We start from the raw sequence: 112,782 nt of genomic DNA, 5'->3' as shown, positions 1-112,782 counted from the left end.
GGGTTCGACGACACCATCGGGCACCCGGCTGGTGACCACGACGGCGACACCACGCCGTACATGATCCTGCACGGCGCCAAGGATATTCGGGTTGGCATTGCCTGATCCCATCGCATCGAGGATGATCCCACGCCCGCCGGCCGACACACTGGCGTCTATATGCGTTCGGTCGGCGCCCGGATACAGGGCGACGATGTCGACGCGCTGCTGACCGATTGTTGGGTGCCAAGGCAACGCCGCGGGACGCCGCGTGGCCGGTACGTACTGTCGATAGGCGTCGAGCCGGGTGGTGTGAGCCTTGCGCACGCCGCGGGCGGCCAGGACGTGGCCGCCGAACGCAATCAGCACTCCATGCTCGCGCGAGTCGGCGCTGTGCGCGGCCTGTATCGCAAGCGAGATGTTGTGCGGCCCGTCGGGGTCGGGATGATCGGCGGGCCGCTGCGCGCCGGTCAGCACCACCGGACGGGGATCGTCGTGGAAGAGATCGAGGAACATTGCCGTCTCCTCGAGAGTGTCGGTGCCGTGCAAGATCACCACCGCGTCGGTGTCCGGATCATCGAGCACCTCGGTAACCGCGTTGCGAAGGGCGGTCATCCGCTTCAACGACATCGTCGAGGAGTCGATCGCCATGACGTCGCGCACCAAGACATCCGGACCGATGAGGTGGCTGATCGCGCCGCGCGCCAACGGAGAGATGCTGCCATCACAGCTGCGACCGCTGGCGATGGTGCCACCGGTGGTCAGCACTACAACTGGCACCGCCGCCTCCTCCCGATCCAGTCAAAGCGCCATTTGTACCACGAACATGCCAAATCTGTCAGACAGATTGTTGTGGAGCTGCCGGTAGGGGTGTCTGAAAACTGGGCCCAGTTCGGCTATAGCCGATAGGCTCCGATACACGCGACTACCGCACGACTTTCATCCCTTCATCGCAACGTCATGGCCACGACGATCAGCACGATGGTGATCGTCGGCGGACCTCAGCACGCTGCCAGGCGTCAACCCGGCAGACCCGCTGTCGGTGCGAGGTGAGGAGACCAGCATGGCCAAACTCGTGTCCGTCAATGTCGGGATGCCCAAAGGCGTTCCCTGGAAAGGCCGCACCGTCTACACCGGGGCGTGGAAGTACCCCGTCGACGGGCCACGCATGCTGCGACGGCTGAACCTCGACGGGGACGGGCAGGGCGATACTGCCGGCCACGGCGGCGAAATCCGCGCGGTGCTGGTGTATCAACTGGCGTCGTACCGTTACTGGGCTCGTGAACTCCATCGCGAGGATTTGGCGCCGGGCATGTTCGGGGAGAACTTGACCGTCGACGGCCTGCCCGACGACGGAGTTTTCATCGGTGATCGGTATCGAATCGGTGATGCGGTCGTCGAGGTCACGCAGCCGCGGGTGACGTGTTACCGCGCCGGTATGCGGGTCGGCGAGCCGCGGCTGGCCGCCCTGCTGGTCGCGCATCATCGACCGGGATTCTATTGCCGTGTCCTGACCGAAGGTGAAGTCGAGGCTGGGCAGGACATCGTCAAAATCAGTGAGGGACCGCAGCGTATCTCCGTCGCCGAGATGGACGCGCTGCTGTACCTTCCTGGGCATCCCCGTGAGAATCTTGAACGCGCACTTGGTATTCCGGCCCTGAGCCCGGGTTGGCGGACCTCGCTACAGAACTTGTTCGAACAGGCCGCCCAGGTCGGAACCGCTGCAGGCAACAGCGGGTTGACCGGGGTGGCCGCGCCGCCGCCGTCGTGGGTGGGATTCCGGTCGATGCGTATTTCGGGGATCCACACCGAAAGTCGGGACGTGCGTTCGCTGATGCTGGTCGATACCGAGGGCGCAGTTTCCCCGGAATGGGTGGCCGGGCAATCGATTGCGCTGCGGGTGCCGGCCGCGGCCGAGGCGGCGGCGGTGGTGCGCAACTACTCGCTGTGCAACAGTCCAAGGGCGGGCGCGTACCGAATCGGCGTCAAGAGGGAGTCGCCGGGAACGGTCAGCACATACATCCACGACAAGATCAGCGTCGGCGACGTCGTCGAGGTCGCCGCCCCGCGCGGCACCTTCCGCCTCGTCGACGCCACGAATCCTGTTCTGCTGCTATCTGCCGGCATCGGGGTGACGCCGCTGCTATCCATGCTGCACCACCTGGTGGCATCGCGATCGAATCGACCGGTGTGGTGGCTTTACGCCGCGCGTGACGGTGGGGCGCACCCGTTCGCCGATGAAGTCCGAACGCTGCTGGGGCAATTGCCCAACACCCGAAGCCATGTCGTCTACAGTCGCCCGTCGGCCACCGATCAGACGGGCATCGACTACGACCAGGTCGGTCACCTCGACTACGACACGCTCGCTTCATTGGCGCCGCCGCGCGATGCTGATGCGTATCTGTGCGGACCGCAGTTGTTCATGGACCAGCTCGGCGAGGCGCTGCGTGCTTGCGGACTGGACCCCGCCAACATCCATCACGAAAGGTTCGGCGCCCTTTCGGCGATCACACCAGGCATCGCTGCAGTCGCGTCAGATCCCCCGCATCTTCCCGCTGGCACGCCCGGTCCGGGTCCGTCGGTTGAGTTCGCCCGCAGCGCCATCGCGGCGCCCTGGAGTGCGGACTACGCCAGTCTGTTGGAGTTCGCCGAAGCCTGTGACGTGCCCACGCGGTGGTCGTGCCGTACCGGCGTCTGCCACACCTGCGAAACGGCGGTGCTGGCCGGTCAGGTCGACTATGACCCTGAGCCGCTGGACCCGCCGGCGGAGGGGACCGTCCTGCTGTGCGTGGCCACACCGACCCAACCACTGGTGCTGGACCTATGAGCGGCCATCCGATTGCGTGCGTGCCCGTGGGCGCTGCTGGCGGATTTCGACTCGGCCCGCCGGGGATCGGCCCGCCTCACGAATGTGGCTGTCATGTAACGGAATAATCGAGCGCAGGTACTCATCGGGGTTACGCCGGCACCTCGGCGTCGATCGTGGCGGGCGCGTGCTGGGCGATGGCATGAGCGGCGATGAGGTCGGCGACCCGACGGTGCGCGACTTCGTTGAGCACGTCGTGCGCGGCACCGTCGATGATCTCGACCCGCAGCTGCGGCAGTCGGTCGCGCCAGCCTACGATTCCGGTCAGCGGCGCGATGGCGTCGTGCTGACCGTGCACTGCGAGGATCGGCAGCCGCAGCTCCGGCAGCTCGGCGTCGAGGCGCCGCCATGCCGGCGGGAAGAGCCGGGATAGGACGCCCACTACATCGGCCCCTGTGAACGCGAGCGGGTCGTTGGCGAGTTCGTCGCGGTAGGTGGGGTCGGCGGACAGCGCGTCGAGTTCCAGTGAGAACGGCTGGGCCGAGTCGGCCGCATTCAGCCACGGCAGCGGATCGAGGGCCGCTCCACTGATCACGACGGCGCGGTACCGGTCGGTGTCCTCGAGTGCGGTGAGCAGCGCGCCTACGCTGCCGAGCGAGTGCCCGGCGATCACCAACGGGACGTGGGGGGCATGTTGGGCGGCCAGCGCGGTGAGCGTGCGGGCGTTGGTGACGATGTCGGTGAAGTTGCCCACGTCGCCCCGGGTGCCGTCGGACAGTCCGTGCCCGGGCTGGTCGAGTGCCCACAGATCGATGCCGTGATGGCCGAGCTCGGCGGCGAACCGGTGGTAGAGACCGGAGTGCTCGCCGAAACCGTGCAAGAAGACCAGGGCTGCGGCCGGGTCTTCGGTGAAGGTCCAGTGCCGGTAGAAGATCCGTCCGGCCGCGCCGTCGAAGAAGGGCATGTGGGCTCCGTATCGGTGGTGACTCAGGGATTCGACTGTCACCGTGGCCGATTCGCCACTGCCGGCCCACCGTTTGAACCGACGGGATTCGAAGGTCGCTATGCGCGACGAGTCGGGACGGCGCCCTAAAGTCGACGCCCCGCTTCCTCGAGGACGTTGCGCAGGATGTCGTAGATCGCGTCGAACTCCTTCTGGCCGCTTATCAAAGGCGGAGCCAGCTGGATCACTGGATCGCCACGGTCATCTGCACGGCAGTACAGACCCGCCTCCCACAGTGCGGGTGTCAGGAAGCCGCGCAGCAGGCGCTCGGACTCTTCTCCGTTGAAGGTTTCCCTGGTGGCCTTGTCTTTCACGAGTTCGATGCCGTAGAAGAATCCCTCACCGCGGACGTCGCCGACGATCGGAAGGTCGTACAGCTTCTCGAGTGTCGCCCTGAACATCGGGGCGGTCGCTTTCACGTGCGCATTGATGCCCTCACGCTCGAAGATATCGAGGTTGGCCAGCGCCACCGCGGACGACACCGGGTGTCCACCGAAGGTGTAGCCGTGGGCGAACATCGTCTTGCCGTCGTTGAAGGGTTCGAACAGGCGGTCGCTGGCGATCATCGCGCCGATCGGGGAATAGCCGGATGTCAAACCCTTTGCGCTGGTGATGATGTCGGGAACGTAGCCGAAATCGTCGCAGGCGAACATCGAGCCGATGCGGCCGTAGGCGCAGATCACCTCGTCCGAGACCAGGAGTACGTCGTACTGGTCGCAGATCTCACGGACGCGCTGGAAGTATCCCGGTGGCGGTGGGAAGCACCCGCCCGCGTTCTGCACCGGCTCCAGGAACACCGCGGCGACGGTGTCGGGACCCTCGAATTCGATGGCCTCGGCGATGCGGTCGGCGCAGTACCGGCCGAATGCCTCTGGGTCGTGTGCGTAGGCATCGGGCGCGCGGTAGAAGTTGGTGTTCGGTGCGCGAAAGCCGCCTGGGGTGAGCGGCTCGAATGGCGCCTTGAATGCCGGGATGCCGGTGATCGCCAGTGCCCCCTGAGGCGTGCCGTGGTAGGCGATGGCACGCGAAATGACCTTGTGCTTACCGGGTTTTCCGGTCAACTTGAAGAACTGTTTGGCCAGCTTCCAGGCACTCTCCACCGCTTCGCCGCCGCCGGTGGTGAAGAAGACCCGGTTCAGGTCGCCCGGTGCATAGTTGGCGATCCGCTCCGCCAGCTCGATCGCGGGCGGAGTCGCGTAGGACCACAACGGGAAGAAGGACAGCTGCTCGGCCTGGCGGGCAGCTGCTGCCGCGAGTTCCTCGCGGCCGTGCCCGACCTGCACCACGAACAGGCCCGACAGCCCGTCGATATAGCTTTTGCCCCGGTCGTCGAAGATGGTGACGCCCTCACCGCGGGTGATGATGGGCGGGGTGATGTCGGTCCCATGACGGGCGAAATGACCCCACAGATGCCGTTTGGCCTTGGCCGCCAAGTCGGTTGAAAGTGATTGTGCTGCATTGATTGTTGTCACCGCGTGCCCCAGTTGTATTGCTGTTTGACGAGTTTGAGGTAGACCAGCGTTTCGGTGGACAGCACCCCCGGTACGGCTCGAATCTTGCGGTTGAGCAGGTCGAGCAGGTGGCTGTCGTCTTCGCAGACGACCTCGATGATGATGTCGAAGGTTCCGGCGGTCAGCACGACGTAGTCGACGGACGCAATGGCGGCAAGTTTGTCGGCGACCTCGGTGGTGTCGCCGGTGCATCGGACACCGATCAAGGCTTGGCGTCCGAAGCCCATTTGAACAGGGTCAGTCACGGCGACGATCTGCATGACGCCGCCGTCGACCATGCGCTGGACACGTTGGCGCACGGCCGCTTCCGACAACTCGACCGCTTTACCGATGGCGGCGTAGGACTGCCTGCCGTCCTGCTGCAGTTTCTCGATGATCGCTTTCGAAAGTTCGTCGAGTTGGCATGCGGCGCCGCCGCGAGGTGGGTTACTCCGCCCAGGCATCGCAGTGGCATCGGGCGGGGCATCTGGCATGGCCATGACGTCCATCATGCACGGATTTCGTCGTTTAGTTCAAGCGATGCGACGGAATCAATCGTCCATGCCTCGATTTCGAGTGGAATCCGCATCGGTGTTGGGGTAGCGTGCAAGATCGTGAGCGCAGGTACAGGCCAGGTCGTCGCCGGTAGTTTCCTCAACGGAAAGCCCGTGACAACGGCCGGGAAGCCGTTCGAGATCGTCAATCCGGCCACGGGCGATGTCGTGGCGTCGTATGCGCTGGCAACGCCGGCTGATGTCGACGTTGCAGTGGCTTCGGCCCGCGCCGCGCAGCCGAACTGGGCCAGGGCAACTCCGGCCGAGCGGGCCACGGTCCTGGCGCGGTTGGCGCAACTGGTCGCCGAGAACGCTGACGAGCTCGTGGATCAGGAGGTGAGCCAGACCGGTAAACCGGTCCGGCTGGCGGCAAACTTCGACGTTCCCGGCAGCGCTGACAACATCGACTTTTTTGCCGGTGCCGCCCGACACCTCGACGGCAAGGCCACTGCGGAGTACTCGGCCGATCACACGTCAAGCATCCGGCGTGAGGCCGTCGGAGTGGTCGCCACCATCACGCCGTGGAATTATCCACTGCAGATGGCGGTCTGGAAGGCATTGCCCGCGTTGGCGGCCGGGTGTGCCGTGGTGATCAAGCCTGCCGAGATCACCCCGCTGACCACGCTCACGCTGGCCCGATTGGCCAGCGAAGCGGGGTTGCCCGAAGGTGTGTTCAATGTTGTGACCGGGCTGGGCGCAGACGTCGGCGCAGCCCTCGCCGGGCACCGTGATGTCGACATGGTGACATTCACCGGCTCGACGGCAGTCGGTCGACGAGTGATGGCAGCTGCGGCGGTCCACGGCCACCGCACACAGCTCGAACTTGGCGGCAAGGCTCCGTTCGTGGTCTTCGACGACGCAGACTTGGATGCCGCCATTCATGGCGCGGTGGCGGCGTCCTTGATCAACACCGGCCAGGATTGCACCGCGGCGACCCGCGCCATCGTGGCGCAACCGTTGTACGACGATTTTGTGGCCGGAGTTGCCGAACTGTTCGGCAAGGTCGTCGTGGGCGACCCGTATGACCCGAATACCGATCTGGGACCGGTGATCTCGACGCCCCACCGGACCAAGGTTGCCGGCATGGTGGAGCGGGCGCAGCCGCAAGGTGGGCGGATCGTGACCGGCGGAACGATGCCCGAGGGCTCTGGCACGTTCTACCCGCCGACACTGATTGCCGATGTCGCCGAGGACTCCGAGATCTACCGCGATGAGATCTTCGGCCCGGTGCTGACGGTGCGGCCGTTTATCGGCGACGATGACGCGCTGCGGCAGGCCAACGACACCGAGTACGGGCTGGCAGCCTCGGCATGGACTCGCGACGTGTACAGGGCCCAGCGGGCAGCGCGCGAAATCCAGGCCGGCTGCGTGTGGATCAACGACCACATCCCGATCATCTCCGAAATGCCACATGGCGGTTTCGGCGCTTCCGGGTTCGGTAAAGACATGAGCGCCTATTCGTTTGAGGAATATCTGACCATCAAACACGTGATGAGCGACATCACGTCGGTTGCCGAAAAGGACTGGCACCGAATTATCTTCACCAAGAGGTAGTAATCCCGCACGATCGCTGGCGCGAACCCCGTGCGTCAAAGCCATTTCGAGAATTGCGCTCGATGGCGTCCACGTAATTCAGAGTTCGTGGAATCTGTGTCAATAACGTAGCGTCCGGACCGCCCGTCGTAGAGTATTCGGATGAAGCAGAAATCTACGCACCTAGTCGGGATGAGCGTGTGCTGCAACATTACTCAGCACTGAGTTCCCCAGCCGACGGCCAGCTCGCTGATTCTGAAACCGGCCGATAGTCGCATTTTCACGTTGTAGAGAAACGTGCGCCGGCAGCGCGTCCACATATTTACTTCGCGCCGGGACCGTCCGCAATTTTTCGCTACCCGACGCGCGGCGGGTGAAAGTAATTGCGGGAGCATTCAACCCTGAGCGGGCTTGACCGAGGTCTGTGACGAACGTCATGAATGGCGGTGCGTTTTGTCGGTGTATTTAACATTCGTTGTCACTACTGGTAACAACCCGACCCTAAAGTTGCCTGGTGAACCGAAAGCGGTTGTCCCGCTTGGTCATTTCGCCCATGTACATCTGCCCGTCGGCACCGTAGCCGGCATGCGGTCCATGCCGCGTTCGTGGACCGACCAACACCATTGAGGAGGCCGATCAATGCCGTCTATATCCAATGTCGAGCGGCTCGAGGAACTCAGAGAAGATACCGGGCTTGCAGCCGCCAGCATGAGCGGTGTCGAGCTGGTCGCGCAGTCGACAGCCGGCATCGCACCAAGTGCCGTAATGGTCTCCGGCGCAACGCTTGTCGCTGCCAGTGCCAGCGCGGGTACCTTGTATTCCTACGCAGTCTCCTTGTGCGTGCTGCTCCTGGTGGGCTGGTGCGTGTCCCGGGCCGCGCGGTTGCGGCCGGGCGAGGACCTGCTCTCGCATATCACCGCCGCGTTCGGTCGAGCGGTCGGGTTCGTCGGGTCGACCGGTCTCGCTCTGGGCTACCTGCTCATCTCCGTCGGCTGTGTCGCCCAATTCTCGCAGTACACCAAACCTCTTCTGGGAGTAGCGCCACCGGTGAGCGCCGGAGCGCCCGCCACCTCGATTTCGGTCACGGTGGTCTTGGAAATCCTGTGCGTGGTCTGCGCGGCATGGATGATGATCCGCGGCGTGCGGATCTCCGCATGGACCGGTGTGGTGCTCGAGGTGCTCTCTATCGGAGCAATTCTGTTGGTGTGCACCATGGTTCTACTTCATCATGGGTTCAGTCTCGCGCCGCTCATGCCCACGGGAATCACGGTGCAACAGGTGGTCAGCGGCATGGTGCTGGCGACCCTGGGTTTCGTCGGGTTCGAGTCGGCCGCGTGTTTGTCCGTCGAGGCCAAAGACCCACAGCGGACAATCCCACGGGCCGTCACCGGTAGTGCGCTCCTGGCCGGCGCGCTGTACCTGTATGCGTCTTACGCGCAGATCGTCGGATTCGGTGGTGCCGACAACCTGGCCGCCGATGCAACGCCGTTGAACACATTGGCCGATGGCCTTGGCTTTCACTGGCTGGCGTTGGGCATCGATCTGGGCGCGGTGGCCTCGAACTTCGCCTGCGTGACCGGATCGCTCACAGCGGCCAGTCGGGTGTTGCGATCGATGGGGGAGTCGCAGCTGGTGCACCGCAAGATGGCGGCGACGCATCCCACTCGCAAGACCCCGCATGTTGCGATCATCTTGCTCAGTGCGGCTGCCCTGATCGCGGCACTTGGCTTGGGAATCAGTGGAATCAACGAGCTCGATGTGTATTCCTACACCGGAACCCTGGGAACCTTCGGCTACATGGTCGCCTACATGCTGATGGGTTTGGGTATCCCGATCCTGGTGCGGCGCCTGGCGCCACAGGCCAGCATCGGTGCCGCCGTCATCATCGGGATGACCGTCACGGGCTCCCTTGCGTATGTCTTCTACCGCAACGTGTATCCGCTCCCGGCCTGGCCTGCGGCCTTGATGCCGTGGATCTTCCTGGCAGTGCTGCTTGCCGCGGCCGCGTGGTATTTCGCCGGGCCGGCCCGCATCGCCCGCCGGCAGACCCGCGAATCGTCGTTGGCCGAGGAGCCGGCGCCCGAGCCTGCGAGGTGAGGCTGAGGGCGGCCTCCGGTTAAACCCCGGCGGCCGCCAACGCTGTTGCGGTGACGAACAATTCGGCGCTGGCGATCCTTCGGGCGGCGCGATGCAGGGTCGCCGATTCGATAGAGCCGTCGGCTGTGCGGTTCAGATCGACGTGCAGGACGCCGGCCGGTGTTCCGATCCGCAGCAGTGGCGGCGTCGACCCCTGCAGCGCCGGGGCCACAACCCCGCCGGGGATCGTCGACGCCGCCGCCACCGCGACCGCCGAGGTCAGCCCGATAGCTGGATGCGGCGCAAGCATGGACAGCATCCGCACGGAGACGTCGTATTCGCCGGCGCGGACGGTGTTCCCGGCGGTGGTGAGATAGTCGCGCGGCGCGCCAACGATGCCCACTTTGGGGATGGCGTGGCTGATCGGGTCACCCGGTTTCGACAAGCCCATCCGCAGCGAGGCTTGTTGCCGCAAGACCACCAAGAGTGGGAGATGCTCGGCGATGACGGAGTTGTCCTCGGCGCCGGTGAGCCCGAGGTCGGCGGCGTCGAACAGTGCGGCGGGAGCGCCGGCGCTCACCATCGTGGCGGCGTGGGACCGACCTGCGGCGGTCACTCGGTCGACGTTGTTGCCCGTGGGCAAGAGCGTGCCGGAGGACAGGCCCGTGAAGGTCAGGCCCACGGGTACGCCGAGCGCGTTGGTCCCTGGGACGGTGGCATTGCCTTCGGTGGGGATGGCGCCGCCGGGCGTCGCGATCTCAGCGGCAAGGACGGCGCCGGTGTTTTGGTTGCGCATGCGCACCGTGGTGACGGCATCGTCGACGGCGACGAGACCGGTCTGCAGGGCGTAGAGGCCGATCGCGGTGGCGCAGTTACCACAGTTGCTGCCCCACTCCACGCGGCGGTCGCCGACTGCGACCTGGGCGAACAGGTAGTCGATGTCGACGTCGGGTGCCGCGGCGCGTCGTACGACGGCGGCCTTGGAAGTCGTCGAACTGCCACCGCCGACGCCATCGAGCTGCCGGGGGTCCTCGGAGCCAAATGCCGAGATGAGGAGCGCGTCGATCCCCCCGGCCCGGGCGACGAGTGGGTCGACGTCGACGGCGTTGAACAGCCAGCACTTGCTGGTGCCGCCTCGCATCCAGGTGGCGCGCACGGTGAACATGGCAGGTCTGACCTTTCTGTACGGCGGTCTGGCGTGACTCCACTGTGACCGGGGTACGGGTGAAGGACAATCGCGGATAATGCGACTGGGGTATAGCCCTACTTAAGGCTTTTGGATGTCAGAGCAGGGTGGGGACGACGACCAGGATCAGCCAACACAGGGCGGGCGCGACCGCGACGACGATGCCGGCATTGAGCAGGAGCTGCCGGTAGAACCGCGGCCGCGCGATGCCCTGGGCGCTGGCAAGTACCAGTGCGCCGTTGGCTGAGAAGGGCGAGACGTCGACGACGGTGGCCGAGATTGCCAGTGCGGCAACAACTCCGACGACAGGCAGTGCCCCGGTGTGCAGCAGGGGCAGGGCCATTGGGATCACGGCGGTCATCAGCGCGGTGGAGGAGGCGAAGGCGGAGGTGACGCCGATGACGTAGCAGAGCACCACAGCGACCAGGAGCGGCGCGCCGATCGTGATGGCCATCCCGGCGAGGTGGTCGATGGTGCCGACTTCCTGGAGCACGGAGATGTAGGTGATCATGCCGGCGACGAGCAATACCGTCGACCAGCTGATGCCGGCGATGGCCTCATTCTGCTTGGACAGGTCGGTGAACGCCAGGACCGCACCGGCGGCGATGGCGATGAAGCTGATCGGCAGGTGGAACACCAGCACCAGGATCAGGACGATACCGATGAGTGCCAGAGTCAGCTTCTGTACGCGGGTCACCGGTGCGGGCGCAGCGTCGACGAAGACGTCGGTCTGCACGGGGCGAGTCAGCAGCCCGGTGCCGCCACCGGTAGGCGTGTGATGACAGGGTGCCGAACCCGGGCCGCCGGTCTCGGTCGGTTCCTCGGCGACGGCCGAAGGGGTGGCGCTGAACTCGAGATTGCGGGTACGGGCGAGAGCGGCGTAGCCGACGACTGTGAGCACCGACAGCAGCAGGTTGACGCCGTAGCTGGCGAAGAACAGCGTCCAGGGGCTGATGCTCAGGCCATTGGATTCGACGATGTCGCACACCAGGACCCCGGATACCGAGATGGGTGAGAACGCGCCGGCATGCGCGCCGTTGACCGTCAGGATGCCCATGACCAGCGGACTCATCTTGGTTCGCGCGGCGAAGGACATGGCGGCAGGGGAGATGAGGGCGACCGCGGCGGGGCTGAACGTTCCCAGCGCGGTCAGCGCCGAGGCGCAGAAGAAGAACACCCACGGCACTACGGTGACGCGACCGCGGACCGCCCGGATGCAGGCGCTGACCAGCAGGTCGATCGTTCCGTTCTTTTTGGCCATGCCGAAGAAGTACGTGACGCCGATGATCGTCAGCACGATCGAGCTGGGGAACGCGGCAAGGATCTGCTTGTCGTCATATCCGAGGATGAAGGCGCCGACGCCAAACGCGCCGATGAAGCCGAGGATGCCGACGTTTATCGGGCAGAAGCTGGCGATGACGAACATCGCCACCAGCGCAATCAGGGGCAGTACTTCGACAGAGGTCATGGTGTGCTCTCAGTTCCTGCGACTTGTGTGGCGCATCCAGCGAGCTGCCGTGCCACGAAGGCGGGAACGGCGATGTGCTCGGTGTCACACGCTGTGTTGATGATTTCCTAGATCACGCTAGGAACGCGGGGACTTAACGACAATGTCGAATTGATACAGTGCACTTAAATTTTGCTTAACCCGGCGAGAGTGGCCGCAATGGATACCAACCGCATGTTCACGCTCCGCGAGGTCGCCGTTCACGGCTCCATCACCGCGGCCGCCGACGCGCTCGGCTACACGACGTCGGCGGTATCGCAGCAGATCGCAAAGCTTGAGAAGGAAGCGGCTCAGCCGCTGCTCGAGCGACATGCCCGGGGCGTGGTGCTGACCGAGGCTGGACGCGCGGTGGTGCGCCACGCCGAACGGATTCTGGTCGAACTGCAGGCTGCCGACGCCGAGCTCGCCGAGATACGAGGGTTGCGCGCGGGCGGTCTGGCGATCGGTACCTTCCCGACCGCCGGTTCTTCGCTGTTGCCCCTCGTGGTGAAGGAGTTCAAAACGCGGCATCCCGGTGTGGACCTGACAGTGCTCAGCGGCCGCTTCTCCCGGTTGGTCGACGCGTTGCGCCGACGGGAGACCGAGTTGTCCCTGCTGTGGGACTACGAGTGGAACAGGATCGACGATCCGACATTGAGCTGCCATCACCTGATGAACGACCCGACGATGTTGCTGGTGTCTGAGCATCACCGCCTGGCCGACCGGGACTCCATCAGTATCGGTGAATTGAGGGACGAGGCATGGGTGGTGCGCGCCGACGACCATCCGGTGGCTCAGACGCTCGAAAAACTTTGCCAGAAAGGCGGATTCGCTCCGCGAACCAGCGTGTTCGCGCACGATTACGGCGAGGTGCAGGCCATGGTCGCTGTAGAACTGGGTGTCGCGATCGCACCGCGACTGGCCGTGTTGAACCCACGACCGGACGTGCGCACGATCAAGCTTGCGACGCGGCCACCGCAGCGGCGCATCCTCATCGCCCACCTCGCCGAGCGACGGCTCAGCCCAGCGGCGCACGAGGCGATTGCGGTGAGCGCAGCGGCAGCCCGCAGACTGGAAGAGGGCTTCGACGAACGATAACGGTGCGAAAAGCTGAACCGGGCTGTCCTGCAATGAATTTCAGTCCCCTGCGGCGTCGTCCCGCAGCAGTAGGCGATCGATGGTGCTGACGCTGTCAGCAGACAGACCTTCACGCATCAACCTGTTGACGAAGTCCGCCGCAACATCCTTGAGCTTGCGCTGCGAGGCCTGCGACCGCCAGGTGAGGATGCCGAAGGCCTGATCGGCGCTCACGCCGTATGCGACCATCAGCACGCCCTTTGCCTGGTCGATGATCTCGCGCGACTCCACCACCTTGGCCATTGCCTTGGTCAGATCGGCCTGCAAGCCTGCGCTGACGTCGATGTAGTAGCCCTGACTTCCCACCGGGTGGCCGGAGTCGTCGATCAGGTGATCGCTGACGACCACCACCCAGTGGGTGTTCCCCGCCGCGTCGATGATCCGGTGCCGGCTGCTGAACAGGCCGCCCGCTGTGACCCGTTGCAGAATCTCGGCGACTTCGGCTCGATCGTCGGGGTGCTTGTGGCTCAGGAGCAGCTCGGTGGTGGGCTCAACCTGCCCGGGTTCGTAGCCGTGCATGCGGGCGACCTCATCGGACCACACCCAACGTTGGTCGGCGACGACGTACTGGAACCGTCCGATCGTCTGCGCATAGCCGCCTGCCAGTACAGCGGCGACCTCCCACGATTGGGCGCCGCGCGCCGCCGCTGCCGGCTCATCGCTGAATCCGTCCGGCACCGCTCACCTCGATCGTGCGCAGAAGGTGCACGACAACCACTGTCTCCACACCCGAATACAACCTCAAGAGCGCGATGGCCGCAGAGGAACGACCAGAACGGGCACAGTGGCAGGAGACACGAGCTGAGCTACTCAAACATCGTCAGAAGTGAAGCTGCCGTGTGGCATTCGCCGATTCGATTTGACGAAGGTCGTCTCGGGGCGACGAACAGGTACGTGCCCGCCTACTGCGTCAGGAAGTGTTCGGCGATCTCGTCGCTCGTGGCGAGCCATGCGTCCGGTTGGGCGGACAGATAGCGCAGCACCTCTTCGAAGTACTTGTGGCGAAACGGCTGACCGATCACGAAGGGGTGCAGCGCGAGAGCCAAGACGCGACCACCCGAGGTCGAGTCGGCGCGCAGTTGTTCGTACTGGTCGACGACGATCTGGACGAATTCGGCTCCTGTGTAGCCCTTGGAGAAGAGCAGAAGGTCGTTCAGTTCGACCGAATAGGGAACACTGAGCATGCCCGGCACGGTCAATCGGTAGGGCTGGTCGTCGTTGGTCCAGTCGAGCACATAGCTGTAACCCAGTTCGGCCAGCAACTCTGGGGTGTGGTGGGTTTCGGTGAGCCCCGGTCCCATCCATCCGTTGGGTTGCCGACGCGTCGCCGCGGCGATCGTTTCCGTGATGTGGCGCAACTCGATGCGCTCGTCCTCGACCGTCATCGCGGTGTGCAGCTTGGAGTTCGTCCGTCCGTGGGCCAGCCACACCCAATTGCGGTCCAGCCCCGCGGCCACGATCTGCGGGTAGGCGTCAATCACGTTGGAGTTCAACAGGACACTGGGGCGGACGTGGTGCGCATCAAGCGCTTCGATGGTCCGCCAGATGCCGACGCGCGCGCCGTATTCGCGCCATCCGAAGTTGAGGGGATCGGGGCACAACTCTGCGGTGCCCGGCCAGATGCTCGTCGATGGTTCGTCAGGCAGGAACTGTTCGATGTTCAAGCCGACGTACACCGCGACCTTGGCGCCGCCCGGCCAGAACAGCGGCGGGCGCTCGGTGATCGGACTGTAGACGAAGGGCGGTTCGTGTTCCCGGGCTGTCATGGTCGGACGGTACGGCCTGACACCGATGTCAGGGGCAAGTCGGCGAGGTATAACGGGTCCATGCGCATTGGCGAGCTGGCGCGGCGAACGGGTGTGAGTGAGCGTTCATTGCGCTACTACGAGCAGCGAGGGCTACTGGTCTCCGACCGAACTCCCACCGGGCAACGCGAGTACGTTGACGCCGCCGTCGACCGGGTGATCCACATCCAGGAACTGTTCGCCGCGGGGCTGGGGAGTGAGAGCATCGCCAAATTGCTGCCATGCATGCGTGATGTGGACGGGGGCCCCGCCGAGACGGCCACGCCCCGTCTGGTCGAGAATCTCACGGCCGAGCGTCTGAGGCTGGAGAAACAGATCCGCGAGCTGACGAGTCGTCGAGCGGTTCTCGACGATGTCATCTCCGCCGCCTCTGAAGGCCTTCGGCGCCGCTGAGCCGCCTGGCTATGGACCCGTTCTTGATTGTTGCGGCCTGATCGCCCCGAGTCTCCGTGCCAGGACGGCGCCGGCGCCGGCGCGGCCAGGCGGCGCGATCGCGGCGTTCGGCCGCGTGATCTTTCCCTGGGCCACGAGTTCCCCGACGACCGCGACGCCGCAGACCTGCGCGAGTAAGAGCGAGACGAGTACCAGGACCTGGACCGCCGCCGCCTGTGCGGCCGAGCCGGTCGCCAGCAGCACGCCGACGAATGCCCCGGGAAGGGTGACCAGTCCCGCGGTGCGGGTTTGATCCAGATTGGGCAACAGGGCATCCGACAGCGGCCGCTCGATGACCAACATCCGCGAGAAACGTTCTGGCAGACCAAGACTGAGAGCCGCTTCCACCTCACCGGCGCGCTGGGTCAGCGCATCGAGTGCCCGCCGCGCCGCCACTGCCGATGCGGTCATCGTCCCGCCCAGGACGATGCCGAACACAGGCACCACGGCGACGCCGGTGAACGGCACCACACCGGTGAGCGTCAGCAGCGGAATCACCATGACCATGCCGGCGGCGAGAGCGACTGCCAACCACCAGGCGCCGTGCTGTGCCTGACTGCGACGAGCGGCAGTAATCGAGGCGACGACGAACATCACCAAGAGAACGAGCATCGACGACCACAGCCGCTGCAGCGCGACTGCGAGCACGGTCGACACTGCCGCCAGCTGAAGTGCCGCACGCACGGCGGCGCTCGGCGCCTCCCACGCTGAGCCGTTGAGCACCAAGCGGTTCACCATCGCCGCCGCCAGGGCCATCACCGCACACACGATGACGAGCGTTGGAGTCAGCAGAGGTTCGGCGCCGCGCATGTGTCGAGTTTCCCTGGCAGCAGCGCCGGCCACCAGCCGCCCACTACTCCTTGAAGAAGCAGGATCCCGGCGGTGCGGTGGTCATGGCGATCGCCGCCTGGTCCTCGTCAAGCGCCTCGACCGGCAGCTTGTCCTGCCCATCGCGATTGCGCAGACCGTCGAGGAAGATCGCCACGTACCGCCGCCACAGTTCGGGGTCGACATGCCCGGCGAATTCACTCACGGTGCCGGCCAGGAGGCCCAGGATCGGCATGTCACTTTCGGTGATCCCCGGCCGCATATGGCCGTCTTTCTGGGCGCGCTCAACAAGTTTCGCGAGCTTCGGCACCAGGCGGGTACGCGCCGCCTCCACCCGATTGCCCCCGCCGCCCTTGCCGTAAAGGATCTCTCGCAGGCCACGGTCGGTGGCCGTCTGCTGGGCCATCTGTTCGGTGAACCAGGCGAAGCCCTGCCAGGAATCGTCGAATTCCAATGCCTCGTCGGCCACTGCGGCGATCTCGTCGATCGCGTCCTCGAAGATGGCTTCGAAAAGCTCTTCTTTCGTGGGGAACCTGCGATAGACCGTGCCTACGCCGATCCCGCCGTGGTGCGCCACCTCGTTGAGCGTCGCGCTCAGGCCCTGTGTGGCGAACAGATCGCGGGCCGCGTCGATCACTCGCTGACGATTGCGCGCGGCGTCCTTTCGCAACGGTCGATCTGTGGCCGGGCGGGTCATCACCCACGCAGTGTAATCCGGGACACCATTCAGGTAAGTGGATTGACTTCATCCACTTACCTGAATAGTTTCATGCCGACACCGCAATCGGCTGACGATGGTGGTGATCCGCGATCGGGAGGGCGCAGCATGACACGACACCACCGGGCCGTACCTGCGCTGGCTGCCACTGCGATCGGAATCGTCATGGCGGTGTCCGGCTCCGGCGCCGCGTCCGCCGATCCCGATACGGACTTCGCCAATCAGTTGCACACCTACGGGATCTATGGTCCGAAGGACTACAACGCGTGGCTCGGGAAGATCGCCTGCCAGCGGCTGGACAACAACGTCGACCGCGACGCCTATCAGTCGGCCAAGTTCGTCGCCACCAACTTGTCGCGGCAGAACGCCACCCAGCAGAACTGGCAATTCCTCAGCGCCGCAATAGATTTCTATTGCCCCGATAAGCACTCGGTACTGGAAGACGCCGCGCATCAGTCGCAGACAGGAGCCCGCGCATGACGCTCAGATCCCGCCGTGCCGGATTGGCTGCCATGGCGTTCGGTCTTACGGCGACCGCTCTGTCGTTGGCCGGGCCGGCTGCCGCTGACGCGACCGACGACTACCCGATCCCGCACCGGATCATCACCACCACCTGCGACGCCGAGCAGTACCTGCAGGCGGTACGTGACACCAGTCCGGTGTACTACCAGCGCTACATGATCGACCGGAACAACCGGCCCGCCGACATCCAGCAGATGGCCGAGGACCGCATCCACTGGTTCTTCTCCTTGGACCAGGCCGGCCGCCGGCAGTACTCCGAGGACACCGCCACCAACGTCTACTACGAGCAGGTGGCCACGCACTGGGGTAACTGGGCCAAGGTGTTCTTCAACAACAAGGGTGTGGTCGCCAAGGCGACCGACGTGTGCCTGAGCTACCCGGCCGGCAACATGCAGGTCTGGGACTTTGCCACCAACAGCTGAGCGATCTGCATCTGAATTTTCCTGCTGACCAAGGGTTTTCCGGTGGGATCGGATTTTTCTGCACGCGGCAGGAATGCAGTTGGCCGGTGTGGGGTTGTAACGAAGACGACATTTAAATGGATGGACTCTATCCACTTTTTCCGTTAGGTTACCTAGCTAGATGTCCGGGGGCCCACCAACGGTGGTGCGCTTCCGCATGCCCGACGACCGTGCGGTCGGCAACTTCTGGAGAAGGCAGCGATGACAAGAGTGTTTCAACGGGCATGGCTACCGATATTGGTGATCGCCGCGGTGGCCGGCGGCGTGGTGATCGTGTCGAATGTGCGCCAGGTGTTCGGTTCGAACCCGGTTGTGATCACCGAAAAGAGTTCGGACAACGCCGAGGACTTCAACCCCAAGTTCGTCAAGTACGAGATCTACGGCACGGGTAGCACGGCCACCATCAACTACATGGACCTCGAAGGCAAGCCGCAGCGTGCCGCGGGGGTGTCGTTGCCGTGGACGTTGGTCCTGCAGACCACCCTGCCCTCGGTCCAGCCCAACATCCTGGCCCAGGGCGACGGCAACAGCATCAGCTGCCGGGTCAGTGTCGATGACGTGGTCAAAGAAGAGAGGACCGCCACCGGTATGAACGCCGAAACCTTCTGCTTTGTGAAGGCCGCATGAGCGCGCCGGCCGACGAGGCCCAGACCGATGCCATTCCGGCGGTAGAAGCCAAGGGGCACAAGGGGATACCGCGATTCCTCCGCCGGTTCGCGGTGCTGATCATCCTGGCCTGGATCGGCGTCATCGCCGCGCTGAACACCGTCGTCCCGCAGCTCGAGGAAGTCGGCAAGCTGCGCGCGGTGTCCATGAGCCCGAACGACGCGCCGTCGATGATCGCCACCAAACGCGTGGGCAAGGTGTTCGACGAATACAGCACCAGCAGTTCGGTGATGATCGTGCTCGAAGGCGACCGTCCGCTGGGAGCCGACGCGCACGCGTTCTACGACAAGATGGTCGCTGACCTCCGCGCCGATACCACCCACGTCCAGCACGTCCAGGACTTCTGGGGCGACACCCTGACCGCCAAGGGCGCGCAGAGCCGCGACGGCAAAGCGGCCTACGTGCAGGTCTACATCGCAGGCGATCAAGGCGAGACGCTGGCCAACGACTCGGTCGCCGCGGTGCGCCACATCGCCACCGAAAGCCCCGCTCCGCCAGGGGTGAAGGCCTATGTGACCGGTCCCGCAGCGACCAGCACCGATCAGAACGTCGTCGGCGACAAGAGCATGGAGCTCATCGAACTGGTCACCTTCGGCGTCATCGCGGTCATGCTGCTCTTGGTCTACCGATCCGTCATCGCGACCTTGCTCGTGTTGGTGATGGTCGTGCTCGAACTCTCCGGGGCGCGCGGTCTGGTGGCATTCCTGGGCTACCACAACGTTTTCGGGCTGACCACCTTCGCCACCAACCTGCTGGTGACGCTGGCGATCGCCGCGGCGACGGACTACGTCATCTTCCTGATTGGTCGCTATCAGGAGGCCCGGCGGGCCGGAGAAGACCGAGAATCGGCCTACTACACGATGTTTCACGGCACCGCGCACGTGGTGCTGGCCTCCGGCCTGACGATTGCCGGCGCCACGCTGTGCCTGCACTTCACCCGATTGCCGTACTTCCAGACCATGGGCTTCCCGCTGGCCATCGGCATGGTGATGGTGGTCGCGATGGCGCTGACCCTGGGGCCGGCGGTGATCTCGGTCGCAACCCGCTTCCGCCGGGTCCTCGAGCCCCGCAAGAACACGAGAACCGCCGGCTGGCATCGGGTCGGCACCGCCACGGTGCGCTGGCCCGGCGCCATCCTGGTCGGCGCCGTGGTGGCCGCACTGGTCGGTCTGATCGCGCTACCGGGCTATCACACCATCTACGACGACCGGATCTACCTGCCGAAGGACATCCCCGCCAACGTCGGCTATGACGCTGCATTCCGGCACTTTTCGCAGGCCAAGATGAACCCGGATCTGATGATGGTCGAGTCCGATCATGATCTGCGGAACCCGGCGGACTTCCTGGTGATCGACAAGATCGCCAAGGCGCTGAAGAACGTGCACGGAATTGCCCAGGTGCAGACCATCACCCGACCTGACGGTGACCCGATCAAGCACTCGACGATCCCGTACACCGTCGGACAGAGCGGCTCCACGCAGCTCATGAACAACGACTACACGCAGACCAATCTGAATAATCTGCTCTCTCAGGCCGACGATCTGCAGAACAGCATCGACGCCATGACCGAGATGATGAGCGTCCAGAAAGATCTGGCGGCGGTGTCGCAGCGGATGGCCGACAAGATGAAGACCACCTCGGATGACATGGGTGACACTCGAGATCACCTGTCGGACTTCGATGATTTCTTCCGGCCCATGCGCAACTACTTCTACTGGGAGCCGCACTGCTTCGACATCCCGGTGTGCTGGTCCATGCGGTCGGTCTTCGAGAGCATCGACGGCATCAGTTTGATGTCCGATGACTTCCAGGCCATCGTTCCCGACATGCAGCGGATGGCCGACCTCATGCCCAAGATGGTCGCGACGATGCCCAAGCAGATCGCGTCGATGAAGCATCAGAAGCAGGTGCTGCTGAACCAGTACCAGATGCAGAAGGCGCAGCAGGATCAGACCATCGCGATGCAGCAGACCGGCACCGCGATGAGCGAGGCGTTCGACGCGGCCAAGAACGACGATTCGTTCTACCTGCCGCCGGAAGCCTTCGAGACTGCAGATTTCCAGCGAGGTCTCAAGCTGTTCATGTCGCCCGACGGACATGCGGTGCGGTTCACCATCATTCACCAAGGTAACCCGCTGACACAGGAGGGCACCTCGCGCATCGAGCCGCTCAAGGTCGCGGCGGCCGACGCGATCAAGGGCACGCCGCTCGAGGGTTCCTCGATCTACCTCGGTGGCAGCGCCGCGATGTACAACGACATGCAGATCGGTGCCGATTACGACCTCATGATCGTCGCGGCCGCGGCACTGATCCTGATCTTCATCATCATGCTGGTCCTCACCCGTGCGGTCGTCGCATCGGCGGTGATCGTCGGCACGGTGGTGCTCAGCCTGGCATCGGCCTTCGGTCTCTCGGTACTGCTCTGGCAGCACATCGTGGGTATCCCGTTGCACTGGATGGTGCTGCCGATGTCGGTCATCGTGCTGCTGGCGGTGGGCGCGGACTACAACCTGCTGCTGGTGTCCCGGATCAAGGAGGAAATCCACGCCGGCCTCAACACCGGCATCATCCGCGCCATGGTGGGCACCGGCTCGGTGGTCACCTCGGCGGGCCTGGTGTTCGCCTTCACCATGATGTCCATGTCGGTGAGCAAGCTGATCATCATCGGCCAGGTCGGTACGACCATCGGTCTGGGTCTGCTGTTCGACACCCTGGTGGTGCGGTCTCTGATGACGCCGTCGATCGCCAGCCTGCTCGGACGCTGGTTCTGGTGGCCGCAGCGCGTGCGTCAGCGTCCGGTTCCGCAGCCGTGGCCGAAGCCGGTCCCGCGTGAATCCGACCTGGCGTCCGTCTGAGGCCGGTGCTCCTGGGCTGAGACAGTCGGTATCGGCATCCGCCCACCCGATCCATTGACTTCCGGTTCGAGGCAGCCGATTTCGCCGAGGCGAGCTCTGTTGCGTGGTGTGAATCACTGGACGGTGGGGGATTCGACTGGGCCGGATGGGGTAGACAGTAATTGGGAGAACCGGGGCCATTGCCCCGTTACGGGTTTCAGGTCGAGTTGGGGCGGTCTAGATGAACCGAAATGAAAGATGGTTGGTTACTGCTGTTACGGCAGTGTTCGTGACGAGCGCGGGCGTTGCCGCGGGCGTCGCCGGGTCCGGCAGTGCCACTGCCGAGGCGTGCCCGGACGTACAGGTGGTTTTCGCCAGAGGCACCTTCGAGCCCGCGGGTGTCGGTGGCGTGGGGCAGGCGTTTGTGGATGCGCTCCGCGCGAAAGCGCCTGGAAAGTCGGTCGATGCTTACGCGGTCGATTACCCTGCATCCCTTGATTTCGCGACCGCCGCCGACGGCGTGATCGACGCGAGAAACAAGGTCATCGCCACGACGAACGCGTGTCCGAACACCAAGGTCGTGCTCGGCGGCTACTCGCAGGGCGCGGCGGTCGCGGCGTACATCACCGAGGACACCGTGCCGCAGGGCTTCACCCTGCCACCGGGCCTGACCGGGCCGATGCCGGCAGCGACCGCCGACCACGTGGCCGCGGTCGTCCTCTTCGGGAAGCCGTCCAGCGGGTTCCTGCAGATGATCTACACGGGCGCGCCGCCCATCACCGTCGGCCCGCGCTACGTCGGCAAGACCGATGACATCTGCATCCCCGAGGATCCGGTGTGCTCGCCGACCGGCAGTGATCAGGGCGCCCACGGTGCGTACCCGGCGCGCGGGCTCACCGACCGGGCCGCCGACTACGTGGTGAGCCGAATCGGGGGCGCGGCCAAGCCGGCCCAGTCGACCGCCCAGGCCTCTGGCGTCAACTAGTCGAGCGCGTAACCGCAGCACTGCCAAGGTAATTCGCGGTCGGCCGGTTGTCGGACAAGTGTGGTGTAGGCGGCCCTGATCGGGGGTACTCGCCGGGGTATGGCGCAACACCCAGCGGTCTTGTTCGACGTCGACGGCACGTTGGTTGATTCGAATTACCTGCACGTACACGCGTGGCTGCGCACGTTCGCCGAGGAACAACTGCCGGTGCAGGCATGGCGCGTCCATCGATGCATCGGCATGGACGGCACGTCGCTGATCCACGACCTTTGCGGCGATCTGCCCGACGAAGTCGAGCAGCGGGTCAAGCAGTTGCACAGCCGCTATTACCGCCAGGCGGCTGGATTGATGCGGCCGCTACCCGGTGCGCGCGAGCTCTTGCACCGAGTCGCTGATCTGGGCCTGCAGGTGGTCCTGGCCACCTCGGCACCCGAGGACGAGTTGGAACTGACGCGGGGCGTCCTCGACTGTGACGACGTCGTGTCGGCAGTGACCATGTCCGGCGATGTCGACACGGCCAAGCCCGATCCCGACATCATCGAGGTGGCACTGGACAAGGCGGGTGTCGGTCCCGCACAGGCGGTGTTCGTGGGCGACGCGATCTGGGACGCGCAAGCATGCGCGCGGGCTGGGGTCACGTCCATCGGTCTCTTGACCGGCGGAGTGGGCGCCGATGAATTGCGTGCCGCCGGCGTGGCTGAGGTCTTCGAAAGTCCGCGCGCGTTACTGGACAACTTGCCGGAGAGCGCCATCGGCGCCCTGCTCGGCTGAGCGGCGTCGCGCGGACTGGGCTGCGGTCAAGGTTGTTCAGGCGCTTCGATCGGAGGTCGCCACCCCGTCTGCAGCTCGATCTTTTCCATGTTGTGTGGGCCGCTGATGTAGGCGACCAAGTTTTTCGGTTCGTAGTAGTGCAGCTTTGCGTCATGGAGTTCGACTGCGGTCGAGGCGATGGATTCGCGGTCCCAGTCAGTCGTGCCGATCGGACGGACGTATGGCGGGATGAGCCGATAGAAGCGGGTGCGTGAGTTCTCTGGTAGCTGCAGTGGGTCCGGATGCACCGAGGTCCGGTCGGCCATGGTCGCGGTCGGATCCGGGTCTGGGGCGTACGCGCTCTCCCGATAATCGAAGGCACCGGGCTCGAAGTGCAGACCGTACTTGTGCGCTTGCCGCGCCATCCACGGCAGGGTGATGTCGCTGAGGCCGGGCGGGTTGTAGCCGCCGCCGACGTCGCAGTGCACGCCGGCGAACCACACCTGCTCGACGTGTTGAGACTTGGGCGCGTTCGGTGCCTGTTGCCAGACGGCGGGCCGGAAGGGCCCGCGCTTCTCGTCGATCGCCAGCGCCTGGAATGCGCCGTGGACCTTGGTGCTCAGCGCGGTGTCGTGGAACTGGAAGCGCCGGTTGAACAGGTTGACCAGGCGCAGCCCGTTCAGCGGGATGCCGAGCGCTCCGACGGTATCCCAGACGCCGATGAAGTGGATGTCCGGTTCGTGGGAGTACGAGCTTCGGAAGAGGGTCGCCTCGATGCTCCGGGGGTGGCTGGTGCTGCTGCGCCTGCGATAGAAGCTGTACGCCTCGCCGATTTTGTCGGCGTACTCGCGGCGCAGGATTCCGCAATTGCGGACGAACCCGGCGGTGCTGCGGGCCGTGAAGGCGCCGCGGCTGAAGCCGAAGAAGAACAGTTCGTCGCCGGGTTCGTAGTTGTCCACCAGGAAGCGGTACGTGTCGCGGACATCGCGGGCCAGTCCGAAGCCGAAGGCGCCGCCGCGGATGCGTTCGGAGCGGCTGGTTCCGACGCCGCGATGGTAGAAGATGCGTTGTTCCACGCCGTGTGGATCGCTGCGGGCGATCGCCAAGGCGAGTTTGGTGACGTTGGTCGGGGTAGGGGTGCCACCGCTGTGCTGGTCGGGGGTATTCCAGGTGCCGTCGCAGCACACCACTATTCGCTTGGACATCGTGCCCCTCCCTACCGCCGTTCAGAAACGGTAACCACCTGACGTCCATTTCGGATCGATCGTGCAAAAAAGGTCGACAACCCGCGTCAAAATCATTCTGGTGCCGAGGAGAAACTGCCACAGCAATCTCAATTGTCGCTTCGGATAACTATTTTCACAGTGATTCAGATAAGGGTCCGCCACCCGCAAGAAAATGATCTTGACCCGCGAAGGTATCTCGGTGGCGGTCGTGAGATCAATTGTCGGGCCATTGGGTTAGCGCGGGTTTTGGATTTGTGCCAAAACCCGCGAAAGTCTGCAGGCCCTCGTGCAAGCTCCGGCGTGATTGTTCGCCTGGCGTCGACGTCGCGTCCTGCTGAGCAAATGTCGTGTAAGCGCGGCCAGGGCGAATTCGTCAAGCGGGTAAATCGTCGATGCCTGTGCCGGCTTCGTCGGTCGGTTATCCGGTTTTGGCGGTCAGGGTGCCGGCGGCAACGGCAGCTGCGTTGATTCTGGTGAGTACGTCGTGAAGGCGTTCCAGCTCGTCGAGGCCGACGCCGAGTTGTTCGACGACCGCGGGCGGAATTTTCAGGGCACGGCGACGCAGCGCGACACCTTTCGGTGTCAGCGTGATGTGTGTGGTGCGTTCGTCGGTGGCGCTGCGGGTGCGGCTGATGAACTCGAGCGCCTCGAGGCGTTTGAGCATCGGGGACACGGTGGCCGAATCCATCTGCAACAGCGCGGCGATCTGCTTGACGGTCAACGGGTCCTGCTTGGCTTTTGTGTTGTCCCACAAGGCCAGCAGCACCAGGTACTGCGGATGCGTCAGCCCGAGTGGTTCGAGCAGTGGTCGGTAGATCGCAAGGACCGCGCGATTGGTGATGGCCAGCGCGAAGCAGACCTGCCGTTCCAGCGCCAAGGGGTCTACGTCTTCCGGGGCAGCGGACATGATGCTGAGTTTATTACGCAGTTAGGGCCCTAATACTTTGCGCCCACGATGGTGGATTGATCCGTTCGGCGCCGTCGCGCTCAGCTGCGGCCTGCATCACGCTCCTCGGACCTACTGGAATAGTGAGCTAATTGATAGTGTCCTAACTATTAGGATGCGACAAGCATGGTGCTCGTCGATCTGATCAATCAAAGGAGTCGTCATGGTCGCCGACAGTCCGACTTTCTGGCAGCGCATCACCTACGCTTACGGGCGTCGCCTACCGGATCACCTGCGGGAATGGGTGCGTCAGGACCTGACAGACGACGGCGCCGTGCGCCGGCACATGATCCGGTACGCCATCCCGCCGATCTTCGTACTGGCGCCGCTGTGGCTGCTGCCGGCGTCGGTGTACGTGCACTCAGAAATGACGCTGCCGATCTACTTCTGGGCCCTCGTGATGGCGTTCGTGCTCAACAAGGTGTGGCGCCGCTACCGGCTGAGTCAGCATGGCCTCGACCCGAACCTGATCGACGAAGTCCTGCGGCAGAAGCAGTCGCAGATGCACGACCGCTACGTCGAGCGCTTCGGTCCGCGACCGGAATCCGCCAAATGGCAGGCGAACAGCCGGCCGTTCTGATGGTCGTCATCCCATCAGGGCTTCGGTAGCCTCCCGGGCCCGCAGCGCTGCCGCGGGGTCTCCGGTGATGGCGGCGGTCACGATCGCGCCTTCGGCCAACAGGCACATGGGTTCCGCCGGCGCGTCGGTGGCGGCGGCGACCCAGCCGGCGATCTGTTCGTGGAACGCCTCTTTGTGGCCGCGTACCTCGGCCAGGACTGCCGGAGAGGCGGCGCCCAGTTCGCCGTAGGCGTTGATCCAGGCGCAGCCGCGGAAGCCAGGCTCGGCGAACCATTGCCCGAGCCAGTCGAAGACCGCCAGAACTCGCTCTCGCGGATCTGTGTGATGTTCCACGTAATTGGTCAGGTTGCCTCGCCAGCGGCGGTCCCGGCGCTGCAGCACGGCGACGACGAGGTCCTCCTTGGTCGCGAAGAGTCCGTAGATGCGCTTCAGTGCGATCCCTGCCGCAGCGCGGATGTCGTCCATGCCGACGGCTTGGATGCCGCGCTCGTAGAAGAGTGCCTCGGCGGCGTCCAGTAGCGCCTCGCGGTCGCGGGCCTTCTGTTCGTCGCTGATCGGCGCGGGCATCGAATCCATCCTTGACGTCGAGAACGTTCGTTCCCTACGATAGTCGAGTCACGTAGAGAACGCACGTTCTCAATAGAATGGAGCAAGACATGACCGAACAGCGCCCGCCCGTCCCGCCGTTCACGACAGAAACCGCACTCCAGAAGGTGCAAGCGGCCGAGGATGCCTGGAACACCCGCGACCCGCAGCGCGTCGCCCTGGCGTACACGCCTGACTCGGTCTGGCGTAACCGGGACGTGTTCGTCACCGGTCGCGAGGAAATCGTCCAGTTCCTGACCGCCAAGTGGGAGCGCGAACTGGACTATGCCCTGCGCAAGGCGCTGTGGGGGTTCCGTGGGAACCGCATGGCCGTGCGGTTCCAGTACGAGTGGCACGACGCCGCGGGCCAGTGGTGGCGCAGCTACGGCAATGAGCTCTGGCAGTTCGACGCGGACGGTTTGATGGAACGACGCGAGGCGAGCATCAACGACGTCCGAATCAGCGAGGGGGATCGGCGTATCTTCGGCCCGCGGCCCGAGCGTGATCGAGGAGTCGAACTTCCGCTCCGGTAGACAACGGGCGCAGCACCTTCCGGGAAGGCGTAACTCGGCCGGACGCCGTCGAGTTGCGTCTTCGTTCGGCGGATGGATATGGGACTGGCGTCGCCCGTAGCGAGCATTAGGCTCATTCATGTTGACGTTCCGCGATCGGCGGGATCAGACACCCTGGGGGAGAGAAATGTCCGTAAAGATTCGCCTGATTGCCGGCGCGGTAGCCGCGCTCTCGGCATTGTCCGTCGCGGGTGCGGGGACCGCATCGGCGTGGCCCCTGCCGTTCACACCGGAACAGCAGCGGTTCATCAACCAGGCCCGCAATGCGGGCTTCCCTGGTGATGACGACGCGGTTCTGCAGGCCGGGTTGCAGGCGTGCCAGATGGCGTTCAGCGGCCAGTCGCGGTCCGACGTCGTCGGCGCGCTCGCCGGGCAGTACGGCGCGGATGCGGGCCCCACCGGTGCGCTCGCGAAGGCTGCGCACGGCATCTTGTGCACGTCGGCCCCGAACTGACCAGCGCATGACTCAACCACCACCGCAGAACCCATGGGATCCGCCGCCGCCGGGGCAGCCGGCGTGGCAACCGCAGCCAGGTTGGCCGGCGCCGACCCCGCAACCCTGGGCCGGCCAGCCGCAGCCCAACTACGGTGCCCCGAACATGTATCCGGGATTTCCGCCGCCGCCGCGCAAGTCGGGGGTCAAGCCGTGGATGTGGGTCGTGGTCGTAGTTGTGGTGTTGTTCGTCATCGGCGGCGTCGCCAACGTGGTCCGCAAAGGGCTGCACACCACTGCCTTCGGCACCCAGCTGAAATCGGGGCAGTGCGTGACCACCGGCGACTACGAGAAGTTCCATTTCACCTCGACCAGCTGCGAATCATCCGATGCTGTCTACGAATTGGCGGGCGAGACCTCGAAGGGGCTGTGCCCGGACGGCAAGGCGCCGTCGGAAGGTCCGTACTTCTACGCCACCAGCAATCAGGATGACCCGAAGGCTGCGACCTTGTGCTTCGCGCTGAACCTGCATGAGGGGGACTGCTACGCGCTGGATCTCACCGGTAAGAGCATCAAGAATATCGACTGCGCGCAGGCTCCGACGATCGCCAACTCGCACACGGGCGTATTCAAGGTGGCCCAGCGCGTGGATGGCAGCGTCGATGAATCAGCCTGTGCCACTGCGGCTAAGGCGATGGTCTTCACGGCACCGAAGCGGGTGTACTGCCTGACCAAGCTTGTCGAATGACGCTGTGGCGCGGTGCGCGCGAGCTGCCTGAATGCAACGAAAAATGAACGTGCGCACAGCAATTGGCCCAGCCGGGGTGAATCCCGGCTGGGCCAATCGGTGAGTCAGCGACGCTGCTGCTCAGCTTCCTGTCGCTTCTCCGCTGTTGCGGCTCCGGCGCGTGCGGCGTCCGCCTCTGCTTCCTTCTTCGCGGCGTCGCGCTGCGCATCGGCCTTGTCCTGCTGGGCCTGGCCCTCGCGCACGACGTCGTCGCGGCCCGTCACGGTGCCGATGACTTCCTTCGCCTTGCCTTTCACACCTTCCACCACGCCGCGCACGGCTTCCTCGGGTCCGGTGTTCTGCTTGTCGCTCATTGTCTGCCCTTCCGGTACTGATGGATGGATATTCAGGAGCGGTATCCCTTTGCCGCGCCCTGTTTGGAGAATTTCCGATCTGCCGCGACTCGAAACGCCACAGCGTTGTGACCTGCCGGACAATGAGGTGTTGCGTGTGATGGCCGAGATCAGGTGCTCAGGTGTCGTCCAGACGCGGGAACAACACCTCGCGAGCGATCAGCTGCACGCCGGCAGCGACCGGGATGGCCACCAGCGCCCCGACGATGCCGAGCAGCGCGCCGCCGATGAGCACCGCGACCACGGTGACCAAAGCGGGCACTTTGACGGCATGCCCGATGATGCGGGGGACCAGCAGATAGTCCTCAAGAGCTCGAAATACGACGAAAAAGACTGCGGTAGCGACACATACGGGTAAGGACACCGTCAGCGCCACCGCCGCCACCACGACTCCGGCGATGGTCGAGCCGACGACGGGCACGAGATCGAAAAGTCCGACGAAGATGCCGAGCAGCAGCGGGTAGGGCACATCGAATGCGGTCAGCCACACCGCGGTGGCCAGTGCGGCGATCGCCGATATCGCCACGTTGCCCAGCACGTAGGCGCCGACCTTGGCAAAGACGTCGTCACCGATGAGGATCGCGCGCGGCCGACGGGTCTGGGGGACAAGGCGATACAGGGTTGCGCGGATGCGCGGGAAGTCGATCAGGAAGTACACGGTCAGCACGATGACGATCAGCACATCGGCCAACGCGGCAAACACCGCCGAGCTGGCGGTGACGATCTCGTTGAGTATCGAGCCACCCGATCCGTTCATCGTGTCGGTGATCCGCTGCTGAATGTGGAAGCGGTCGTTGAGTTTTCCGATCGTGGACGAGTGGCTCTGGGCCTGCTGAATGTACTGCGGCGCCTGATGGATCAGTTGGGTGGCTTGCTGCGACAGCGGCGGAATGGCCGCTGCTACGAAGGCGGCCATCAACGCGAGAAAGATGATGAAAACCGTTGTGGTGGCGAGCCACCGCGGCAGATGGTGGTTGACGAACCATGAGACAGCTGGTTCCAGTCCCAATGCCAGGAAGAACGCCACCCCGATCAGCACCAGTACCGACTGTGCGGCGACGAGCATGTGCACGGCGCCGTAGGTCACGGCCACACCCGCCGCCGCCGTCATCCCGACGAAGAAGGGCGAGTGCCGATCGAACCGTCGGCCCAGTTCGCCATGGGGACGGGCGTCGGTCTTCATCTCCGCAGCGACGGCTTCGGCGGCGGCGATCGGCTCGTCATCAGTGCCGTGCGGCTGCCCGACCATGTCGTGGTGCGCCGACTGGCCGGGCTCGCCCGTTGTCTCTACGTGTTTCGCCTCGTCGGGTAGTTCGCGGTTACCGCGTGGCCGGGCGCTCGTCACCGTAGTGCCCGCGGTGCGCAGGAATGGTTACGGCCCGGCTAGAACCAGACCTTGCGTCCCGCGACCGGCCGTCCGACGGCGCCCAGGATCCACAGGACCGCACCGATCACGACCAAGATCGCACCGATGGTCTCGAGAATCGGTACGGCCAAGGCGTATCCCAGAACAAGCAAGATAATGCCCAAGATGATCATGTGCTGCGCTCCTCGCTCAGGGCGTTGACGTGTTCGTCAATGCCGGCGGATTACAGGTACCCACGTCGTTGCCGGGTCAAACCGGCCGTGCAATCCGACCGCCGCGATGATTGGATGGCGCTGATCCGGGCTATCCCTCCCACCCAATCCCTCTTGCTCGAGGAGAGCACATGACAGAGTCCGCCGGAGCGGAGGACAACCGTCGCACCGAGGTATGGCCGGGTAAGGCCTACCCACTCGGCGCGACGTATGACGGTGTCGGAACGAACTTCGCCGTCTTCAGCGAGGCCGCAGAGCGTGTAGAACTCTGCCTGTTCGACGACGATGACACCGAAACGCGGGTCGTACTGCCGGAAGTCGACGGATTCATCTGGCACGGATTCCTGCCTGATGTCGTTCCTGGACAGCACTACGGCTATCGGGTCCATGGGCCCTACGACCCGGCCGCGGGGCAGCGCTGCAACCCGAACAAGCTGCTGATCGATCCCTACGCCAAAGCGATCGATGGTGAATTCCGTTGGGACCAAACTCTCTTCGGATACAACTTTGGTGACGAAGACAGTCGTAACGACGATGACTCGGCAGCTCGCATGCCCAAGTCGGTGGTGATCAACCCCTACTTCGACTGGGGGACGGACCGCCCGCCACAGCGCGCGTACGCCGATTCGGTGATCTACGAGACCCACGTGAAGGGGCTGACGCAGCTTCACCCCGATGTTCCCGAACGCGACCGCGGCACGTACGCGGGCATCGCGCATCCCGCGATAATCGAACATCTGAAGAGCCTGGGTGTGACCGCCGTCGAGTTGATGCCGGTGCACCACTTCGCCAACGACTCCGTGCTGATCGACAAAGGGCTGTCGAATTACTGGGGGTACAACACCATCGGGTTCTTCGCGCCGGACCCGAAGTACACCTCAGGGGTGACGCCCGGTGGGCAGGTGCAGGAGTTCAAGGCCATGGTCCGCGACCTGCACCAGGCAGACATCGAGGTGATCCTCGATGTGGTCTACAACCACACCGCGGAAGGCAATCATCTGGGTCCGACGCTGTCCTTCCGGGGGATCGACAATGCCGCCTACTACCGGCTGGTCGACGGGGAGCAGAAGTTCTACATGGACTACACGGGCACGGGCAACAGTCTCAATGCCGGTCACCCGCACGCGCTGCAGCTCATCATGGATTCGTTGCGCTACTGGGTGACCGAGATGCATGTCGACGGTTTCCGATTCGATTTGGCATCGACGCTGGCACGCGAGTTCTACGACGTGGACCGGCTCTCGACGTTCTTCGAGATGGTCCAGCAGGATCCCGTCATCAGCCAGGTCAAACTGATCGCCGAGCCGTGGGATGTCGGGCCCGGTGGCTATCAGGTCGGGAACTTCCCGCCGCAGTGGACGGAATGGAACGGTAAGTACCGCGACGCCGTACGTGACTTCTGGCGCGGTGAGGAGTCCACCCTGGGCGAGTTCGCGTCGCGGCTCACGGGATCGGCGGACCTCTATGAGCACACCTCACGCCGGCCGGTCGCCTCGATCAATTTCGTGACGGCACATGACGGTTTCACCCTGCGGGACCTGGTGTCCTACAACGAGAAACACAACGAGGCCAACGGTGACGACAACGCCGATGGCGAATCGAACAACCGGTCCTGGAACTGCGGCGTGGAAGGCCCGACCGACGATCCCGACATCGAGACATTGCGCCGCCGCCAGCAGCGCAATTTTCTGGCCACGACTCTGCTGAGCCAGGGCGTGCCCATGATTTCGCACGGCGATGAACTGGGCCGCACGCAAGGGGGAAACAACAACGGCTACTGCCAGGACAACGAAATCACCTGGGTCGACTGGGAATCCGCGGACACCGAGTTGACGGCGTTCGTCGGCGGCGTCGCCGCAATCCGCACCGCGCACCCGATTTTTCGGCGGCGCCGCTTCTTCACCGGTCGGCCCGTGCGAGCGCGGGGGTCGCAGGATGTCCCGGACGTCGCCTTCTTCACCCCGAGTGGCTCGGAGATGACCGACGACGACTGGAACACCGCCTTCGGCAAGTCCGTTGCGGTGTACCTCAACGGACAGGGCATACCGGACCTGGATGAGCGTGGACAACGGGTCGTCGACGACTCGTTCGTCCTGTGTTTCAACGCTCACCACGAAGCTATCGAATTCACGCTGCCGCCAGAGCAATTCGGTTCGGGATGGCAACTGGTGCTCGACACTGCCAGTGGTCTGGCGACTGTGGACGCCGACACCACGCCGTTGGGAGCGGAGGCCGCCGTGACGGTGGAAGGCCGTGCGCTCACGGTGTTTCGAACCGTTTCCTGACACCGGCAAATGTTGCCCGCGGTGACGCTCCACCATTTCGTTCCCTTCTGCAGCTAGCGTTGAGCCCGGATTCATCCAGGACTGGGAGGTCGGCACATTGTCGGGAGCCAATGACTCCGGAGGCCCCTCGGCGGGGGGTGACTCTGATGCGGTGCCCGCTGATGGCCACCGTGATGGCCACTCGGCGTCGCTGTCCCGCGAGTTCATCCTGGACACCGCGATCGAGTTCATCGACCAGCATGGGCTGGACAAGCTCACCATGCGCCGCTTGGGCGCGGCCTGCGGTGTGGAGGCGATGGCCCTGTACCGGTACGTCCACGGCAGGGGAGACCTGCTGACCGGTGTGGTCGACCATGTCGTCGACCGTTTGTACGCCGAGCAGCTGGCGGCACGCCGGCAGGAAGACGGCTGGCAGGACTATCTGATCCGCCTTGCCCACGGGGTGCGTCAGATTGCGCTGCAGCATCCCGAACTCTTCCCACTGGTGGCCACGCAGGCGCCGGAGGCACCTTGGGTGCGGCCGCCGCTGCGCAGCTTGCGCTGGATGGAGAGCTTCCTCGATACCTTGCTTTCGTACGGGTTCGACGATGCCGCGGCGGTGGCGGCATATCGCACGTACACCACATTCTTGGTCGGACAGCTCTTGCTGGAGGTGTCGGCCCGCGGCGCCCAGCTGAGTCCTGCCGAAGCGATCCTCGAGGAAGCCGACCGCCCGCGGGCCAAGCTGTCGGATTATCCGCAGCTGCAGCGACTGCAACCCCTGTTATCGGAAGACTACGGCGACGTCGAGTTCGAAGAAGCGCTCGAAGCGCTTTTGGATCGGCTCGAATCGAATTTGCCGCGCCACTGAGCGGGCGCACGACGGGAGGCTCGTGGTCAGCGCCCCTGTTTACAATGTAAACTGATGGTGGTCGGGGACGTGTGGCAAGGCAGGAGACTGTCGGTGCGCACCGCAGGTGAATAGCCGAACCCGCCGTGTACTCACAGTCCCGGCGCGGCCGGACGATGGATCGAACGTCATCTACGTGTAGGTGGGGAAGGTGTGCACGTGACCGTGCCGCGCGACAACAGGGCGATCGACATTCTGTTGATCGAGGACGATCCCGGCGATCAGTTGATCACCCGGGAAGCCTTCGCCGACAACAAGATCAAGAACGTTCTGCATATCGCCCACGATGGTGAGGAGGGCCTCGACTTCCTCTATCGGCGCGGTGCCCATGTGGGCGCGCCGCGACCGGACCTGATCCTGCTCGACCTGAATCTGCCCAAGTACGACGGTCGGCAGTTGCTCGAGAAGGTCAAGTCGGACGTCGAACTGTGCGACATCCCCATCGTCGTGCTCACCACGTCGTCGGCGCAGGAAGACATCTTGCGTAGCTACAAACTGCATGCCAACGCCTACGTGACCAAGCCTGTCGATCTCGAGCAGTTTCTGAGCGCGGTACGCCAGATTGACGATTTCTTCGTTCAGGTGGTCCGGCTGCCGCGGGCCTGACGGCGGTCGGCTCGGTCATCAGGCCTGCATGGCCAGACACGGCTCGGTGCCCGGGAGCGCTGCGGGCGTCGCGAAGCCGAAGCGGTCCATCCAGTGCACGCCGCCGGTGTCGCTGGGCAATGGCTCACTGTCCTGCTCGGCAGATCTCGTGGCCAGCTGTCGCTGCAGGTCCGTTGCGCTCACCGGGCTGACGTCATTGGAATGCGGCGCCGGGCCGAAGGGGGAGGCGACGGAGTCGGCGCGGCGCTGGGCGCGGTAACGAACGACCGCGCTCCGCAACGTCGGATGCGCGGGTCGCGCCAAGGTCAGCACGTAGAACGCACCCGCCGCGACGGAATTGATGGCGAGAACCTCTTCGCCCATGCCCTCGAGCAGGTCGATGAAGTCGGCCGCCTCATGGCCGCCGATCGCGTCGCCGGCGATGCCGGTGGTCACCGCGATGCCCAGGGCCGCCCGGCCGTCGCGGTCGGCTGGAATGAACCGGAAAGCTCGTCCGCCCACCGAAGGCAGGGTGTCCCCGGCGGGGCACTGGACCGCGCCCGCCGGTTGCTCGGTGTCGAAAAGCCAGCGCAGACCCACCAGCAACACCGGCAGGTGGACAGTCACGCCGGGTGCCGCGGCCTCGTCGGGCACGGGCTCGACACATTCCGCTGTCTCGTCCGCACTTCGTGGCGCCGCCATCAGTTCGATTGCCATCCCTGATTCCTTTGAGTCGGGCAACGCGCGAGTGCGTCAGCTGACTTGACAGTTACCCGCTCCATTCGAGCGGCAAACACTCAGATGGTGGGGCCTGTCTTGCGCGCGCCGCCGTCGGTGGTGTACCGAAAGCTGTTTCAAAGCAATGCTTTCCGGATGGAGCTGGTGCACAGACGAGCGGCCCAGTCCAGCAGTTCGCTGGACTGGGCCGTTGGCTGTGCTGTGGTCTGAGCCTCGCCTAGTTCTGCTGCTCGGCTCGCTCGCGTGCCTCAGCAGCCTTGGCGCCCGCGCGTGCGGCGTCCGCCTCAGCTTCCTTCTTCGCGGCGTCGCGCTGCGCGTCGGCCTTGTCCTGCTGAGCCTGGCCTTCACGGACAAGGTCGTCACGTCCGGCCACAGTGCCGATGACTTCCTTGGCCTTACCCTTGACGCCTTCGACGACGCCCCGGATGGCTTCCTCGGGTCCGGTGTTCTTGTCCTCGCTCATGGCTAAACCTTCCGCTTACGGATCGGATGATCGCACGGAGAACCGTTCCCCACGCCTGCCGAGAATTCCCAGCTCCGGCGCACGTCAAACGGCGACTATTGCGATCTACGCCACACCCGGATGTGGGTGCCCCACAGGGCATTCCGCTGACCGTTTCCGAGATGTTTGGGCAGCTGACCGCCTTGGGTACGGAAGGACTGCCGACTGACCGGCAGGGTCAGACGGGGCAGGCTGAAACGACGTGCACTGCCCACAACGGAAAGAGGCACCATGATTCTGGTCGGGGCTGTATTGCTTGCTCTCGGGCTGATCTTCAACACCTACCCCTTGTGGGTGGCCGGCGTGGTCGTGCTGGTGGTGGGCGCGGTTTTTTGGCTGCTTGGGGCGACCGGACGGCAGATCGCCGGCCGCCGCTACTGGTATTAGCCGGCTGCGTGTCGATGCGGTCGCCGTGGCGTTCGAGAGCTGCCACGACTAATCGAAATAGCCTGCGGCACAGGATGAATCGAACGGCCGCGCAGGCGGCGAAGCGGGCGGACAGCGTCGCCCACCTTCGGGTACTGCCCCCGCCGACAGCGGGAGGTGGCGGGCGATGCACGTTTGTTTGAACAGGTATGGACAATGGGTACTCAGGGTGCGACGTGGAGTGGCCTGCACAGGGACGCTGGAGGAAATACGTGGTTGAGGCAGTGGGGCAGGGCAGCTTGGCGTCCAATGACCGGTCTGTTGAGTTGATCGTTGCGGCGTCTCCGGAAAGCCTGGCCGTCCTGCGGACGCTCGTGGCTGCGGTCGCCGCATTCGAAGATTTCGATCTGGATGCCATCGCCGATATCCGGCTGGCGGTCGACGAGGCGTGTACCGGTCTCATCCGGGCCGCGGTGCCGGGGTCGAGCCTGCGGGTCGTTGTCGATCCGGCCAATGACGCTGTGGTGATTCGTGCTTCGGCGACGTGCATTGCCGATGACAGCCGCGGCACCGCGGTGGTGAAGCCGGACAGTTTCAGTTGGCACGTGCTCAACTCGCTGGCCGACGAGGTATCGACCTTCGCCGACGAGCCGGCTATCGACGGCACCCAGGTGCTGGGTGTTTCGTTGACCTCGAGACGAGTGAGTCTGCAGCGGTGACGGCGGAGTATGCGGACGTTCTCGAGATGTTCCGTCAGCTCCAGAGGACGACCGAGGGTTCAGCTGACTACATCGCGCAGCGCGACGCGATCATCGAGCGCTGTCTGCCTTTGGCCGACCACATCGCGCGGCGCTTCGAGGGCAAGGGCGAGGCGCGCGACGATCTGCTGCAGGTCGCACGCATCGGCCTCATCAACGCGGTGAAGCGTTTTGACGTCGAGATGGGCTCGGACTTCGCCTCTTTCGCGGTCCCCACGATCATGGGGGAGTTGCGCCGGCACTTCCGCGACAACAGTTGGTCGGTCAAAGTCCCCCGGCGGATGAAAGAGCTGCACCTGCAGATCGGCACGGCCAGCGCCGAGATGTCGCAACGCCTCGGGCGCGCGCCTACTGCCTCGGAGCTGGCCGTTGAGCTGGGGATCGATCGCGACGAGGTCCTCGACGGTCTGATGGCCGGAAGCTCATACAAAACCACCTCGATCGATGGGGCAGCGGGGAGCGAGGAGCGCCCGTCCCTCGCCGAGACGCTGGGTGACGTCGACCCTGGCTTGGAGAAGGTCGAGTATCGCGAGGCGCTCCGGCCGCTGCTGGACGAACTGCCGGAGCGCGAGCGGACCGTGCTGGTGTTGCGATTCTTCGAATCGATGACGCAATCCCAGATCGCCGCCAAGGTGGGCATCTCCCAGATGCACGTTTCGCGGTTGCTGGCGAAAACCCTGGCACAGCTTCGGGAGAAGCTGGAGTAGCTCCGGCGGCGTGCGGAGCGCGCCAATGGACCGGAGCGGTATGGACCAACTGGTAACGTCCGCGACGGTAAGCACAGCGAAACAAGATGGTCAGCACGAGGTAGGTGGCCCCTTGGCGAAGGATGTGACCACTTGTCCATGCCGGCGGAGCCGCGGATGAACCGCTCGACTTCCCCGAAGTCGGGGCCGACGGGAGATCGACCGCTGTCGCTGCTACTGGTGGAAGACGACCGCGGTGATGCCTTGCTGGTCGAGGAGTTGATCGCCGACGCCGCGATCGACATCGACTTCCACTGGGCGTCCACATTGACCCAGGCGGCGGCCGCGCTGGAAGCGATCCGTCCGGACTGCGTGCTACTCGACCTGCACCTGCCCGACGCCGGCGGCGTCGACGCGCTCTATCGCTTGGGCGCCCTGGCGCCGAGCGTGCCGATCGTCGTTCTCACCGGTCTGAACGACGAGCATTTCGGTGTTTCTGCCATGGCGTCCGGCGCGCAGGACTACCTGGTGAAGGGCCGAGTCGACCCGGACACGCTGCGCCGTGCGGTGCTCTATGCGATCGAACGCAAGCGCGCCGAGGTCACCGCGGTGGATCTGCATGCCAGCCGACTGCGCGCTCAGGAGAATGCCCGGTTGGAGCGGGGCCTGTTGCCCTCTCCGCTGCTTCTGGACAACCCCGGCGTCGAGATCGTCACACAGTCCTTGCCTAGCCGGCGCGATGCTCTGATCGGGGGCGACTTCTACGACGTCGTGCAGACACCCGACCGCACGGTGCACGTCATGATCGGTGACGTCGCCGGCCACGGACCGGACGAAGCCGCGTTGGGCGTGGCGCTGCGAATCGGCTGGCGTGCACTGACTTTCGCCGGTCTGCGAGGCAATGAACGGATGCGTCAGCTCGACCGCATCCTGACCACCGAGCGCCCCAGCCGCGGCACCTTCGCGACGCTGCTGAGTGTGGCACTGGCGCCCGATACCGGGCAGTTCGACGTGGTGCGGGCGGGACATCCCGGCTTGCTCATGCACGGCACGGGCACCGTCGACTGGCTCGAACCGACCGCCGGCCAGGCACTGGGCCTCGGAGCCAGGGAATGGCCCGTCAATCGGTTGCAGCTGCAGCCGGGCGACGGCTTGATGCTGCTGACGGACGGGCTGTTCGAGGGACCCGCAGGGGCTGGGGGCGAACGTCTCGGGGAGGACGGACTGCTGGCGGCCGCCCGCTCCTTGGCGCGGCTGCCCGGGACCGAGTTCGTCAAGGCGCTGATCAGTGAGACGGAGACGCGGGCCGAGCCGTTCGGCGGGCTGACCGACGACATCGCCGTCATTCGAGTGGAGCGCTCGGTTCGATGAAGTTGACGGTGCAGGGCTGGCAGAACCTGGTTCTGTCCGCGATGGGCGTGGTGGTGCTCTCCGGTGCTGTCGGCGGTGCGCTCTTGATGAGCCGAACCGACACCGTGTCGACCGAACTGATCGAGCACCTGCAACCGGCCCGTGTGGCCGCCTACCGCTTGCAGGCCGGACTGCGTGATCAAGAAACCTCGGTCCGCGGTTATGCGAGCGCCGCAGACAGGCAGTTCCTGGCGCCATACGAGGACGGGCAACGCGCTGAAACGGCTGCGGCGCAGAAGATCAGGACATTGCTGGGGGATCGTGACGCCCTCATCGCCGACCTCGATGCGATCGAACGCGCCGCCGGTACCTGGCGCAGCACCTACGCCGAGCCGCTGATAGCCAGTGTCGTCGTGGGACATCCGGCCGTCGTCGACAGCCGTACCAACGAGGAGGGCAAGAAAGAGTTCGACAACCTCCGCACGCTCTTCGACGCGCAGAACCGGCACCTGGAACAGGCGCGCGACGCCGATATCGCCCGGCTGACGTCCATCCGCACGTGGCGGGACCGAGTCCTGGCCACCATGGTCGGTGCCTTCATCATCATGGCGGTGGTGCTGGCCATGCTGGTGCGCAGTTCGGTCACCCGCCCGCTCGGCGCACTCGCCGCGGCCTGCCGCCGCATCACGCAGGGCAACTTCGATGAGCGCATAGTTCCCCAGGGGCCCACGGACATTCGCGCGATCGCCGTCGACGTCGAGGAGATGCGGCAGCGCATCGTCGACGAACTCGAAGCGTCCCAGTTCGCCCGACTGGCTCTCGATGAGCAGGCCGAAGAATTGCGTCGCTCCAACGCCGAACTCGAACAGTTCGCCTACGTGGCGTCGCACGATCTGCAGGAGCCGCTGCGCAAGGTGGCGTCCTTCTGTCAGCTGCTCGAGAAACGGTACGGTGACCAGCTCGACGAGCGCGGCGTGGAGTACATCAACTTCGCGGTCGACGGCGCCAAGCGCATGCAGGTGCTGATCAACGACCTGCTCACGTTCTCCCGCGTGGGCCGGATCAACGCCACGCACACGGAGGTCGACCTGGGCGAGGCTGTTGCGTCGGCCATGCAGAACCTCGCGACCTCGCTCTCTGAGTCCGGAGCCGAGATCGTGATGCCGCCCGCCGGCCTGCCGCGCGTCGACGGCGACCCCACGCTCTTCACGATGCTGTGGCAGAACCTGATCGGCAACGCGGTGAAGTTCCGGCGCGAGGGTCGAGTGCCCCGGATCGTGATCGACTGCACAATGGGAACGGGTGAGAATGCCGACGACTGGGTATTCACGGTCACGGACAACGGTATAGGGATTGCCGAAGAGTTCGTGGACAAGGTGTTCGTCATCTTTCAGCGACTGCACGGCCGCGATGCCTACAGCGGTACCGGTATCGGATTGGCGCTGTGCAAGAAGATCGTCGAACATCACGGCGGCACCATCGGGATCGACACGTCGTACACCGATGGCACGCGGTTCGTGTTCACGTTGCCGGCCACCCCGACCACCGAACCGAACGTCATCGCAGCAGAGCAGCCGGAAGGAAGTCATCCATGAACGCGTCGTCAGCCGGCCGAGTCGTCGACATCCTGTTGGTCGAGGACGATCCGGGGGACGAGCTGATCACCCGTGAAGCGTTCGCGGACAACAAGATCAAGAACACTCTGCATGTCGCCCGCGACGGTCAAGAAGGTCTGGATTTCCTCTACCGGCGCGGCATCCATGCGGGCGCCCCGACTCCGGACCTCATCCTGCTCGACCTGAATCTGCCGAAGTACGACGGCAGGCAGCTGCTGGAGGCGATCAAGTCCGACGCCAACTTGTGTCACATCCCGGTCGTGGTCCTCACCACCTCCTCGGCCGAGGAGGACATCCTGCGCAGCTACAAACTGCATGCGAACGCCTACGTGACCAAGCCGGTCGACCTCGATCAGTTCATGAAGGCGGTGCGGGAGATCGACGAGTTCTTCGTCCAGGTGGTGCGGCTGCCGCAGCCCTGATGTCACGCGCTGCCGGCCGCATCGGCGGCGGCGGTTTCGACGGCATCCCATTGCAGGCGCACCTGCGTGCCGGCATCGGTCGACTCGATCGACGCACGATCGGTCAACGCCTGCATCAACGGAATTCCGCGTCCTCGGGCAGAGTTCGCGAGCTGTGCTGTGGCGGGGCGCCACGTGCCCTCGTCAGCCACGGTGACGGACAGCAGACCTGACCCGCGGTCGAAGTCGGCGTGCACGTGCATAACGCCGGGAGACGGCGCATCGGCATACGCGGCCTCGACGGCGTTGGCCAACGCCTCGTTGACGGCAAGCACGATGTCGCTCGCTTTGACCCGGTCCAGTGCGAGGTGCCCCGTCAGCCAGGTCGAGAACTCCTGACGGACGGCTGCCGCATGTTCGGGGATTGCCACCACGTTCGTTCTACTGAAACGTGCCCCGCTGCTAGACTGGTCCGGCTCCGTCATAGCGACCTGCTCGACCTACCTTCCGATTGACAAGGACCGCTCTAGGCGGTGACGGCCGCGAGGGCCTCGTCTCGCGTAGCGAACAGCTCGATCAGGTCGGCGATGCCGACCAGCTTGAGCGGCCGACTGGTGGTGGGGCCATCGGCGACGATGACGAGCCGAATCGCCGGCGCCAAGTCCGCATGTGCCGCCACCAGCACGCCCATCCCGGCCGAGGCCAGGAAGTCCACCGCGCTCAGATCGACGACGACCGCCTGCGCGGTGCCGACAGCCGCCGGGCTCAGCGCGGATTCCAGCTGCGGAGCGGTGAGCATGTCCACCGTTCCGGACACCGTGACGACGCTGACGGCGCCGATCTGACTCTGTTCGACTGCGCAGCTCTCCGCGGCAGAGTTACCGCTTCCCTGGACTGGCTGGCCTGTCATTGTCACCTCCGAGGGGCTCACACACGTGAGCCGACAGTCCAAATACTATCGGCGCTTTTGCTGCCCGCTGCACCAAACCTAGTAGGACGCACCCTGTCCGTCGGTGTGGCAAATAACATGTTTGGCGTCGTTCACCGGCGGGTATATATGTGCGCCGATTCTGCGGGACCGGTGCCGACCTGAACCGCTTCGACTGTCGGGTTCGATTGTGCCGCAAACCGATTGCTCAGGGGAGTGGCAATCGGCGTCCAGCTCCACGGCGGTGCGTCCCGCGTGGCCTTTGTAGCTGATGTCTTCACCTTGTGTGTCCCGCTGAATATCCCTTGCCATCGATCCATAACGGTGTTATGAATATCTATAACACCGTTATGGCGATTGGAGCTCCACCGTGGATCACCATGAGAACCTCACGTTTCCCGAGCCGCCGCGGCACAGTGCCGGCGGTGTCGCGACCGATACGCTCGGCAGTCATGTGCGGGTCGGCGATGCCGACCGCGAAGCCGTTTCTCGCCGGCTCACCCATGCCGTCGCCGACGGCCGGCTGACCCTCACGGAATACGACACGCGCCTGCTGCGGCTCTACCGGGCCGAAACCCGTGGCGAACTCGCCGGAATCGTCTCGGACCTACCGCGATCCGATGCGCGAGGTGAACCGAAACGGGAACGGAAACAGACGATTCCGGCATGGGTCGTCATCATGTGGATGCCGTGGGTCGCGGTGAACCTGCTGTGCCTCGCGATCTGGCTCGCCACCGGCGCCGGATACTTCTGGCCGTTCTGGGTGGGCGTCCCCTGGGGATGCGCGTTGTTGATTCCCAGCGCAATCGGCATGCGTGGTCGGCGCGTCGGCGGGTTACATGCCGGTGGCGACTCTTACCTACCTCAGCGTTTGTGACTCGTCACAAGCGCTGAGTGTGATACTTCGGCGCTCGGTGTAGAGACGGCGGCCACTCGGGCATCGATACTGGTTCGGACAACGAGGCGGCATCGGCGCTGCCACAGCCACCGGACGGGGCTCGTTGATACAGGAGGGCTACAACGTGGTTGCCGCACCCGAGAATCTGATCCCGCTGGACCGGGGTGATTCCCGCCGCGTCGAGTTCGAAGGCGGCAGCATCCAGTCGCGCGTCCTCGCGTTGACGCTGAAGGCCACGGTCAAACCGGTGTTGAGTGTCTGGGCGATGGCGCCCGGCCTGCCGTGGCCATACCGGGCCGTCGATCACGTTGGTCGCGTGCTGCGGTCGGTCGCGGGCACCACCCGCCAGCCCGTCAGCCTTGCGCACTGTTCCGCCGAGGTGACCCGCCCGGCGGCGGTCCGGGGGGACCGCTACGTCGTGTACCTGCACGGCGGCGCGTTCCTCGTCGGTGGCCGCTACCTGCACCGCCAGATGATCTCGCGGATTGCCGCGTCCCTGCAGAGCGAGGTCATCGCGGTCGACTACCGCAAGCTGCCACACCACACCATCGCCGACGGTATCGAGGACTGCATCGATGCGTATCGATTCGCGCTCGGGCGAGGCATCCCGCCGGAGAACATTGCATTCATCGGAGACTCGGCCGGCGCATACCTGGTATTCATCACCGCGGTGTTCGCGGCCCGGCGCGGACTGCCTATGCCCGGCGCGATCGTCTCGATGGCACCGCTGGCCGACTTCGACGTGCAGGCCAAGATCGATGCACCCTCGGGATCAACCGATGTGCTGTTCTCAAAGACCTTTGCCCGCGCTTTCCATCAATTCGTCATGCGGCACAGCCCGCCCGCAGACGAGCACAGTCTGCTCGATGCAGATCTGGCCGAGTTGCCGCCGTCCCTGATCCAGGTGAGCTCGACCGAACTGCTCAACCCCGACGCCGAGGAGTTGGCCGTTGCCCTGACGAAGGCCGGTGTGCCGCATCAATTGCAGGTATGGCGGGACCAGGTCCACGTGTTCCAGGCCGCGGCCTCGATCGTCCCGGAAGCGGCGCGCGCGCTGCGCGAGGTAACGCAGTTCATCGAGTCGGCGTTCGCCCGAAGCGGGGCGCGGGCGCAGTCCGCTTAGTCGCTCACTGTGCGGTGAACCCGAGGGCGCGCGCAACCCCGTCCATCACAAGGCCTTTCAGGTACTCGGGAGAGGTGTGCCTGCCGAGGGCCGCCTGGGTGAGGATCATGCCGGTGACCAGATGAAAGATCGACTGTGCGTCGTCATCTGGGCACTGTGACGACATCTCGCCGGTCCGGCATCCGGCGCGAATCGCCTCGCGCAGCGGTTCGATCAATTCGTCCACGAGCGCATCGTTGCGTTCGGCGTCGTCCTCGGAACGCTCCAGCCACACGGCCGCCAGCGCTGAAGCTCTGCCGCGGCGCTCCGCCGGGTAGACGTAGTCGATCATCGTCGCGGTGTACGACAGGATCTGCTCGATCGGACGCTTGCTCTGCGTGGCGTGTCGCAACTGGCTTGCGGCGCTGCGGAGTTCGTCTGCCAGCAACGCGGACAACAGGCTTTCGAGGCAACTGAAATGCCGGTGGAAGCTCCGGTCGCATACGCCGGCGCGCTGCAGCACGTCCTCGAGTTGCAACACCTGCCAGCCGGAATGATCGACGAGTTCCCTTGCCGTGCAGAGGATATGTGCGCGCTCCAACTCCGGATAATTCACCACTGGGTTCACATCTCGTTCCGTACGATCCGAATGACTCGAGTTCGCTGACCGATGTCCGATCGAGCTAGCCGGGATTGCCTGGTTCTGTGACGGCGATTGGCGTGTCTGCATGATCGACGGTATGGACCGTCATCGCCGCGGCGAGCAGTCGGGACTGGTGGGGATCGGTCGGGTCGTATCCGGTGATGTCCTGGATGCGCCGCAAGCGGTAGGTAAGGGTGTTCGGATGGATGAAAAGCTCTGCCGCGGCGGCCTTCCGGTCGGCGCCGTGCTGCAGATGTGCTTGCAGCGCTTGGAGTAACCCAGGGTGGTCGCGCAGCGGCGCGATGCGGCAGGCGAGCAGATCGCGGGCAGGCCCGGGGCGCGTCGACTGGTACTCGAAAAGAACGTCGGCCAGTTGATAGATGCCCGGTCCTCTGTTCAGTTGCCTTGCCAGGCGGGTGATTTCGTCGGCCTCCGAGACCGCCGCGGGGATGGCGGCCAGCGCGGCACCCGGATGGTAGGCAGCGTAGACCGCAATATCGAGTCGATCGCTCAGCGCGGCGACCAGGGCGCCCAGGTGTCCGGTCACGGCCGAATCGTCGCAGTGTTCCACGACCGGTGCGGGCAGCAAGATGACGCCGGCATGGCCGTCGAACGTGTTGAGAATCTCGCCGGCACCACGTCCGTAGAACACTTGGTTGGCCAGCCGTAATCGCCGGCGCGCCGCCAAGATTTCGTGGGTGGTACGTGGTTCGTCGGTGTCCACCCGGATCGCCAACACGTCATAGCGGTCGCTGAGCTTGATACCTACTTGCTTGGCAAGCACGTCGATATCGGGGGCGCCGTCGATGAGACCTGCGCAGAGGGCACCCAACTGGCGGCGGGCGGTGGCCCGGAGCGCAAAATCTGAATCCTGGTAGACCTCGGTCATCAGGACGCTGATGGTCCCGGTGAAGTCGGCGAGGTACATGCCCAGCGCGGCGATCGTTTCCGAATCACCCTCGGAGGCCGATTCCAGGACGATCTCCCACAGTTTCCGGATGCCGGCGTGCAGTGCGGTGAACAGGAACGGCAGGGGGATCCCATCCTCGGCATGTCGTTCCGCGACTGGCAGGACGAAGGTGGCCACCTCGGCGCGGGTCACCCTGCGTCCTTCGGTGATCAGGCCGAGCCCGTACAGAAATCCACCGATGATGTACGGGGCGACCTCGCCATCGAAATGTTCGATCGGCATCGGGGTGGGCCATTCGATGGATTGGACGGCCTCATGGAGAAGCGTCGTGGCGATCTCGTCGATCCGGTCCTCGATCACCTTCCGCAACGGTGCGTCCGCCGGGATCGGCGGCAGTTGGGATGGCGACGACACGTGCCGATTGTGATCCATCACAACGCGGTGACGGAAGATGCCGGGGCAAATCGCAGAAAGTTTTGTTTCCGGCACCAAAATTGCCGCGCATTCTTCTCGCGGCAAGCGGCGTGTCGGGCGTCAGAGCACGTACGGCGCGATGAGGGTGGTGGCGCCCAGCACCACGACGCCGATCAGGAATGCGACGACGGTGAAGCCCATGACCTGGCGGACGTTCAGTTTGGCGATCGCCAGCAGGGGCAGTAGCCAGAACGGCTGGATCATGTTCGCGACACCTTCGCCGACGGCGACCGCCATGGAGATCAGCCCCAGGTACTCCGGTGACCGCTGGCCGATGGCCAGCGCCGAGTCGACCGCGATGGGGCCCTGAACGGCCCAGTGTCCGCCGCCCGACGGGACGAACAGGCTGATGAGCAACGACCCGACGAAGGTCAGGAACGGCAGCGTGTGCTCCGTCGCGCCGTTGACGACGGCCTCGGCCAGCAGCGTCTGCAGCGGCTTGTCTGCCTTCGTCGCCTGATAACCGAGGAGGCCGACCAGGCCGCCGTACAACGGGTACTGCAGGAGCAGTGGGCCGGACACCTTGGCGGCGCCGGTGAACGCCCGGATGAAACGGATGGGCGTGCCGTGCAGCAACGCGCTGGTGATCGTGAACAGCATGATCATCGACGAGATGTTCAGCGCGAATCCACTGAGCACGAAGTAGGCCATGCCGGCGGTGAACACGAGGACGTTGAGTATCCACAGGTTCTCGAGCCATTCGGCAAGGGTCTTGACTTCGGGTGCTGCCGGTGGCGGCACCTCGTCCTCGAACACCGCGGGGTCGGGAGCCAGGCTCTGCGCCGGAGCCATGCGCCAGACGGCGAGCCCCAGCAGGACCAGCACCACGATCGCAGACAGCCAGCTGTACGGCTGGAAGATGGTCTGGCTCAACGGAACAGTGATGCCGGTCAGCTTGTGGATGACGTTGATGGGGCTGCTGCTGTCGGTGTTGGCCAAGGCGATCGATGACGAGAGTCCCTGCGTCCAGACGATGAAGCCCATGAAGGCGGCGGCGATCAGGTAGCCGAAATGGGCGTCGGTGAAACGCTTTGCCACCTGCCGGGCGACCAGTGCACCGGCGACCAGTCCCAGTCCCCAGTTCAACAGCGACAGCACTGCACTGACCGCGAAACACAGCAGGGCGCCCTGCACCTGGTTGTTCGGCTTGCCCGCGATGTGGACGATGGCCCGCTTGAGGACGGGCGCCTCGGCGAGCGTGTAACCCGTCACGAGGATCAGCACCATCTGGAAAGCGAACGTGAAGATGTTCTGCGAACCCCACACGCCCCCGTACCAGGCCTTGAGCATGCCGCTGGGCGTGGCGCCGTGCACCAGCAGGGCAACCATCCCGGCGACCAGGACGGTCAGGATGACGGCGAACAGATAGGGATCGGGCATCAGGCGTTCGACGTAGCGGACACACAGGGCCGTGAAGGATTGCATGACGCCGCGGCGTTCGGGTTTGGCGTCCGCGCTCGCGCCCGTGCCCTTCGGATGTTCGCTCGTTGCCACGTGATCCACCTTCGCAGTGTCTGGTTACGGCACTCATCATGGCGGGTGAGTGGCGCCAGAGTGGCACCTTTGCACAACGGTTTCATCGTTCCGGGATCGTTCGGTCGGCGCCCGGCAGCACTGTCCGAATGGGTAGTACCGGACCCACCCGGGCGGGTCCGGTACTCGGTCCGTTCGGGGCATGCGGCGGCATGTCGCTGTCAATAGCGTTGTGTGTTATCAGCTTTGCGCCATCCAGAACCTCACCTCTTCCCCAGATCAGTTCGCACGAACGGAGTGAATCAATGACACAGACACTGGCCACTGAAACCGCGGCGGGACACGCCGACACCATGCAGGCCGCCGTCGTCACCGACTTCGGTATGCCGCTGCAGGTGCACGACATGCAACTGCCGACGCCCGGCTATGGCGAAGCCTTGGTAAAACTCGAGACCTCCGGTGTCTGCCACACCGATCTTCATGCCGCACACGGCGATTGGCCGGTCAAGCCCCAGCCGCCGTTCGTGCCGGGGCATGAAGGCTACGGCACGGTCGTAGCGCTCGGCGAGGGCGTGGTCGACCTGGCGGTCGGCGACAAGGTCGGTAACGCCTGGCTGTGGTCGGCCTGCGGCCGCTGCGAATACTGCCGGACGGGCTGGGAGACGTTGTGCGAAAGTCAGCGCAACGGTGGGTATTCCGTCAACGGAAGCTTCGGCACGTACATGCTGGTCAACGCCGACTATGCCGCGAGGATCCCCGACGGCGCCGACCCGCTGGAGATTGCGCCGATCCTCTGCGCCGGCGTCACCGTCTACAAAGGTCTCAAGGTCACCGATACCAGGCCCGGCCAGTGGGTGGCGATCTCCGGCATCGGCGGGCTGGGGCATATCGCAGTTCAGTACGCCCGCGCGATGGGTCTGCGTGTGGTGGCCATCGATGTCGACGACGCCAAACTCGCGCTCGCCACCCGGTTCGGCGCCGAGGTCGCCGTCAACGCCCGTACCGCCGACGTCGTCGAGGCGGTGCAGCAGGCCACCGGCGGAGTGCATGGTGTCCTGGTCACCGCCGTGCACCCGCAGGCGTTCGGCCAGGCGATCGGGCTGGCCCGTCGCGGTGGCACCATCGTGTTCAACGGACTTCCGCCGGGCGATTTCCCGGCGCCGATCTTCGATATCGTTCTCAAGGGACTCACCATTCGGGGGTCGATTGTCGGAACGCGGCAAGACATGGCCGAGGCACTGGACTTCTACGCGCGCGGTCTGATCAAGCCGACCGTCACCAGCGCGCGGCTCGATGAGATCAATGATGTCTTCACCCGGATGGAACACGGACAGATCGACGGCCGCATCGTCATCGACTATCGAAATGCCTAGCGGCGCATAGGGTCACCCGCACAGCTGATCTAGGCCGACGAATATCGTCGGCCTAGATCAGTCCGCGTTTACTGGCTGCATACACGGCCTCGGCGCGCCGGCTGACGTCGAGCTTGCGCATGATGTTGCTGACGTGAAACTTGGCGGTGGTCGCCGAGATATACAGCTGCTCACCGATTTTGTGGTTTGACAGGCCCGCCGCGAGCAGCCGCAACACTTCCATCTCGCGGTCGGTGAGCTTCTCGCGTTGGTCGCCGCGTCCGCCGAGCGAGCGGACCACGGCGGCTGCGCTGCGTGAGTCGAACGCGCTCTGCCCGGCGGAGATGGCCCGGATCGCCCGCACCAGTTCTGTGGTGTCGACGTCCTTGACCACGTAACCACGCGCTCCGGCATGCACCGCACGTACCACCAGGTCCTCATCGAGGAACGTGGTCAGCACGAGCAGGCCGACGTCGGGGTGCGCGCCAGAAAGCTTGGTGCACAACGACAGTCCCTCGAAGTCCGATCCCGCCGAGAGCTTGAGGTCGACCAGCACCACATCGGGTCGCGTCACCGCGACCATGGCCACGGCTTCCGGCTCGCTGGAGGCCTCGCCGACCACCACGAGATCGTCCTCGCGTTCCAGTAGTGACCGCAGCCCCTCGCGGAGGATGGCGTGGTCGTCCACCAGCGCGAGGCGGATGGTCCCGGTGCTGGTGTCGACGGTCATGGCACGACTCCTTCGTGTGAAGCTTCTTCCGCGTCCCGCGGGATGGTGGCAACCACCCGCACACCCCCGATGCGAGACCGGCCGACGGTGAAGGTGCCACCGTATTCGCGGCACCGTGCCAGCATGTTCGCCAGCCCACGGTGATGCCCGTCGAGATCCGCAGCATCGGCCAGCTGGAGCCGGAGCCGCAGTTTGTCCGGGTCGCCGATGCCGTCGTCGGACACCGACAGGGTGACGCCGGCGGCGCGGTAGCTCAAACGCACGATGGCCCGTGAGGCGCGGCCGTGCATCGCAGTGTTGAACAGCGCCTCACCGGCGATCCGGAGCAGGCTCCGCTCGACCGCGCTGGGCAGTTCGGCGACGTCTCCGTCGACCCGCAGCGTCACCCGCAGGTCTTTCGGCATGTGCACCGTGGCGAGCTGTTCGAGCAGTTCGGGGAGGCTGGATCGGTCCGCGTCGGAGGAATGGTGGAGCGCATAGATGGCCGACCGCAGCTGGTCGATCGCCGATCGGGTCAACGCTTTGGCGATGTCCAGTCGTTCGACCAGACCTGTTGGACCCGAACCTGATTCGACCTCACTTCGGCACACCTCGATCTGCATACCCGCCGACAGGACGGTCTGCGTGACGCTGTCGTGCAGTTCCCGTGCGATGCGGTGCCGCTCGGAGTCCAGCACCTGATGGCGTTGTGCCGCACCGAGTTCGCGTTGCGTCGCCAGCAGCTGCGCATTGCGGGCCTCAGATTGGGCCAGCAGGGTTTGCGCGCGCTGGAACAGTTCACAGTTCTGGAGCGCCACCGCGGTCTGACTGGCCAGGATGCGCATCACCGCCTCGTCGATACCGTCGAGCAGCCGGTGCGGTGGAGTCCAGGCCGCGAACGCCCCGACGACGCCGCCGTCGAGTTCGATCGGGACGTGTGAGTGGTGGCTTTCGATGACGGGTACCCGGAACTGGGCAAGCTGACCGCGCAGGACGTCGTTGAGCCGGTTCAACACCGCATCCGGGAGGTGCGGCACCGGATGTTTGGTGCCCGACAGACCTTCGAACGAGTAGGCGTGCCCCTCGGCGTCGAGGATGAGGTGACGCGGTCGGGCCTCGGGCAAGGCCCCGTCGGCCAGGGCCAACAGCACCCATTCGGCACCGAGATGGGTGCGGGCGGCCTCGGCGACGGCCCGCACCAGATTTTCGGGGCCGTTGACGGTCTGCACCAGGGCACGCGAGATGGCGTCGAGCGCGGCGACCACCCGTTCGGTGCGTTGCGCGGCAACCCGGAACTCGGGATAGAACGTGCCTTTGCCGGATCGCACGCCCGTGAGCTGGTCCAGGTCCGGCACGGCAGCGCGTCGCGGCACCACCGGGTTGCCGGGCAAGGTGGTCATAACGCGGCCCGGAACAGCGCGCGCAGCTGCGCATCGTCGATGGGGCGTGGGTTGGTGGTCAGGCACGCATCCTGAAGGGCGTTGTGGGCCAGCACGGGAACGTCGGTGTCGCGCACCCCCAGCTCGGCCAACCCGCGCGGCACGCCGACCTGCCGGGCCAGCTCCTGGAGTCGATCAGCAAGTGCCAGTGCGGATTCCAGTTCCGGAGCCCGCTGGTCGGCGATGCCGAGGCAGGCGGCGATGGTGGCGAACGGCGCGGGGTCGGCCTCGGCGTTGAACCGCACCACGTGGGGGAGTAATACGCCGTTGATGACACCGTGCGGCAGGTCGAGGAGCCCGCCGACCTGATGGCTCATGGCGTGCGCCGCGCCCAGGATGGCATTGGTGAATGCGAGACCGGCTTCCAGTGCGGCCTGGGCCATCAGTACACGCGCCGGCATGTCCTGCGGCCGCTCGATGGTGGTGACCAAGTTTTCGGTGACCATCACGACCGATCGCAGCGCGTGGTGGTCGGTCAGTTGGTTGTGCCCGAGCGACACGAACGCCTCGATGCCGTGCGTCAGGGCATCGAGACCCGTTGCCGCATTGAGCCATTCGGGCATGGTGGTGAGCAGCCGGGGGTCGATGACGGTGATGTCGGGGACCAGGGCACGGCCCAATATGGTGATCTTGGTGTTGTTGGTGGTGTCGGTGACGATGCAGAACTGGGAGACGTCGGCGCCGGTGCCCGACGTGGAAGGCAGGACCACCAGCGGCGGAATCGGCGCGGTCGCCTTGTCGACTCCGGCGTAGTCGAGGATGTGACCGCCGTTGGCCGCCAGGATCGCTATGCCTTTGGCTGCGTCGATCACCGAGCCGCCGCCCAACGCAATCAGGACATCGCAGCCGTGCGACCGGTAGAACTCGTGGCCGGCAGTTACTTCGTGGTCTTTGGGGTTCGGGGTCAGGGCGCTCCACACGTGCGCCTCGACGCACTGGGCGCGGAGGTGCCCGACCAGCTCGGCCACCCAGCCCGCCTCGATCAGGCCGGGGTCGGTGACGAGCATGGGCCGCAGCCCGCCCAGGCGGACGGCGGCGTGCGCGGCCTCCGCCATCGAGTCGATGCCGAACACGATCTCAGGCGCATGGAACTTCAACAGCCGCGTCGGCATCGCCGTCGTCGCCGTCGTCGCCGCGATCTGAGCGGGCGCCACCACATCGAGTCTCACCAGACCAATTCCTCATCTTGTGGTCCAGGTAACACGCCCAGCCTACGGCCTGCCGCCGCCGCGACCAATGTGCACGTGGACAGGTCGCTACCTACCCGATCGGGTAGGTAGCGACCACGTTGGCGGTTGGTGTTGCGGGTACGTGCGGCGGTGTCAGTCGGAGGGTTCGGCGACCTGCAGGGGCAACGCCGGATCGGCGCTCCATTCCTCGAGGGAGCCGTCGTAGACACGCACCGATTCGATGCCTGCGGAGACGAGTGCGAGCGCATTGACCGTGGCCGAGATACCGCCGCCGCAGTACAGCAGCACCTCGCGGTCGAGATCCGTTCCCGCGTCCCGGTAGCGCTCCCTGATTTCGGCGGGCGGACGCACCAGGCCCCGGCCATCGAAGAGCTCGCGGGCCGGCACGTTGACGCTGCCGGGGATGTGTCCGCGGCGGGTGTACCGCGTCGGTTCGGCGCCCGAGAATGCCGCCGGCGACAACGCGCACACCAGATTGCCTGCATGGCAGTCGATTTCATGCAAGTCGTCGAGGTCGATCCATGCCTCGCGTACCGGGCGCGCGGACCACGATGCGACCGGCCGGGCGTGCGCCGGCCCGGATTCCACGGGGAGTCCGGCGGCCCGCCACGCGTCGAGTCCGCCGTCGAGCACCCGCACCGGAATCCCGATCCAGCGCAGCAGGTACCAGGTTCTCGCCGCCCAGAAGCCACCCGTGCTGTCGTAGACGACGGTCGGGGTATCGGCGCCGATGCCGAACCGGGCGAGGCGGTCGGCGAGGTCTTGCGGCGGTGGATGGTGATTGTGGGTCGCGGCGGGGATCGAGAGATCGGTGTCGACCTGCACGTGGAGAGCGCCGGGCAGGTGCGCGGCTTCCCAGGCACTGCGGCCGCTCTCCGTGCGGAAGTCGCCGTCGACCTGTGGACGGTGCAGCACCAGGCTGGCATCCAAAATCACCGGCGCGGCGTCGCTTGCCGGTGCGGCGAAAAGCTCGTGCGCGCTGATGAAGGGCCCGGGGCTCACCGTGCCGGGTCCGCGGCGACAGCAGGGATATTCGCGAACGCCGAACGCCACCGCTCAGGCGCGGTGAGGATTCCATGTCCGGCGAGCCAGTGTGCGTACGGCTCGACAAGCTCGGGACGGACTGTGCCCCAGTCATTCTCATAGAACCAGGTGCTGGATATGGCGTCGAGTGAGCGGGCGATGACGTCTGCGGGGAAGTACGGCATGACGTCGCTCAGCACCTTGACCGTCTCGTCGGGGTGCCCGGCGGCGTAGCGGAAACCGCGTTCACTGATCGACTGGAAGTCATCCAGCAGCAATGGGTTTCGGTTGATGAGTGCATCGTGCGCCCCGAGTAGGTAGCTGTGGTAACCGAACGGGAGTTCCTCGTCGACGCGCCAGATGCGTTCCGGGCGGTCCGGATGCTCGCTGAGCAGGATGTCCCACGCCCAGTAGGAACCGAAGGTGGCGTCGGCGACGCCGGCAGCCAACTCGGCACTGGTCAGCTCGCGTGCACCGACGTCGACCAGGGTGACGGCATCGGGGTCACCGCCCGCTCGCGCGACCAGATCGCGCACGACGGCCACGCCGCGGGGTGTCGGATTGAGCGCCACCCGCTTACCGGCCAGTTGGGACAAATTGTTGATCCCACTGCTGGTGAGAGTGCGAATGGTCTCCAAGCCGCGCTGGTTGACCGCGGCGACCGCCTTCAACGGCTCGCCGCGCTCGGTACGCACCATCAGCCGGTTGGTCGGGAACACCGCGACATCCACCAAGCGCCGGCCGAGGTGTTCGAGGCTGTCCCCGATGCCGGGGTCCACCGTCCGGATCTGCAGGTCAATTCCCGCATCGGCGTACCAACCACGGTGCCTGGCCAGATAAAACCCGGCCGAGTTCGGCCACGGATGAAAGTACTCCAGGGCCAACGAGATCGAAATGGTCATGAGGTCCTTCGTGAAGCGGGTGAAGCGGTGAATTCGAATCCGGTCGGGGTCGCCACAGCGATCAGGTCGGCGGACTCCTTCGGCCGGTAGCGGGCGACGAATTCCTCTTCCTGGGCCGCCCAGCGGTCCCAGTGCGGTCGGTACAGATCGCCGTCGCGGCGCAGTGCCCGGTACTTGCGAACCGCGTGGTCGGCGTCGACCCAGATGGCCAAATCGGCGAGCTCGCGCCCAGCAGGCGTGAGGGCCCCGGTGCCTTCGACGATCAGGCGCTGTCCGCACTCGACACGGTGCCAATCTCCGGGACATTCACCGGCCCAGTCCCAACTCCGCCAGAGCCCGGCCTCTCCGGCGGCGCGGGGCGCCAACAGTGATCGCTGCACATGATCGGTGGCCCAGCGCAATCCGTCCCACCCCGGGTAGATGCCGTCGAGACGGACCACCACGCTGCCGGCCCAGGCGTCGCGCAGGTGTGTCGCAAGCGTCGACTTTCCCGACCCTGACCGGCCGTCGATCAACACTGTGGTCGCTGCGTCGAGTCGACGCACAATGTCAGTGAGTACCAATGAAGTTCCACGATCCGGCGGTGACCGAGGTGGCGATCGCTACGGCGGTGATCACGAATCCCGCTGTGACAAGCGCGAACTCACGCACCGCGAATTGGGAAGGGCGGGCCCAGGTCCGGCTGCGGTGTGCGCCGAACCCGCGCGCCTCCATCGCCGTGGCGAGTTTCGACCCGCGTCGTACGGCAAAGACCAACAGCGCGAACGACTGTCCGGCGACGCGGCGCAGCCGTGCGTGGTCGGCGACGCCCCGCGCGCGGCGGGCATATCCGAGGTACTGCCAGTCCTGGCCCAGCAATCCGACCAGACGTAATCCGGCCAGCGCGCCGAGGACGAACCGGGCCGGAAGTTTCAGCACCTGTCCCAGCCCGTCGGCAAGCTCGGTCGGATCGACGTCGGCGAACAGGATCACCGACGGCAGCGCGATCGCTAGGACGCGAAGAAAAGTGGCCAGCGCCAGCGCGATCGACCCGTCGCTGATGGTGATGAGCAGGAAGTGCCAGTGCACGGCGCCGCTGGGCTGGCCGTAGAGCAGGATGGTGACGGCCGTCAGTGCCGCTGCGACGGCGATCACCGCGCCTCGCGTGAGGACGGGCCGCAACCGGGCGCCGACCGCAAAGAACAGGACGAGCTCGAGCGCCAGCGCCGTCAGTGCCGACACCCAGTCGACGGACAGCACGAGTCCACCCGCGATGAGGAGGGCGGTGAGCAGCCGGGCGACGGGATTGACCGGGCGCGTGCCGAGGGCCTCCGCGGTGGTCATGATGTTGTCTCCGTGGCGTTTTGCCACGCAGGCAGCTCGATGCGGGTGTCGGCGAGCAGGGCGGTGAAATCGAGGTCGTGCGTGACGGCGACAATGGCGGTCCCCGCATCGGCGACATCGGCCAGCAGCCGGATCAGTTCCTCCCACGTGCGGCGGTCCTGCCCGAATGTCGGCTCGTCCAGGACGATCACCGCCGGCCCCGTGGCCAGCACGGTCGCGACCGACAGCCGACGTTTCTCGCCACCGGAGAGGGTATACGGATTCGCGTCGGCGACGTGCTGCAAGCGCAGCCGCTGAAGTAATTCGTCTGTGCGGTTCTCGATTTCGGTGACATTTCGTTTCAGTGCCCGTGGTCCCAACGACAGCTCGTCGCGGACGGTACCGGTGAGGAACTGATGCTCCGGATCCTGAAAGACGCTGCCGATCCGGGTGAGCAATTCCTTCGAGCGCCACCTGATGGGTTCGAGCCGCGATCGCGGGGGAGCAAGCGCGGCACCGGCCGTGAGCTGCCCGGCCGGTGGCGGCAGCAGCCCGCCGAGCGTCAGCGCCAGCGTCGACTTGCCCGCTCCGTTGGGGCCGGTGACGACGGTGATCCGACCGCGCCGGATCGCCAAATCCAGTCCGGTGTGCAGCGGGTCATTCCCCCGATGGCCCAGCGCCAGGTTGGCGGCGTGAAGCAGGACACCGTCGTCTTCGAAACGGCGCCTGGGGATTTCGGGAAGCGGGGTGTCCGGCACCCAGACGCCGGCCCGGACCAGGTAGTCCTGTTCGCGTCGGATCATGTCATCAGGTGTGCCGTCGGCGATCACCGTGCCGTCGGCACCCAGGATGATGACGCGATCGATGACCGGCAGCCAGACGTCGGTGCGGTGCTCGATGACGATGAGCGTCGCGCCCGTCTGGCGTGTCGACTCGACGATCGCGTCGCGGACCTCGATGACGCCGGCGGGGTCGAGATTGGCCGTCGGTTCATCGAGGAGGATCAGCCCCGGGTGCATGGCGACCACACCGGCCAGCGCAAGGCGCTGCTTCTGCCCGCCGGACAGCTTCGAAGTGGGCTGGGCCAGTGGCACATTCAGCCCGACCGCGTCCAGCGCCTGGCGAACCCGGGGCCAAATCTGATCGCGCGGAACGCCGAGGTTCTCCATCCCGAAGGCCACGTCGTCTCCGACCCGGGACAGGATCACCTGCGAATCGGGGTCCTGCAGCACCATGCCGATCCGCGACCGGCGTTCGGTCGGCGGCGCATCGTCGACATGCAGTTGTCCAGCCTGACGGCCTTCGTCTGCGCCGCCGAGCAGTCCGGCGATGCCGTGCAGCAGTGTGGATTTCCCGGCCCCCGACGGACCGAGGAGCAGCACCCGCTCTCCGGGCGCTATGGACACATCGAGGTCGCGCACCGACCAATTCGCTCGTGTTGCGTGCTGCCAGCCCCAGCCGCGCGCGGTGACGGCAGCGCCGCCGGAGCGCACCGCATCCGCCGATCCATGCGCATCTGCGCGCAGGACGTTCACGACGCGGGACTCGGTTCCAGACGTCCCGACGCGAAGCGGCTGAGAACTCCTGTCTTGGCGAGGTTTCTCACCACCACCCACGACAGGAGTCCGGCGAAGGCGGCGCCGGAGAGAATCGCCGAGATCACGTAGACCGCGGCGAAGCCGGCGGCTGAACCCGGGTACCAGAGAATCAGGTCATTGATGGCCAGGGCAATCCCGGCGACCGCTCCGGAGAGCACCGCGGTGGGCAGCCCCCATCGCCGGTACAGGAACACCGCGAAGACCAGTTCGGCACCAAGGCCCTGGACCAGGCCGGATTCGAGGGTGAGCACACCCCACTGATTGCCCACCAACGCCGAGATGGATGCCGCGACGAGCTCGCCGTAGATGGCCGCACCGGGCTTGCGGATGACCAGAGCACTGAGCACACCGGCGAACAGCCACCCGCCACCGAGCAGCGCCTGCAGTCCGGGGAGCACGGCGCCGAGAGGTGCGCTGACCGGATTTGATGCGATGTTCCACAGCACGAAGATCAGTCCGGCCGCCGTCGCAAGCACACTCGCAACGACGATGTCGACGACGCGCCAGCGCAGTACCGGGCGATCAATGGTGGACGGGGTGCTCATACGTCTCCTTCATGCCGTCGCGCGGGGACCGCGACGGCAACAAGTATGGACGGCAGCCGCAACAGCTGTATGCCTTCCCGTCACCATGAGTATTTCTTGTATACAAATCAGCTCCAAATGTATTCTCGACGCAACGCAAACTTGGAGGATCGGTGCAACGGACGGCATTTCACAGCGCATTTCGCGCCGACCTGCTGGCAGGCCGGTTCTCCCCAGCCGAACCCCTGACCGAGAGCGCGCTCACCGCCGCATACGGTGTGTCCCGAACTCCCGTACGCGAGGCCCTGAGTCGGTTGGAGCAGGAGGGGCTGATCAGCCGCTCCGTCCGCGGCTACCGCATCCGCTCGGGCTCGCCGGACGATGTCATCGAGATCTACGACGTCCGCATCGCACTGGAGAAAGCGGCCGCCGAGGCGGCGGCGGCACGACGCACCGAATTGCAGGTCGCTCAGCTGGTGCAACTGCACCAGCACGCGGCCGCGGCGGAGGACGCGGCCGCGGCCCGGCAGCTGAATTCACAATGGCACGAGGTGCTTTGGGCCGCATCGCACAATGCGACGCTCCAGGAAACCCTGACCAACCTCGTGGCCAGGTTGCGCCTGTGTGACCGGGAGGCGATGCACCGCGACGACCTGGCCGACGTGGCGACCGAACACGAAGCCATCATGGACGCCATCCGGCGGCACGATGCCGCAGCCGCCAGCACGGCCATCGCCACGCACCTCCAACGGACCAAGCAGGAACGTCTCGATACGTTTGCGCGGCTCTACAGTCAGCCGCCGCCGGCCCAGCGGTGAACTCTCGGCGGTAGCGTGTTGAAAGGTTCAGTGTCCGAGCTGTTTTGGTGATCGGTCCGATTGGTTCTCGAGCCGTGACGGGCGGTGTTCAGTCTCTGTTTGCTGCGGGGAAATTCAGATGACTCCTGTGAGGTCCCTGTGATATCCCTTGGGGCATGAGTGATTTGACGCTGCGCGCTGTCAGCGACAGTGATGATTTCGATGCGTTCATGGCTACGTCGTACGGCGTGTTCTTACAGGATCCGCAGCAGGACGAGATCGACCTGATGCGCGCCTTCACGGAGTACGACCGCATGTTCGGCTTTCACGACGGTATGCGTTGGGTGTCCACCGCAGGGGCTTTCGGGAAGCAGGTGGTGTTGCCCGGCGGTGGCACCGCGCCGGTGGCTGCCGTCACTGCCGTCACCGTGTCGCCCAGCCATCGGCGCCGCGGCCTGCTCACGGCGATGATGCGCCACCAACTCGAGGACGTCCGGGCGCGCGGAACTGAAGCGCTGGCAATGCTGTACGCGTCGGAGGCCACCATCTACGGGCGCTTCGGTTACGGGATGGCAGTGCCGGTGGCGGAGCTTTCCGGCAATGTACGTGAGCTGGGGTTTCGTCCGGACGTCCAGCTCGGCGCCGGTTCGGTTACGCATGTCGACGCCGAGACGTTGCTGGCCAGCGGGCCCGAGATTCATCAGCGAGCCATGGTGCGGCGGCCCGGACTGATGGAGCGGCCGGGCCCGTGGTGGGACAACTGGATCCACGACAATGAGGTGAGACGCAAGGAGTTCGGCAAGCTTCGCTTTCTCCTGCACCGCGAGGCCGACGGCACTGCCAGTGGATTCGCCATCTACCGGCCCAAGGTCAGCTGGACGGGCGGCGGCCAGCCCGACAGCGAACTCCAGATCCAAGAAGTGCTGGCGACCAATCATGTTGCGTACGCGCAGATTTGGCGATATCTCCTGGATATGGATTTGATCAGGAGGGTCGAATACGACGGTGCGACAGTCGATGAGCCGCTCCTCAGCCTGGTGGCCGACCGACGTGCGTTGGCGTGCCAAGTCCGGGACGGCGTGTACGTACGCCTGGTCGATCTGCCTCGCGCGCTGACCTTGCGGAGCTACGCCGCCCCGGTCGATGTGGTTCTGGATATCACCGACGAGTTCTGCCCATGGAACACCGGTCGGTGGCATCTTCGTGGCGGAATCGATGGTGCCGAATGTGAAAGCAGCACGGCGCCAGCGGATATCGCGATCTCGGCGCGCGAGCTCGGTGCCATCTACCTCGGCGGGGTGGGGCTGCAGGCGCTCGCGAACGCCGGGCTGGTCGAAGAGCTCAGCGCGGGTTCGGTGCACCGAACGGCGGTGGCGTTCGGCTGGCCGGTCGCCCCGGGTGTGCCTGACGACTTCTAGGCGCAGTGCCTGGGCCACTACCACTTGATCGGGCGAAATAAAAGAGGCGAAAGCGCATTGCCGGTCCCGTTCCGCTCCACTAGCTTTGCCGGGGAAACACTGCAGGCCGCCATGCTGTGGAGGTGAATGGTTCAGTGGCGAAACGGTATTCGACTGCCTGGACCGACGATTTGGACGGCTCCGCCGCCGCAACGACGCTTGAGTTCTCCTTCGATGGCATCAGATATGCGATCGATCTGTCCGAAGCGAATGCGGTGCGGATGCGGAGCTGTTTGGAGCCGTATATCCGGGCGGCCAGCAAGGCGAGTCGTGGGAATGACCGGACGAACTGGCCTGTCGAACAGTCGTCATCCGGCAAGGCGCAATCGCACCACCAGCGCGCACGCGAGTGGCTGCGGACGAACGGCCATGTGGTCGGTAGCCGTGGGCGGCTCTCCCGAGAGCTGCTGCAGCATTATGAGTCAGCCCGCGGGGGCGCGTGATCGGCGTCTCGCGTGGCCGAGTGATGGCCGACCTTGATGTATACCGATCGGTCTACTAGGCTGCTCGAGAGGTCACCAATCAGGTGGTCGGGTGCCTTCGACTACGGAGACGGTCATGACGAGTGCCAGCCCGGACAAGACGCTGCGCAAGTTCCGCAGGGAACGTGCCATCGGCCGCTACGTGCTCAACCCGGTGGTGAAAGGGCTGACCAGGCTGGGTATGCATACCGCATTGGCCACGGAACTGGAGACCACTGGCCGCAAGACCGGGCAGTTGCGTCGAGTCCCCGTATCGGCCCAGTTCGACGGGGATGGCGCTTGGGTGATCTGTCAGCACGGTACGCGGTCCGGTTGGGGCAGCAATATCACTGCCAATCCGAATGTCCGTGTGCGCCAGGGGAATCGGTGGCGCACTGGCGTTGCGGAATTCCGGCCGGATGACGACGTTGTCGCGCGCGGTCGGAAATTCGGTCGGGTCGGGGCCGGGATGGTGAAGGCGCTGGAAACCACTCCGGTATCCGTCCGGATCGACTTCACCGACTGAGTGAGTTCGTTCAGGCGCTGATTCTGCGTGTCAAACGCACTGGGCGGCTGCCGGTTTCGTGTGCTCCGGGGTCGACGGCGGCGAGGGCTCGGCGGAGTACATCGATCTCGTCGGCGCCGACCTGCGTGACGAAGTGCACCAGCGCCGCGTGCCGGTCGTTCTGCCCGGCAGCTTGTCCGAGCGCATCGACCATGAGGCCGGCCACCAGTTCGTCTCGGCTGCGCGATGCGACGTAGCGGTGCGCGCGATCGTGGCGCAGTTGGCGGACCACGCCCTTGCCTGCGAGTCTGCGCAGCACCGTCATGACGGTTGTGTACGCGAGCTTGCGTTCCGCGCAGATGGCGTGATGGACCTCGCGAACGGTCTGTGGCCCGTCCGCGTCCCAGAGGTGATCCATCACCTCACGTTCCAGCGTGCCCAAGTGCCTCAGCATGGCCATCGTCTGTCCCTCTCTGGCGCTCTTTGGGATCTAGTCGTTTGGGAGTCGCCCGAGTTCCCGGAGAGCCGGCATATGTGGCACTCGAACAAAGTTTCGAATACGCTGATGTGGTGGGTTGGCACAATGGGCCGCCGAGCTGGGCGGAGATGCAGCGGGTGCTCGAGGGTAAACCTCGGGTGGCCGGCGCTGCTCCGGAGTCGCCGGCCGACGGCGGGGACAGTCCGGCGTGGTCGCGTAAGCGCGGTGACTATCAACCGGTGAACCGCCCGGCGCGGCCGGGGACGTCGCTGCCGTACGCCGAGTTGCATGCCCATTCCGCATACAGCTTCCTCGACGGTGCCAGCACTCCGGAGGAGCTGGTGGAGGAGGCCGTCCGGCTGGATTTGCGGGCCATCGCACTGACCGACCACGACGGGCTCTACGGTGTCGTGCGTTTCGCCGAGGCCGCCAAAGAACTCGACATGGCGACGGTTTTCGGCGCAGAACTGTCGCTCAGCAACACTGCCCGCACCGAGTTGCCCGACCCGCCCGGTCCGCATCTGCTGGTCCTGGCCCGCGGGCCCGAGGGGTACCGGCGGCTGTCGCGGGAACTGGCGCGGGCGCATCTGGCCGGCGGTGAGAAGGGGGTGCTCAGTTATGACCTGGATACCCTCACCGGAGCCGCCGGCGGGCACTGGCAGATTCTCACTGGTTGTCGTAAAGGTCATGTGCGCCAAGCCTTGTCGTCAGGTGGTGCGGAAGCGGCAGGCAAGGCGCTGGCCAGCCTGGTGGACAGGTTTGGTGCGGACCGGGTGACCATAGAACTGACCCACCACGGATACCCGCTCGACGATGAACGCAATGCGACGCTGGCGGCGTTGGCGCCGCGCTTCGGCCTCGATGTCGTCGCCACCACCGCCGCGCATTTCGCCGCGCCCTCGCGGGGAAGGCTGGCGATGGCGATGGGCGCCATCCGGGCTCGCCACTCGATGGATGAGGCCGAAGGCTGGCTGGCTCCGCTGGGCGGGTCGCACCTGAGATCCGGGGCGGAGATGGCCCGGCTGTTCGCCCATCATCCGGGCGTGGTGGCGGCCGCCGCCGAACTGGGAGAGCAGTGTGCGTTCGAATTGCGTTTGATCGCACCGAAATTGCCGCCGTTCGACGTGCCGGAAGGGCACACCGAGATCAGCTGGCTGCGCGAGCTGGTGGCGGAGGGGGCGGCCCGTCGCTACGGCTGGAAGCCGGATGCGGATCGGGAGAAGGCATACCGGCAGATCGAGCATGAGCTCAAAATCATTGAACAACTGGAGTTTCCGGGCTACTTCCTGGTGGTGCACAGCATCACCGAGTTCTGCCGGAACAGTGACATCTTGTGTCAGGGCAGGGGATCGGCTGCCAACTCGGCGGTCTGCTACGCCCTGGGGATCACGAACGTCGACCCGGTGGCCAACGAGCTGCTGTTCGAACGATTCCTGTCCCCGGCGCGCGACGGCCCACCGGACATTGACATCGACATCGAATCGGACCTGCGCGAGAACGTCATCCAGTTCGTCTACGAGAAGTACGGCCGGGACTACGCCGCGCAGGTGGCCAACGTCATCACCTACCGCGGCCGTAGCGCGGTGCGGGACATGGCGCGGGCCCTGGGCTTTTCGCAGGGACAGCAGGATGCCTGGAGCAAGCAGATCAGCCGGTGGAACGGACTCGCCGACTCTCCGGACGTCGAGGAGATCCCCGAGGCGGTGATCGACCTGGCGATGCAGATCAGGAATCTGCCGCGGCACATGGGAATTCACTCCGGCGGCATGGTGATCTGTGACCGTCCGATCGCGGACGTGTGTCCGGTGGAGTGGGCGCGGATGGAGAACCGCAGCGTGCTGCAGTGGGACAAGGACGACTGTGCGGCAATCGGTTTGGTGAAGTTCGACCTGCTCGGGCTGGGCATGCTCTCGGCCCTGCACTACATGATCGACCTGGCCCGGGAGCACATGGGCATCGAGGTGGATCTGGCCAAGCTGGATCTGACCGAGCCGGCGGTGTACGAGATGTTGCAGCGCGCCGACTCGGTGGGGGTGTTCCAGGTCGAGTCCCGGGCCCAGATGGCCACGTTGCCGCGGCTGAAGCCCAAGAAGTTCTACGACCTGGTGGTCGAGGTGGCGCTGATCCGGCCCGGCCCGATACAGGGTGGCTCGGTGCACCCGTACATCCGGCGGCACAACGGACTGGAAGACGCGACCTGTGAGCACAAGTCCATGGAAGCGGCACTGACCAGGACCCTGGGCGTGCCGCTGTTTCAGGAACAGCTCATGCAGCTGGCTGTCGACTGCGCCGGTTTCACCCCGGCCGAGGCCGACCAGTTGCGCCGGGCCATGGGGTCCAAACGCTCCACCGAACGGATGCGGCAGTTGCGCGGGCGGTTCTACGACGGCATGCGCGAACTGCACGGCATCACCGGGTCGACAGCCGAGCGGATCTACGAAAAGCTCGAAGCCTTCGCCAATTTCGGCTTTCCGGAGAGTCACGCGCTGAGTTTCGCGTCGCTGGTGTTCTCCTCGTCGTGGTTCAAGCTGCACCACCCCGCGGTGTTCTGTGCGGCATTGCTGCGGGCCCAGCCCATGGGCTTCTACTCGCCGCAGTCGCTGGTGGCCGACGCCCGCCGGCACGGGGTGCTGGTCCACGGCCCGGACGTCAACGCGAGCCTGGCATATGCGACGTGCGAGAACCGCGGCACCGAGGTGCGGCTGGGGTTGGGCACGGTCCGGCATATCGGGGATGAGTTGGCGCAGCGCATCGTCGACGAGCGAAATGCCAACGGGCGGTTTGCTTCTCTGCTCGACCTGACCGGTCGGGTGCAGCTGTCGGTGCCGCAGGCCGAGGCGCTGGCGACCGCGGGCGCGCTGGGGTGTTTCGGCATCACCCGGCGGGAGGGGTTGTGGGCGGCCGGGGCGGCGGCCGCGGAACGCCCCGACCGGTTGCCGGGTGTCGGGTCGGCCGGCGGCATACCGGCGCTGCCCGGCATGACGGACCTGGAACTGGCGGCCGCCGATGTGTGGGCCACGGGTGTCTCGCCGGACAGCTACCCGACCCAATTCCTGCGGGAAGACCTCGACGCGCTGGACGTGGTGCCGGCGAACAGGCTGCTGGAAGTGCCCGACGGCACTCGCATCGTGGTGGCCGGCGCGGTGACGCACCGGCAACGTCCGGCCACCGCGCAGGGCGTGACGTTCATCAACCTGGAGGACGAGACGGGCATGGTCAACGTGCTGTGCGCACCGGGGGTGTGGTCCCGGCACCGGAAACTGGCGCAGACCGCGCCGGCGCTGTTGGTGCGCGGCATCGTGCAGAACGCCAGCGGGGCGGTCACCGTGATCGCGGACCGGATGGGCCGGCTCGACCTGCGGGTAGCGGCCAAGTCCCGGGACTTCCAGTGAGAGAGATTCGGCAGGGCGGTGCGTTGGCGCGGTTGAGTCTGCGTCCCTCGCCGGGGCCTACTCGCACGATTGCGCCCAGGATGCAGCGCCAACTCGATTTCCGCGCCCAGAATCATTGATCCTGACATGACGGCACACCGCACTCGAACAAGTGCGCCGTGGATACCGGATCAACCCGGTAGCCCGGGTATCTCGACGCCGAATCCCCCCAACGGACTGCCCGGCCAGACGAAGTGGGTAATTTTGCCCAGTTCATTGACATAATGGCCGATTTGTAAAAAGCTGGATCTATGGCAGCCGCACGCTGTCGAGTAGTGTTACCGAGACCGCCGGTACCGCAAAATTACCGCGCAACCGTGATCGACTCAGGAGAGCCAGTATGCCCGCACCGTCAGCGCAGGTTTTCGATCGTCTGCGTCAACTGGCCGCCCTCGAGAACATCGACGCCAGGCCGACCCGCACCATCGACGAAGTCTTCACCGGCAAGCCGCTGACCACCATCCCGGTCGCGACCGCCGAGGATGCCGAGAAGGCGTTCGCCAAAGCGCGTGCCGCCCAGCGTGATTGGGTCAAGCGTCCGGTAGCCGAGCGGGCCGCGGTGATCGCGCGCTACCGCGACCTGGTCCTGGAGAACCGCGAGTTCCTGATGGACCTGCTGCAGGCCGAGGCCGGCAAGGCCCGCTGGGCGGCCCAGGAAGAGATCATCGACCTGTTCGCCAACGCCGACTACTACGCCAAGGTCGCCGCCAAGCTGCTCAAGCCCCGTCGCGTCGCGCCGCTGCTGCCGGGCCTGAACCGGACCACCGTCGCCTACCAGCCGAAGGGCGTCGTCGGCGTCATCTCGCCGTGGAACTACCCGATGACCCTGACGGCCTCCGACGCGGTGCCCGCCCTGCTCGCCGGCAACGCGGTGGTACTCAAGCCGGACAGCCAGACCCCGTACTGCGCGCTCGCCTGCGCCGAGCTGCTCTACCGCGCCGGTCTGCCGCGCGCGCTCTACGCCGTGGTTCCCGGGCCGGGCTCGGTGGTGGGCACCGCGATCGCCGAAAACTGCGACTACCTGATGTTCACCGGCTCCTCGGCCACCGGCAGCCACCTCGCCGAGCATGCCGGCCGTCGTCTCATCGGGTTCTCCGCCGAACTCGGCGGCAAGAACGCCATGATCGTCGCCCAGGGCGCCAACCTCGACAAGGTGGCCAAGGCCGCCACCCGCGCCTGCTTCTCCAACGCCGGTCAGTTGTGCATCTCGATCGAGCGTATCTACGTCGAGCGGGACATCGCCGACGAGTTCACCCGCAAGTTCGGCGACCAGGTGCGCAAGATGCAGCTCGGCACCGCCTACGACTTCAGCGTGGACATGGGCAGCCTGATCTCCGAGGGCCAGCTCAAGACCGTCTCCGGCCACGTCGACGACGCGAAGGTCAAGGGCGCCAAGGTGATTGCCGGTGGCAACGCCCGCCCGGACATCGGCCCGCTGTTCTACGAGCCGACCGTGCTCACCGACGTCACCCCCGACATGGAGTGCGCCAACAACGAGACCTTCGGTCCGCTGGTGTCGATCTACCCGGTCGCCGACGTCGACGAGGCCATCGCCAAGGCCAACGACACCGAGTACGGGCTCAACGCCAGCGTGTGGGCCGCCTCGATCGAGGAGGGCGAGCAGATCGCATCCCGCCTGCGGTCCGGCACTGTCAACGTCGACGAGGGCTATGCCCTGGCCTGGGGCAGCCTCGGCGCGCCCATGGGTGGCATGGGAATCTCCGGTGTGGGACGTCGGCACGGCGCTGAGGGCCTGCTGAAATACACCGAGTCCCAGACCATTTCGACGTCGAAGGTGCTCAACCTCGACCCGCCGTTCGGCCTGTCGAAGTCGCTGTGGCAGAAGTCGCTGGTGCCGATCGTGCGCGCAGTGACGAAGCTGCCCCGGCACTGACAGGCACCGAACCCGCCGTCACGGGGTGACGGCGGGTCGGCGGTAATGTGCGGCTATGACGCTGAACCTCACCGCTGACGAAGTGCTGACCTCCACCCGATCGGTGCGCAAGCGACTCGACTTCGAGAAGCCCGTGCCGCGCGAGGTGATCATGGAGTGCCTCGATCTGGCGCTGCAGGCGCCGACCGGATCCAACAACCAGGGCTGGCAGTTCGTCTTCGTCGAGGACGAGGCCAAGAAGAAGGCGCTGGCGGACATCTACCGCACCAACGGCACCCCGTACCTGGCGATGGACGCGCCGCAGCGTGGGGACATGCGTGACGACCGGGCCGGCGCGGTGAAGAGCTCGGCGGCGTATCTCAACGAGAACTTCGAGAAGGCGCCGGTTCTGATGATCCCGTGCCTGGAGGGGCGGCCCGACGGCGCCGAAGCCGGTATGCAGGCGTCGTACTGGGGCTCGATCCTGCCGGCGGCCTGGAGCTTCATGCTCGCGCTGCGCTCCCGCGGACTGGGCTCGGCATGGACGACGTTGCACCTGCTCGGCGACGGAGAGCGGCAGGCCGCCGAACTCCTGGGCATCCCGTTCGACCGCTACACGCAGGCCGGACTGTTCCCGATCGCCTACACCAAGGGCACCGATTTCAAGAAGGCCCAGCGGCTGCCGGCCGAGCAGCTCGCCCACTGGGACAGCTGGTGAGCTCAGGCGTCAGCTCGGTCAGATGCCCTCGGCGAAGCCGAGCTGACGCCACGCCTCGTACACCGCGACGGCCGCGGCGTTGGACAGGTTCAAGGACCGCCGCCCCGGGATCATCGGGATCCGGACCTGCTGGGTGATGTGTGGGTCGGCGAGGGTTTCGGCGTCCAGGCCGGTGGGCTCGGGCCCGAACATCAAAACGTCGTTCCCCTGATAGGCCACGTCGGCGAACGACGAATTCGCGTGCGCGGTAAAGGCGAACACCCGCGCCGGCAGGATTGCCTGCCACGCGGTCTGCAGGTCGGGGTGCACCGTCACCGACGCCAGATCGTGGTAGTCCAGCCCGGCGCGACGCAGCTTCGGCTCGGACAGGTCGAAGCCGAGCGGCTCGACCAGATGCAGCTCCGCGCCGGTGGCAGCGACCATCCGGATCGCATTGCCGGTGTTCGGCGCGATCCGGGGTGAGTAGAACAGCACCTTCAGTGCCACCCTGCCGCCTCTCTGTCTGGGTCTAGGTGGGGCCGAAGTAGGTTACTGTGCTGCTGCCGAATCGCTGACGCCATGGGGCAGCTGGTTCAGATCCGCGTGCGGCGACACCAGGGCGTCGAGTGCGGTCATACACAGGTCGACGGCCGCGTCACGAGAAAAACTCTGCAGCTCAAGCCATTCCAATGCCACTTCGCGGACCAGCGCCAGCCATCCGGACAGCGCCACCGACACCAGGTCGCGGCCGGACCCCGCGAGGTCCAAGGCGTCCAGCGCGTGGTCGCGCAGCCGGGTGAGCTCGAAGGTGATCGGGCTGCGCACTGCGGGGTCGGCGGCGATGGCGCTGCGATTGGCGATCATCATCAGCGTCAGGTTCTGCTCGTAGAAGGTGAAGTGCGCGACGAGCGCACCGCGGATCTGGGCCCGGACGGTGTCGACGGCGGTGAAGTGCGAGTCGTGGGCCAGTTTCTCGTGGGCTCGTGCCCAGAGCGCCGCGAACAGTTCCTTCTTGCTGGGGAAGTAGTGGTAGATCAGCGCCCGTGAGATTCCGGCCTGCGCCGCGATATCCTCCATCGCCACCTGCTCGAACGGCAGGACAGAGAAAGCCGCCATCCCGAGATCGAGGATCTGGTCCCGGCGTTGGTCGGGGGTCAGCCGGCTCCGTGCCATCTAGGCACTCTAAATCACCAATGGCCGCGCGCTTTTACCACACAACTGTGCAACACATAGGTCACGAACACTGTTCGTTGGATGTGAAGCATGGAAACGGCTGCTCATCGCTGTCATACTGCGACAGATTGCCAGGCGGATTTCCCGTGCCCGAGTGGGCTGATAATCCGGCGGGGAACACCAATATGAACCAAGCGCCTGTAACTGATTGCGGACCCATGGCCGGCGGGAAAGCCGAGTCGCGATGACTGCTGCGCAACAGTTTTCGGCAGCTGATCAGATCACCCGCGCGCCCGCGAAACGACCGTCGCGCTTCTCGCCGTCGAATTGGCCGGTCGCCTGGAAAGTTTTCGCCATCGCCTTTGTGCCTTTGGTACTCGCCGGCACGTTCGGCGGAATGCGTATCTATTCGGGCTGGACGGACGCTGCGGATTTGCGTCGTGCGGCGGACCGCGCCGAAATGGTGCCGGCCATCGAGAACTACATGGCGACGTTCGACGCCGCAATGTTGGCTACATCCACCGGCGGCGACGCGCAACAGGCGCTGAGCGCGTACGACGAGAGCAAACGACGTCTGCAGCACCGGTTGACGGAGACCGACGTCGCGACCGACGTCGGTACCGGCATCAAAACCCTGCTCGACGGTGGTCAGGGCCTGCTCAACAAGGTCGCCACCAACAGCGTCGGACTGCGCGAGCGCGTGACGTTGTACGCGCCGTTGCTGCTGACCGCCGAGGACACCATCACCGGTTCGGTACGCGTCGACGACGAGAAGATCCGCGCCCAGACGCAGGGCCTGAGCCGGGCCGTCGGCGCCCGCGGCCAGATGATGATGCAACAGCTGCTCGTCACCCTCGGCGGCGAGCTGCCGGACAACGAACTGCGCAGCTCGATGACCACCCTGGCGGGCACGGAGCCGTCGACGTTGTTCGGCATGAGCGAAGTGCTGGGTGTCGGTTCGCCCGAAGCGCAGAAGCTGGCCCAGGAAATGGTCAAGCGGATGTCGATGATGTCCGACCCGAATGTGCCGCTGGTCAACAATCCCGACCTGAGCCAGTCGATCCAGACCACCAGCGGCATCGCCGGCAAGCTGCTCGACAGCGTGTCCGCGAACGTCGTCTCGGCCGTCGACGATCAGGCCACCGCCAAGCGCACCGAAGCCATCCGCGATTCGGCCATCGTCGGTGCCGTGATGGTGCTGGCCCTGCTCATCGTGTTGTACATGGCGCGGACCCTCATCCGGCCGCTGCGGCGGCTACGTACCAGCGCCCTGAAGGTCGCCCACGAGGACCTGGTGCGCGAGCTCGACGAGGTCCGGTCCGGCGCCGACGTGACCGTCCGCCCGCTGCCGGTGCAGAGCACCGAGGAGATCGGGCAGGTTGCGCATGCCGTCGACGAGTTGCACGAACAGGCCGTGCTGCTGGCGGGCGAGCAGGCGCGGCTGCAGCTCCAGGTCAGCGACATGTTCGAGACGCTGTCGCGGCGCAGCCGGTCGCTCATCGACCAGCAGCTGACCGTCATCGACCAGCTGGAGCGTGACGAACAGGACCCGCAGCGCCTGGCCAAGCTGTTCCGGCTGGACCACCTGGCCGCGCGGATGCGACGCAACGGCGCCAACCTGCTGGTGCTGGCCGGCACCAACGTGCCGCACGAGCAGGGCGAGCCGGTGCCGGTGACCGATGTCATCAACGCTGCAGCCTCCGAGGTCGAGGACTACACCCGGGTGGTCATCGTCGCCGCCCCCGAGACCGAGATCCACGGTTCGATCGCAGGCGATCTGGTGCACATGATGGCCGAGCTGCTCGACAACGCATTGCGCTACTCGCCGCCGACTTCGGAGGTGCAGGTCTCCGCGGTGCATGCGCCCAACGGCGCACTGGTGATCGAGGTCAGCGACGGCGGTCTGGGCATGACCGAAGCCGATCTCCGCATGGCCAACAGCCGACTGCGCTCCGGTGGCGAGGTCAACACATACACCGCGCGGCATATGGGCCTGTTCGTGGTCGGCCGGCTGGCCACCCAGCACGGCCTGGTCGTCCGGCTGCGCGACACCGTCGAAGGAGATCCGGACTCGGGCACCACGGCCGGCATCTACGTCCCGGTCGAACTGCAGGCCGGGCTGCCGGCCATCCCTGACTTCGGCACCTACTGGGACGGCTCGTCGACCGCGGAGACCGGCGTGACCGACCTGCCTGGCCTCGGCCCCGACACCGGCGGGTTCGCGACGTTCGGCGCCATGGCCCCGCCCGTCGCGCAGCCCCCGGCGCCGCCGGTTCCATCGGTGGAACCGGCATTCGTCGAGGCCCGTAACGGCTTCCGTGCCGGTCCCGCCGGCACGGGCGACCTCAGCGGCGTCAACCTGCCGCAGCGCAATCCGGGAGCCAGCGGCATCGCCGGCCGCGCCGAGTCGCCCGTCGAGCGACCCGCGCAGGTGCCGACTGATACGTCGTCGTTCTTCGCGGCCCGGGCCCAGACGCCGCCCGCCGCGCCCGAGCCGGTGCGTCCCGCGCCTGAGCCGGTTCGTCCGGCGGCCCCGCCTGCGCCGCGCCCCACCCCGACGCCCCAGCCGAGCCCCACCGCCGGAAGTGAGGACGCCATCTACCAGAAGATGCTCTCGGAATGGCTGATCGACGACCCTACGCAATTGGCGAACAGCACCGACCTCGATTGGCAGACGGTATGGGACCAGGGTTGGTCGGCAGCGGCCGCCGCGCAGGACGCGCCGGTCGTCGAGCACACCGAGGCGGGCCTGCCGGTCCGTCAGCCCGGCGCCCGGCTGATCCCCGGCGCGCCTGACGAGGGCGCCCATCCCGAAGCCTCCGACGAGGGCGCACTGCGGCGGGATCCCGCCGCAGTGCGGGCCAGCATCAGCGGACACTTCGGCGGTGTGCACGCCGGCCGGTCGCAGTCCCGGGACACGGGAGGCCGGTGATGACACGTACGACTCAGCGCGAGTCGCTGGATTGGCTCGTCACGAAATTCGCCGACGAGGTCTCGGGAGTGGCGCACGCCATCCTGGTGTCGGCCGACGGTCTGCTGATGGCCGCGAGCTCGCGGATGCCCACCGAGCGTGCCGACCAGCTCGCCGCCGTCGCCTCCGGGCTGGCCAGTCTGGCCACCGGCGCCTCCCAGCTGTTCGACGGCGGGCACGTGCTGCAGTCCGTGGTCGAGATGGAGCACGGATACCTGCTGCTGATGCGCGTCGGTGACGGTTCGAACCTCGCGACGCTGGCAACCCGGTCGTGCGACATCGGCCAGATCGGCTACGAGATGGCGATCCTCGTCGAACGCGTCGGGACGGTCGTGCAATCCGCCCGCAGGACCCGATAGGGGACACCATGGAGCCGACATCTGACGCCTGGGAGTCCGCGTTCACCGCGGAGCAGCCCAGCCTGGTGCGGCCCTACACGCTGACGGCGGGCCGGACCACCACTGACATCGAGCTGCCCATGGAGGCGCCGATCTACCCGCTGGCAGCCGCCCCGGCGTCGCACTGGCCGGGCAACGATGTGCGCGGCGAAATTCTCAGACTCGGTTCCACCCGGCCCTCGGTGGCCGAGGTCGCGGCAAAGTTAGCAATACCACTCGGTGTTGCGCGTGTGCTGATCGGCGACCTCGTCACGCAGGGTTATCTTCAAGTACACGCCACGCTCGGCACCACGGCGAGCATCGACGACCGGCGTGACTTGATCGGGAGGACACTGCGTGGCCTACGGGCTCTCTAATCGGCACGCCCCCGCGTCGACGAAGATCGTCATCTCGGGCGGGTTCGGTGTCGGTAAGACGACGTTCGTCGGCGCGGTCTCCGAGATCATGCCGCTGCGCACCGAGGCCATCGTCACCAACGCCTCGGTCGGTGTCGACGCGCTCGCCGGTACCCCCGACAAGAACACCACCACGGTCGCCATGGACTTCGGCCGCATCACCCTCGCCGACGACCTGGTGCTCTACCTGTTCGGCACGCCAGGGCAGCGCCGGTTCTGGTTCATGTGGGACGACCTGGTGCGCGGCGCGATCGGCGCGATCATCCTGGTCGACGTCCGCCGGCTGCAGGACAGCTTCGCGGCCGTCGACTTCTTCGAGGCACGGGGTTTGCCGTTCATCATCGCCGTCAACGAATTCGACGGCGCACCAAGGCATCCCGGCCACGCGGTCCGCAAGGCACTGGCGCTGCCCGACAACATCCCGGTCGTCACCGTCGATGCGCGGCAGCGGCAGTCGGCGCGCGACGCACTGATCACCGTCACCGAATACGCGCTGACGAGGTTGGGCGCCCCGGCCTAACGCGTCAGGTCCCACTGGCCGTAGTCCGCGGCCAGGATGTCGTCCTCGTCGACGTGGTAGTCACCGATCATCGTGCCGGGGTCCGAGGCCGTCACCACCGTCGCCTGATACAGCACCGCCATCGGCGCTCGGGCACCACCGGACCAGGCCCTTGTCTGCCAGGCCCAGCGGTGTCCCGGCGTGGTGGAGCGGCCGATGACGCCGTCGTCGGCTGCCCAGGTGACCTGCCGGGCGCCGCCGTAGATACCGGTGCGCTGGACTCCGAGCACCGAATTGATGCCCTTGAACCATTGCAGTGCAACGTTTTTCCACGTGTCGGCGGAGATGTCCTCGTCGACGCTGAAGAAGATCGGCGCGGTGTCGGGCCCACCGGCTGCACCATGCAGGCTGAGCGCGGTGCGGGCATCGGCCACCCCGCCGTCGAAGCCGCGGGTGTAATCCGACGGGCTGTTCACCCAGCCCGGCTTGCCGTACTGGTAGACGCTGACGACGTGCAGACCCGCCGCGCGCAGTGCGTCGGTGTAGCCCCGGCTGACGGGCTTGAAGTCGAAGGCGGCGCCAGGCCGTAGTTCGGAGACGTAGACGATGACGCCGGTGTAGCCGGCCGCGACGACCTGGTCGACGGGCACTTGCAGATGTGTGAAGTCGATCAGTTTGCCGTTGTCGGCCAAGGCAATCGGGGTGCTCAGTGACGTCGCCAGTCCGGCTGCGGTCAGGGTGAGGAAACCTCGTCTCGACAGGCGGTCAGCGGGGCGTGCCATGTCTGCCATGGGGGCTATGGTACGAACTCGTGACGGTTCCCGACGAGCACTGGCAAGACACGGAATTCACCGGAGTCGTCTTTCGCGACGAGTACGACGGCGACCTGAGCCGGCTGCGCACCGAGCGGGTCGTTTTCACCGACTGCGACTTCAGCGGCGTCAACCTGACCGAGTCCGATCATTCCGGCTCGGCGTTCCGCAATTGCACCTTCCGGCGGACTTCGCTGGCGCACAGCACCTTCCGGCATTGCACCATGCTTGGGTCGACGTTCACCGAGTGCTCGCTGCGGCCCATCACCATGGTCGAGGTCGACCTGCGGCTGGCGGTGCTGGCCGGTTGCGATCTGCGTGCGGTGGACCTGACCGACTGCCGGCTGTCCGAGGCGTCGCTGGTCGGCACCGACCTGCGCAAGGCCGTCCTGCGCGCCGCCGATCTACGCGGCGCGCGGGTGCAGGACGCGAAGTTCGAACAGGCGGACCTGCGCGCGGCCCGGACCGATGCGACGTTCTGGACCACCGCCGCGGTGCGCGGTGCGCGAATCGATGTCGACCAGGCCATTGCCTACGCCGTTGCCCACGGCCTGGATTTGTCCAGCTAGCCCGTCAGTCAGCCTTCAGGCGAATCCGCCAGCGCACGAAGCCGAGATAGCACGCCGAGAGCAGCAGCAGGGCGCCGATGTCGATCCACCACGCGCCGGTGGTGTGATGCCAGAAGCTGTCATTGGGTAGCACCGGCTCGGGGACCAATCTGGTCAGATCGATGGTCGACGCCGACGATGCGAAGCCCCACCGCGCCGGGGTGAGCCAGGACAACTGATCGAGCACCACCCGGCCGGTGACCGGGATCAAGCCGCCGGAGAACACCAACTGGCTCATGACCGCCACGACCAGCAACGGCATGATCTGCTCGGCGGACTTGGCCAAACCGGACAACGCGAGGCCGGTCATGGCCGCAGCCACACACGTCATCGAGATGTCGACGAACATCTCGAGGCTGCGGCCCGGGATCACCGCACCATTGGTGACAGAGCCCGGACCCCAACCTTTGCCGATGATGGTGATGGCCACCACGATCGAGGACTGGACGACGGCGAATGCGGTGAACACCGCAACCTTGGCCGCGAGGTACGCGGTGGTCGAGAGGCCGACGGCCTGTTCCCGACGGAAGATCGCCCGCTCGCCGATCAGCGCGCGAATGGTCAGTGCCGTGCCCATGAAGATGGCACCGACGTTCATCATCACCAGGATCTGGCCCGGTTCGCTCGGCGCGGCGCCGAAATCAGGCGGGCCGGCCGCGAGCGGTTTACCGAAGCCCACACCGGACTTGTTCGGGCCGCCACCGGGCACCGAAAGCGACAGCACACCCATGATGAACGGCAAGAACAGCAGGAACGCGGTGTAGGCGCGGTCGGCCACCACCAGCCTCACCTGTCGCCGCGCGATGGTGGAGAACTGTCGCAGCAGCGACGTCTTCGCCGGCTCACCCAGATCAGCCGGTGTCGCCGCGGGCGGCTGCGGCGGCGGCGGGCCGGAGCGTTCCAGGAACTGTCGGTGCGCCGACTCCGGATCCCCGGCAACCGACGAGAAGATGTCGGCCCAGTTGGTGGTGCCCAGTTCGGGGCCGATCTGGCTCGGCGGACCGCAGAATGCCGTCATGCCGCCCGGTGCCAACAGCAGCACCTGATCGCAGACGTCCAGGTAGGTCAGCGAGTGCGTGACCACCAGAACCACACGACCGGCATCGGCCAGCTGGCGCAGCATCGTCATCACCTGGCGGTCGAGTGCCGGGTCCAGGCCCGAGGTCGGCTCATCCAGGATCAGCAACGACGGCCCGGTCAGCAGCTCCAGCGCCACCGAAGCACGCTTACGCTGACCGCCGGACAGCTTCGCCACCCGGGTGTCCAGGTGCTTCGTCATCTCGAGCTCTTCGAGCACCTGCATGACGACCTGCTCGCGGTCTTCCTTGGTGGTGTCCGGCGGCAGCCGCAGCTCGGCGGCGTACATCAGGGCTTGCCGGACGGTCAGATCACCGTGCACCACGTCGTCCTGCGGCACCATGCCGATTCGGGACCGCAGCGAGGCGTACTCGGCGTGGATGTCGTGGCCCTCGAAGGTGACGGTGCCACTGGTCGGATGGGTCAGGCCGGCGACCTGCTTGGAGAACGTCGACTTACCGGCGCCGGACGGGCCGATCACCGCGGTCAGCGTGCCGGGGCGGGCATCCAGCGAGATGTTGTTCAGCAGGGTCTTGTTGCCCTCGATGGTCCACGTCAGGCCGTGGACCTCGAGACCGCCGGTGCGGGTGTCGGCGGTGGTGACCGTGCGGCGGGCCAGAGTGCCGCCGCTGTAGACGAGGTCGACGTTACCGATGGTGACGGTGTCGCCGTCCCGCAGCATCGCCTCCTCGACCCGCTGGCCGTTGACGAAGGTGCCGTTGATGCTGCGGTTGTCGATGATCTGGGCGCCGCCGGCCGCAGACGGAATCAAGGTCGCGTGGTGCCGCGATGCCAGGACGTCGGGGATGACGATGTCGTTGTCGGTGCCGCGACCGATCTTGATGGCTCCGGCCGGCACCTCGGCGTTGCGGCCGGGCCGCAGGATCTTGAGCATCGTCGTGCCGAGGTTGTTCTCGCTGGGCCGCGCCACGGCGGTCGGCCCGAACTGGGTGGCCGGCGAGCTCGACTCGTCCGGAGCGACCCGCACCGGTGCCGGCCGGGACATCGGCGCCGACGGCGGCGCGTACTGCTGGGGTCCGGTCGGGTAGCGCGGTGGCGGCTGCTGGCCGTACTGCGGCTGCGGCCCGCTCGGATACTGCGGCTGCGGACCCGAGGGGGTGAACGTCTGAGGGCCGCTCGGGTAGCGCTGCTGGGCCGCCGACGGCGGCGTGTACGGCTGCTGGCTGGGCCAGGTCGCGCTGGGCCGGTGGTTGGTCGACGGCGTCGGGGTGACGGGCATGGACGTCGTCGGTGGCGTGCCGGCCGGGCCCTGGTGCTGGCCGACCTCGAAGGTCAGCAGCGGCCCGTCGGGGTTACCGATGTTCACCGCCGAGCCGTTGTGCAGGTCGGCGGCCGGGACACGCTGCCCGTTGACGTACATGCCGTTGAGGCTGCCGTTGTCGACGGCGACCCAGCGGCCGTGATCGAAACGCAGCATCAGGTGCGCGCGCGAGATCAGCGGGTGGGCGACACGGAAGTCGGCGCGCAGATCGCGGCCGACGACGACATCGTTTCCCGGGGCGAACGTGCGCGTGGTGGCGTCATGGCGAACGGTGAGCGCTGGCAGTGCGGCTGGTCCAGTCATCGAGGGCAACTCTATCCGTTGCCGGGCACTTTCCTGGGGACCAGCTTGGGTACCCGTCGCAGTGCCCACGCCGCGGCGGGTGTGTCAACGGCGGTTTCTGCTGGCCTGCCACAATGGTGGTCGTGGGTGCAATCACGCTGGACGGCAAGGCCACACGCGACGAGATCTTCACTGACCTGACCAAGCGGGTGGCGGCGCTGACCGCTGCCGGCCGGACGCCGGGTCTGGGGACGGTGCTGGTCGGCGACGACCCGGGCTCACACGCCTACGTGCGCGGCAAGCACGCCGACTGCGCCAAGGTCGGGATCAACTCGATCCGCCGGGACCTGCCCGCCGACATCAGCCAGGACGAGCTGAACGCCGTCATCGACGAGCTGAACGCCAACCCGGAGTGCACGGGCTACATCGTGCAATTGCCGCTACCGAAGCACCTCGACGAGAACGCCGCGCTCGAGCGCATCGACCCTGACAAGGATGCCGACGGACTGCACCCGACCAACCTGGGGCGGTTGGTGCTGAACGAGCCCGCGCCGCTGCCGTGCACACCGCGTGGCATCGTGCACCTGCTGCGCCGCTTCGAGGTGCCGATCGCCGGCGCGCACGTCGTGGTGATCGGCCGTGGCGTCACCGTGGGCCGGCCGATGGGCCTGCTGCTCACGCGGCGTTCGGAGAACGCGACAGTGACGTTGTGCCACACCGGAACTCGCGATCTGCCGGCACTGACCCGGCAGGCCGACATCATCATCGCCGCCGTCGGTGTGCCGCACATGCTGACCGCCGACATGGTGAAGCCGGGCGCGGCTGTCGTCGACGTGGGCGTCAGCCGGGTCGACGGCAAGCTCGCCGGCGACGTGCACCCCGGGGTGTGGGAGGTGGCCGGCGCCATCTCGCCGAACCCCGGTGGCGTCGGACCGCTGACCCGGGCTTTCCTGCTGGCCAACGTGGTCGAGGCGGAAGAGGCGAAACTGTCTTGACCGCAAAGGAATTCGCCCGCAAGGTGTTCGCCGGTCAATGGCCGATCCTGTCGGTGGGTGTGTTCTTCGTGGTGGCGTTCGCATTGGTGGTCGGCGGCTACTGGCGCCGCGGCGCGCTGGTGATGGCGATCGGTGTCGGGATCGCGGCGGTCATGCGCCTGCTGCTGACCGATGACCGTGCCGGCCTGCTCGTCGTACGCAGCCGGATCATCGATGTCGCGACAACAGCGTCCGTCAGCGCCGTCATGTTGTACGTGGCGTGGACCATCAACCCGTTGGGTACCGCCTAGCTTTCTGAACTGAGGCGGACCAGCGCCTCAAACCGTCGGCAGCAGTGCGACCGGTCCGTATCGCCCCGGCGGTCGCGCCGACGCGTTCACGCCGCACTCGCGCAGGGAATTGAATCGGACTAAAGTCCGTTTTATTCGATTGGGTCATTCCGACCGTGAAACTTCAGACCTGAGGAGAACTCATCGTGAACACGGCATTGTGGATCGTCGCCGGCGTACTGGCATTCGTCTTCGCCGGAAGCGGCATCATGAAGCTGGCCCTTCCCAAGGAGAAGCTGGTTGCGCAGGGCCTGGGCGGCCTCGACGACGTGGACCCGAACGCAATCCGCGGGATCGGCGTGGCCGAGGTTCTGGGTGCGATCGGCCTGATCGTGCCGCCGCTGGTGCACATCCTGCCGGTGCTCGCCCCGTTGGCCGCCGTCGGCCTGGCGCTGGTCATGGTCGGCGCCATCGTCACGCACGGCCGTCGCAAGGAGTACCCCAACGTGGCCGTCAACGTGGTGCTCCTCGGCCTGGCGTTGTTCGTCGCCTGGGGCCGGTTCGGCGCCTACGCCTTCTGAGTCCCCAGCGCCCGTGCACAAGTCCCGGTCAGTGACCGCCTGTGCGGGCGAGCCGGTCTTCGTGGATCTTCACCAGTTCGCGGAAGCCGAGCCGGTGATAATGCGGCACCGGTTGCACGCCCCAGGTGTCCTGAGCGGTCTTCTGTCCGGTTGCTTCTGCCGGCCCGCCGAACGGGGCACCAGAAAAGTCATACGGGAACTTGCACTCCACGGTGTCGTCGGAATAGCGCACCTTCATCAGCTCGCTGCAGATCTCCCTGAACGACAACGTCGGCCAGCCGTACCAGACGGCCAGCGCCGGCATGGTGAACGACCCTTCGATGACGAGGCCGAACAGGCAGATGAAGAGCCCGCGCTTGAGCCACTTGTGCATGTTGGCGTAGACGGGGGTGGTGCCCAGGGGAAGAGCAGCTGTCGATTCGGCTTCGGTGGTTGTCATGGGGTTTCCTTTAGTCGCTGAAGATTTCGCGATTGACGGTGTGCAGATACGGGATGGCCAGGAACGGCGTGATGTAGAAGATGTCGTAGAGCCACCAGCCGACTACCGGGAAAACCACACCGGCATAACGGATGTCGGCGAACATCGTCATATTGAACGTGTAGCCGATCCAGATGACGATGCCGAACCAGCAGGTGATGATGAGCCACTGGTGACCCCACCGCTTCATCTGCAGGAAGGCGATACCGGCGGCGATCCGCATGGTGAACACCGTCAGAATCAGCGCGACCTCCCAGGCCTTCTCGCCCGGTGCGCCGGCCCCGCCGATCCACAATTCGTTGTAGTGCCAGAAGTATCCGGCGTCGAACATGTTGCCCCACGCCGTGATGATCGTGCGGTTCAGGAGCGTGTGGTTGGCAAGCAGGTCCAGTGACCACCCGATGCTGTTGAGCGCGGCGTCGAGGATCACCAGATAGCCGATGAGGGTCACGATGATCGGCCGCACCGACAGGCCGGCCTTCTGCGCGCGTCGTTGTAGCCAGACGCCCCGCAAGAAGAACGGCAGCCCGAGGAACCCGATGAACATCGACCCCATCAACAGCGTGCCGGTGATCAGCCAGCGGTCCGCCTGCCGTTGCGCCAGCCGGGATTCGTCGTGGTGCTGGTCGTAGCCGACCGTCGGGACGGCTGTCGTGCTCACAGCGACCACCAGCCGCGGACGATCGACATGTGCAGCTGGATCAGGAACATCGCCAGCAGCCAGCCGTACGCGAACAGCTGGAAGACGATCAGCGCCCGTTTGCGTTTGCGATCCTGTTCATTCATGGCCGTGAAACTCCTTTTCGGACAGTGACATTGCCGGTCAACAGATTGCGGCCGGTTGTAAACACGCGGCGGCGATCTCCCGCAGGCCCTCGCCGACGGCGCCGTCGCTGCTCAGCGGGGCCAGCACCGCGGCCTCGGCGGCCGACATCTCATCGGCCCCCGCGGCGACCAGATGCGCTGCGGTGACCAGCACCCGCGTCGACGGCGGCTCGAAATGGAACGCATCGTCGGCCCGACGAATGCTGTTGGCACACGCCACAAGCCGTCGTGCCGCACTGACGTCGATGCCGGTTTCACCGACGAGGACCTCTGCCTCGCGGTCGGGTGCGAGATAGTCCATCGAGATGGTGACGAACCGCTGCCGGAACGACGGTTTGAGATCCTTGAGCGAGTGCCGGTAAGCCGGGTTGTACGAGCAGACCAGCAGGAAGGAATCGGGTGCCGGCACCACTTCGCCGGCGCGGTCCAGATACAGGGTGCGACGATGATCGGTCAGTGAATGCAGGATCGCCAGTGAGTCGTGGCGTGCCTCCACCACCTCGTCGAGGTAGCAGATGGCGCCATCCTTGACGGCGCGGGTCAGCGGGCCGTCAGTCCAGAGCACGTCACCAGCGGCGACGACGAATCGGCCGACCAGGTCCGAACTCGTCAGGTCGTCGTGACAACTGATGGTCACCACGGGGCGTCCCAACAGGTTTCCCATGTGCTCGACGAAGCGCGTCTTGCCACACCCCGTCGGACCGGTGAGCATGACCGGAAGTCGACGCTGATACGCCTGACTGAAGGTGGTTACCTCATTGCCGGCCGGTAAGTACGGGGAATCGGTTGCGGTCCAATCATTCATGCGGAAACCAACTCTCGGTGCACGTGCGCCAGAACGCGGGGGAGTTCTTCGATGTGACGGATCCGCCGGGACCGCCGGGAGCCGAAGACCTCGGGCAGCGGATCCACCCGGACCGGTCCCAGGCCCAGGTAGTAGACGCCGACACCCGCCTCGTCGGCTTCACCGACAGCGTGCGCGACGTCGGCCCAGGCGTACCGGCCTTCATAGCCTTCGTCGGAGATCAGGCCGTCACCGATCACGATGAGGAGGCGTCGTCCGGCGGGCTGCGCCAGCAGCCGGCTGGTCAGATGTCGGATGGGTGCGCCGAGCCGGGTGTAGCCGCCCGTCACCAGGCCCGACCTGCTGGGCAACGCAAAATGATTGTCGCTGAAGTCTTTCAGGCACCGCACCTCGACGCGATGCCGGGTATTGCCACTGAAAACGAAGATGCCGTGGCGCTCGCGCGCGACCGTCATCGCTCGGGAAAGTGCGTCGGCGCACGCCAATTCGAGGTCGAATACCCGGCCCTGATGAATACCGAGCGACGAGCTGCCGTCCATCAGTACGGCGGTGACGGTGTCGCGCGCACTGGGCAGCAAGGTGCGGAACACCTTCGGCTCGTGCTGCGAACCGGCTCGCCCGTCCGCATAAGCCGTGACGTACGCGTCGACATCGAGATCGCTGCCGTCCTCCAGTCGGTTGACCATCGTGCGATGGGTCGGCTCGTCGAACCAGCGCCGGATGTCCGGCGAGGCGCCGCCGCGGCGATCGTGCCGGGTCTGCCGGCGTTCCAGGACCGCGACATGGTCGGGCAGGAACGCTCCGCGCCACGAATTCCATTCGGGGTAGGGGATTCCGGCGCGTTGGTCGGATCGGACGTCGAGGTCGTCGTCCTCGGGCCGGCTGGCCGGTGGCAGGTTGGCGTTGCGCGCCCCGCCCTCGCCGCCGACGGGGATCGACATCAGCCGCTGGGTGTCCGAGCGCGACGAAGACCATGGCATGCGTGCGAGGGTGCGCCGGATCGCGCTCGCCAGCGTCCGACCGGCTGCCACGCTCAGCGGTGGCGTACCGAGGGCCGGGTAATTCGGCAACGGTGCCGTGGATCGTGCCAAGCTATCTGTGCGGCAAAGAATTTCGTGCGCAGAGAGGTCCGGGTCAGCCGGTTCCAGCCCGGGCAGCACCCGACGGGTCTCAGGCATCAGTCCGGGCCAGCGGCGCGCCAGCCAACCGAGTGCCACTGCGCCCTCGACCAGGCTGAGCGCGCCCAGTTCCCGTGCGGACAACCGGTGCAGCGGGTACTGCGCGATCCGGTCCTTCGACGGCGCGCTCTGCAGGGCGACGCCGCACGTATAGGTACGCAAGGACCAGTCGGCTGCAGGCGCCGGGTAGGGGACGTGGATGACGGAACGGCTTGCGCTCAAACCGAAGTGGCGTTGTTCGCCGGAGATCAGCCGCACTCCGGCCCGCCGTCGCTCCGACAGTGCCACCGCGGTCAGCGCGCAGGCGCGTTCGAGCTCTGCGGCCGTGATCGATTGGGACACTTGTGGACCGGCCGGCTCAGAAAGTCCCGATGTTCGAGAACATCCAGTACCAGAACGCGATGAGGGCGGCCATGGCGCCCCAAGCGATGGCGAGGCGGGCGATCTCCTGCCACATGGTGTCTCCTCCGGTTATCGGGCCGCGATGCCCCGCAGCGCGGTGTGGACGAAGTTGTCCAGCAGTGCGGTGCGGATCTGTTCCGCGCCGCGACTCGTGGTCAGCAGGGCATAAAGGCTGAGCAGGAAGTAGACGGCGCTGTGGAACGCGTCGACATCCGCATCGGCCTCACCGGACTGCCGCGCCCGTTCGATCTCCTGGACCACGAGCACGATCACCCGGTGGTCGGTCCATTCGTCGTCCAGCGGGCGGTTCGAGGAAAAATGCAGGGCCAGAACGTCTTTGAAGAGCAGCCGGCCGAGCCGTTGTTCGACGGCCACGATCACCCGAACCACCTCGTTCAGCGCCTCTTCGAGGGTGTGGGGGGACTGCAGGAATGTGGCGAGTTCGCGGCCGGCGGTCTCCTCGGCTTGGCGCTCGAGTTCGAACAGCACGTGTTCTTTCGTCGGAAAGTGAAAGTAGAACGTGCCGTGTGCGACGCCGGCCGATCTGATGATGGCCCCGACGTCGGCAGCTGCCATCCCCGCGCGCTTGAACTCGGTGATCGCGGCATCGAGTACGCGCTGACGGGTTTCCAGCCGTTTGGCTTCTCGCAGCGACGGTTTGGCGGTGGCGCGGGTCATGGTGGCTCAAGTTGTACTCGTTTTGTTGACCTGAGTCAATGACTTTAGTCAGTAATATTCATAGGAAATTGCCTGATGTGCAAACTTGCCCGGCGTGCAAAATGATCGGTAGGGTGGGCGGCATGCCCGAATCGGCCGAAACTGGTCTGCGCGAACGCAAGAAGCTCGACACCCGCCGGGCGCTCAGTGATGCGGCGCTGCAGCTGGCGTTCGACCGCGGCGGGCTCGACGCTGTCACGCGCGAGGAGATCGCAGCGTTGGCGGGGGTGTCGTTGCGCACGTTCAACAACTACTTCACCGGTAAGTACGAGGCGCTGGCCTACCGCATCGCCGAGCGGATGCGGCGCAGTGTCGCGGTGTTTCGGTCGCGGCCGGCCGATGAGCCGCTGTGGACATCGATCATCGAGGCGGTGACGGGCACGCTCGAGGAGGAGATGGTCGACATCACCGGTGCCGATCTCATCCCGGACCGCCGTGAGCTCGTCGAAGTGCGAAAACTGCTGATGCGCATCGAAGTTCGTAACGCGGTGCCGCAGATCCTCTACCAGGACTGGGTGGCTGCCATCGCCGAGCGAACGGGTCTCGGCCCCGACGACATGTACCCGCGCCTGGTGGTGGCCGTGGTCCGCGCCATCGGGGACACCGCGATGGAGGCGTACGCGAACGCCGATCCGCCGACGTCCATCACCCGACTGATGCGCGCGGGTTTCGACGCCGTCATCGCGGGACTGCCTGAACCGACCAGAACGAAGGAGTGACATGCCCGCTGACGTCGTGATCTCCGGCGCCGGACCCAACGGCCTGATGATGGCCTGTGAACTCGCCCTCGCCGGCATCAAACCGGTCATCCTCGATGCGCTGCCCGGGCCTGGCGACGAACCCAAAGCGAACGGCCTTGTCGGACAAGTGATCCGGCAGCTCGACATGCGTGGCCTCTACCAGGCATTCACGGGCGACCCCAACGCACCGCAGCCCGCTTTCGGCTGGACGTTCTCCGGCCTTCCGCTGAATTTTGTTGGGGTCGAGGATAATCCGATGCGTGCTGTGCTGATGAAGCAGCCACGCCTGGTCCAGCTGCTGTACGAGAGGGCGCAGGCTCTCGGAGTCGAGGTGTGCTGGGGGCACACCGTGACGGCTCTGTCGGCCGGGCCCGGCGGCGTCACGGTCGAGGTGGCCGCGCCCGACGGCGCCTATGTGCTGGACGCCGATTGGCTGGTGGGTGCCGACGGCGGCCGTAGCACCGTCCGTAAGCAGTCGGGCATCGGCTTCCCCGGGCACACGTCCCCGACGGTGGCCCGGCTGGCGCACGTACGCATCGCTGAGGAATTCCGCACTCCGAACGGCGACTTCGACGTGCCCGGATTCGGGCCGATCCCGTTCGGGCACAACCGCTACGACACCGGCATGGTGATCTTCTTCGAGGCACACGGCGATCCGCCGATGCTGGGCACCCTCGAATTCGGTTCGTTGCCGGACGACGCGCCGGGGGAGTTGACGTATGACGAACTGCGGCACAGCCTGCGCCGGGTGCTCGGGGTCGACGTGCCGTTCGACCTGCCGACCGGGCCTGGTCCGTTCGCGATGCGCCGCATCGACGGCCAGAACACCCGGCAGGCCGACGCATACCGGTCCGGCCGCATCCTGTTGATCGGTGATGCCGCACACGTACATTCGGCAATGGGTGGTCCGGGGCTGAACCTCGGTCTGCAGGACACCTTGAATCTCGGCTGGAAGCTGGCTGCCGTCATCAACGGTTGGGTGCCTGAGGAATTGATCGACACCTACGAGTCCGAGCGCTATCCGGTCGGCGAGCGCGTCATGATGCACTCGCTGGCCCAGATCGCGCTCACGGCGCCCGGAGCCGAGGTGCGCGCCTTGCGGGCGCTTCTCGGTGAACTCTTCCAGCTGCCTGACGCCACCGCCCACATGGCCGGGCTTCTGGCGGGGGCGGACGTTCGCTACGAGATGGGCGGCACCGCACACCGCCTGACAGGGTTCATGGTGCCGGACGAGACGCTGGACGACGGGCGCCGGCTGACCGACCTGCTGCACAGTGGTCGGGGCGTGGTGCTTGACCTGTCCGGCGGAGCGGCGGCCGCGGTCGCCGCACCGTGGGACCGCCGCGTCGACACGGTGGAGGCCGCGATGGCTGACGGGCCGGCCGCCATGCTGATCCGTCCCGACGGCTATGTCGCCTGGGCCGCAGACGCTTTCGCGGCGGCGGATGCCGAGGAGCTACGTGCGGCCCTGGAGCGTTGGTTCGGGCCGGCCGAGATCAGCGGCTGAGGGCGCGGCGCGCGACGCCGGGGTGGGCGGCGAGTTTGGGTCCGAGCAGCAGGGCGAAGACCGTCACCGCAAGCCATGGCCGCAGGTGTGGGCGCAGCCGCCGGATCAACCCCGCGTCGTCGAGTTCGAACACCAGGGCATCGGTGATGGTGAGACCCGCGACGCGCCCGCGGCTCACTGCGACGCGCATGGGCCCGTCGCCGATGACGTTCTCCCATTCCAGGTTTCGCATTCCGGCATAGACCGCGGTCAGTAGGACGCGGAGATCGTCGTGGCCGCGGAACACCATGCGCCCGGAGAGCGGGGAGATCAGCTCCGCCTCAGGTGCGAGTGCGGCGATGAACCGGTCGACGTCGCCGCTGCGGGTGGCCGCGCAGAACGTCGCGACGGAATCTGTGCTTGTCGTCATCAGAACCCCCTGCGGTCACTTGTTATTTGCAACCTACCTAATCAGAGTCCATTGCAGAAAGCAATGGACTAGTCTGGAGCGGTGTCAAAACAGTCCTTCGGCGACATTTCCTGCTCGATCGCGCGGACGCTCGATGTGGTGGGTCAACGGTGGACGGCCCTGGTGCTGCGGGATCTGTTCGCGGGAATGACCAGGTTCGAGGACATCCGCCGTGATCTGGGCATCGCATCGAACGTCCTGGCCGCGCGTCTGGACGACTTGGACCGCCACGCGATCGTGACCCGGCGCCAATACCAGAGCGCGCCTCCGCGTTTCGAGTACGTCCTCACCGATAAGGGGCGCGACCTCTACCCGGTGATCGCGACCCTGCTCGCGTGGGGCGACAAGTGGACAGCAGGTGGCGACGGCCCTCCGGCGCTACTGGTCCACGACGAATGCGGCTGTGTCACAACGGCGAAGACCGTCTGCGCAGAATGCGGCGGCGAACTCGAGGCCCTGTCGACGACCGCGATACCGGGGCCTGGCGCGCGGGTCGGCCCGGGCACCGCGGTCATCGGAGGATTCATCGCTCCCGACGGACCGAGTTAGACCAGGGTCGCCCGCACGCAGTGCGTGACGTACGGCAACGCCAATCCGGTGCTGCTGGCCAGCGCTGGATGTGTGCTCAGCAGCTCGCGCACTTCGCCCAGCACCTTGCGGCGCACGTCGGCGGGCGAGGTGATGCAGTAGCTCCGGGACGCTACAAGGTCGAGCAGCGCTTGCGGCGTCAGGTAACTCGTCCACTCGAAGCGGTGGGTCTCGATGTCGGTGAAGTCGCCGCACAGGGAGTCGGCCGACGGGTCGTGCTCGCAGCCGATGATGCGGTTCAGTTCCTTGACCCAGCCCAGCCGCTCGTCGCGGATGTTCCAGACCAGTCCCAGCCGGCCACCCGGTCGCAGCACCCGGGCCACTTCGGCCGCGGCCCGCTCCGGGTCGAACCAGTGCCAGGCCTGCGCGACCAGCACCGCGTCAACGCTGTTGTCCGGCAACGGGATTTCCTCGGCCGTGCCGAGCAGGGCCGGCACCGACGGCAGCGACCCGCTGAGCACCTCGAGCATCTCGGGGATGGGGTCGACAGCCGTCACCTTCAGGCCACGTTCGGCCAGCCGGACGGTCAGCTTGCCGGTGCCGGCGCCGAGGTCGAGGACATCGACGGCACCTGGGGGCAGCAGCCAGTTGATGGACTCCGGCGGGTACGACGGCCGTCCCCGTTCGTAGGCAGCGGCCTGCTCGCCGAACGACAGGGAGCGTTCGCCGGTCACCGGGACGCCAAGTCCAGGGTCTGGCGGATCAGCAGGCCCACCTTGTCGGTCTCGACCAGGAAGCCGTCGTGGCCGTAGTCGGATTCGATGACCTCGAGACCCGGACAGCCCGGCAGCAACGCGGCCAGTTCCTCCTGCAGCCGAATGGGATACAGCCGGTCGGACGTGATGCCCCCGACGATCACCGGCACCGGACACGACCCCAGCGCGGCGGCCACACCACCGCGACCACGCCCGACGTCGTGACTGCTCAGCGCGTCCGTCAACGCGACATAGGTGCCCGCGTCGAACCGTGCGGCCAGCTTGCGGCCCTGATACTCCAGGTAGCTCTCGACGGCGTAAAGGCCGTCGCTGGAACTCTTCTCATGGTTCTGTGCGGTGTTGCGGAACCGGTCGTCGAGTTCCTTTTCACCCCGGTAGGTCAGGTGTGCGAACCGGCGGGCGATCTGGATGCCGTCGTCCGGGGCCACGCCCGTCAGGTAGTAGTCGCCACCGGCCCAGTTCGGGTCGGCCTTGATGGCGGCGACCTGTGCGCACTGCGTGCCGATCTGGTCCGCGGTGGCACGCGCGCCGACCGCCAGCACCAGCCCGGCCCGCACCGTGTCGGGGTGTCCCACAAGCCATTCCAGCGCCCGCGCGCCACCCATCGAACCACCGACGACCGCGGCCACCTGGGTGATGCCGAGGGCGGCCAGGGCCGCCAGATCGGCGTTCACCTGGTCGCGCACGGTGATGGCGGGAAACCGTGAGCCCCAGGGCTTTCCGTCGGGAGCGAGCGAGCTGGGGCCCGTCGACCCGCGGCAGCCGCCGAGCACGTTGGTGGCGATGGCGCACCAACGGTCGGTGTCGATCGGCGCACCCGGGCCGGCGACGCCGTCCCACCAGCCGCCCGTCGGATGGTCGGGCCCGGCCGGTCCGGTGACGTGAGAGTCACCGGTCAGCGCGTGCAGCACCATCACGACGTTGTCGGCGGTGGGGGACAACTCACCCCAGCGCTGCACCGCGATCGACACGTCGGGCAGCACGACGCCGCTCTCCAGCGTCAGTGAGCCGATGTTCACGACACCGATCTCGCCCTCGGCAGGCAGCAGCGGCGCTGCGGATACGTCAGACACGGGCACGTCGATGATCGTCACACCAATGCCGCCTCTCGGTCGGCACCCCCCACCGATCCGGCGGCAGCGAAACCCTGCTCCAGGTCGGCGAGGATGTCTTCGATGCCCTCGATGCCGACGGCCAGGCGCACCAGGCCCGGGGTGACACCGGAGGCCAGCTGTTCCTCGGCGGTCAGCTGCTGGTGCGTGGTCGACGCGGGGTGGATCACCAGCGACCGGACGTCACCGATGTTGGCGACGTGGCTGTGCAGCGTCAGGGCGTTCACGAATGCCTTGCCCGCCTCGACGCCACCGGTCAGTTCGAACGACAGCACCGCACCGGTGCCCTTGGGGGCCAGCTTGCGGCCCAGCTCGTACCACGGGGAGGACGGGAGGCCGGCGTAGTTCACCGAGAGCACGTCCGGGCGGCCCTCGAGGTACTCGGCGACCTTCTGCGCGTTGGACACATGGCGTTCAACGCGCAGAGACAGCGTTTCCAATCCCTGCGCGATGAGGAAGGAGTTGAACGGGGCGGCGGCACTTCCCAGATCGCGCAGCAGCTGCACGCGCGCCTTGAGCGCGTAGGCCGGTGCGCCCAGGTCGGCGAACACCACACCGTGGTAGCTCGGATCGGGCTCGGTGAAGCCGGGGAACTTGCCGTTGGTCCAGTCGAAGGTGCCACCGTCGACGATGACGCCGGCGATCGCCGAGCCGTGCCCGCCCAGGTACTTGGTGGCCGAGTGCACGACGATGTCGGCGCCGTGGGCCAGCGGCTGGATCAGGTACGGCGTGGCGACGGTGTTGTCGACGATCAGCGGTACGCCGTTGTCGTGCGCGACACCCGAGACGCCCGGGATGTCGAGGATGTCGATCTTCGGGTTGGAGATGGTCTCGGCGAAGAACGCCTTGGTGTTCGGCCGGACGGCGGCGCGCCAGGAGTCCAGGTCGTCGGGGTTCTCCACGAAGCTGACCTCGACGCCGAGCTTGGGCAGCGTGTAGTGCAGCAGGTTGTAGGTACCGCCGTACAGCCGCGGCGAGGCCACGACGTGGTCGCCGGTGCCGGCGATGTTCAGGATCGCGAAGGTCGCGGCAGCCTGCCCGGACGACAGGAACAGCGCGGCCACGCCGCCCTCGAGCGCGGCGACGCGCTGCTCGACCACGTCGGTGGTCGGGTTCATGATGCGGGTGTAGATGTTGCCCGGCTCGGCCAACCCGAACAGCGCGGCGGCGTGGTCGGTGTCGCGGAACGTGTACGACGTCGTCTGGTAGATCGGCAACGCACGGGCATTGGTGGCGCTGTCGGGGCTCTGACCTGCGTGGATCTGCTTCGTCTCGAAGCTCCAGCGCGCAGTGGGGTCGATGGCCTCAGTGGTCATGTTAGGGGTGTCTCCTGTGAGTTTTTAGGTACGACGAATGGGCGCGCGAACTCGCACGAATCACGGACAGCGACACATGGAATGCCTCCACTCACCCAGTCATCCGGGTCCGTGGTGGCGGACCCGCGCTTGCCTCGCAGCTATGTACGGCTGCTCAACCTGGTCGTCTCCCGGGGCACCCCACCGCGGATGGAGGGTTGCCGGCCAGCAAGCCGGGGCTTGACGCTGGCACTCATGACCGGTTCCGAGGGTATCTCAAGAGGCTGGGCAACTGCTAGCTGGTGTCGTCCGGTGGGTGGGAGACAGGGTGACGCCGGCGGCCGGCGTTCACGCAGCCTGTCGGTATCGATCCAGTTCTGTGCCCGCCAGACCTATCCACCGGAAGCCTGCCGCGCCGGTCACGGTAACTTCGTAACCGTCGTGCGACGGGGTAGTCATGTGCAGACGCCGGACTCGACATAGATTTTCGTACGTACCGTCCGTGACGCCGGGAGAGTGACCATGAGTGGCGAGAAACCATCCATCATCTACACGTTGACCGACGAGGCGCCGCTGCTCGCGACGTACGCCTTCCTGCCGGTCGTCCGCACCTTCGCCGGCGCTGCCGGTATCGACGTCCAGACCAGTGATATCTCGGTGGCGGCCCGCATCCTCGCCGAGTTCAGCGACTACCTGACCGATGAGCAGAAGGTCCCCGACAACCTGGGCGAGTTGGGCCGGCTGACCCAGTCCCCGGACACCAACATCATCAAGCTGCCGAACATCAGCGCCTCGGTGCCGCAGCTCGTCGCCGCGATCAAGGAACTCAAGGAGAAGGGCTACAACCTGCCCGACTACCCGGGCGACCCGAAGACCGACGAAGAGAAGGCGATCAAGGATCGCTACGGCAAGTGTCTCGGCAGCGCAGTGAATCCGGTTCTGCGCGAAGGCAACTCGGACCGTCGCGCGCCGAAGGCGGTCAAGGAGTACGCCCGCAAGCACCCGCACAGCATGGGCGAGTGGTCGCAGGCCTCCCGGACGCACGTCGCCACCATGAAGCACGGCGACTTCTATCACGGCGAGAAGTCCATGACGCTCGACAAGGCGCGCAACGTCAAGATGGTCCTGAAGACCACGTCGGGCAAGACCATCGACCTCAAGCCACTGGTCAAGCTCGACGCCGGCGACATCATCGACTCGATGTTCATGAGCAAGAAGGCGCTCATCGAGTTCTACGAGGAGCAGATGGAGGACGCCTACAAGACGGGCGTCATGTTCTCCCTGCACGTCAAGGCGACCATGATGAAGGTCAGCCACCCGATCGTGTTCGGCCACGCCGTACGCATCTTCTACAAGGACGCATTCGCCAAGCACCAGAAGCTGTTTGACGAGTTGGGGGTCAACGTCAACAACGGGCTCTCCGACCTGTACGACAAGATTTCGACGCTGCCCAAGTCGCTGCACGACGAGATCGTCGACGATCTGCACAAATGCCACGAGCACCGGCCGGAACTGGCCATGGTCGACTCGGCCCGCGGCATCACCAACTTCCACTCGCCGTCCGACGTCATCGTCGACGCCTCGATGCCGGCCATGATCCGGCTCGGCGGCAAGATGTACGGCGCCGACGGAAAGCTCAAGGACACCAAGGCCGTCAATCCCGAGTCGACGTTCTCCCGGATGTACCAGGAGATCATCAACTTCTGTAAGACCCACGGCCAGTTCGATCCGCGGACCATGGGCACCGTCCCCAACGTCGGCCTCATGGCGCAGAAGGCCGAGGAATACGGCAGCCACGACAAGACCTTCGAGATCCCGGAGGACGGCGTCGCCGACATCGTCGACATCGACACCGACGAGGTGCTGCTGAGCCAGAACGTCGAAGAGGGCGACATCTGGCGTATGCCCGTCGTCAAGGATGCGCCGATCCGCGACTGGGTGAAACTGGCCGTCACCCGCGCCCGGCTCTCGGGCATGCCCGTGGTGTTCTGGCTGGACCAGGAGCGTCCGCACGAGGCCGAGCTGCGCAAGAAGGTCGCGACCTACCTCAAGGACCACGACACCGAGGGCCTCGACATCTCCGTGATGTCGCAGGAACGCGCCATGCGGCACACCATCGAACGCCTGATCCGCGGCCAAGACACCATCGCCGCGACCGGCAACATCCTGCGCGACTACCTCACCGACCTGTTCCCGATCCTGGAGCTGGGCACCAGCGCCAAGATGCTGTCGATCGTGCCGCTGATGGCCGGCGGCGGCCTGTACGAGACCGGTGCCGGCGGCTCGGCGCCCAAGCACGTGCAGCAGCTGGTCGAGGAGAATCACCTCCGCTGGGATTCGCTCGGCGAGTTCCTCGCGCTGGGCGCGAGCCTGGACGACCTGGGCAACAAGACCGACGACGCCAAGGCTTTGCTGCTCGCCAAGACGCTCGACAGTGCGACCGGAAAGTTGCTGGACGAGAACAAGAGTCCGTCGCGGCGTACCGGCGAGCTGGACAACCGCGGCAGCCAGTTCTACCTGGCCATGTACTGGGCGCAGGAACTGGCCAAGCAGGCCGAGGATGCCGAGCTGGCCGCCAAGTTCGCTCCGCTGGCCAAGACGCTGGCCGAGAACGAGGAGAAGATCGTCGCGGAACTGGCTGCGGCACAAGGCAGCCCGGCCGACATCGGTGGCTACTACGCGCCGGACCCAGAGAAGACCGCGGCCGTGATGCGGCCCAGCGCCACCTTCAACGCCGCGCTGGAATCCGCGCAGGAGTAATTGCCTCGAACGTGAGCTCGGGTGCGAGATTTCTTCGATTTCTCGCACCCAAGCTCACGTTCGTCGTTTCCGGCCTGTCGTACCCCGGCGTTAAGGTTCTGCTTCGTGATCGTCACCACCATCAACGTCAACGGCATCCGCGCCGCGGTCAAAGAGCGCTCCGCGGAGAACCTCGGGCTGCTGCCGTGGCTGAAGGACACCAACTCCGACGTCATCTGCCTGCAGGAGACGCGGGCCGACGACGAGCAGCTGGCACAGGCCCTGGCGCCGGCGCTGGATGCGGGCTGGCAACTGGCGTCGGCCGAGCCGTCTGCCAAGGGCCGCAACGGCGTTGCCGTGTTGTCCCGGGCCCCCATCACCGCGGTGCGGGTGGGGCTCAGCCCGGACTGTGAATTCGTCGCGCACGGCCGGTATGTGGAGGTCGACACCGACGGCGTCACTGTCGCCAGCGTCTACGTGCCCAGCGGTGAGGCCGAGACCGACAAGCAGGTGGAGAAGGAGCGCTTCATGGTGGCGCTCGCCGGCCATATGGCCGAGCTGACCCGCAAGCGTCGCGACGTGGTGATCTGCGGCGACTGGAACATCTGCGCGACCGAGCTGGACCTGAAGGCGTGGAAGGCCAACGTCAAGAAATCCGGGTTCCTGCCGAATGAGCGGCAGTGGGTGGCCGAGCTCTTGGCCTCCGGCTGGACGGACGTGGTCCGTGAGCTGCACCCGGGCGTGGCCGGGCCGTACAGCTGGTGGTCGTGGCGCGGCAAGGCTTTCGACAACGACGCCGGCTGGCGCATCGACTACCACCTGGCCAACGCCAAGCTGGCGCCCAAGGCCCACGCGGCGCGGGTCGAGCGGGCCGCGGCGTATGCGTTGCGCTGGTCCGACCACGCGCCGGTGACGGTCGAGTACAGCTGACCTTCTCGGCGATTTTTACGCGCATGCGCTGATGTATTGCGCCCGCCCCGGCGCGATGCTGGCTAGCATGAGCCAGATTGATTCACCTGCGGATATGCCGTTGAACTGGAGCGATCTGGCCGTGAGTGAGTTGCTGCCGACGGGGACCGTGACGTTGCTACTGGCCGACGTCGAGGGCTCCACGCGGCTGTGGGAGACCCAGCCGGACGAGATGGCCGCCGCCGTCACGCAGTTCGATCGCCGGATCTCCGACATCATCGGCGCCCATGGCGGGGTACGGCCCGTCGAACAGGGCGAGGGAGACAGCTTCGTCGCGGCGTTCTCCCGAGCCGGCGACGCGGTGGCCTGCGCACTGGAATTGCAGCGGGCGTCGGTCGCGCCGATCCGGCTGCGCATCGGGGTGCACACCGGCGATATTCAGCTGCGCAGCCAGTCCAGTACCGAGGGCAACTACGCCGGCCCGACCACCAACCGCACCGCCCGGCTGCGTGATCTCGCACACGGTGGCCAGACGGTGCTGTCGGGCACGACAAGCGATGTGGTCATCGACCGGTTACCGGCGGACGCGTTCCTGATCGATCTCGGCGTGCACACGCTGCGGGATCTGCCGCGCCCTGAACGGGTGATGCAGCTGTGTCACCCCGATCTACGCAGTGACTTCCCGCCATTGCGAATGTCCAAAGCCGTTGGTGCAAACAACCTTCCGATGCAGCTGACGAGTTTCGTCGGCCGCGAGACGGAGATGGCCGACGTGATGCGGTTGCTTGAGGAGAACCGGCTGGTGACGCTCACCGGCGCAGGCGGCGCAGGCAAGACCCGGCTGGCGATCCAGGTGGCGGCGCGGATGGCACGAGACCTCGGCGACGGTGTGTGCTACATGGACCTTGCGCCGGTCACTGATCCAGATGTCGTGCCCATCGCAGCGGCCCGGGCTCTGGGGCTCCCAGATCAGCCGGGACACTCCACCATGGAGACGCTCACGCGCTTCATCGGGGACCGGAATGTGCTTGTGGTGCTGGATAACTGCGAGCATCTGCTCGATGCGAGCGCGGCGCTCGCTGTCGGTGTCCTGGGGGCTGGACCGGCGGTGAGAGTCTTGGCCACCAGCCGGGAGCCCATCGGTACACCGGGCGAGATGACGCGACAGCTGCGGTCGCTGGCCCTGGCCGACGAAGCGATCGAACTGTTCACTGACCGCGCTCGCCTTGCCCGCCCCGACTTCGTCGTCACCGACGACAACGCTGCGACCGTCATCGAGATATGTCGTCGCCTCGACGGCATTCCTCTGGCGATCGAGTTGGCTGCCGCCCGGGTCCGGGCGCTGTCGCTGACGGAAATCGTTGACAGCCTTCATGATCGTTTCCGGCTGCTGACCGGCGGTGCCCGGACCGCGGTGCAACGCCAGCAGACGCTGCGCGCCTCGGCGGATTGGTCTCATGCCCTGCTGACCGACCCCGAACGGATCGTGTTCCGCCGGCTGGCTGCGTTCATGGGCGGCTTCGATCTCCATGCCGCAGAGGTTGTCGTCGCCGGCGGCGACGTGGAGCGCTTCCAGGTACTGGATCAGCTGGCGCTGCTGGTCGCCAAGTCGCTCGTGGTGGCCGAGTCCAGCAATGGCCGTACGCGATATCGGATGTTGGAGACGATGCGGCAGTACGCGCTGGAAAAGTTGGGCGAGTCTGGTGAGGCGGAAGCGGTCCGGGCGCGGCACCGTGACCACTACACAGCCTTGGCCACCCAGCTCGATTCGGCGACGCGAACCACCAATGTGCAGCTTCTCGAGCTGGTGGAGAGCGAGGTCGACAATTTGCGGGCCGCTTTCGCGTGGAGTCGTGAACAAGCCCAGATCGAACCGGCGCTGGCACTGGCTTCGTCGCTACAGCGACTCTGGTTCGGTCGTGGGCGTCTGCGAGAGGGGATGTCGTGGTTCGACTCGATCCTCACCGAAGTCGATCGCGATGACACCGCCGTCTCGACGCAGGTGTGGGCGCGTGCCCTCGCCGACAAGGCATTGATCGACACCTGGATGGGTGAGTGGGGATTTGGGGACAGTGTCGAACGGGCCCACGAAGCACTGGTTCTGGCCCGGTCGGTGGGCGACCAGGCCCTATTGGCTCGCGCCCTCACCGTTTGTGCATACGCCAGCGGTTTCATCTCAGAGGCCGGTCGGCCGTACTTCGCTGAGGCAATCGGCCTGGTCCGTGAGCTGGGTGATGAGTGGACGTTGAGCCATATCCTGACGTGGCAGGGGCTCGGCGGGTTCGTCGCAGGTGATCCGACAGCGGTGCGCGACGCGGCCGAAGAGGGGTGTGAGCTCGCGGACGCGATCGGGAATCCATTCGTCTCGCGCATGTGCCGTTTCTATGTCGGGTGGGTGCTGCTGTGGCACGGTGATCTGACCGGGGGCGTCACGAGATTCGGCGAGGTCGCAGCCGAGGCCGATGCCCGCGCGGATGCCGTGGTGAAGGCGATTGCCCTGGAATGTCAGGTTCAGGCGTTGGCCTATCGTGGTGACACCGACGCTGCGCGCGCTGTGGGCCAGGACGCCATCGAGGCGGCAGCGGCGGCAGGAGGCATCTATCCGGGGGTTGCCCGCTGTGCGTTCGCCTATGCGGCACTCGCCGACGGCGATGTCGCCGCGGCGGCCTCAGCATGGCAGTCGGGTTGGCCGGATCTGAGTGTGCAGCCGGATGTCGCAGCAACATTCATCGCGCCGATGATCCAGGTGGCGCTGATGGAGGGCGACTCGAGCGCTGCTCACCGATGGGCTGACGAGGCCGTCAACTCCACGAGCGGGTGGCACAAGATGGTGGCGCTGACACTGCGTGCGCGGGTTGCCCTGGCGCAGCGTCAATTCGGGCAAGCCGAACGTGACCTCCATGCCGCGCTGCAGTGTGGCGTCGAGGTACAAGCTTCTCTGGGGATCGCCGACGTGATCGAGGCGCTAGCGGAGTTGGCCGTCTGCTCCGGCAGTCATTCCGAGGCGGTCAGGCTCTTCGGTGCGGCGTCGGCAATGCGGCAACGTACGGGCGAGGTTCGGTTCCGGATCTACCAGTCCGACTACGATGCTTCGATCGCAGCTTTGCGTAATGCCTTGGGCAATGGTGATTTTGATGCCATGCGGGCCGAGGGCGCCGGCCTGTCCGCAGATGAGGCAATTGCCTACGCACAACGCGGCCGTGGCGAACGCAAGCGCCCGGCGACCGGTTGGGCCTCACTCACCCCGACCGAGTTGGACGTGGTGCGGCTCGTCAACGAAGGGCTGTCCAACAAAGACATCGGCGCAAGGCTTTTCGTTTCACCCCGCACGGTGCAGACGCATCTGACCCACGTCTATAGCAAACTCGGGCTGACGTCGCGGATGCAGCTGGCTCGGGAATCGGCACGGCACGTCTAGGCGCTCCACTGCGGGTTGCGGCCCAAGTGACGCAGCAACCGCTCGAAATCCGTTGTGCTGTCGCCGGCGTGTGCCGGGCCGAACGGCGCGTTGGGCGTGCTGCGGAAGTCCCCGTCGGGCACGGCCAGGGCCAGGGGCAGGGCTACGGCGACGACGTCGTCCGGCAGGGTGAAGGGAACACCGAGGCCGGCCGCAACATCCCAGCCGTGCACAGCGTAGTCGATCAGGTGGAAGCCGATGGCCATTTCGGCAGGCACCGTCGTGCCGAGTTCTGGTAATGCGAACTGGCTTTCGGGGTCCGCGGCAGCGAACGCATCCAGCACGTCGTGCGCGGCCGAGGCGTATTCGCCCACCGGGTCGTGCGTGTCGCGCAAACCAGCCGGATCCCAGACGGCAAGGTCTTGTCCGCCGCCACGTGCGGCGGCCGCGAAGCCGCGGTGCTGGACGGTCATGTGAGCGAGCAGGTCGGCCACATCCCAAGCAGCGCAGGGGGTTGGCCGCGTCAGGTCATTGTGATCGACCATGTTGACCACAATGACCGAGGCGAGGACGGCGAGGCGGTGGGCGGTGAGAAGATCGGCTGATAATGTATGCACTAGCTTATCGTAAGCAGACGCATACGATACGACAATGCCTACGATGGATGGATGTCGGCAAAGCGCCCTGACCTCGCCGCGATGCTCGCGCCGCTGCTGCGCGAGCTGGTGGCTGCTGAGCAACCCGTGCTGGACGCCCACGGCGTGAGTATGTGGGGTTACGTCGTGCTGTTGGCACTCGATGAGACACCGATGCGGTCGCAAGCTGTGCTGGCACAGGCGATCGGCGCGGACAAGACGCGCATCATCCGCACGCTCGACGACCTCCAGGACCGCGGCTACATCGAGCGCACCCCCGATCCCGACGACCGCCGGGTCCGGTTGCTGTCGATCACCGCAGCCGGACGCCGCCTTAAAGACACAGTGCAGGCCGACATTCAGCGCGGTGAGGAGCTGTGGCTCGGCGAGCTGAGTGCCGAGGAGCGGCGCGTCTTCCTCAAGGTGCTGCAACGCCTGGCGCCGACGCCCGATTGACCACGGGCTCTTCGTCGGCGATCGGTGTCATAGCGTCTCCGTGACCTTCCGCAGGCCGCGTGGTTGATCGGGGTCACCGCCGCGGGCGAGTGCCAGATGCAGCGCAAGTTGTTGCAGCGGAAGAATTTCCAGGAGTGGGGAGAGTTCGTCGCTTACTCCGCTCGGCAGCGCGATGCCGGCCGCGAGCCCGGTCAACGCCGAGGGCGCTCCGACCCCGAACACGTCGGCATTGCGTTCGGCCAGCCGTTCCAGGACGGGCGCCATGGCCTGTCCGCCGGCACCCTCCGGCACCACCGCGAGCACTGGTACCTGAGGGTCGACGGTGGCGAGCGGGCCATGCAGCAGATCGGCACCCGAAAACGCCTGTGCGGAAAGGTAAGACGTCTCCATCAGCTTGAGGGCAGCCTCCCGGGCAGTGGGGTAGGAGTAGCCGCGGGCCGTGGCGATGAGTCGTTGTGCGAACCGGTACCGCTGCGCGACCTCGCGGACCAGTTCCCCAGCAGCGAGCACCTGCTCACCGAGGTCGGGCAGCGCGTCGACGCCGGAAACGCCATGCCCGAGCAGCAGCTGCAGGGCGAGCAACTCCGCGGTGTAGGACTTGGTCGCGGCCACCGACTTCTCGGCCCCGGCAAGCACGTCGACGTGGATCGCCGCTGCCGCAGCCAGATCCGACGCGGCGTTGTTGGTGACCGCGACGGTCAGCGCGCCTTGCGAGCGCGCCACCTCCACCGAGCGCACCAGGTCCGGCGAACCACCTGACTGGCTGACCGCAACGTACAACACGTCGCGCAGATCGGGTTGGGCGCTGTAGACGGTCATGGTTGACGGAGAGACCAGGCCTGCAGGCAGGCCGTGGGTGATCTCTACGAGGTATTTCGCATACAGCGCGGCATGGTCACTCGTGCCTCGTGCCACGAACAGGACGAACCGAGGCGCAGCCGCACCGATCTGGGTGGACGCCGCGCGGATGGGTTCACGGCCCTCGCCGAGCAGCCGGCGCCACACCTGCGGCTGTTCGGCGATTTCGGCGGCCATCAGGTGGCCAGGGGACGTTAGATCGGCGCTCACTTCGTCTCCTTGTCGGAGGTCAGCATCGCACTAGAACCCACTTTCCCCAGCGTAGACCGAGCCCCGGGCAAAAGCGGATGACAGCAGTGCGAAAATCGAAGCCATCATGAGCAACAGCGGTGCAGGCAGCGAGACAGTTGTAGACAAGCGCGTCGTCTTTTCCGGGGCACAGCCCACCTCCGACTCGCTTCACCTGGGCAATGCCCTGGGCGCGGTGCAGAACTGGGCACACCTGCAGGACGGCTACGACGCGTTCTTCTGCGTCGTCGACCTGCACGCCATCACCGTCCCGCAGGACCCCGAGACGCTGCGTCGGCGCACGCTGGTGACCGCCGCGCAGTACCTCGCGCTCGGTATCGATCCGGCCCGCAGCACGGTGTTCGTACAGAGCCACGTCGCCGAACACACCCAGCTGGCGTGGTTGCTGGGCTGCTTCACGGGCTTCGGGCAGGCGTCGCGCATGACGCAGTTCAAGGACAAGTCGCAGAAGCAGGGGGCCGACGCCACCACGATCGGCCTGTTCACCTATCCGGTGCTCATGGCCGCCGACATTCTGCTCTACGACACCGACCTGGTGCCTGTCGGTGAGGACCAGCGTCAGCACCTGGAACTGGCCCGCGGCCTCGCGCAGCGGTTCAACGCGCGTTTCCCCGACACCTTCGTGGTGCCCGAGGCCATGATCCCCAAGGCCACCGCCAAGATCTACGACCTGCAGGACCCGATCGCGAAGATGAGCAAGTCGGCCGCGACCGACGCCGGGCTCATCAACCTGCTCGACGATCCGGCCAAGAGCGCCAAGAAGATTCGCTCGGCGGTCACTGACAGTGAGCGCGAGATTCGGTTCGACACCGAGGCCAAGCCCGGTATCTCCAACCTGCTGACCATCCAGTCGGCGGTCACCGGAACCGCCATCGACGCGCTGGTGGCCGGGTACGAGGGACGGGGTTACGGCGACCTGAAGAAGGAAACCGCCGAAGCCGTCGTCGAGTACGTCACCCCGATCAAGAACCGGGTCGACGAGCTGCTCGCTGACCCGGCCGAACTGGAATCGGTGCTGGCCGCGGGCGCCGAGCGCGCGGAGCAGGTTGCGTTCAAGACGCTGCAGCGCGTCAATGACCGCCTGGGCTTCCTGCCGCGCCTGCGCTGACGTTGCGGACGCCGCGCCGGGACACCCGCGGCGTCGCACACTAGGCTTTTCGGCAGACAAGGGGGTTTGCCGAAAATGACCGACTCGGACCAGCCGGGCCTACTCGACCGACTGCGTCAACGGCATCCGTGGCTGGATCGGATCATGCGGGCCCAGGACCGCTACCAGGACTGTAACGGCGACTTCTACGCCGCCGGTATCACCTACTTCACCGTGTTCGCGCTGTTCCCGCTGCTCATGGTCGGTTTTGCGGTGGGTGGTTTCGTGCTGGCGTCCCGCCCGGACCTGCTGGCCGAACTCGAGGTGCACATCCGGTCTGCCGTCGCGGGCGACTTCGGTAACCAGCTGGTCGGGCTGATGGACTCGGCCGTGAAATCACGCACCTCGGTCGGCGTCATCGGCCTGGCGACCGCGGCATGGGCCGGCCTGGGCTGGATGGCCAACCTGCGCAAGGCCCTCACCGAGATGTGGGAGCAACAGAGCGAACCCGATGGCTGGGTGGGTACCAAGCTGTCCGATCTGCTGGCATTGGTCTCGGCGTTCCTGGCCATCGTCGTCACGATCGGCCTGACCGCCCTGGGTGACACCGGGTTGATGACGACGGTCCTGCACTGGTTCGGCGTCGGGCATGTCCCGGGCCTCAATGCGCTGCTGCGGGTGGCGTCGATCGCGGTGTCGTTCCTGGTGGCGTGGCTGATGTTCACCTGGATCATCGCCCGGTTGCCGCGCGAGAAGGTCAGCCTGCGCAGCTCGGCTCGCGCTGCCCTGATCGCCGCGGTGGGCTTCGAGCTCTTCAAACAGGTTGCCTCGATCTATCTACGGACCGTCATGCACGGGCCGGCCGGCGCCACGTTCGGTCCCGTGCTGGGTCTGATGGTGTTCGCCTACATCACCGCACGACTGATCCTGTTCTCGACCGCGTGGGCCGCCACGGCCCCGGACACGATGGCGCTCGCGCCGGTGGCGCCGCCCGGACCGGCCGCGATCGTCACCCGCTACCGCGAGCGCGAGGGCGTCGACGCGAACAGCGTGGCGGTCGGCGCGGCCATGGGTCTGCTTGGTGGGCTGGGTCTTTCGCGGCTGGTGCGACGCCGTAGGGGATAGCTCGGGCTACGGCATGTTGCTGGGCAATGGTGTATATGCAACAATGGTGGCATGGTCAACGCTGCGGTCGATGAGATCGCCGGTAATTGCCTGGCGGTCCGCGCTCGGCTACTCGGCCGGGCAGTGACGAGCCTGTACGACCACGCCCTCGAAGAGCATGGCGTCAGCATCGCCCAGGTCAATCTCATGGCGGCGCTGGGCAAAATGGGCCCGTCCTCGCCCGCCCGGATCGGCGAGGTGCTGCAGCTGGAGCGGTCGACGGTCAGTCGCAACCTGAGTCTGTTGATGAAACACGGCTGGGTGGAGGCGGTGTCCGCGAACGCCAAGGGGGTGCGAGAAGTTGCGCTGACCGCGTCGGGCCGCAAGAAGATCGAGAGCGTGATGCCGGCATGGCGACAGGCGCAACAGGATGCCACCGAATTGCTGGGGGCCGGCGGCGTCAAGGCGGTCCGATCCCTCGCGACCAGCGTCGGTCTGTCGACTGGCGGCTAGAAATCGGTTGGGTCGGCCTATGTCGATACCCAAATGTTGTATATACACCACTAAGGAGCTGTTATGTCACACCCCACTTCCAAGATCTTCATGATCGGTGCGACCGGGGCCCAGGGACTGCCCGTCGCCCGCGCCCTCGTCGCCGACGGGAAGTACTCCGTTCGATTTCTCACTCGTGAGGTCACGAGTGCGCGGGCCAAATCGTTGCTCGAACTCGAAAATGTCTCGGCCCTCGAAGGCACTTTCGCCGATGAAACCGTGCTGCGCGAGGGCTTTCGCGGATGCGACGGCGCGTTCGTCAACATCGACGGATTCAACACCGGCGAGAAGACCGAGATGTACTGGGCCGTCCGCGCTTACGAGATCGCCATCGAAGAAGGCGTGAGGTTCTTCGTGTACGGAAATCTCGACTATGGACTCAAGAAGGCCGGTTACGACTCCAGGTACCGCGTCGGCCACTACGACGGCAAGGGCCGCATCGCCGAGTGGATTCTGCTGCAGAATCAGGCGAATTCGGATCGGATGGGTGCCGCCATCTTCACGACGGGGCCCTACATCGAAATGACGATATCGCCCCTGACCCCCATGGCGCCCAGCGTGGAGGACGGCGTCGTCACCTGGCGGGTGCCACTCGGCGACGGCGCAGTGCCCCATGTCTCCCTTGAGGATTGCGGCTACTACGTCCGATGGCTCTTCGACAACACCGACCGTGCCAATGGCATGGACCTCGAGGTCGCCGTTGACCACATCCCGTACCGCGAGCTTGCCCGGGCGTTCGAAGCGGTGACCGGGCATCCGGCGCGATACGTCGACACGGACATCGACGCGTACTGGCAGGGGCCGCTCGGCGGCGTCGCCGATACCCCTGCCGGATACAACGCGGATCCAAATGATCCAGCCACCATGACATTTCGAGCCAACTTCACCGGTTTCTGGAACCTGTGGAAAGACGGCGTCATCGAGCGGAACTACGCGCTGCTGGACGAAATCCACCCCAACCGGATCCGCACCGCAGAGCAGTGGTTCAGGCGTGAGGACGAACTCGGCAAGGCGACCGGCAGGGGCAGCCTTTGGGAGCGGGTCCAGCCGGAGAACTGGAGTCTGGACTCGGCTGTTTTGAAGAGCAGCCAGGACCTGCGCACCGGAAAGCTCTGATCCACGTCAGCCCTCTTCCTTGGGATCCGGTCGCCGGTGCACCAGCGTCATGATCGTCCAGCGATTCGAATATCCCTGTCCGACAAGCACACCCACGCTCAGCACCGCCATGATCGGGTACTGCGCGATGAGCTGGTCCGAACTCCAGTAGACGGCCAGCAATGCCGCGGATGCAACCGCAGCAGGCGTGCTGAACAGGCCGAGTACCAGGACCAGACCCAGTACCACCTCGGTCAGCGGTGTCATGACGCCGGCCAGGTCTGCCGTCGGCCGGAGCAGGTGTTCGGCCATGAACCGGAAGTATTCCGGCACACGCGAATTCGCCGATGCGCCGTCGACGACGAGCAGGATGTCCGCGCGCCCGAAGTGCGCCCGGAACTTCACGTAGCCCTCGTGGAGCCACAGCAGTCCAAGCCCGACCCGGACCGCGCCGAAGAGTATCGAAGCGGCCAGGTCGGCGCGGTCACGCGTGGTCGGTGCGCAGGTGGTCATGAGATCGGGCATCACATGAGTGAGGCAGCGCCGAAGACTGCCTTCGCCTTGTCACAGTGGATGACGACGGTGGTGTAGCCCATCGTGTCGATGCCGGTCAGCGGGAACGACTGGGTTGCCTGATCGAACTTGATGGCGGCGATCTCCTTGCCTGCCGCGACATCAGGCTCGGTGGAGCCCTTCGTCAGGTACACGTGCAGGTCCGGACCTTCGTCCGAGGAGAAGTCGGTGAATTCGAGATTCATGCCGCTGACGGTCGCCGTGCCGGCGACGTGCTTGCCGTTCAGGCCGGTGAAGTGACCCGTGCGAGCGGCGGAACTCGCGGAGGTCATCGCAGAGGTCATGGCGGACGACATGGCGGAACTGGAGGGGCTGGACGAACCGCCCGACTTCATCTCGTTCGCACCGCACGCGGTGAGCGTCAGCGCGAACACCGCAGCTGCTGTCGCTGCGATCGGCTTGATGACCATGTGGAACTCCTTCGAGCGTCGTGGGGTGCCGATCACCCCGTCGCCGATGAAGTTAGGGAGCGCCGGACGCGCGTTCGCCAAAGATTTCAGAACCGTTAGAAACGGCCCGATGCCCGGTGGGCTGTCTAGGCTCAGCACCATGAGAGGTGCGACATGGATGCGCCCGTGAGCTCCGACGACGGCGGCGGAGCGCACGTCGTGCTGGTCGAAGACGACCAGCGGGTGCGGACCGCGGTGGCGGCGTACCTGCGCGCCAAGGGCTTTCGGATCGACGAGTTCTCCGACGGGGAAACCGCACGCGAGGCAGTGCAGCGCTCGACGCCGGACGTGCTGGTGCTCGATCGCATGCTGCCGGGGCTGTCCGGTGACGACCTGCTGCGCGAGATCCGCACCCGATCGGATGTTCCGGTGATCATGCTGACGGCACTCGGAGCGAGCGGTCACCGGATCGACGGCCTCGAACTCGGCGCCGACGACTACCTGGCCAAGCCGTTCGCGCTCCGTGAACTGCAATTGCGCATTGCGAAACTGTTGCGGCACAGGGTCTCCCAGCAGTCTCCGCTGGCCCCGTTCGTCGTCGGCCGGTTCCGGATCGACCCCACGATGCGCCGGATCACCTGCGGCAGTGCTGATGTCGAACTGACCGGGCGTGAATACGAACTCCTGCTCTTCCTGCTCAAGAACCCCGATCGAGTGGTTTCCCGCGACGAGATGTTGCGCGAAGTGTGGGGCTGGACGGCCGGCGACGCATCGACGGTGACGGTGCATATCCGGCGGCTCCGCGAAAAGATCGAGGCCGACCCGCGTGATCCCGTCTATCTGCGGACCGAGTGGGGCACGGGGTACCGATTCACGCCGTCGGGGCGGTCGTCATGATCCTCGGTGCGATGGACCTCGTCATCATCGCGGTGACGGCCCTGATCTGTACGTCGGTGGCCACGGGCGCGGCCGTCCTCGTCATGCAACTCAATCGGCGCGGGTCCATTGGAACGCAGGTGTCGGTCCTGATCGGCGCGACGATCGTCGCCATCGTCGCCTCCACGGTGGCGATCTCGATCGAGATGTACCTGTCGTCACACGATCTGCAGGTGCTGCTGGCGGTCCTCGCCATCTCGGCGCTCATGGCCGGTCTTGCGGCCGGGTTCATGCTGCGACGGCTGCGACGGTCCGTGGCCCGGCTGCAACGCGCGGCCCGGCAGATCGGTAGTGGCGAAGTCGTGGCGGCGGACGTCGACAGTTCCCGGGAGTTCGCCGAACTGTCCAGCCAGCTTGCGCAGTCGTCCGCGCAGCTGGCGGCGGCTCGCGCGGAGGTCGAGCAGCTCGACGCGTCGCGCCGTCAGCTGGTCGCCTGGGTCTCGCACGATCTGCGGACACCGCTGGCCGGGATGCGGGCGATGGCCGAGGCACTCGAGGAAGGTGTGGTCGATGAGCCGGCGGACTACATCCGCCAGATCCGCGATCAGGTGGATGCGGTCAACGGCATGGTCGACGGGCTGTTCGAGTTGTCCAAGATTCAGAGTGGCATGCTGAAGCTCAGCAAGGAGCCGGTGGTGCTCCTGGACCTCGTGTCCGATGTCGTCTCCGACATGCGGGCACTCGCGGCCACTCGCGGCATCACCATCACGCATGCGGAAATGACCGACCAGGTGCTGTTCGCCGACCCGGGGGAGCTGTCCCGCGTGGTGGCGAACCTGCTGATCAACAGCATCCGGCATGCGCCGGAGGATTCCGAGATTCAGGTCTCGGCCCACCACCTCGACGGCGACCGGATCGTGCTCACGGTGCTGGACCAGGGCCCTGGCGTGCAGTCACACGACCTCGGGCGCATGTTCGACATGGGATGGCGCGGTACGCAGGCCCGCACACCGGAGGCCGACGGGTCGGGTGCCGGCATCGGTCTGGCCATCGTGCGGGGCATCGTCGAAGCGCACGGTGGGCAGGTGTCCGCTGCCCACGTGCCCGGCGGATTCCGGCTGGACGTGACGCTGCCGACGACGTGAATCGCTACGCGTCCGGCGGGGGAGCGGTCAGCACCCGCGGGCCGAGTTGGTGGGCCAGTTCCAACGCGAGTTCCATGGCCAGCCGCCGTTCACCCGGCTGGTAGCCGAGCAGTTCGGTGGCCCGGGCCACCCGCTGCAGGACGGTGTTGCGGTGCGTGTGCAGCCGGGTCGCGGCGCGGGGTGCGTTCTCGGCCTCGTCGAGGAACACCCGCAGAGTATCGCGCAGGCGGGCCGCGGCCCCTGTGTCCTCCGCGAGCGGTCCCAGCGTCGCCGCGACGAATTCGGCTGCGCGGTCGGTGTTCTGGGCCGCCAGCGCGGTGACCTCGAGGTCGCGGAAGAGCGCAACCCGCGCACCGCCGGGGTGCCCGGCGAGCAGACTCTGGATCGACAGGGCCGCCTCGTGGGAGCGGCGAAATCCGGTGATGCCCGGCTGCGTCGGACCGACCGCGACGCGAATATGGTTCTGCGCCTTGCTGATTACGTCCGGCAGCCCGTCGACTGCCGGCTCGGAGCCGCTGCCGAGCCACGCCCACAACGTCGACGGACCGACGGACAACGTCAGCGGCGGACGGGTGCCCGCGGCCCTTGCCAGCACCGCCGCGGCGGATTCGAGCGCACCCTGGACGTCGCCGTGCGGTGGCGTCCACAGGACCAGCGCGGTGTGGCGCTGGCGGAGGTCGTAGCCCAGGCGTTCTGTGGCCCGCGCCGCGTCGATGGCCGCGCCGTCCAGGATCAGCCGAATGGTCTCGGCGCGGCGGGCGATCGCGCCGCCGAGCACTTCCTCGCGTTCGCGCTGCGCCGCAGTGATGACGCCCGCGACCACATGGTCCACATACTCGAACATGCGTGTCGAGGCGACTTCGAGCAGTTCGAACAGCAATGGACCGGACGGGATGAGCTGGGTGGCGTGGGCCATGTAGCGGCGCCACGCCACGTTCTGCCCGCGTCGATAGGACTGGAAGATCACGTCGAGATCCATCCCCCGCCGGGCCACCGTGCGGGCGACGTCGAGGGCCTCGGGCGGGATGTCGATGGGTGCCGCCCTGGCTTGCCGGCGGGCGAACATCGTCAACACGCGTAGGGCATTGGCGCGGTTACTGGCCGAGGTATCTGCCAGCACGGCTGCGTCGGAGGCGGCGGCGGGGGAGAGATCGACCTCGGCGGCGTCCATCTCGGCCACCAGATCGTCGATCTCGGCCAGCATCAGGTCGGCGACGTCGCCCATGAGGTTGATGACCTCAGGCGATGGTGTCTCGGCGGCCATCCACGAAGTATGCCCCCGCACATATCGCGGGGCGAGCACTGGGCCGTCGCACCTGTTTTGCGCCTCGTGCCACCCATAGCGTGAGTGTCATCACAGCAGCACTTCCCAGCGATCAGGAGTCACAGTGTCCACCTCAATGAAGCGGTCCGAGACGCGCGATGTCGACGTGTTGATCATCGGAGCGGGAATCTCCGGCATCGGCGCGGCATGCCATCTGAAGGCGAACCGCCCGGGCACGTCGTTCCTGATCATCGAGGGACGCGACACCATCGGGGGCACCTGGAGCCTGCACAAGTACCCCGGCATCCGCTCGGACTCCGACATGCCGACCTTCGGCTTCGGCTTCAAGCCGTGGACGCACCGCAAGTCGATCGCCGACGGCCACATCATCCTCGACTACCTACAGCAGGCCGTCGACGAGAACGGCATCGGCGAGCACATCCGGTTCGGTCACCGCGTTCAGGACGCGAACTTCGATTCGGACACCGGGCGCTGGACCGTCACCACCAGGCAGGGCGATGACACGACGACGTTCACCGGCCGCTTCCTGTTTCTCGGTACCGGGTACTACGACTACGAGAAGCCGTTCATCCCGGACTTCCCGGGCAAGGCGGATTTCGCGGGTCAGGTGATCCATCCGCAGCTGTGGCCGGAGGATCTGGACTACGCAGGCAAGAAGGTCGTTGTGATCGGCAGTGGCGCAACGGCGGTCACGCTGATCCCGTCGATGGCGGACAAGGCCGGTCACATCACGATGCTGCAGCGCTCGCCGAGCTATGTGCTCTCGGTGCCGGCGGCCGACCCGATCACCAACGCGCTCAACAAGGTGCTGGGTCACGAGCGCGCCTTCCCGATCGTGCGGCGCAAGAACATCGCGACCGCCCGCGGGCTGTACAAGCTGTGCCAGAAGTATCCGACGGTGATGCGAAAGCTGCTGATCGCCAACGTCGCCCGTCAGCTGCCCAAGGGCTTCGATGTCGACACCCACTTCACCCCGCGCTACAACCCGTGGGAGCAGCGCCTGGCGATGGTGCCCGACGGCGACCTGTTCAAGGCGTTCCGGACCGGCAAGGCGTCGGTGGTAACCGATCAGATCGAGCGCTTCACCGAGCGCGGCATCCGGCTGCGGTCCGGGCAGGAGCTGGAGGCCGACATCATCGTCACCGCAACAGGTTTGAACATGTCGCTGTTCGGCAAGATCGCGCTGAGCGTCGACGGCCAGGTGCTCAACATGCCCGACCACACGGTGTACAAGGCCATGATGGTCTCCGACGTGCCCAACATGGCGTTCGCGATGGGATACACCAACATCGCGTGGACTCTGAAGGTCGACCTGGTCTGCGAGCACTTCTGCCGGATGCTCGACCACATGGACGCCCACGGTCATGACGTGGTCGTGCCGGTGGTGGAGAACCCTGACATGGCTCGCGGTCCGCTGATGGATCTGTCGTCGGGCTACGTCCAGCGCGGCATCCAGCAGTTCCCGCGCAGCGGCGACAGCGGTTCGTGGCTTGTCAAGCACGCCTACGAGATGGATGCCGAGCGGTTGCGGAGCGGTCCCATCGAGGACCCGGGCCTGCGGTTCTCGTCGGTCAAGACCGTCGCATACGTGTCGTAGGGAGATCATTCATGAAGCAGCTGTACTTCTACAGCCACGGAGTCCGTTGCGCCGCTTGGCATCTGCCCGCAGCGACCGACGCGCTCGCCGGGGAGTCCGGCCGGCCGGCTGTGGTGATGGCCCACGGTTTCAGCGGGACGAAGGACACCGCGCTGCTCGGCTTCGCGCAGCCCTTCGCCGCCGCCGGTCTGGACGTCCTGGTATTCGATTACCGGGGCTTCGGAGACTCCGAAGGCACTCCGCGACAGGATGTTTCGATTCGCCGCCAGCGGCAGGACTATCACGCCGCCGTCGCCGCGGCGCGGCACCTGCCCGGGGTGGACCCGGACCGGATCGTGCTGTGGGGGACCTCGTACGCCGGCGGCCACGTCATCGCGGTCGCGGCCCGGGACCAGCGCATAGCGGCCGTCATCTCGATGAATCCCGCCGTCGACGGGGTGGCCACCCTGGCGCACCTGCGTCGCACCTGCGGGACCGGTTACCTGGTGCGGTCCACGGTCAACGCCTTGCGGGACGTCGTCGGTAGCGCGCTGGGGCGGTCTGCGCACATGGTGCCGGTGGTAGGCGGACCGAACGCGGTGATCGCGACGTCCGGATCGGCGGAGGCCTGGCTCCCGGTTGCCGGGCCGACGTGGCGCAACGAGGTCCGCGGCCGGCACGCCCTCGGCGTCGCCGTCAACCGGCCGATCACGAAGGCCGGCAAGCTGACATGCCCGATCCTCGTGCAGCCTGGCACGGGCGACCGGGTGGCTCCGGCGGCTGCGGCGCGGAAGGCCGCGCGCCGGGCGGGGTACTGGGCGCAGCTCAAGGAGTACGACATCGATCATCTCGATTTCTACGACGGTCCTTGGCAGCAGCGGGTTCTGGCGGACCAGCTGGACTTCCTCAAGCGCGATCTGGCCCCGTCCCAAGGCCACCGCCGCGTCACCCACTCAGCCTGAAAGGAATACATCGATGAAGACCACCGCAGCTGTACTGCTGGAGCCGGGCAAGCCCTTCGAGATCATGGAACTCGATCTCGACGGTCCAGGGCCGGGCGAAGTACTGATCAATTACACCGCCGCCGGACTGTGCCACTCCGACCTGCACCTGTCCGACGGTGACCTACCGCCGCGCTATCCCATCGTCGGTGGACACGAAGGCGCAGGCATCATCGAGGACGTCGGCCCCGGCGTCACCAAGGTCAAGCCGGGCGACCACGTCGTGTGCAGCTTCATCCCGAGCTGCGGCCACTGCCGGTACTGCTCGACCGGCCGGCAGGCCCTGTGCGACATGGGTGCGACCATTCTCGAAGGGTCCATGCCGGACGGCTCGTTCCGATTCCACAAGGGCGGCAAGGATTTCGGTGCCATGTGCATGCTGGGGACGTTCGCCAAGAAGGCCACCATCTCGCAGCACTCGGTGGTCAAGATCGACGACTGGCTGCCGCTGGAAACCGCCGTGCTCGTCGGCTGCGGTGTGCCGACGGGATGGGGCGGTGCCACCTACGCGGGAAACGTTCGGCCCGGCGACATCACCGTCGTATACGGCATCGGAGGCATCGGCATCAACGCCGTCCAGGGCGCCGCGCATGCCGGAGCGAAATACATCGTGGCCGTCGACCCCGTGCCGTTCAAACGCGATACCGCACTGAAATTCGGTGCGACACACGTGTTTGCGAGCGCCGAGGCGGCCGCCGAGAAGATCAACGAACTGTCCTGGGGGCAGGGCGCCGACCAGGCCATCATCTGCGTCGGAACCGTGGACGAGGACGTCGTCACGTCGGCGTTCAGCGCCATCGGCAAGGGTGGCACGGTCGTCGTCATCGGCATGGCCAATCCCGAGAAGCTGACGATCCATGTCTCGGGCCTCGAGTTGACCTTGTTCGAGAAGACCATTCGCGGCTCGTTGTTCGGCTCCGCCAACCCGCAGTACGACATCATCCGCCTGCTGCGGCTCTACAACGATGGCCAACTGCAACTCGATGACCTGGTTACCACCAGATACACCCTCGAAGAGGTCAACCAGGGCTATCAGGATCTTCGCGAAGGCAAGAACATTCGCGGGATCATCGTGCACTGACGGGCCCGGTTGTAGGTTTGACCGTGTGATCTCAGCGATCCCAGCGATCTCCCAGTGGCAGATCGGACCGGTGCAGGTGCCGGTCCACGGTCTGTTCGTGGGGCTGGGGGTCCTCGCCGCCGTGCTCGTGTTCGTCCACGAGGCGCGGCGCCGCGGCGCGGTGAACGAACAATCGCTGGTGGCCGTGACCGGTGCGCTGGTCGGCGGGGCGATCGGGATGCGCCTGTCAGGCCTGGCGCGGCACCTCGATTTCAGTGCCAACCCGACTGTCGTGCAGGCGTGGGAGTACGGCTCCAAGAGCATCCTCGGCGGCCTGCTCGGTGCCTACGTGGGCGTGTTGATCGCCAAACGGCTCGGCGGATATCGCGGCAAGACGGGCGACCTGTTCGCACCCGCGGTCGCACTGGGGATGGCGATCGGCAGAATCGGGTGCCTGTTGACGGAGGCTCCCGGCCGCCCGACGACGCTGCCGTGGGGAGTACATGCTCCGGCGAGCACCCCCGAGTGCCCGGGATGTGTGGCCGGGCTGGCCATGCACCCGTCGTTCTTGTACGAAATCGTTTTCCAGCTGGCGGCTTTCGCGATCCTCATGTGGCTGCGGCCGCGAATCACCCATCCCGGCGAGTTGTTCGTCATCTACGTGGCGGCCTACGCGGTGTTCCGCTTCTTCGTGGAGTTCGTGCGCGCCAACGAGACGGTGTGGCTCGACCTGACGCGCCCGCAGTGGGTGCTGCTGCCGTCCTTGGCGCTCTTGGGTTTTCGGGTCTGGCGCGGCTATTGCCGTGGTTACTACCGGATTTCGTCGGCCGACAGGGAGGGTGACCGTGTCCGAACCGCCAATTGACTATCCGGACGATGAGCCCGGCAACGGCGTGCCGCCGGGTCAGCATCCGCGGTATCCCCAGTACCCGCAGTACCCCCAATATCCGCCGCCGTATCCCCAGCACCCGCAGTACGGCTACCCACCGCCGAACCCCAAGGCGATCTCGGGAGGCGGTGTGGTTTGCGGGGTGATCCTCTTTCCGGTGCTGAATGTCGGCGTGGGCTTCCTCACGGTGATGCTCGCCGACCAGCAGAAGGTGCTGCTGGCTTTCGGGGCTGCGCTGCTGGCCCTCATCGCTTTCGGGGGTGGCTACGCGTTGTGGAAGACGGGTAACCCAGGGTCCAAGGGACTGGGTCTCGGCCTGATGATCGGCTGGGCGCTCACCTCGATCCTGACCGTCGGCTACTGCACCGGCCTGAACCCCACGATGTACACATGACGGCGGGGATGGGGCTGCGCGGGGACCGCATTCTCCGCTATGTGACGGCCTACTGCCCGGACTGCCACCACGATGCCCCCGAACGGCCGCTGAGCGACGTGTCGCGGCTGTCGGGCCGGCTCGTCGAGCGCGATGGACGAGTGTGGCTGGAGCGGGGGTGCCCAGCGCACGGCCTGGTGAGCACGCTGTACGACGAGAGCCCAGAGATTCTGTCGTATCTGGAGGAATGGACCGCCCCGACCAAGGCGCACATGCCCGATGTGGCAGGGAATTTCGATCCGATCCCGTCCGCCTATCTGCGCGGGCTGCCCGAGATGCAGACCCAGCACACCTGCATCCTGCTCGAAGACATTGCCGAAGTCTGCAATCTGCGATGCCCTACCTGCTTCACCGATTCATCGCCCGATCTGCGCAACGTGGTGCCGGTCGCAGAGCTGCTCGCCAATGTCGACCAGCGGCTGGCCCGGGAGAACGGGCGGCTGGACGTGCTGATGCTCTCGGGTGGCGAACCGACGCTACATCCCGAGCTCGCTCAGCTGCTCGACGAGCTGACCCGCCGGCCCATCACGCGAATCCTCCTCAACACCAACGGCATCCGTATTGCGACGGACGATGCCCTGCTCGAGCTGCTCAACGCCCACCGACACCGCGTCGAGGTGTATCTGCAGTACGACGGGCTGTCCGAGACAGCCCATCGGCACCACCGCGGCGGTGACCTTCGCAGGCTGAAAACGCAGGTTTTGCAGCGCCTTTCGGTGCGCCAGATTTTCACGACGTTGGTGATGGCCGCGGCGCTCGGCGTGAATGACAACGAGATCGGCGACATGCTGCAGCTGGCGCTCGACACCCCCTACGTCGGCGGCATCACCATTCAGCCGCAATTCGGCTCGGGGCGTTCGGGGAACCTGGACGCCCACGACCGGCTGACGCACACCGGTGTGTTGAGCAGGCTCGGTCCGCAGACCGACGGCCTGGTGACCTGGCGGGATCTCACCGCGTTGCCGTGCTCGCATCCGCACTGCTGCTCGGTCGGCTACGTGCTGCGCGACGACGCGGGGCAATGGCGGTCGCTGGTCTCGCTTATCGGCCACGATGTCCTCAAAGATCGACTCGGCTTGGTATCCAACAGGATTGCCGACAGTGAGCTGCCGCAGGAACTGCAGCTGGCGGTCCGGGAATCACTGCTGGGCCTGCTGTCCGAGCAGTCCTCGCTGTCGCACCCTGGGATCGGCGACGTATGGCGAACCATCTGCCAGAACTGCGACCTCGGCATGCCGACGCTGCTCGCGCTCGCGTCATCGGCCCTGCCCGGTGGGACGAACCGGGTACGGAAGCTGTTGGGGGAGCGCGTGGTTCGCATCACCGTCAAGCCGTTCATGGACATCTCGACCATGATCGAGGAACGCCTGGTGCAGTGTTGCGTCCATGTCGGCACCCGCGCCGACCAGGACCAGTGCGCACCGTTCTGCGCGGTACAGGCGTGGCCGGCGCTGGGGCGCCAGCGCATGTCGATCGCCGCGGGCACTGATTTGGGAAAGGCCCTGCCGCTCACGGTGATCTGAGGGTCCAGGACATGGTTGGACGGGCTGGGCTGGTGACCATGTGGCGAGCGGGCCTACGCCGAGTGTGCAGCTTTGGTCGCCCGCAGCCGCCTTCGATTCAAGGGTCTAGTGCAACAGCTCCTACCTGGGGAGTTGTTGCATGCGT

General features: G+C 65.9%; 112 protein-coding genes and 1 riboswitch (1 of these 113 only partly in view). Of the genes, 61 read left to right on the top strand and 51 right to left on the bottom strand.

Annotated features, from left to right (window positions below; translation table 11 throughout):
* A protein-coding gene (locus QRN63_RS12230) for an asparaginase (protein WP_267318343.1) crosses the window boundary here: on the bottom strand, positions 1-759 show its 5' portion. Its footprint begins 177 nt before the window's first position; 759 of the gene's 936 nt are visible here — the first part of the coding sequence; the start codon lies at positions 757-759; the stop codon falls past the left edge of the window.
* A gap of 283 nt (positions 760-1,042) precedes the next feature.
* Here QRN63_RS12230 and QRN63_RS12225 point away from each other — a divergent pair, with 283 nt between their 5' ends.
* Complete coding sequence (locus QRN63_RS12225; RefSeq protein ID WP_285030984.1) at positions 1,043-2,806, top strand: MOSC domain-containing protein; 1,764 nt, start codon at positions 1,043-1,045, stop codon at positions 2,804-2,806.
* A 130-nt stretch (positions 2,807-2,936) separates the two neighbouring features.
* Here the strand turns inward: QRN63_RS12225 and QRN63_RS12220 are convergent, their stop codons facing one another.
* The 3 genes from QRN63_RS12220 to QRN63_RS12210 form a co-directional block, all read right to left on the bottom strand.
* Positions 2,937-3,749 (bottom strand): alpha/beta fold hydrolase, encoded by an 813-nt coding sequence (locus tag QRN63_RS12220; RefSeq protein WP_285030983.1) that lies wholly within the window; start codon positions 3,747-3,749, stop codon positions 2,937-2,939.
* Positions 3,750-3,874: 125 nt separating this feature from the next.
* Complete coding sequence (locus QRN63_RS12215; RefSeq protein WP_285030982.1) at positions 3,875-5,260, bottom strand: aspartate aminotransferase family protein; 1,386 nt, start codon at positions 5,258-5,260, stop codon at positions 3,875-3,877.
* Positions 5,257-5,778 (bottom strand): Lrp/AsnC family transcriptional regulator, encoded by a 522-nt coding sequence (locus tag QRN63_RS12210; protein ID WP_410506089.1) that lies wholly within the window; start codon positions 5,776-5,778, stop codon positions 5,257-5,259. The genes QRN63_RS12215 and QRN63_RS12210 overlap by 4 nt, the downstream gene beginning before the upstream one ends.
* A gap of 114 nt (positions 5,779-5,892) precedes the next feature.
* On the opposite strand from QRN63_RS12210, the gene QRN63_RS12205 reads away from it, so the two are divergent.
* Positions 5,893-7,386: a gamma-aminobutyraldehyde dehydrogenase gene (locus QRN63_RS12205; RefSeq protein WP_285030981.1), complete on the top strand. Its 1,494-nt coding sequence runs from the start codon at positions 5,893-5,895 to the stop codon at positions 7,384-7,386.
* A gap of 618 nt (positions 7,387-8,004) precedes the next feature.
* Positions 8,005-9,462: an APC family permease gene (locus tag QRN63_RS12200; protein ID WP_285030979.1), complete on the top strand. Its 1,458-nt coding sequence runs from the start codon at positions 8,005-8,007 to the stop codon at positions 9,460-9,462.
* Between the two features lie 19 nt (positions 9,463-9,481).
* Here QRN63_RS12200 and QRN63_RS12195 read toward each other — a convergent pair whose 3' ends face one another.
* Both QRN63_RS12195 and QRN63_RS12190 read right to left on the bottom strand, forming a co-directional pair.
* Entirely contained in the window at positions 9,482-10,606 is a 1,125-nt protein-coding gene (locus QRN63_RS12195) for a PrpF domain-containing protein (protein ID WP_267318337.1), read from the bottom strand.
* A gap of 118 nt (positions 10,607-10,724) precedes the next feature.
* Entirely contained in the window at positions 10,725-12,095 is a 1,371-nt protein-coding gene (locus QRN63_RS12190; RefSeq protein WP_285030978.1) for an SLC13 family permease, read from the bottom strand.
* 198 nt (positions 12,096-12,293) lie between these two features.
* On the opposite strand from QRN63_RS12190, the gene QRN63_RS12185 reads away from it, so the two are divergent.
* Entirely contained in the window at positions 12,294-13,211 is a 918-nt protein-coding gene (locus tag QRN63_RS12185) for a LysR family transcriptional regulator (RefSeq protein ID WP_285030976.1), read from the top strand.
* A 39-nt stretch (positions 13,212-13,250) separates the two neighbouring features.
* Here the strand turns inward: QRN63_RS12185 and QRN63_RS12180 are convergent, their stop codons facing one another.
* A complete protein-coding gene (locus QRN63_RS12180; protein ID WP_285030996.1) occupies positions 13,251-13,832 on the bottom strand; it encodes a PAS and ANTAR domain-containing protein in 582 nt (193 codons plus the stop codon).
* 320 nt (positions 13,833-14,152) lie between these two features.
* Positions 14,153-15,016, bottom strand: a complete 864-nt coding sequence (locus QRN63_RS12175; protein WP_285030975.1) for a polysaccharide deacetylase family protein — start codon at positions 15,014-15,016, stop codon at positions 14,153-14,155.
* A gap of 60 nt (positions 15,017-15,076) precedes the next feature.
* On the opposite strand from QRN63_RS12175, the gene QRN63_RS12170 reads away from it, so the two are divergent.
* Positions 15,077-15,448, top strand: a complete 372-nt coding sequence (locus tag QRN63_RS12170; protein WP_285030974.1) for a MerR family transcriptional regulator — start codon at positions 15,077-15,079, stop codon at positions 15,446-15,448.
* 9 nt (positions 15,449-15,457) lie between these two features.
* On the opposite strand, the gene QRN63_RS12165 is transcribed toward QRN63_RS12170, so the two are convergent.
* Together QRN63_RS12165 and QRN63_RS12160 are read right to left on the bottom strand one after the other, a co-directional pair.
* Positions 15,458-16,297, bottom strand: coding sequence for an ABC transporter permease (locus QRN63_RS12165; protein ID WP_267318332.1), 840 nt, complete (start codon positions 16,295-16,297; stop codon positions 15,458-15,460).
* A gap of 43 nt (positions 16,298-16,340) precedes the next feature.
* Positions 16,341-17,012 carry a TetR/AcrR family transcriptional regulator gene (locus tag QRN63_RS12160; protein WP_267318537.1) on the bottom strand — a complete coding sequence of 224 codons (672 nt, stop codon included), beginning with the start codon at positions 17,010-17,012 and terminating at the stop codon, positions 16,341-16,343.
* Positions 17,013-17,141: 129 nt separating this feature from the next.
* Here QRN63_RS12160 and QRN63_RS12155 point away from each other — a divergent pair, with 129 nt between their 5' ends.
* The 6 genes from QRN63_RS12155 (at position 17,142) to QRN63_RS12130 (ending at position 23,272) form a co-directional block, all read left to right on the top strand.
* Entirely contained in the window at positions 17,142-17,513 is a 372-nt protein-coding gene (locus tag QRN63_RS12155; RefSeq protein ID WP_285030973.1) for a DUF732 domain-containing protein, read from the top strand.
* Entirely contained in the window at positions 17,510-17,977 is a 468-nt protein-coding gene (locus QRN63_RS12150; protein ID WP_285030971.1) for a DUF5078 domain-containing protein, read from the top strand. Before QRN63_RS12155 ends, QRN63_RS12150 begins: the two co-directional genes overlap by 4 nt.
* A gap of 240 nt (positions 17,978-18,217) precedes the next feature.
* Positions 18,218-18,643: an MmpS family transport accessory protein gene (locus QRN63_RS12145; protein WP_285030970.1), complete on the top strand. Its 426-nt coding sequence runs from the start codon at positions 18,218-18,220 to the stop codon at positions 18,641-18,643.
* Positions 18,640-21,537 carry an MMPL/RND family transporter gene (locus tag QRN63_RS12140; RefSeq protein WP_267318329.1) on the top strand — a complete coding sequence of 966 codons (2,898 nt, stop codon included), beginning with the start codon at positions 18,640-18,642 and terminating at the stop codon, positions 21,535-21,537. The genes QRN63_RS12145 and QRN63_RS12140 overlap by 4 nt, the downstream gene beginning before the upstream one ends.
* Positions 21,538-21,757: 220 nt before the next feature.
* Positions 21,758-22,501 (top strand): cutinase family protein, encoded by a 744-nt coding sequence (locus tag QRN63_RS12135; RefSeq protein WP_285030969.1) that lies wholly within the window; start codon positions 21,758-21,760, stop codon positions 22,499-22,501.
* 99 nt (positions 22,502-22,600) lie between these two features.
* On the top strand, positions 22,601-23,272 hold the full coding sequence (locus QRN63_RS12130; RefSeq protein ID WP_285030967.1) for an HAD family hydrolase: 672 nt from the start codon (positions 22,601-22,603) through the stop codon (positions 23,270-23,272).
* A gap of 26 nt (positions 23,273-23,298) precedes the next feature.
* Here the strand turns inward: QRN63_RS12130 and QRN63_RS12125 are convergent, their stop codons facing one another.
* Together QRN63_RS12125 and QRN63_RS12120 are read right to left on the bottom strand one after the other, a co-directional pair.
* Complete coding sequence (locus tag QRN63_RS12125) at positions 23,299-24,456, bottom strand: T6SS phospholipase effector Tle1-like catalytic domain-containing protein (RefSeq protein WP_267318326.1); 1,158 nt, start codon at positions 24,454-24,456, stop codon at positions 23,299-23,301.
* Between the two features lie 439 nt (positions 24,457-24,895).
* Entirely contained in the window at positions 24,896-25,384 is a 489-nt protein-coding gene (locus tag QRN63_RS12120; protein WP_285030966.1) for a MarR family winged helix-turn-helix transcriptional regulator, read from the bottom strand.
* A 202-nt stretch (positions 25,385-25,586) separates the two neighbouring features.
* On the opposite strand from QRN63_RS12120, the gene QRN63_RS12115 reads away from it, so the two are divergent.
* Positions 25,587-26,003 (top strand): DUF5313 domain-containing protein, encoded by a 417-nt coding sequence (locus QRN63_RS12115; RefSeq protein WP_267318324.1) that lies wholly within the window; start codon positions 25,587-25,589, stop codon positions 26,001-26,003.
* Positions 26,004-26,009: 6 nt separating this feature from the next.
* Here QRN63_RS12115 and QRN63_RS12110 read toward each other — a convergent pair whose 3' ends face one another.
* Positions 26,010-26,570 carry a TetR/AcrR family transcriptional regulator gene (locus QRN63_RS12110; protein ID WP_285030965.1) on the bottom strand — a complete coding sequence of 187 codons (561 nt, stop codon included), beginning with the start codon at positions 26,568-26,570 and terminating at the stop codon, positions 26,010-26,012.
* An 89-nt stretch (positions 26,571-26,659) separates the two neighbouring features.
* Here QRN63_RS12110 and QRN63_RS12105 point away from each other — a divergent pair, with 89 nt between their 5' ends.
* From QRN63_RS12105 to QRN63_RS12095, 3 genes are all read left to right on the top strand, one after another.
* Positions 26,660-27,121: a nuclear transport factor 2 family protein gene (locus tag QRN63_RS12105; protein WP_267318322.1), complete on the top strand. Its 462-nt coding sequence runs from the start codon at positions 26,660-26,662 to the stop codon at positions 27,119-27,121.
* 166 nt (positions 27,122-27,287) lie between these two features.
* Positions 27,288-27,614 carry a DUF732 domain-containing protein gene (locus QRN63_RS12100; RefSeq protein WP_267318321.1) on the top strand — a complete coding sequence of 109 codons (327 nt, stop codon included), beginning with the start codon at positions 27,288-27,290 and terminating at the stop codon, positions 27,612-27,614.
* A 7-nt stretch (positions 27,615-27,621) separates the two neighbouring features.
* A complete protein-coding gene (locus tag QRN63_RS12095) occupies positions 27,622-28,341 on the top strand; it encodes a hypothetical protein (protein WP_285030964.1) in 720 nt (239 codons plus the stop codon).
* A gap of 104 nt (positions 28,342-28,445) precedes the next feature.
* Here the strand turns inward: QRN63_RS12095 and mbp1 (QRN63_RS12090) are convergent, their stop codons facing one another.
* Entirely contained in the window at positions 28,446-28,694 is a 249-nt protein-coding gene (gene mbp1, locus QRN63_RS12090; RefSeq protein ID WP_267318319.1) for a microaggregate-binding protein 1, read from the bottom strand.
* 157 nt (positions 28,695-28,851) lie between these two features.
* Complete coding sequence (locus tag QRN63_RS12085; protein ID WP_267318318.1) at positions 28,852-30,078, bottom strand: AI-2E family transporter; 1,227 nt, start codon at positions 30,076-30,078, stop codon at positions 28,852-28,854.
* Positions 30,079-30,442: 364 nt separating this feature from the next.
* Between QRN63_RS12085 and glgX the strand changes: the two genes are divergently transcribed.
* The 3 genes from glgX to QRN63_RS12070 all read left to right on the top strand — a co-directional run bounded on the left by glgX (position 30,443) and on the right by QRN63_RS12070 (position 34,091).
* Positions 30,443-32,596 carry a glycogen debranching protein GlgX gene (gene glgX / locus QRN63_RS12080; RefSeq protein ID WP_285030962.1) on the top strand — a complete coding sequence of 718 codons (2,154 nt, stop codon included), beginning with the start codon at positions 30,443-30,445 and terminating at the stop codon, positions 32,594-32,596.
* 151 nt (positions 32,597-32,747) lie between these two features.
* Positions 32,748-33,446 carry a TetR/AcrR family transcriptional regulator gene (locus QRN63_RS12075; protein ID WP_267318316.1) on the top strand — a complete coding sequence of 233 codons (699 nt, stop codon included), beginning with the start codon at positions 32,748-32,750 and terminating at the stop codon, positions 33,444-33,446.
* A 204-nt stretch (positions 33,447-33,650) separates the two neighbouring features.
* Complete coding sequence (locus tag QRN63_RS12070; RefSeq protein ID WP_267318535.1) at positions 33,651-34,091, top strand: response regulator; 441 nt, start codon at positions 33,651-33,653, stop codon at positions 34,089-34,091.
* Positions 34,092-34,109: 18 nt separating this feature from the next.
* On the opposite strand, the gene QRN63_RS12065 is transcribed toward QRN63_RS12070, so the two are convergent.
* Positions 34,110-34,787 (bottom strand): hypothetical protein, encoded by a 678-nt coding sequence (locus QRN63_RS12065; RefSeq protein WP_285030961.1) that lies wholly within the window; start codon positions 34,785-34,787, stop codon positions 34,110-34,112.
* A gap of 238 nt (positions 34,788-35,025) precedes the next feature.
* The gene (gene mbp1 / locus QRN63_RS12060) at positions 35,026-35,271 is read right to left on the bottom strand and encodes a microaggregate-binding protein 1 (RefSeq protein ID WP_267318314.1); all 246 of its coding nucleotides are present in this window, start codon (positions 35,269-35,271) and stop codon (positions 35,026-35,028) included.
* A 270-nt stretch (positions 35,272-35,541) separates the two neighbouring features.
* Between mbp1 (QRN63_RS12060) and QRN63_RS12055 the strand changes: the two genes are divergently transcribed.
* The 6 genes from QRN63_RS12055 to QRN63_RS12030 all read left to right on the top strand — a co-directional run bounded on the left by QRN63_RS12055 (position 35,542) and on the right by QRN63_RS12030 (position 40,508).
* The gene (locus QRN63_RS12055; protein WP_267318313.1) at positions 35,542-35,697 is read left to right on the top strand and encodes a hypothetical protein; all 156 of its coding nucleotides are present in this window, start codon (positions 35,542-35,544) and stop codon (positions 35,695-35,697) included.
* Positions 35,698-35,948: 251 nt separating this feature from the next.
* Complete coding sequence (locus QRN63_RS12050; RefSeq protein WP_285030959.1) at positions 35,949-36,395, top strand: ATP-binding protein; 447 nt, start codon at positions 35,949-35,951, stop codon at positions 36,393-36,395.
* A complete protein-coding gene (locus QRN63_RS12045; RefSeq protein ID WP_285030958.1) occupies positions 36,392-37,141 on the top strand; it encodes a SigB/SigF/SigG family RNA polymerase sigma factor in 750 nt (249 codons plus the stop codon). The genes QRN63_RS12050 and QRN63_RS12045 overlap by 4 nt, the downstream gene beginning before the upstream one ends.
* Before the next feature lie 156 nt (positions 37,142-37,297).
* Positions 37,298-38,491, top strand: a complete 1,194-nt coding sequence (locus QRN63_RS12040) for a PP2C family protein-serine/threonine phosphatase (RefSeq protein ID WP_285030957.1) — start codon at positions 37,298-37,300, stop codon at positions 38,489-38,491.
* Positions 38,488-40,065: a sensor histidine kinase gene (locus tag QRN63_RS12035; protein ID WP_285030956.1), complete on the top strand. Its 1,578-nt coding sequence runs from the start codon at positions 38,488-38,490 to the stop codon at positions 40,063-40,065. The genes QRN63_RS12040 and QRN63_RS12035 overlap by 4 nt, the downstream gene beginning before the upstream one ends.
* The gene (locus QRN63_RS12030; protein ID WP_267318309.1) at positions 40,062-40,508 is read left to right on the top strand and encodes a response regulator; all 447 of its coding nucleotides are present in this window, start codon (positions 40,062-40,064) and stop codon (positions 40,506-40,508) included. The genes QRN63_RS12035 and QRN63_RS12030 overlap by 4 nt, the downstream gene beginning before the upstream one ends.
* A gap of 2 nt (positions 40,509-40,510) precedes the next feature.
* On the opposite strand, the gene QRN63_RS12025 is transcribed toward QRN63_RS12030, so the two are convergent.
* Together QRN63_RS12025 and QRN63_RS12020 are read right to left on the bottom strand one after the other, a co-directional pair.
* On the bottom strand, positions 40,511-40,972 hold the full coding sequence (locus tag QRN63_RS12025; protein WP_285030955.1) for an ATP-binding protein: 462 nt from the start codon (positions 40,970-40,972) through the stop codon (positions 40,511-40,513).
* A gap of 41 nt (positions 40,973-41,013) precedes the next feature.
* Positions 41,014-41,397 carry an STAS domain-containing protein gene (locus QRN63_RS12020; protein ID WP_267318308.1) on the bottom strand — a complete coding sequence of 128 codons (384 nt, stop codon included), beginning with the start codon at positions 41,395-41,397 and terminating at the stop codon, positions 41,014-41,016.
* Positions 41,398-41,785: 388 nt separating this feature from the next.
* Between QRN63_RS12020 and QRN63_RS12015 the strand changes: the two genes are divergently transcribed.
* Positions 41,786-42,292: a DUF1707 domain-containing protein gene (locus QRN63_RS12015; RefSeq protein ID WP_285030954.1), complete on the top strand. Its 507-nt coding sequence runs from the start codon at positions 41,786-41,788 to the stop codon at positions 42,290-42,292.
* A gap of 145 nt (positions 42,293-42,437) precedes the next feature.
* Positions 42,438-43,436, top strand: a complete 999-nt coding sequence (locus QRN63_RS12010; RefSeq protein WP_285030953.1) for an alpha/beta hydrolase — start codon at positions 42,438-42,440, stop codon at positions 43,434-43,436.
* A gap of 4 nt (positions 43,437-43,440) precedes the next feature.
* Here QRN63_RS12010 and QRN63_RS12005 read toward each other — a convergent pair whose 3' ends face one another.
* The 3 genes from QRN63_RS12005 to QRN63_RS11995 form a co-directional block, all read right to left on the bottom strand.
* Complete coding sequence (locus QRN63_RS12005) at positions 43,441-44,043, bottom strand: TetR/AcrR family transcriptional regulator (RefSeq protein WP_267318305.1); 603 nt, start codon at positions 44,041-44,043, stop codon at positions 43,441-43,443.
* Positions 44,044-44,098: 55 nt separating this feature from the next.
* A complete protein-coding gene (locus QRN63_RS12000; protein WP_285030952.1) occupies positions 44,099-45,382 on the bottom strand; it encodes a PucR family transcriptional regulator in 1,284 nt (427 codons plus the stop codon).
* 120 nt (positions 45,383-45,502) lie between these two features.
* Positions 45,503-46,867 carry a TIGR00366 family protein gene (locus tag QRN63_RS11995; protein ID WP_350224443.1) on the bottom strand — a complete coding sequence of 455 codons (1,365 nt, stop codon included), beginning with the start codon at positions 46,865-46,867 and terminating at the stop codon, positions 45,503-45,505.
* A gap of 353 nt (positions 46,868-47,220) precedes the next feature.
* On the opposite strand from QRN63_RS11995, the gene adhP reads away from it, so the two are divergent.
* Complete coding sequence (gene adhP, locus QRN63_RS11990) at positions 47,221-48,288, top strand: alcohol dehydrogenase AdhP (protein WP_285030950.1); 1,068 nt, start codon at positions 47,221-47,223, stop codon at positions 48,286-48,288.
* A 52-nt stretch (positions 48,289-48,340) separates the two neighbouring features.
* On the opposite strand, the gene QRN63_RS11985 is transcribed toward adhP, so the two are convergent.
* The 9 genes from QRN63_RS11985 to QRN63_RS11945 all read right to left on the bottom strand — a co-directional run bounded on the left by QRN63_RS11985 (position 48,341) and on the right by QRN63_RS11945 (position 56,975).
* Positions 48,341-48,997: a MadR family response regulator transcription factor gene (locus QRN63_RS11985; RefSeq protein ID WP_285030949.1), complete on the bottom strand. Its 657-nt coding sequence runs from the start codon at positions 48,995-48,997 to the stop codon at positions 48,341-48,343.
* Positions 48,994-50,376, bottom strand: coding sequence for a MadS family sensor histidine kinase (locus tag QRN63_RS11980; RefSeq protein WP_285030948.1), 1,383 nt, complete (start codon positions 50,374-50,376; stop codon positions 48,994-48,996). The genes QRN63_RS11985 and QRN63_RS11980 overlap by 4 nt, the downstream gene beginning before the upstream one ends.
* The gene (locus QRN63_RS11975; RefSeq protein WP_285030995.1) at positions 50,373-51,527 is read right to left on the bottom strand and encodes an iron-containing alcohol dehydrogenase; all 1,155 of its coding nucleotides are present in this window, start codon (positions 51,525-51,527) and stop codon (positions 50,373-50,375) included. Before QRN63_RS11975 ends, QRN63_RS11980 begins: the two co-directional genes overlap by 4 nt.
* Before the next feature lie 210 nt (positions 51,528-51,737).
* Entirely contained in the window at positions 51,738-52,607 is an 870-nt protein-coding gene (locus tag QRN63_RS11970; protein WP_285030947.1) for a sulfurtransferase, read from the bottom strand.
* Entirely contained in the window at positions 52,604-53,530 is a 927-nt protein-coding gene (locus QRN63_RS11965) for an ABC transporter substrate-binding protein (RefSeq protein WP_285030946.1), read from the bottom strand. Before QRN63_RS11965 ends, QRN63_RS11970 begins: the two co-directional genes overlap by 4 nt.
* Positions 53,527-54,075, bottom strand: a complete 549-nt coding sequence (locus tag QRN63_RS11960; protein WP_502888118.1) for a nucleoside/nucleotide kinase family protein — start codon at positions 54,073-54,075, stop codon at positions 53,527-53,529. Before QRN63_RS11960 ends, QRN63_RS11965 begins: the two co-directional genes overlap by 4 nt.
* A gap of 4 nt (positions 54,076-54,079) precedes the next feature.
* Complete coding sequence (locus QRN63_RS11955) at positions 54,080-54,853, bottom strand: energy-coupling factor transporter transmembrane component T family protein (RefSeq protein ID WP_285030944.1); 774 nt, start codon at positions 54,851-54,853, stop codon at positions 54,080-54,082.
* The gene (locus QRN63_RS11950; protein ID WP_285030943.1) at positions 54,850-56,367 is read right to left on the bottom strand and encodes an ABC transporter ATP-binding protein; all 1,518 of its coding nucleotides are present in this window, start codon (positions 56,365-56,367) and stop codon (positions 54,850-54,852) included. Before QRN63_RS11950 ends, QRN63_RS11955 begins: the two co-directional genes overlap by 4 nt.
* Positions 56,364-56,975: an ECF transporter S component gene (locus QRN63_RS11945; RefSeq protein WP_285030942.1), complete on the bottom strand. Its 612-nt coding sequence runs from the start codon at positions 56,973-56,975 to the stop codon at positions 56,364-56,366. The genes QRN63_RS11950 and QRN63_RS11945 overlap by 4 nt, the downstream gene beginning before the upstream one ends.
* A gap of 152 nt (positions 56,976-57,127) precedes the next feature.
* On the opposite strand from QRN63_RS11945, the gene QRN63_RS11940 reads away from it, so the two are divergent.
* From QRN63_RS11940 to QRN63_RS11925, 4 genes are all read left to right on the top strand, one after another.
* The gene (locus QRN63_RS11940) at positions 57,128-57,772 is read left to right on the top strand and encodes a GntR family transcriptional regulator (protein ID WP_267318293.1); all 645 of its coding nucleotides are present in this window, start codon (positions 57,128-57,130) and stop codon (positions 57,770-57,772) included.
* A 155-nt stretch (positions 57,773-57,927) separates the two neighbouring features.
* A complete protein-coding gene (locus QRN63_RS11935) occupies positions 57,928-59,169 on the top strand; it encodes a GNAT family N-acetyltransferase (RefSeq protein WP_285030941.1) in 1,242 nt (413 codons plus the stop codon).
* Positions 59,170-59,291: 122 nt separating this feature from the next.
* On the top strand, positions 59,292-59,651 hold the full coding sequence (locus QRN63_RS11930; RefSeq protein WP_267318291.1) for a histone-like nucleoid-structuring protein Lsr2: 360 nt from the start codon (positions 59,292-59,294) through the stop codon (positions 59,649-59,651).
* Positions 59,652-59,766: 115 nt separating this feature from the next.
* A complete protein-coding gene (locus QRN63_RS11925; RefSeq protein WP_267318290.1) occupies positions 59,767-60,195 on the top strand; it encodes a nitroreductase/quinone reductase family protein in 429 nt (142 codons plus the stop codon).
* Between the two features lie 10 nt (positions 60,196-60,205).
* Here QRN63_RS11925 and QRN63_RS11920 read toward each other — a convergent pair whose 3' ends face one another.
* A complete protein-coding gene (locus QRN63_RS11920; RefSeq protein ID WP_285030940.1) occupies positions 60,206-60,634 on the bottom strand; it encodes a BlaI/MecI/CopY family transcriptional regulator in 429 nt (142 codons plus the stop codon).
* Between the two features lie 110 nt (positions 60,635-60,744).
* On the opposite strand from QRN63_RS11920, the gene QRN63_RS11915 reads away from it, so the two are divergent.
* From QRN63_RS11915 to QRN63_RS11905, 3 genes are all read left to right on the top strand, one after another.
* On the top strand, positions 60,745-64,044 hold the full coding sequence (locus QRN63_RS11915) for an error-prone DNA polymerase (protein WP_285030939.1): 3,300 nt from the start codon (positions 60,745-60,747) through the stop codon (positions 64,042-64,044).
* Positions 64,045-64,423: 379 nt separating this feature from the next.
* Positions 64,424-65,977, top strand: a complete 1,554-nt coding sequence (locus QRN63_RS11910; protein WP_285030938.1) for a succinic semialdehyde dehydrogenase — start codon at positions 64,424-64,426, stop codon at positions 65,975-65,977.
* A 55-nt stretch (positions 65,978-66,032) separates the two neighbouring features.
* Entirely contained in the window at positions 66,033-66,674 is a 642-nt protein-coding gene (locus QRN63_RS11905) for a nitroreductase family protein (RefSeq protein ID WP_285030937.1), read from the top strand.
* A gap of 18 nt (positions 66,675-66,692) precedes the next feature.
* Here the strand turns inward: QRN63_RS11905 and QRN63_RS11900 are convergent, their stop codons facing one another.
* Positions 66,693-67,160 carry a tRNA (cytidine(34)-2'-O)-methyltransferase gene (locus QRN63_RS11900; RefSeq protein ID WP_267318285.1) on the bottom strand — a complete coding sequence of 156 codons (468 nt, stop codon included), beginning with the start codon at positions 67,158-67,160 and terminating at the stop codon, positions 66,693-66,695.
* Between the two features lie 42 nt (positions 67,161-67,202).
* Complete coding sequence (locus tag QRN63_RS11895; protein WP_267318284.1) at positions 67,203-67,826, bottom strand: TetR/AcrR family transcriptional regulator; 624 nt, start codon at positions 67,824-67,826, stop codon at positions 67,203-67,205.
* 244 nt (positions 67,827-68,070) lie between these two features.
* On the opposite strand from QRN63_RS11895, the gene QRN63_RS11890 reads away from it, so the two are divergent.
* Genes QRN63_RS11890 through QRN63_RS11875 form a run of 4 tightly spaced genes read left to right on the top strand, consistent with a single transcriptional unit; the run spans position 68,071 to position 72,110 of the window.
* A complete protein-coding gene (locus QRN63_RS11890) occupies positions 68,071-70,758 on the top strand; it encodes a sensor histidine kinase (protein ID WP_285030936.1) in 2,688 nt (895 codons plus the stop codon).
* Positions 70,758-71,156, top strand: a complete 399-nt coding sequence (locus QRN63_RS11885; protein WP_061001428.1) for a roadblock/LC7 domain-containing protein — start codon at positions 70,758-70,760, stop codon at positions 71,154-71,156. Before QRN63_RS11890 ends, QRN63_RS11885 begins: the two co-directional genes overlap by 1 nt.
* A gap of 8 nt (positions 71,157-71,164) precedes the next feature.
* The gene (locus tag QRN63_RS11880) at positions 71,165-71,551 is read left to right on the top strand and encodes a DUF742 domain-containing protein (protein ID WP_267318282.1); all 387 of its coding nucleotides are present in this window, start codon (positions 71,165-71,167) and stop codon (positions 71,549-71,551) included.
* Positions 71,532-72,110, top strand: a complete 579-nt coding sequence (locus QRN63_RS11875) for a GTP-binding protein (protein WP_285030935.1) — start codon at positions 71,532-71,534, stop codon at positions 72,108-72,110. The genes QRN63_RS11880 and QRN63_RS11875 overlap by 20 nt, the downstream gene beginning before the upstream one ends.
* Here QRN63_RS11875 and QRN63_RS11870 read toward each other — a convergent pair.
* A complete protein-coding gene (locus QRN63_RS11870) occupies positions 72,107-72,880 on the bottom strand; it encodes a DUF1906 domain-containing protein (RefSeq protein WP_285030934.1) in 774 nt (257 codons plus the stop codon). The two genes, QRN63_RS11875 and QRN63_RS11870, sit on opposite strands and share 4 nt — an antisense overlap.
* A gap of 20 nt (positions 72,881-72,900) precedes the next feature.
* Between QRN63_RS11870 and QRN63_RS11865 the strand changes: the two genes are divergently transcribed.
* Positions 72,901-73,470, top strand: coding sequence for a pentapeptide repeat-containing protein (locus QRN63_RS11865; RefSeq protein ID WP_285030933.1), 570 nt, complete (start codon positions 72,901-72,903; stop codon positions 73,468-73,470).
* A 4-nt stretch (positions 73,471-73,474) separates the two neighbouring features.
* On the opposite strand, the gene QRN63_RS11860 is transcribed toward QRN63_RS11865, so the two are convergent.
* Positions 73,475-76,171, bottom strand: a complete 2,697-nt coding sequence (locus QRN63_RS11860; RefSeq protein ID WP_285030932.1) for an FHA domain-containing protein — start codon at positions 76,169-76,171, stop codon at positions 73,475-73,477.
* A 122-nt stretch (positions 76,172-76,293) separates the two neighbouring features.
* On the opposite strand from QRN63_RS11860, the gene QRN63_RS11855 reads away from it, so the two are divergent.
* From QRN63_RS11855 to QRN63_RS11845, 3 genes are all read left to right on the top strand, one after another.
* Entirely contained in the window at positions 76,294-77,145 is an 852-nt protein-coding gene (locus QRN63_RS11855; RefSeq protein ID WP_267318278.1) for a bifunctional methylenetetrahydrofolate dehydrogenase/methenyltetrahydrofolate cyclohydrolase, read from the top strand.
* Complete coding sequence (locus QRN63_RS11850; protein WP_020104182.1) at positions 77,142-77,435, top strand: DUF3017 domain-containing protein; 294 nt, start codon at positions 77,142-77,144, stop codon at positions 77,433-77,435. Before QRN63_RS11855 ends, QRN63_RS11850 begins: the two co-directional genes overlap by 4 nt.
* A gap of 185 nt (positions 77,436-77,620) precedes the next feature.
* On the top strand, positions 77,621-77,995 hold the full coding sequence (locus tag QRN63_RS11845) for a DoxX family protein (RefSeq protein WP_267318277.1): 375 nt from the start codon (positions 77,621-77,623) through the stop codon (positions 77,993-77,995).
* 28 nt (positions 77,996-78,023) lie between these two features.
* Here QRN63_RS11845 and QRN63_RS11840 read toward each other — a convergent pair whose 3' ends face one another.
* The 6 genes from QRN63_RS11840 to QRN63_RS11815 form a co-directional block, all read right to left on the bottom strand.
* Positions 78,024-78,434, bottom strand: coding sequence for a hypothetical protein (locus QRN63_RS11840; RefSeq protein ID WP_285030931.1), 411 nt, complete (start codon positions 78,432-78,434; stop codon positions 78,024-78,026).
* A gap of 10 nt (positions 78,435-78,444) precedes the next feature.
* On the bottom strand, positions 78,445-79,134 hold the full coding sequence (locus QRN63_RS11835; RefSeq protein WP_267318275.1) for a hypothetical protein: 690 nt from the start codon (positions 79,132-79,134) through the stop codon (positions 78,445-78,447).
* Positions 79,131-79,259 (bottom strand): hypothetical protein, encoded by a 129-nt coding sequence (locus QRN63_RS11830; RefSeq protein WP_256370088.1) that lies wholly within the window; start codon positions 79,257-79,259, stop codon positions 79,131-79,133. Before QRN63_RS11830 ends, QRN63_RS11835 begins: the two co-directional genes overlap by 4 nt.
* 37 nt (positions 79,260-79,296) lie before the next feature.
* Positions 79,297-80,103: a CbbQ/NirQ/NorQ/GpvN family protein gene (locus QRN63_RS11825; protein ID WP_285030926.1), complete on the bottom strand. Its 807-nt coding sequence runs from the start codon at positions 80,101-80,103 to the stop codon at positions 79,297-79,299.
* Complete coding sequence (locus QRN63_RS11820; protein ID WP_285030925.1) at positions 80,100-81,623, bottom strand: nitric oxide reductase activation protein NorD; 1,524 nt, start codon at positions 81,621-81,623, stop codon at positions 80,100-80,102. The genes QRN63_RS11825 and QRN63_RS11820 overlap by 4 nt, the downstream gene beginning before the upstream one ends.
* A gap of 129 nt (positions 81,624-81,752) precedes the next feature.
* Positions 81,753-82,361, bottom strand: coding sequence for a TetR family transcriptional regulator (locus QRN63_RS11815; protein ID WP_285030924.1), 609 nt, complete (start codon positions 82,359-82,361; stop codon positions 81,753-81,755).
* Positions 82,362-82,483: 122 nt separating this feature from the next.
* Here QRN63_RS11815 and QRN63_RS11810 point away from each other — a divergent pair, with 122 nt between their 5' ends.
* Together QRN63_RS11810 and QRN63_RS11805 are read left to right on the top strand one after the other, a co-directional pair.
* On the top strand, positions 82,484-83,119 hold the full coding sequence (locus QRN63_RS11810) for a TetR/AcrR family transcriptional regulator (RefSeq protein ID WP_285030923.1): 636 nt from the start codon (positions 82,484-82,486) through the stop codon (positions 83,117-83,119).
* A gap of 1 nt (position 83,120) precedes the next feature.
* Positions 83,121-84,647 (top strand): FAD-dependent monooxygenase, encoded by a 1,527-nt coding sequence (locus QRN63_RS11805; RefSeq protein ID WP_285030922.1) that lies wholly within the window; start codon positions 83,121-83,123, stop codon positions 84,645-84,647.
* On the opposite strand, the gene QRN63_RS11800 is transcribed toward QRN63_RS11805, so the two are convergent.
* Positions 84,637-85,056: a nuclear transport factor 2 family protein gene (locus QRN63_RS11800; RefSeq protein ID WP_285030919.1), complete on the bottom strand. Its 420-nt coding sequence runs from the start codon at positions 85,054-85,056 to the stop codon at positions 84,637-84,639. The genes QRN63_RS11805 and QRN63_RS11800 overlap by 11 nt on opposite strands.
* Positions 85,057-85,137: 81 nt before the next feature.
* Here QRN63_RS11800 and QRN63_RS11795 point away from each other — a divergent pair, with 81 nt between their 5' ends.
* Positions 85,138-85,644: a winged helix-turn-helix transcriptional regulator gene (locus QRN63_RS11795; RefSeq protein ID WP_285030918.1), complete on the top strand. Its 507-nt coding sequence runs from the start codon at positions 85,138-85,140 to the stop codon at positions 85,642-85,644.
* Here QRN63_RS11795 and QRN63_RS11790 read toward each other — a convergent pair.
* From QRN63_RS11790 to QRN63_RS11780, 3 genes are read right to left on the bottom strand one after another with little or no spacing between them, the layout of a single operon-like run.
* Positions 85,641-86,357: a class I SAM-dependent methyltransferase gene (locus tag QRN63_RS11790; protein ID WP_267318267.1), complete on the bottom strand. Its 717-nt coding sequence runs from the start codon at positions 86,355-86,357 to the stop codon at positions 85,641-85,643. The genes QRN63_RS11795 and QRN63_RS11790 overlap by 4 nt on opposite strands.
* Entirely contained in the window at positions 86,354-87,493 is a 1,140-nt protein-coding gene (gene metX / locus QRN63_RS11785) for a homoserine O-acetyltransferase MetX (protein WP_285030916.1), read from the bottom strand. The genes QRN63_RS11790 and metX overlap by 4 nt, the downstream gene beginning before the upstream one ends.
* Positions 87,490-88,827 carry a bifunctional o-acetylhomoserine/o-acetylserine sulfhydrylase gene (locus QRN63_RS11780; protein ID WP_267318265.1) on the bottom strand — a complete coding sequence of 446 codons (1,338 nt, stop codon included), beginning with the start codon at positions 88,825-88,827 and terminating at the stop codon, positions 87,490-87,492. The genes metX and QRN63_RS11780 overlap by 4 nt, the downstream gene beginning before the upstream one ends.
* Before the next feature lie 120 nt (positions 88,828-88,947).
* A riboswitch (SAM riboswitch) is annotated at positions 88,948-89,067 on the bottom strand.
* A gap of 261 nt (positions 89,068-89,328) precedes the next feature.
* On the opposite strand from QRN63_RS11780, the gene QRN63_RS11775 reads away from it, so the two are divergent.
* The 3 genes from QRN63_RS11775 (at position 89,329) to QRN63_RS11765 (ending at position 95,872) form a co-directional block, all read left to right on the top strand.
* The gene (locus QRN63_RS11775; RefSeq protein ID WP_285030915.1) at positions 89,329-91,566 is read left to right on the top strand and encodes an NADP-dependent isocitrate dehydrogenase; all 2,238 of its coding nucleotides are present in this window, start codon (positions 89,329-89,331) and stop codon (positions 91,564-91,566) included.
* A gap of 105 nt (positions 91,567-91,671) precedes the next feature.
* On the top strand, positions 91,672-92,475 hold the full coding sequence (locus QRN63_RS11770) for an exodeoxyribonuclease III (protein WP_285030914.1): 804 nt from the start codon (positions 91,672-91,674) through the stop codon (positions 92,473-92,475).
* Positions 92,476-92,542: 67 nt separating this feature from the next.
* Positions 92,543-95,872: a helix-turn-helix transcriptional regulator gene (locus QRN63_RS11765; protein WP_285030912.1), complete on the top strand. Its 3,330-nt coding sequence runs from the start codon at positions 92,543-92,545 to the stop codon at positions 95,870-95,872.
* On the opposite strand, the gene QRN63_RS11760 is transcribed toward QRN63_RS11765, so the two are convergent.
* Entirely contained in the window at positions 95,869-96,468 is a 600-nt protein-coding gene (locus QRN63_RS11760) for a TIGR03086 family metal-binding protein (RefSeq protein WP_285030911.1), read from the bottom strand. The two genes, QRN63_RS11765 and QRN63_RS11760, sit on opposite strands and share 4 nt — an antisense overlap.
* 51 nt (positions 96,469-96,519) lie before the next feature.
* Between QRN63_RS11760 and QRN63_RS11755 the strand changes: the two genes are divergently transcribed.
* Entirely contained in the window at positions 96,520-96,942 is a 423-nt protein-coding gene (locus tag QRN63_RS11755) for a MarR family winged helix-turn-helix transcriptional regulator (protein ID WP_285030910.1), read from the top strand.
* Positions 96,943-96,969: 27 nt separating this feature from the next.
* Here the strand turns inward: QRN63_RS11755 and QRN63_RS11750 are convergent, their stop codons facing one another.
* Positions 96,970-97,977: an SIS domain-containing protein gene (locus QRN63_RS11750; RefSeq protein WP_285030993.1), complete on the bottom strand. Its 1,008-nt coding sequence runs from the start codon at positions 97,975-97,977 to the stop codon at positions 96,970-96,972.
* Between the two features lie 139 nt (positions 97,978-98,116).
* On the opposite strand from QRN63_RS11750, the gene trpS reads away from it, so the two are divergent.
* The 4 genes from trpS to QRN63_RS11730 all read left to right on the top strand — a co-directional run bounded on the left by trpS (position 98,117) and on the right by QRN63_RS11730 (position 101,908).
* A complete protein-coding gene (trpS, locus tag QRN63_RS11745) occupies positions 98,117-99,157 on the top strand; it encodes a tryptophan--tRNA ligase (RefSeq protein ID WP_285030909.1) in 1,041 nt (346 codons plus the stop codon).
* A gap of 75 nt (positions 99,158-99,232) precedes the next feature.
* On the top strand, positions 99,233-100,261 hold the full coding sequence (yhjD, locus tag QRN63_RS11740) for an inner membrane protein YhjD (RefSeq protein WP_267318255.1): 1,029 nt from the start codon (positions 99,233-99,235) through the stop codon (positions 100,259-100,261).
* Between the two features lie 51 nt (positions 100,262-100,312).
* On the top strand, positions 100,313-100,753 hold the full coding sequence (locus QRN63_RS11735; protein WP_267318254.1) for a MarR family winged helix-turn-helix transcriptional regulator: 441 nt from the start codon (positions 100,313-100,315) through the stop codon (positions 100,751-100,753).
* Between the two features lie 63 nt (positions 100,754-100,816).
* Positions 100,817-101,908, top strand: coding sequence for an NmrA family NAD(P)-binding protein (locus QRN63_RS11730; RefSeq protein WP_285030908.1), 1,092 nt, complete (start codon positions 100,817-100,819; stop codon positions 101,906-101,908).
* Positions 101,909-101,914: 6 nt separating this feature from the next.
* On the opposite strand, the gene QRN63_RS11725 is transcribed toward QRN63_RS11730, so the two are convergent.
* Positions 101,915-102,412, bottom strand: a complete 498-nt coding sequence (locus tag QRN63_RS11725) for a DoxX family membrane protein (protein ID WP_285030907.1) — start codon at positions 102,410-102,412, stop codon at positions 101,915-101,917.
* Positions 102,412-103,065: a DM13 domain-containing protein gene (locus tag QRN63_RS11720; protein WP_267318251.1), complete on the bottom strand. Its 654-nt coding sequence runs from the start codon at positions 103,063-103,065 to the stop codon at positions 102,412-102,414. Before QRN63_RS11720 ends, QRN63_RS11725 begins: the two co-directional genes overlap by 1 nt.
* Here QRN63_RS11720 and QRN63_RS11715 point away from each other — a divergent pair.
* Together QRN63_RS11715 and QRN63_RS11710 are read left to right on the top strand one after the other, a co-directional pair.
* Positions 103,024-103,746 (top strand): response regulator transcription factor, encoded by a 723-nt coding sequence (locus tag QRN63_RS11715; RefSeq protein ID WP_285030906.1) that lies wholly within the window; start codon positions 103,024-103,026, stop codon positions 103,744-103,746. The genes QRN63_RS11720 and QRN63_RS11715 overlap by 42 nt on opposite strands.
* A complete protein-coding gene (locus QRN63_RS11710) occupies positions 103,743-104,870 on the top strand; it encodes a sensor histidine kinase (protein WP_285030905.1) in 1,128 nt (375 codons plus the stop codon). Before QRN63_RS11715 ends, QRN63_RS11710 begins: the two co-directional genes overlap by 4 nt.
* A gap of 4 nt (positions 104,871-104,874) precedes the next feature.
* On the opposite strand, the gene QRN63_RS11705 is transcribed toward QRN63_RS11710, so the two are convergent.
* Positions 104,875-106,134, bottom strand: coding sequence for a PucR family transcriptional regulator (locus QRN63_RS11705; protein ID WP_267318248.1), 1,260 nt, complete (start codon positions 106,132-106,134; stop codon positions 104,875-104,877).
* Between the two features lie 136 nt (positions 106,135-106,270).
* On the opposite strand from QRN63_RS11705, the gene QRN63_RS11700 reads away from it, so the two are divergent.
* Genes QRN63_RS11700 through QRN63_RS11675 form a run of 6 tightly spaced genes read left to right on the top strand, consistent with a single transcriptional unit; the run spans position 106,271 to position 112,637 of the window.
* The gene (locus tag QRN63_RS11700; protein ID WP_285030991.1) at positions 106,271-107,752 is read left to right on the top strand and encodes a flavin-containing monooxygenase; all 1,482 of its coding nucleotides are present in this window, start codon (positions 106,271-106,273) and stop codon (positions 107,750-107,752) included.
* An 11-nt stretch (positions 107,753-107,763) separates the two neighbouring features.
* Positions 107,764-108,693: an alpha/beta hydrolase gene (locus tag QRN63_RS11695; protein WP_285030904.1), complete on the top strand. Its 930-nt coding sequence runs from the start codon at positions 107,764-107,766 to the stop codon at positions 108,691-108,693.
* A 13-nt stretch (positions 108,694-108,706) separates the two neighbouring features.
* Positions 108,707-109,813, top strand: coding sequence for an NDMA-dependent alcohol dehydrogenase (locus tag QRN63_RS11690; RefSeq protein WP_285030903.1), 1,107 nt, complete (start codon positions 108,707-108,709; stop codon positions 109,811-109,813).
* Positions 109,814-109,838: 25 nt separating this feature from the next.
* Positions 109,839-110,657: a prolipoprotein diacylglyceryl transferase gene (locus QRN63_RS11685; RefSeq protein ID WP_267318245.1), complete on the top strand. Its 819-nt coding sequence runs from the start codon at positions 109,839-109,841 to the stop codon at positions 110,655-110,657.
* Positions 110,638-111,075: a hypothetical protein gene (locus tag QRN63_RS11680; RefSeq protein WP_285030902.1), complete on the top strand. Its 438-nt coding sequence runs from the start codon at positions 110,638-110,640 to the stop codon at positions 111,073-111,075. The genes QRN63_RS11685 and QRN63_RS11680 overlap by 20 nt, the downstream gene beginning before the upstream one ends.
* Complete coding sequence (locus QRN63_RS11675; protein ID WP_285030901.1) at positions 111,072-112,637, top strand: radical SAM protein; 1,566 nt, start codon at positions 111,072-111,074, stop codon at positions 112,635-112,637. Before QRN63_RS11680 ends, QRN63_RS11675 begins: the two co-directional genes overlap by 4 nt.
* Positions 112,638-112,782 lie beyond the last annotated feature (145 nt).

Source organism: Mycolicibacterium sp. lyk4-40-TYG-92 (assembly GCF_030209435.1).
GTDB lineage: Bacteria > Actinomycetota > Actinomycetes > Mycobacteriales > Mycobacteriaceae > Mycobacterium.
The sequence above is the reverse complement of the archived record's forward strand: the minus strand, read 5'-3'. Positions and strand labels throughout refer to the sequence as shown.

Excerpts from the sequence above, each read along its gene's own strand:
- QRN63_RS12225 (WP_285030984.1), top strand. The coding sequence starts at position 1,043 with ATGGCCAAACTCGTGTCCGTCAATGTCGGGATGCCCAAAGGCGTTCCC.
- QRN63_RS12220 (WP_285030983.1), bottom strand. The coding sequence starts at position 3,749 with ATGCCCTTCTTCGACGGCGCGGCCGGACGGATCTTCTACCGGCACTGG.
- QRN63_RS12210 (WP_410506089.1), bottom strand. The coding sequence starts at position 5,778 with ATGGCCATGCCAGATGCCCCGCCCGATGCCACTGCGATGCCTGGGCGG.
- QRN63_RS12200 (WP_285030979.1), top strand. The coding sequence starts at position 8,005 with ATGCCGTCTATATCCAATGTCGAGCGGCTCGAGGAACTCAGAGAAGAT.
- QRN63_RS12195 (WP_267318337.1), bottom strand. The coding sequence starts at position 10,606 with ATGTTCACCGTGCGCGCCACCTGGATGCGAGGCGGCACCAGCAAGTGC.
- QRN63_RS12190 (WP_285030978.1), bottom strand. The coding sequence starts at position 12,095 with ATGACCTCTGTCGAAGTACTGCCCCTGATTGCGCTGGTGGCGATGTTC.
- QRN63_RS12185 (WP_285030976.1), top strand. The coding sequence starts at position 12,294 with ATGGATACCAACCGCATGTTCACGCTCCGCGAGGTCGCCGTTCACGGC.
- QRN63_RS12175 (WP_285030975.1), bottom strand. The coding sequence starts at position 15,016 with ATGACAGCCCGGGAACACGAACCGCCCTTCGTCTACAGTCCGATCACC.
- QRN63_RS12170 (WP_285030974.1), top strand. The coding sequence starts at position 15,077 with ATGCGCATTGGCGAGCTGGCGCGGCGAACGGGTGTGAGTGAGCGTTCA.
- QRN63_RS12165 (WP_267318332.1), bottom strand. The coding sequence starts at position 16,297 with ATGCGCGGCGCCGAACCTCTGCTGACTCCAACGCTCGTCATCGTGTGT.
- QRN63_RS12160 (WP_267318537.1), bottom strand. The coding sequence starts at position 17,012 with ATGACCCGCCCGGCCACAGATCGACCGTTGCGAAAGGACGCCGCGCGC.
- QRN63_RS12155 (WP_285030973.1), top strand. The coding sequence starts at position 17,142 with ATGACACGACACCACCGGGCCGTACCTGCGCTGGCTGCCACTGCGATC.
- QRN63_RS12150 (WP_285030971.1), top strand. The coding sequence starts at position 17,510 with ATGACGCTCAGATCCCGCCGTGCCGGATTGGCTGCCATGGCGTTCGGT.
- QRN63_RS12145 (WP_285030970.1), top strand. The coding sequence starts at position 18,218 with ATGACAAGAGTGTTTCAACGGGCATGGCTACCGATATTGGTGATCGCC.
- QRN63_RS12140 (WP_267318329.1), top strand. The coding sequence starts at position 18,640 with ATGAGCGCGCCGGCCGACGAGGCCCAGACCGATGCCATTCCGGCGGTA.
- QRN63_RS12135 (WP_285030969.1), top strand. The coding sequence starts at position 21,758 with ATGAACCGAAATGAAAGATGGTTGGTTACTGCTGTTACGGCAGTGTTC.
- QRN63_RS12130 (WP_285030967.1), top strand. The coding sequence starts at position 22,601 with ATGGCGCAACACCCAGCGGTCTTGTTCGACGTCGACGGCACGTTGGTT.
- QRN63_RS12125 (WP_267318326.1), bottom strand. The coding sequence starts at position 24,456 with ATGTCCAAGCGAATAGTGGTGTGCTGCGACGGCACCTGGAATACCCCC.
- QRN63_RS12120 (WP_285030966.1), bottom strand. The coding sequence starts at position 25,384 with ATGTCCGCTGCCCCGGAAGACGTAGACCCCTTGGCGCTGGAACGGCAG.
- QRN63_RS12115 (WP_267318324.1), top strand. The coding sequence starts at position 25,587 with ATGGTCGCCGACAGTCCGACTTTCTGGCAGCGCATCACCTACGCTTAC.
- QRN63_RS12110 (WP_285030965.1), bottom strand. The coding sequence starts at position 26,570 with ATGCCCGCGCCGATCAGCGACGAACAGAAGGCCCGCGACCGCGAGGCG.
- QRN63_RS12105 (WP_267318322.1), top strand. The coding sequence starts at position 26,660 with ATGACCGAACAGCGCCCGCCCGTCCCGCCGTTCACGACAGAAACCGCA.
- QRN63_RS12100 (WP_267318321.1), top strand. The coding sequence starts at position 27,288 with ATGTCCGTAAAGATTCGCCTGATTGCCGGCGCGGTAGCCGCGCTCTCG.
- QRN63_RS12095 (WP_285030964.1), top strand. The coding sequence starts at position 27,622 with ATGACTCAACCACCACCGCAGAACCCATGGGATCCGCCGCCGCCGGGG.
- mbp1 (WP_267318319.1), bottom strand. The coding sequence starts at position 28,694 with ATGAGCGACAAGCAGAACACCGGACCCGAGGAAGCCGTGCGCGGCGTG.
- glgX (WP_285030962.1), top strand. The coding sequence starts at position 30,443 with ATGACAGAGTCCGCCGGAGCGGAGGACAACCGTCGCACCGAGGTATGG.
- QRN63_RS12065 (WP_285030961.1), bottom strand. The coding sequence starts at position 34,787 with ATGGCAATCGAACTGATGGCGGCGCCACGAAGTGCGGACGAGACAGCG.
- mbp1 (WP_267318314.1), bottom strand. The coding sequence starts at position 35,271 with ATGAGCGAGGACAAGAACACCGGACCCGAGGAAGCCATCCGGGGCGTC.
- QRN63_RS12055 (WP_267318313.1), top strand. The coding sequence starts at position 35,542 with ATGATTCTGGTCGGGGCTGTATTGCTTGCTCTCGGGCTGATCTTCAAC.
- QRN63_RS12040 (WP_285030957.1), top strand. The coding sequence starts at position 37,298 with ATGAACCGCTCGACTTCCCCGAAGTCGGGGCCGACGGGAGATCGACCG.
- QRN63_RS12035 (WP_285030956.1), top strand. The coding sequence starts at position 38,488 with ATGAAGTTGACGGTGCAGGGCTGGCAGAACCTGGTTCTGTCCGCGATG.
- QRN63_RS12030 (WP_267318309.1), top strand. The coding sequence starts at position 40,062 with ATGAACGCGTCGTCAGCCGGCCGAGTCGTCGACATCCTGTTGGTCGAG.
- QRN63_RS12025 (WP_285030955.1), bottom strand. The coding sequence starts at position 40,972 with ATGACGGAGCCGGACCAGTCTAGCAGCGGGGCACGTTTCAGTAGAACG.
- QRN63_RS12020 (WP_267318308.1), bottom strand. The coding sequence starts at position 41,397 with ATGACAGGCCAGCCAGTCCAGGGAAGCGGTAACTCTGCCGCGGAGAGC.
- QRN63_RS11995 (WP_350224443.1), bottom strand. The coding sequence starts at position 46,867 with ATGCAATCCTTCACGGCCCTGTGTGTCCGCTACGTCGAACGCCTGATG.
- adhP (WP_285030950.1), top strand. The coding sequence starts at position 47,221 with ATGACACAGACACTGGCCACTGAAACCGCGGCGGGACACGCCGACACC.
- QRN63_RS11985 (WP_285030949.1), bottom strand. The coding sequence starts at position 48,997 with ATGACCGTCGACACCAGCACCGGGACCATCCGCCTCGCGCTGGTGGAC.
- QRN63_RS11980 (WP_285030948.1), bottom strand. The coding sequence starts at position 50,376 with ATGACCACCTTGCCCGGCAACCCGGTGGTGCCGCGACGCGCTGCCGTG.
- QRN63_RS11975 (WP_285030995.1), bottom strand. The coding sequence starts at position 51,527 with ATGCCGACGCGGCTGTTGAAGTTCCATGCGCCTGAGATCGTGTTCGGC.
- QRN63_RS11965 (WP_285030946.1), bottom strand. The coding sequence starts at position 53,530 with ATGACCATTTCGATCTCGTTGGCCCTGGAGTACTTTCATCCGTGGCCG.
- QRN63_RS11955 (WP_285030944.1), bottom strand. The coding sequence starts at position 54,853 with ATGACCACCGCGGAGGCCCTCGGCACGCGCCCGGTCAATCCCGTCGCC.
- QRN63_RS11945 (WP_285030942.1), bottom strand. The coding sequence starts at position 56,975 with ATGAGCACCCCGTCCACCATTGATCGCCCGGTACTGCGCTGGCGCGTC.
- QRN63_RS11935 (WP_285030941.1), top strand. The coding sequence starts at position 57,928 with ATGAGTGATTTGACGCTGCGCGCTGTCAGCGACAGTGATGATTTCGAT.
- QRN63_RS11925 (WP_267318290.1), top strand. The coding sequence starts at position 59,767 with ATGACGAGTGCCAGCCCGGACAAGACGCTGCGCAAGTTCCGCAGGGAA.
- QRN63_RS11920 (WP_285030940.1), bottom strand. The coding sequence starts at position 60,634 with ATGGCCATGCTGAGGCACTTGGGCACGCTGGAACGTGAGGTGATGGAT.
- QRN63_RS11910 (WP_285030938.1), top strand. The coding sequence starts at position 64,424 with ATGCCCGCACCGTCAGCGCAGGTTTTCGATCGTCTGCGTCAACTGGCC.
- QRN63_RS11905 (WP_285030937.1), top strand. The coding sequence starts at position 66,033 with ATGACGCTGAACCTCACCGCTGACGAAGTGCTGACCTCCACCCGATCG.
- QRN63_RS11895 (WP_267318284.1), bottom strand. The coding sequence starts at position 67,826 with ATGGCACGGAGCCGGCTGACCCCCGACCAACGCCGGGACCAGATCCTC.
- QRN63_RS11890 (WP_285030936.1), top strand. The coding sequence starts at position 68,071 with ATGACTGCTGCGCAACAGTTTTCGGCAGCTGATCAGATCACCCGCGCG.
- QRN63_RS11885 (WP_061001428.1), top strand. The coding sequence starts at position 70,758 with ATGACACGTACGACTCAGCGCGAGTCGCTGGATTGGCTCGTCACGAAA.
- QRN63_RS11880 (WP_267318282.1), top strand. The coding sequence starts at position 71,165 with ATGGAGCCGACATCTGACGCCTGGGAGTCCGCGTTCACCGCGGAGCAG.
- QRN63_RS11870 (WP_285030934.1), bottom strand. The coding sequence starts at position 72,880 with ATGGCAGACATGGCACGCCCCGCTGACCGCCTGTCGAGACGAGGTTTC.
- QRN63_RS11860 (WP_285030932.1), bottom strand. The coding sequence starts at position 76,171 with ATGACTGGACCAGCCGCACTGCCAGCGCTCACCGTTCGCCATGACGCC.
- QRN63_RS11840 (WP_285030931.1), bottom strand. The coding sequence starts at position 78,434 with ATGACAACCACCGAAGCCGAATCGACAGCTGCTCTTCCCCTGGGCACC.
- QRN63_RS11830 (WP_256370088.1), bottom strand. The coding sequence starts at position 79,259 with ATGAATGAACAGGATCGCAAACGCAAACGGGCGCTGATCGTCTTCCAG.
- QRN63_RS11825 (WP_285030926.1), bottom strand. The coding sequence starts at position 80,103 with ATGAATGATTGGACCGCAACCGATTCCCCGTACTTACCGGCCGGCAAT.
- QRN63_RS11815 (WP_285030924.1), bottom strand. The coding sequence starts at position 82,361 with ATGACCCGCGCCACCGCCAAACCGTCGCTGCGAGAAGCCAAACGGCTG.
- QRN63_RS11810 (WP_285030923.1), top strand. The coding sequence starts at position 82,484 with ATGCCCGAATCGGCCGAAACTGGTCTGCGCGAACGCAAGAAGCTCGAC.
- QRN63_RS11805 (WP_285030922.1), top strand. The coding sequence starts at position 83,121 with ATGCCCGCTGACGTCGTGATCTCCGGCGCCGGACCCAACGGCCTGATG.
- QRN63_RS11800 (WP_285030919.1), bottom strand. The coding sequence starts at position 85,056 with ATGACGACAAGCACAGATTCCGTCGCGACGTTCTGCGCGGCCACCCGC.
- QRN63_RS11780 (WP_267318265.1), bottom strand. The coding sequence starts at position 88,827 with ATGACCACTGAGGCCATCGACCCCACTGCGCGCTGGAGCTTCGAGACG.
- QRN63_RS11775 (WP_285030915.1), top strand. The coding sequence starts at position 89,329 with ATGAGTGGCGAGAAACCATCCATCATCTACACGTTGACCGACGAGGCG.
- QRN63_RS11765 (WP_285030912.1), top strand. The coding sequence starts at position 92,543 with ATGAGCCAGATTGATTCACCTGCGGATATGCCGTTGAACTGGAGCGAT.
- QRN63_RS11755 (WP_285030910.1), top strand. The coding sequence starts at position 96,520 with ATGTCGGCAAAGCGCCCTGACCTCGCCGCGATGCTCGCGCCGCTGCTG.
- QRN63_RS11750 (WP_285030993.1), bottom strand. The coding sequence starts at position 97,977 with ATGGCCGCCGAAATCGCCGAACAGCCGCAGGTGTGGCGCCGGCTGCTC.
- trpS (WP_285030909.1), top strand. The coding sequence starts at position 98,117 with ATGAGCAACAGCGGTGCAGGCAGCGAGACAGTTGTAGACAAGCGCGTC.
- yhjD (WP_267318255.1), top strand. The coding sequence starts at position 99,233 with ATGACCGACTCGGACCAGCCGGGCCTACTCGACCGACTGCGTCAACGG.
- QRN63_RS11735 (WP_267318254.1), top strand. The coding sequence starts at position 100,313 with ATGGTCAACGCTGCGGTCGATGAGATCGCCGGTAATTGCCTGGCGGTC.
- QRN63_RS11730 (WP_285030908.1), top strand. The coding sequence starts at position 100,817 with ATGTCACACCCCACTTCCAAGATCTTCATGATCGGTGCGACCGGGGCC.
- QRN63_RS11725 (WP_285030907.1), bottom strand. The coding sequence starts at position 102,412 with ATGCCCGATCTCATGACCACCTGCGCACCGACCACGCGTGACCGCGCC.
- QRN63_RS11715 (WP_285030906.1), top strand. The coding sequence starts at position 103,024 with ATGGATGCGCCCGTGAGCTCCGACGACGGCGGCGGAGCGCACGTCGTG.
- QRN63_RS11710 (WP_285030905.1), top strand. The coding sequence starts at position 103,743 with ATGATCCTCGGTGCGATGGACCTCGTCATCATCGCGGTGACGGCCCTG.
- QRN63_RS11705 (WP_267318248.1), bottom strand. The coding sequence starts at position 106,134 with ATGGCCGCCGAGACACCATCGCCTGAGGTCATCAACCTCATGGGCGAC.
- QRN63_RS11700 (WP_285030991.1), top strand. The coding sequence starts at position 106,271 with ATGAAGCGGTCCGAGACGCGCGATGTCGACGTGTTGATCATCGGAGCG.
- QRN63_RS11695 (WP_285030904.1), top strand. The coding sequence starts at position 107,764 with ATGAAGCAGCTGTACTTCTACAGCCACGGAGTCCGTTGCGCCGCTTGG.
- QRN63_RS11690 (WP_285030903.1), top strand. The coding sequence starts at position 108,707 with ATGAAGACCACCGCAGCTGTACTGCTGGAGCCGGGCAAGCCCTTCGAG.
- QRN63_RS11675 (WP_285030901.1), top strand. The coding sequence starts at position 111,072 with ATGACGGCGGGGATGGGGCTGCGCGGGGACCGCATTCTCCGCTATGTG.